At 45.5% G+C, this 115,343-nt stretch carries 97 protein-coding genes and 1 riboswitch (2 of these 98 cut by a window edge); of the genes, 58 read left to right on the top strand and 39 right to left on the bottom strand.

The window, feature by feature from the left end:
* Positions 1-2,105, top strand: the 3' portion of a protein-coding gene (locus SDEN_RS03855) for a PAS domain-containing protein (RefSeq protein ID WP_041405660.1). Its footprint begins 142 nt before the window's first position; 2,105 of the gene's 2,247 nt are visible here — the last part of the coding sequence; the start codon falls outside the window, past its left edge; it ends in the stop codon at positions 2,103-2,105.
* A gap of 39 nt (positions 2,106-2,144) precedes the next feature.
* Here SDEN_RS03855 and SDEN_RS03850 read toward each other — a convergent pair whose 3' ends face one another.
* A complete protein-coding gene (locus SDEN_RS03850) occupies positions 2,145-3,536 on the bottom strand; it encodes a hypothetical protein (RefSeq protein ID WP_011495197.1) in 1,392 nt (463 codons plus the stop codon).
* A gap of 175 nt (positions 3,537-3,711) precedes the next feature.
* Here SDEN_RS03850 and SDEN_RS03845 point away from each other — a divergent pair, with 175 nt between their 5' ends.
* Positions 3,712-4,113 (top strand): SMI1/KNR4 family protein, encoded by a 402-nt coding sequence (locus SDEN_RS03845; RefSeq protein WP_011495196.1) that lies wholly within the window; start codon positions 3,712-3,714, stop codon positions 4,111-4,113.
* A gap of 80 nt (positions 4,114-4,193) precedes the next feature.
* Positions 4,194-4,694: a DUF4447 family protein gene (locus tag SDEN_RS03840; RefSeq protein ID WP_011495195.1), complete on the top strand. Its 501-nt coding sequence runs from the start codon at positions 4,194-4,196 to the stop codon at positions 4,692-4,694.
* Positions 4,695-4,809: 115 nt separating this feature from the next.
* Here SDEN_RS03840 and SDEN_RS03835 read toward each other — a convergent pair whose 3' ends face one another.
* Together SDEN_RS03835 and SDEN_RS03830 are read right to left on the bottom strand one after the other, a co-directional pair.
* Entirely contained in the window at positions 4,810-5,454 is a 645-nt protein-coding gene (locus tag SDEN_RS03835) for a glutathione S-transferase family protein (RefSeq protein ID WP_011495194.1), read from the bottom strand.
* Positions 5,455-5,536: 82 nt separating this feature from the next.
* Positions 5,537-8,080, bottom strand: coding sequence for a TonB-dependent receptor (locus SDEN_RS03830; RefSeq protein WP_011495193.1), 2,544 nt, complete (start codon positions 8,078-8,080; stop codon positions 5,537-5,539).
* Positions 8,081-8,429: 349 nt separating this feature from the next.
* On the opposite strand from SDEN_RS03830, the gene SDEN_RS03825 reads away from it, so the two are divergent.
* Positions 8,430-8,894, top strand: a complete 465-nt coding sequence (locus SDEN_RS03825) for a DUF1456 family protein (RefSeq protein ID WP_011495192.1) — start codon at positions 8,430-8,432, stop codon at positions 8,892-8,894.
* Between the two features lie 233 nt (positions 8,895-9,127).
* Entirely contained in the window at positions 9,128-10,816 is a 1,689-nt protein-coding gene (locus SDEN_RS03820; RefSeq protein WP_011495191.1) for an NAD-dependent malic enzyme, read from the top strand.
* 79 nt (positions 10,817-10,895) lie between these two features.
* Here the strand turns inward: SDEN_RS03820 and SDEN_RS03815 are convergent, their stop codons facing one another.
* On the bottom strand, positions 10,896-11,330 hold the full coding sequence (locus tag SDEN_RS03815; protein WP_011495190.1) for a DUF3069 domain-containing protein: 435 nt from the start codon (positions 11,328-11,330) through the stop codon (positions 10,896-10,898).
* 323 nt (positions 11,331-11,653) lie between these two features.
* On the opposite strand from SDEN_RS03815, the gene SDEN_RS03810 reads away from it, so the two are divergent.
* Positions 11,654-13,468 carry a tetratricopeptide repeat-containing diguanylate cyclase gene (locus SDEN_RS03810; RefSeq protein ID WP_011495189.1) on the top strand — a complete coding sequence of 605 codons (1,815 nt, stop codon included), beginning with the start codon at positions 11,654-11,656 and terminating at the stop codon, positions 13,466-13,468.
* Positions 13,469-13,498: 30 nt separating this feature from the next.
* On the top strand, positions 13,499-14,746 hold the full coding sequence (gene queG / locus SDEN_RS03805; RefSeq protein ID WP_011495188.1) for a tRNA epoxyqueuosine(34) reductase QueG: 1,248 nt from the start codon (positions 13,499-13,501) through the stop codon (positions 14,744-14,746).
* 34 nt (positions 14,747-14,780) lie between these two features.
* Here the strand turns inward: queG and metE are convergent, their stop codons facing one another.
* Complete coding sequence (gene metE, locus SDEN_RS03800) at positions 14,781-17,099, bottom strand: 5-methyltetrahydropteroyltriglutamate--homocysteine S-methyltransferase (RefSeq protein ID WP_011495187.1); 2,319 nt, start codon at positions 17,097-17,099, stop codon at positions 14,781-14,783.
* Between the two features lie 157 nt (positions 17,100-17,256).
* Here metE and SDEN_RS03795 point away from each other — a divergent pair, with 157 nt between their 5' ends.
* Complete coding sequence (locus tag SDEN_RS03795; protein ID WP_011495186.1) at positions 17,257-18,147, top strand: LysR family transcriptional regulator; 891 nt, start codon at positions 17,257-17,259, stop codon at positions 18,145-18,147.
* 70 nt (positions 18,148-18,217) lie between these two features.
* Here the strand turns inward: SDEN_RS03795 and SDEN_RS03790 are convergent, their stop codons facing one another.
* The 6 genes from SDEN_RS03790 to SDEN_RS03765 form a co-directional block, all read right to left on the bottom strand.
* The gene (locus SDEN_RS03790; protein ID WP_011495185.1) at positions 18,218-18,964 is read right to left on the bottom strand and encodes an HDOD domain-containing protein; all 747 of its coding nucleotides are present in this window, start codon (positions 18,962-18,964) and stop codon (positions 18,218-18,220) included.
* A gap of 161 nt (positions 18,965-19,125) precedes the next feature.
* A complete protein-coding gene (locus SDEN_RS03785; protein ID WP_011495184.1) occupies positions 19,126-21,096 on the bottom strand; it encodes a TonB-dependent receptor in 1,971 nt (656 codons plus the stop codon).
* A gap of 113 nt (positions 21,097-21,209) precedes the next feature.
* Positions 21,210-21,365, bottom strand: a riboswitch (cobalamin riboswitch).
* Positions 21,366-21,444: 79 nt separating this feature from the next.
* On the bottom strand, positions 21,445-22,149 hold the full coding sequence (locus SDEN_RS03780) for a hypothetical protein (protein ID WP_011495183.1): 705 nt from the start codon (positions 22,147-22,149) through the stop codon (positions 21,445-21,447).
* A gap of 209 nt (positions 22,150-22,358) precedes the next feature.
* Positions 22,359-22,682 carry a DUF3622 domain-containing protein gene (locus tag SDEN_RS03775; RefSeq protein WP_011495182.1) on the bottom strand — a complete coding sequence of 108 codons (324 nt, stop codon included), beginning with the start codon at positions 22,680-22,682 and terminating at the stop codon, positions 22,359-22,361.
* Positions 22,683-22,798: 116 nt separating this feature from the next.
* Positions 22,799-24,802 carry a peptidase U32 family protein gene (locus SDEN_RS03770; RefSeq protein WP_011495181.1) on the bottom strand — a complete coding sequence of 668 codons (2,004 nt, stop codon included), beginning with the start codon at positions 24,800-24,802 and terminating at the stop codon, positions 22,799-22,801.
* Positions 24,803-24,910: 108 nt separating this feature from the next.
* Positions 24,911-25,477, bottom strand: coding sequence for a phosphoribosyltransferase (locus SDEN_RS03765; protein WP_011495180.1), 567 nt, complete (start codon positions 25,475-25,477; stop codon positions 24,911-24,913).
* 173 nt (positions 25,478-25,650) lie between these two features.
* Here SDEN_RS03765 and SDEN_RS03760 point away from each other — a divergent pair, with 173 nt between their 5' ends.
* A complete protein-coding gene (locus SDEN_RS03760) occupies positions 25,651-26,295 on the top strand; it encodes a DNA-J related domain-containing protein (protein ID WP_011495179.1) in 645 nt (214 codons plus the stop codon).
* A 112-nt stretch (positions 26,296-26,407) separates the two neighbouring features.
* On the opposite strand, the gene SDEN_RS03755 is transcribed toward SDEN_RS03760, so the two are convergent.
* The 3 genes from SDEN_RS03755 to SDEN_RS03745 all read right to left on the bottom strand — a co-directional run bounded on the left by SDEN_RS03755 (position 26,408) and on the right by SDEN_RS03745 (position 30,870).
* The gene (locus tag SDEN_RS03755) at positions 26,408-28,054 is read right to left on the bottom strand and encodes a di-heme oxidoredictase family protein (RefSeq protein WP_011495178.1); all 1,647 of its coding nucleotides are present in this window, start codon (positions 28,052-28,054) and stop codon (positions 26,408-26,410) included.
* A gap of 120 nt (positions 28,055-28,174) precedes the next feature.
* Positions 28,175-29,338, bottom strand: a complete 1,164-nt coding sequence (locus SDEN_RS03750) for an imelysin family protein (RefSeq protein ID WP_011495177.1) — start codon at positions 29,336-29,338, stop codon at positions 28,175-28,177.
* 56 nt (positions 29,339-29,394) lie between these two features.
* Positions 29,395-30,870: a hypothetical protein gene (locus SDEN_RS03745; protein WP_011495176.1), complete on the bottom strand. Its 1,476-nt coding sequence runs from the start codon at positions 30,868-30,870 to the stop codon at positions 29,395-29,397.
* Positions 30,871-31,046: 176 nt separating this feature from the next.
* On the opposite strand from SDEN_RS03745, the gene SDEN_RS03740 reads away from it, so the two are divergent.
* Complete coding sequence (locus SDEN_RS03740) at positions 31,047-32,222, top strand: MFS transporter (protein ID WP_011495175.1); 1,176 nt, start codon at positions 31,047-31,049, stop codon at positions 32,220-32,222.
* An 85-nt stretch (positions 32,223-32,307) separates the two neighbouring features.
* Entirely contained in the window at positions 32,308-33,096 is a 789-nt protein-coding gene (locus SDEN_RS03735; RefSeq protein WP_408640234.1) for a TIGR03899 family protein, read from the top strand.
* A gap of 54 nt (positions 33,097-33,150) precedes the next feature.
* Here the strand turns inward: SDEN_RS03735 and SDEN_RS03730 are convergent, their stop codons facing one another.
* From SDEN_RS03730 to betI, 6 genes are all read right to left on the bottom strand, one after another.
* Entirely contained in the window at positions 33,151-33,633 is a 483-nt protein-coding gene (locus SDEN_RS03730) for a MarR family winged helix-turn-helix transcriptional regulator (RefSeq protein WP_011495173.1), read from the bottom strand.
* Positions 33,634-33,772: 139 nt separating this feature from the next.
* Positions 33,773-34,576 carry a TorF family putative porin gene (locus tag SDEN_RS03725; protein WP_011495172.1) on the bottom strand — a complete coding sequence of 268 codons (804 nt, stop codon included), beginning with the start codon at positions 34,574-34,576 and terminating at the stop codon, positions 33,773-33,775.
* A 149-nt stretch (positions 34,577-34,725) separates the two neighbouring features.
* Positions 34,726-35,934, bottom strand: a complete 1,209-nt coding sequence (locus SDEN_RS03720; protein WP_011495171.1) for a choline transporter — start codon at positions 35,932-35,934, stop codon at positions 34,726-34,728.
* 251 nt (positions 35,935-36,185) lie between these two features.
* Positions 36,186-37,904, bottom strand: a complete 1,719-nt coding sequence (betA, locus tag SDEN_RS03715) for a choline dehydrogenase (protein WP_011495170.1) — start codon at positions 37,902-37,904, stop codon at positions 36,186-36,188.
* 14 nt (positions 37,905-37,918) lie between these two features.
* Complete coding sequence (gene betB / locus SDEN_RS03710) at positions 37,919-39,382, bottom strand: betaine-aldehyde dehydrogenase (RefSeq protein WP_011495169.1); 1,464 nt, start codon at positions 39,380-39,382, stop codon at positions 37,919-37,921.
* Positions 39,373-39,978, bottom strand: a complete 606-nt coding sequence (betI, locus tag SDEN_RS03705) for a transcriptional regulator BetI (protein WP_011495168.1) — start codon at positions 39,976-39,978, stop codon at positions 39,373-39,375. The genes betB and betI overlap by 10 nt, the downstream gene beginning before the upstream one ends.
* Positions 39,979-40,622: 644 nt before the next feature.
* On the opposite strand from betI, the gene SDEN_RS03700 reads away from it, so the two are divergent.
* Both SDEN_RS03700 and SDEN_RS03695 read left to right on the top strand, forming a co-directional pair.
* Positions 40,623-42,248, top strand: a complete 1,626-nt coding sequence (locus SDEN_RS03700; RefSeq protein ID WP_011495167.1) for a methyl-accepting chemotaxis protein — start codon at positions 40,623-40,625, stop codon at positions 42,246-42,248.
* A gap of 108 nt (positions 42,249-42,356) precedes the next feature.
* Positions 42,357-43,703 carry an alpha/beta hydrolase gene (locus tag SDEN_RS03695; protein ID WP_011495166.1) on the top strand — a complete coding sequence of 449 codons (1,347 nt, stop codon included), beginning with the start codon at positions 42,357-42,359 and terminating at the stop codon, positions 43,701-43,703.
* Positions 43,704-43,757: 54 nt separating this feature from the next.
* Here the strand turns inward: SDEN_RS03695 and SDEN_RS03690 are convergent, their stop codons facing one another.
* Positions 43,758-44,744 (bottom strand): hypothetical protein, encoded by a 987-nt coding sequence (locus SDEN_RS03690; protein ID WP_011495165.1) that lies wholly within the window; start codon positions 44,742-44,744, stop codon positions 43,758-43,760.
* Positions 44,745-44,754: 10 nt separating this feature from the next.
* Complete coding sequence (hldE, locus tag SDEN_RS03685) at positions 44,755-46,185, bottom strand: bifunctional D-glycero-beta-D-manno-heptose-7-phosphate kinase/D-glycero-beta-D-manno-heptose 1-phosphate adenylyltransferase HldE (protein ID WP_041405657.1); 1,431 nt, start codon at positions 46,183-46,185, stop codon at positions 44,755-44,757.
* A gap of 103 nt (positions 46,186-46,288) precedes the next feature.
* Between hldE and lpxL the strand changes: the two genes are divergently transcribed.
* Together lpxL and SDEN_RS03675 are read left to right on the top strand one after the other, a co-directional pair.
* The gene (gene lpxL / locus SDEN_RS03680; protein ID WP_041405656.1) at positions 46,289-47,212 is read left to right on the top strand and encodes an LpxL/LpxP family Kdo(2)-lipid IV(A) lauroyl/palmitoleoyl acyltransferase; all 924 of its coding nucleotides are present in this window, start codon (positions 46,289-46,291) and stop codon (positions 47,210-47,212) included.
* A gap of 183 nt (positions 47,213-47,395) precedes the next feature.
* Entirely contained in the window at positions 47,396-48,310 is a 915-nt protein-coding gene (locus SDEN_RS03675) for a L,D-transpeptidase family protein (RefSeq protein WP_011495162.1), read from the top strand.
* 130 nt (positions 48,311-48,440) lie between these two features.
* Here SDEN_RS03675 and SDEN_RS19735 read toward each other — a convergent pair whose 3' ends face one another.
* Positions 48,441-48,956 carry a bactofilin family protein gene (locus SDEN_RS19735; protein WP_011495161.1) on the bottom strand — a complete coding sequence of 172 codons (516 nt, stop codon included), beginning with the start codon at positions 48,954-48,956 and terminating at the stop codon, positions 48,441-48,443.
* Positions 48,957-49,183: 227 nt separating this feature from the next.
* Between SDEN_RS19735 and SDEN_RS03665 the strand changes: the two genes are divergently transcribed.
* From SDEN_RS03665 to SDEN_RS03655, 3 genes are all read left to right on the top strand, one after another.
* A complete protein-coding gene (locus SDEN_RS03665; protein ID WP_011495160.1) occupies positions 49,184-49,543 on the top strand; it encodes a hypothetical protein in 360 nt (119 codons plus the stop codon).
* Positions 49,544-49,756: 213 nt separating this feature from the next.
* Positions 49,757-50,470 (top strand): substrate-binding periplasmic protein, encoded by a 714-nt coding sequence (locus SDEN_RS03660; protein ID WP_157599822.1) that lies wholly within the window; start codon positions 49,757-49,759, stop codon positions 50,468-50,470.
* 71 nt (positions 50,471-50,541) lie between these two features.
* A complete protein-coding gene (locus SDEN_RS03655) occupies positions 50,542-51,492 on the top strand; it encodes a sodium-dependent bicarbonate transport family permease (protein WP_011495158.1) in 951 nt (316 codons plus the stop codon).
* A gap of 88 nt (positions 51,493-51,580) precedes the next feature.
* On the opposite strand, the gene glnE is transcribed toward SDEN_RS03655, so the two are convergent.
* The gene (gene glnE, locus SDEN_RS03650; RefSeq protein WP_011495157.1) at positions 51,581-54,448 is read right to left on the bottom strand and encodes a bifunctional [glutamate--ammonia ligase]-adenylyl-L-tyrosine phosphorylase/[glutamate--ammonia-ligase] adenylyltransferase; all 2,868 of its coding nucleotides are present in this window, start codon (positions 54,446-54,448) and stop codon (positions 51,581-51,583) included.
* Between the two features lie 156 nt (positions 54,449-54,604).
* On the opposite strand from glnE, the gene SDEN_RS03645 reads away from it, so the two are divergent.
* The 8 genes from SDEN_RS03645 to SDEN_RS03610 all read left to right on the top strand — a co-directional run bounded on the left by SDEN_RS03645 (position 54,605) and on the right by SDEN_RS03610 (position 61,381).
* Positions 54,605-55,564 carry a hypothetical protein gene (locus tag SDEN_RS03645; RefSeq protein WP_011495156.1) on the top strand — a complete coding sequence of 320 codons (960 nt, stop codon included), beginning with the start codon at positions 54,605-54,607 and terminating at the stop codon, positions 55,562-55,564.
* A gap of 9 nt (positions 55,565-55,573) precedes the next feature.
* On the top strand, positions 55,574-56,473 hold the full coding sequence (locus tag SDEN_RS03640; RefSeq protein ID WP_041405655.1) for a DUF350 domain-containing protein: 900 nt from the start codon (positions 55,574-55,576) through the stop codon (positions 56,471-56,473).
* Between the two features lie 8 nt (positions 56,474-56,481).
* Positions 56,482-58,182 carry a polyamine aminopropyltransferase gene (locus tag SDEN_RS03635; RefSeq protein ID WP_011495154.1) on the top strand — a complete coding sequence of 567 codons (1,701 nt, stop codon included), beginning with the start codon at positions 56,482-56,484 and terminating at the stop codon, positions 58,180-58,182.
* Positions 58,183-58,282: 100 nt separating this feature from the next.
* Positions 58,283-58,696 carry a YjfI family protein gene (locus tag SDEN_RS03630; RefSeq protein WP_011495153.1) on the top strand — a complete coding sequence of 138 codons (414 nt, stop codon included), beginning with the start codon at positions 58,283-58,285 and terminating at the stop codon, positions 58,694-58,696.
* 11 nt (positions 58,697-58,707) lie between these two features.
* The gene (locus SDEN_RS03625) at positions 58,708-59,397 is read left to right on the top strand and encodes a PspA/IM30 family protein (protein ID WP_011495152.1); all 690 of its coding nucleotides are present in this window, start codon (positions 58,708-58,710) and stop codon (positions 59,395-59,397) included.
* Positions 59,398-59,403: 6 nt separating this feature from the next.
* Complete coding sequence (locus SDEN_RS03620; protein WP_011495151.1) at positions 59,404-60,048, top strand: hypothetical protein; 645 nt, start codon at positions 59,404-59,406, stop codon at positions 60,046-60,048.
* Between the two features lie 29 nt (positions 60,049-60,077).
* The gene (locus tag SDEN_RS03615; protein WP_011495150.1) at positions 60,078-60,404 is read left to right on the top strand and encodes a hypothetical protein; all 327 of its coding nucleotides are present in this window, start codon (positions 60,078-60,080) and stop codon (positions 60,402-60,404) included.
* Between the two features lie 146 nt (positions 60,405-60,550).
* On the top strand, positions 60,551-61,381 hold the full coding sequence (locus SDEN_RS03610; protein ID WP_011495149.1) for a potassium channel family protein: 831 nt from the start codon (positions 60,551-60,553) through the stop codon (positions 61,379-61,381).
* 34 nt (positions 61,382-61,415) lie between these two features.
* On the opposite strand, the gene SDEN_RS03605 is transcribed toward SDEN_RS03610, so the two are convergent.
* Complete coding sequence (locus SDEN_RS03605) at positions 61,416-62,381, bottom strand: inorganic triphosphatase (protein WP_011495148.1); 966 nt, start codon at positions 62,379-62,381, stop codon at positions 61,416-61,418.
* Positions 62,382-62,603: 222 nt separating this feature from the next.
* Here SDEN_RS03605 and SDEN_RS03600 point away from each other — a divergent pair, with 222 nt between their 5' ends.
* The 8 genes from SDEN_RS03600 (at position 62,604) to SDEN_RS03565 (ending at position 75,499) form a co-directional block, all read left to right on the top strand.
* Positions 62,604-63,284, top strand: coding sequence for a TIGR00153 family protein (locus SDEN_RS03600; RefSeq protein ID WP_011495147.1), 681 nt, complete (start codon positions 62,604-62,606; stop codon positions 63,282-63,284).
* A gap of 24 nt (positions 63,285-63,308) precedes the next feature.
* Complete coding sequence (locus SDEN_RS03595; RefSeq protein WP_011495146.1) at positions 63,309-64,577, top strand: inorganic phosphate transporter; 1,269 nt, start codon at positions 63,309-63,311, stop codon at positions 64,575-64,577.
* Positions 64,578-64,700: 123 nt separating this feature from the next.
* Complete coding sequence (locus SDEN_RS03590; protein ID WP_011495145.1) at positions 64,701-65,282, top strand: TIGR04211 family SH3 domain-containing protein; 582 nt, start codon at positions 64,701-64,703, stop codon at positions 65,280-65,282.
* Positions 65,283-65,595: 313 nt separating this feature from the next.
* On the top strand, positions 65,596-68,790 hold the full coding sequence (gene putA / locus SDEN_RS03585; RefSeq protein WP_011495144.1) for a bifunctional proline dehydrogenase/L-glutamate gamma-semialdehyde dehydrogenase PutA: 3,195 nt from the start codon (positions 65,596-65,598) through the stop codon (positions 68,788-68,790).
* Positions 68,791-68,924: 134 nt separating this feature from the next.
* On the top strand, positions 68,925-70,619 hold the full coding sequence (locus SDEN_RS03580; protein ID WP_041406019.1) for an RluA family pseudouridine synthase: 1,695 nt from the start codon (positions 68,925-68,927) through the stop codon (positions 70,617-70,619).
* Positions 70,620-70,817: 198 nt separating this feature from the next.
* Positions 70,818-72,167, top strand: coding sequence for a Na+/H+ antiporter NhaC family protein (locus SDEN_RS03575; protein ID WP_011495142.1), 1,350 nt, complete (start codon positions 70,818-70,820; stop codon positions 72,165-72,167).
* A gap of 210 nt (positions 72,168-72,377) precedes the next feature.
* Positions 72,378-74,576: a PKD domain-containing protein gene (locus SDEN_RS03570; protein ID WP_011495141.1), complete on the top strand. Its 2,199-nt coding sequence runs from the start codon at positions 72,378-72,380 to the stop codon at positions 74,574-74,576.
* Positions 74,577-74,791: 215 nt separating this feature from the next.
* Positions 74,792-75,499 carry a 23S rRNA pseudouridine(2604) synthase RluF gene (locus SDEN_RS03565; RefSeq protein WP_041406018.1) on the top strand — a complete coding sequence of 236 codons (708 nt, stop codon included), beginning with the start codon at positions 74,792-74,794 and terminating at the stop codon, positions 75,497-75,499.
* A 29-nt stretch (positions 75,500-75,528) separates the two neighbouring features.
* Here the strand turns inward: SDEN_RS03565 and SDEN_RS03560 are convergent, their stop codons facing one another.
* Both SDEN_RS03560 and SDEN_RS03555 read right to left on the bottom strand, forming a co-directional pair.
* On the bottom strand, positions 75,529-77,685 hold the full coding sequence (locus tag SDEN_RS03560; RefSeq protein WP_011495139.1) for a S46 family peptidase: 2,157 nt from the start codon (positions 77,683-77,685) through the stop codon (positions 75,529-75,531).
* Positions 77,686-77,880: 195 nt separating this feature from the next.
* Complete coding sequence (locus SDEN_RS03555) at positions 77,881-79,080, bottom strand: aromatic amino acid transport family protein (protein ID WP_011495138.1); 1,200 nt, start codon at positions 79,078-79,080, stop codon at positions 77,881-77,883.
* Positions 79,081-79,483: 403 nt separating this feature from the next.
* On the opposite strand from SDEN_RS03555, the gene SDEN_RS03550 reads away from it, so the two are divergent.
* A complete protein-coding gene (locus SDEN_RS03550) occupies positions 79,484-80,038 on the top strand; it encodes a TMEM165/GDT1 family protein (RefSeq protein ID WP_011495137.1) in 555 nt (184 codons plus the stop codon).
* A gap of 179 nt (positions 80,039-80,217) precedes the next feature.
* On the opposite strand, the gene SDEN_RS03545 is transcribed toward SDEN_RS03550, so the two are convergent.
* The 4 genes from SDEN_RS03545 to SDEN_RS03530 all read right to left on the bottom strand — a co-directional run bounded on the left by SDEN_RS03545 (position 80,218) and on the right by SDEN_RS03530 (position 84,776).
* On the bottom strand, positions 80,218-80,967 hold the full coding sequence (locus SDEN_RS03545; RefSeq protein WP_011495136.1) for a KilA-N domain-containing protein: 750 nt from the start codon (positions 80,965-80,967) through the stop codon (positions 80,218-80,220).
* Positions 80,968-82,429: 1,462 nt separating this feature from the next.
* Positions 82,430-82,798 carry a hypothetical protein gene (locus tag SDEN_RS03540; protein ID WP_011495135.1) on the bottom strand — a complete coding sequence of 123 codons (369 nt, stop codon included), beginning with the start codon at positions 82,796-82,798 and terminating at the stop codon, positions 82,430-82,432.
* A gap of 65 nt (positions 82,799-82,863) precedes the next feature.
* On the bottom strand, positions 82,864-83,442 hold the full coding sequence (locus SDEN_RS03535; RefSeq protein ID WP_011495134.1) for a hypothetical protein: 579 nt from the start codon (positions 83,440-83,442) through the stop codon (positions 82,864-82,866).
* Between the two features lie 194 nt (positions 83,443-83,636).
* Positions 83,637-84,776 (bottom strand): acyltransferase family protein, encoded by a 1,140-nt coding sequence (locus tag SDEN_RS03530; RefSeq protein WP_011495133.1) that lies wholly within the window; start codon positions 84,774-84,776, stop codon positions 83,637-83,639.
* 658 nt (positions 84,777-85,434) lie between these two features.
* Between SDEN_RS03530 and SDEN_RS03520 the strand changes: the two genes are divergently transcribed.
* The 3 genes from SDEN_RS03520 to SDEN_RS03510 all read left to right on the top strand — a co-directional run bounded on the left by SDEN_RS03520 (position 85,435) and on the right by SDEN_RS03510 (position 88,537).
* Positions 85,435-85,836, top strand: a complete 402-nt coding sequence (locus SDEN_RS03520) for a BlaI/MecI/CopY family transcriptional regulator (protein WP_011495132.1) — start codon at positions 85,435-85,437, stop codon at positions 85,834-85,836.
* Positions 85,837-85,838: 2 nt separating this feature from the next.
* Entirely contained in the window at positions 85,839-87,287 is a 1,449-nt protein-coding gene (locus SDEN_RS19730) for a M23/M56 family metallopeptidase (protein WP_011495131.1), read from the top strand.
* Between the two features lie 116 nt (positions 87,288-87,403).
* On the top strand, positions 87,404-88,537 hold the full coding sequence (locus tag SDEN_RS03510) for a serine hydrolase domain-containing protein (RefSeq protein ID WP_011495130.1): 1,134 nt from the start codon (positions 87,404-87,406) through the stop codon (positions 88,535-88,537).
* A 94-nt stretch (positions 88,538-88,631) separates the two neighbouring features.
* Here the strand turns inward: SDEN_RS03510 and SDEN_RS03505 are convergent, their stop codons facing one another.
* From SDEN_RS03505 to SDEN_RS03495, 3 genes are all read right to left on the bottom strand, one after another.
* Positions 88,632-89,486 carry an HDOD domain-containing protein gene (locus SDEN_RS03505; RefSeq protein ID WP_011495129.1) on the bottom strand — a complete coding sequence of 285 codons (855 nt, stop codon included), beginning with the start codon at positions 89,484-89,486 and terminating at the stop codon, positions 88,632-88,634.
* 164 nt (positions 89,487-89,650) lie between these two features.
* Positions 89,651-90,142: a hypothetical protein gene (locus SDEN_RS03500; protein ID WP_011495128.1), complete on the bottom strand. Its 492-nt coding sequence runs from the start codon at positions 90,140-90,142 to the stop codon at positions 89,651-89,653.
* Between the two features lie 45 nt (positions 90,143-90,187).
* The gene (locus SDEN_RS03495; protein WP_011495127.1) at positions 90,188-91,162 is read right to left on the bottom strand and encodes a TraB/GumN family protein; all 975 of its coding nucleotides are present in this window, start codon (positions 91,160-91,162) and stop codon (positions 90,188-90,190) included.
* Between the two features lie 55 nt (positions 91,163-91,217).
* On the opposite strand from SDEN_RS03495, the gene SDEN_RS03490 reads away from it, so the two are divergent.
* From SDEN_RS03490 to SDEN_RS03450, 9 genes are all read left to right on the top strand, one after another.
* The gene (locus SDEN_RS03490; protein WP_011495126.1) at positions 91,218-91,529 is read left to right on the top strand and encodes a hypothetical protein; all 312 of its coding nucleotides are present in this window, start codon (positions 91,218-91,220) and stop codon (positions 91,527-91,529) included.
* Between the two features lie 263 nt (positions 91,530-91,792).
* Complete coding sequence (locus tag SDEN_RS03485) at positions 91,793-92,902, top strand: ABC transporter permease (protein ID WP_011495125.1); 1,110 nt, start codon at positions 91,793-91,795, stop codon at positions 92,900-92,902.
* Positions 92,903-92,904: 2 nt separating this feature from the next.
* Positions 92,905-93,669, top strand: coding sequence for an ABC transporter ATP-binding protein (locus tag SDEN_RS03480; protein WP_011495124.1), 765 nt, complete (start codon positions 92,905-92,907; stop codon positions 93,667-93,669).
* On the top strand, positions 93,666-94,658 hold the full coding sequence (locus SDEN_RS03475) for an MlaD family protein (RefSeq protein WP_011495123.1): 993 nt from the start codon (positions 93,666-93,668) through the stop codon (positions 94,656-94,658). The genes SDEN_RS03480 and SDEN_RS03475 overlap by 4 nt, the downstream gene beginning before the upstream one ends.
* Before the next feature lie 3 nt (positions 94,659-94,661).
* Positions 94,662-95,297, top strand: a complete 636-nt coding sequence (locus SDEN_RS03470; RefSeq protein ID WP_011495122.1) for a PqiC family protein — start codon at positions 94,662-94,664, stop codon at positions 95,295-95,297.
* Between the two features lie 386 nt (positions 95,298-95,683).
* Complete coding sequence (locus SDEN_RS19725; protein ID WP_011495121.1) at positions 95,684-97,531, top strand: TonB-dependent receptor plug domain-containing protein; 1,848 nt, start codon at positions 95,684-95,686, stop codon at positions 97,529-97,531.
* 1 nt (position 97,532) lies between these two features.
* Positions 97,533-98,036, top strand: coding sequence for a YfiR family protein (locus SDEN_RS03460; protein WP_011495120.1), 504 nt, complete (start codon positions 97,533-97,535; stop codon positions 98,034-98,036).
* Between the two features lie 3 nt (positions 98,037-98,039).
* Positions 98,040-100,601, top strand: a complete 2,562-nt coding sequence (locus SDEN_RS03455) for a hybrid sensor histidine kinase/response regulator (RefSeq protein ID WP_011495119.1) — start codon at positions 98,040-98,042, stop codon at positions 100,599-100,601.
* A gap of 15 nt (positions 100,602-100,616) precedes the next feature.
* Positions 100,617-101,639 carry a response regulator gene (locus SDEN_RS03450; RefSeq protein ID WP_011495118.1) on the top strand — a complete coding sequence of 341 codons (1,023 nt, stop codon included), beginning with the start codon at positions 100,617-100,619 and terminating at the stop codon, positions 101,637-101,639.
* Between the two features lie 243 nt (positions 101,640-101,882).
* Here the strand turns inward: SDEN_RS03450 and SDEN_RS03445 are convergent, their stop codons facing one another.
* Complete coding sequence (locus SDEN_RS03445) at positions 101,883-102,416, bottom strand: DUF3016 domain-containing protein (RefSeq protein ID WP_011495117.1); 534 nt, start codon at positions 102,414-102,416, stop codon at positions 101,883-101,885.
* A gap of 110 nt (positions 102,417-102,526) precedes the next feature.
* A complete protein-coding gene (locus tag SDEN_RS03440) occupies positions 102,527-103,036 on the bottom strand; it encodes a DUF4240 domain-containing protein (protein ID WP_011495116.1) in 510 nt (169 codons plus the stop codon).
* Between the two features lie 134 nt (positions 103,037-103,170).
* On the opposite strand from SDEN_RS03440, the gene SDEN_RS03435 reads away from it, so the two are divergent.
* The 9 genes from SDEN_RS03435 to SDEN_RS03400 all read left to right on the top strand — a co-directional run bounded on the left by SDEN_RS03435 (position 103,171) and on the right by SDEN_RS03400 (position 110,176).
* Complete coding sequence (locus SDEN_RS03435; RefSeq protein ID WP_011495115.1) at positions 103,171-103,593, top strand: hypothetical protein; 423 nt, start codon at positions 103,171-103,173, stop codon at positions 103,591-103,593.
* 108 nt (positions 103,594-103,701) lie between these two features.
* Positions 103,702-104,499, top strand: a complete 798-nt coding sequence (locus tag SDEN_RS03430; protein WP_011495114.1) for a response regulator — start codon at positions 103,702-103,704, stop codon at positions 104,497-104,499.
* 135 nt (positions 104,500-104,634) lie between these two features.
* Positions 104,635-104,907, top strand: a complete 273-nt coding sequence (locus SDEN_RS03425) for an HU family DNA-binding protein (RefSeq protein ID WP_011495113.1) — start codon at positions 104,635-104,637, stop codon at positions 104,905-104,907.
* Positions 104,908-105,368: 461 nt separating this feature from the next.
* Positions 105,369-105,545 (top strand): PA3496 family putative envelope integrity protein, encoded by a 177-nt coding sequence (locus tag SDEN_RS20340; protein WP_011495112.1) that lies wholly within the window; start codon positions 105,369-105,371, stop codon positions 105,543-105,545.
* A 203-nt stretch (positions 105,546-105,748) separates the two neighbouring features.
* Positions 105,749-107,143, top strand: a complete 1,395-nt coding sequence (mpl, locus tag SDEN_RS03420; RefSeq protein WP_011495111.1) for a UDP-N-acetylmuramate:L-alanyl-gamma-D-glutamyl-meso-diaminopimelate ligase — start codon at positions 105,749-105,751, stop codon at positions 107,141-107,143.
* 31 nt (positions 107,144-107,174) lie between these two features.
* A complete protein-coding gene (locus tag SDEN_RS03415; protein WP_011495110.1) occupies positions 107,175-107,831 on the top strand; it encodes a flavin prenyltransferase UbiX in 657 nt (218 codons plus the stop codon).
* A 23-nt stretch (positions 107,832-107,854) separates the two neighbouring features.
* Positions 107,855-108,385, top strand: coding sequence for a hypoxanthine phosphoribosyltransferase (gene hpt / locus SDEN_RS03410; protein WP_011495109.1), 531 nt, complete (start codon positions 107,855-107,857; stop codon positions 108,383-108,385).
* Between the two features lie 85 nt (positions 108,386-108,470).
* Positions 108,471-109,406, top strand: coding sequence for an ABC transporter ATP-binding protein (locus SDEN_RS03405; RefSeq protein ID WP_011495108.1), 936 nt, complete (start codon positions 108,471-108,473; stop codon positions 109,404-109,406).
* Entirely contained in the window at positions 109,406-110,176 is a 771-nt protein-coding gene (locus SDEN_RS03400; RefSeq protein ID WP_011495107.1) for an ABC transporter permease, read from the top strand. Before SDEN_RS03405 ends, SDEN_RS03400 begins: the two co-directional genes overlap by 1 nt.
* Before the next feature lie 60 nt (positions 110,177-110,236).
* On the opposite strand, the gene SDEN_RS03395 is transcribed toward SDEN_RS03400, so the two are convergent.
* Positions 110,237-111,226: a cache domain-containing protein gene (locus SDEN_RS03395; protein ID WP_011495106.1), complete on the bottom strand. Its 990-nt coding sequence runs from the start codon at positions 111,224-111,226 to the stop codon at positions 110,237-110,239.
* Positions 111,227-111,523: 297 nt separating this feature from the next.
* Between SDEN_RS03395 and SDEN_RS03390 the strand changes: the two genes are divergently transcribed.
* A complete protein-coding gene (locus tag SDEN_RS03390) occupies positions 111,524-112,879 on the top strand; it encodes a flavohemoglobin expression-modulating QEGLA motif protein (protein WP_011495105.1) in 1,356 nt (451 codons plus the stop codon).
* Positions 112,880-112,988: 109 nt separating this feature from the next.
* On the opposite strand, the gene SDEN_RS03385 is transcribed toward SDEN_RS03390, so the two are convergent.
* Positions 112,989-114,359: an alanine/glycine:cation symporter family protein gene (locus SDEN_RS03385; protein WP_011495104.1), complete on the bottom strand. Its 1,371-nt coding sequence runs from the start codon at positions 114,357-114,359 to the stop codon at positions 112,989-112,991.
* Between the two features lie 53 nt (positions 114,360-114,412).
* The gene (locus SDEN_RS03380) at positions 114,413-115,042 is read right to left on the bottom strand and encodes an SRPBCC family protein (protein WP_011495103.1); all 630 of its coding nucleotides are present in this window, start codon (positions 115,040-115,042) and stop codon (positions 114,413-114,415) included.
* A 283-nt stretch (positions 115,043-115,325) separates the two neighbouring features.
* On the opposite strand from SDEN_RS03380, the gene SDEN_RS03375 reads away from it, so the two are divergent.
* On the top strand, positions 115,326-115,343 hold the 5' end (the start) of the coding sequence (locus tag SDEN_RS03375) for a RidA family protein (protein WP_011495102.1). Its footprint extends 396 nt past the window's final position; only the first 18 of its 414 coding nucleotides appear in the window; the start codon lies at positions 115,326-115,328; its stop codon lies beyond the right edge, outside the window.

Genomic DNA, 115,343 nt, shown 5'->3' with positions numbered 1-115,343 from the left:
TAATCATTAATTTAGGCGAGCGCAGCCTACAAGAGGATTGGGCCGAACAAAGATACAGCGAGCTTCAAACTGTAGGCACTTTAACCGCAGACAAAATTAGCTTTTTACAGTTCCGCACCCAGACGCTCTCTCGCGGCGATCTTCTCAGCCAATACAGCAAGGCGCCCACGCCAGCGTTACAGCAAAAGCTCATTAATAACTGGCAGAAACTCAGTGATACTATTCCAGAATTACTCGGCGTTACCTTGTATGACACTCAAGGGCGGTTGAAGTTTTCATCCAACACCAATTTTGACAATATTCAGCTGCCACCGACACTGCTCAATAAAAGTAGCAGCATGGGCCGCAACGATGTCTATAGCTCACCGATGGCCTTCATCCCCACCAACGGCCTACTAGGTCCTTATATTTATCAATTGGTTAGACTCGAAAGCAAGGCCTATGGCCTCACGGGATTTTTAGTGGTTTTTAATTCTGTTAGCAGTGTTTTAGACTCAATTAAGCCCGCATTTTTCAATCACAATTCCCCGCTCTTACTGCTGGACAGCCAAGGTTTTCTCTATGCTGGAGCAAATCAAGCCATGCCACTAGACACTATGCCTGACACCTTAGGGGCGAATATCAAGCAAAGTAATCCGGAGCTTTGGCGTCATATAGCCATGAACAACTATGGGCAATTTCATACCTTAGACACCACTTTTGTGCACCTTAAGGTCCAGTTGGCAACAGAGCAAGACTTTCCACAAGATTATGTGTTGCTGTCTTACATTCGCCATGAGGATATTGCCGCCCGCTTTGAGCAGTGGAAAATTATATTAATCATTTCTGCGCTTATCATCAGTTTATTAGCGAGTTTGCTTATCATCTTTAGGCACAGATTCGTGCTTGAAAAAAAAGCCAAACTAAACAGTATGCGTTTAGCTAACGGATTATTTAACAGTGACTTAATATGCATTATTGCCAATGATAGCGGCCGAGTCATCAGTGCTAATCCAAAGGCTGCCGACATCATAGGTTTGCCATTGGATGAACTGCGCGACCGCAGTTTGCAACGTATTCTTCACTTGGATGAAAATCGCTTCGGGCAAATAAAGGCGACTCTTGAGCAAGAAGGACAATGGTCAGGTGAATTTAGCTTAGACACGATCAACGGTTGTACCCTTAAGGCCCATATACGCCGCGAGTATAAAAACAAGTATGAAGGCTGTTATTGGTTGGTGACGTTAGAGGATGTGTCCCAGCTGCTTCAAAGCCAGCAGCAGGGGTATTTATACCAACTCTTGTGTGACAGTGCGGTTGCGACAGTACTAACGGATGCCAGCGGTAACTTGCTTAAATTCAACAGTGAATTCGATAACTTAATGGAGCTGCATGGCGAACATCAACACAGTTTGATTGAATTACTCGGTGATGAAATGCAGGCCCAATGGCCCCATATCAGCGCACAAATTAGCCTCCAAGGTCAATGGTCTGGGCAAGTCATCTCTTGCAGCAATTGCCGTTTCTCTGCTTGCCTTAAAACGACACTCAAAGGGCTACTTACGGTTGAAGGCGACATTGAATACATCATTTGCACCTTAGAAATGGCCTCCCCAATGCTAGATAAACAAGCTAAAACCCGTAATGTGTTGGGCCATCACAGCTCCATTGTATTAAAAGTAAATGAATTAGAAACCCACTTTAATTCCCTGAGTGAATCGGCAAGAGAAGCATCGAGCTTGATGGTGATGGACATTAATCCCGAAGGGATTATCAGCCATTTAAGTGATATCGCCTTACTTGAAAAAAGACAAAAAGAAATAGAGTTACATTTACTCAATGCCCTGCCCAATCAATATCAAGTTGCCCAATGGCAATTGGGGAAATTGGTCATTTGGCTGCCGAAAACCAGCTCCACCCAAGCACATCAATATGCCCGTATGACCTTAACCTCATTAGAAGAAAACGAGTTAGCAGAAGGAATAAATATTGGGATTTCAGGTTATTTAGTGCCGCAAACCTTAGAATCTTATCTGCAAAATGCCGATATTGCCTTAAAGCGAGCCAAACAAAGTAACGATCAACGTATTTGCCAGGCTTTTACCCGCCAGCACAATTCGGCGTAAGTACGCTGAACGTTCGCTTAGCCCGCTAAATTGAGCCAATCAATCACCTATGACAGGGATATTTTCCGGTAAATCGCTCTGGGTGATTTCGATGATGCTAGAGCGATTCATGGTCACCTTGTAACGAGCGTACTCTGTATTCCCTTTGCCTTCTCTGAGGACAACCACCAAGTTAATTTGATAACGGCGCTCCACAGAGTCATGACTAATTTTACCTTCGGTTTCTTTATAAATTTTCGCTTGGCCGCGCTCTAAATAGCGAGCAAATGGCGCCAAGCTAAAATTCACTTGTTCTTGAATTTGGGTGTAACCCGCTTGAAACTCATGTTGAGTGACTCGCGTAGCAATCCGATAATGTAGCACTTGTGCATCGATTTTGTTTTGACTATGGCGCTGCCTCATAATCTCAACAACCGCCTTTGGCATTTCTTTTGCGCGCATAAATTCAAGCCAAACAAGCTGTTTTGCAATAACGGCTTGAGTAGTCGTATCTCTTAAGATGCGGCTCCACTTAGGGCGGCCACGTTGAATAAAGCGCCACATCACGTTGCGCATGTCTTCTTTAAATATTTCCCTAAAACCGTAGATCACTGCAACAATAAGCACTAAGGCAATCGTCAGCTCGCTAAACACCCCTTGAGCCTTAATGATCAAGGTCGAAACCAGCACCATGACGATGGCGGTCACCACCCCGGTGACCACTTTTTTAAGGCCCACACCTAAGGATTTTAACTCTTCCTTAAGCACCACCCCTTGCTGAATGAGCCGCCTAAGTAACAACATCTTATTGGAAATGCGATTGGCATCTTGACGGGTTTGCGTCGAGTTGTAGCGTTTTTCTTCTTCGCGATACTGGTATTCACTGCGACAAAGACTGATAATTTTTTCGCTGACCTCACTGTATTCGGCGCTGCGTGGACCATGGGACAGGGTTTTAAGCAACTGCTGTTCACAGAACCAAGACAAATAATTATCGGCGTTCTCAAAATAGTGCTTCCACTTGGCTTCACTGGGCTCGTTACGGCGAAACTTTTTCAGCAACTGCGCCACTAACTCGCCTAATTCGGCAAGGGCTGGATAAAACTCATTGGCATCGGTAATTTGCCTCAGCGCCTTGGCATCGGTTTCAATGGCGACGGCAAATTGGTAGGCGAACAAGTTTAAATACAACCTAAACTCATCCATGGTGCGCTTTTTAATGCTGGCAAAGCGGCTCTGCACTAAAGGTAAGTGCAGACCTTGTGAATAATAAGAGCGCCGTCCTACGATAGCGGCATAGTAATACTCTTCTTCATCTAAGGTGTGGGAGTCTATGCCCATTTCAGTTGGTAAATAGAAATACAGATCCAGCACACGTTGATCGCCAACTTGCATTTGATGACTGAATTTAATCGATAGTGCTTCTTCTTGCTTGACGGTAATTTTGGCCACGAGCTACTTTTTAAAACGATGATTAGAAACAAATACTATACCCCAAACCCCCATCCCTTGTGGATAAATAATTGCCGCCAAAATCCACTTAAGCCAACACCTTAGCAGGGATGTTTGGAAAGCATGCCATTGGCGGTTATACTGCGGCCATTATTACTTGTCTTGAGTCCCTTTGATGCATGAATTGATTGAACAACTACAGGCCTTAAATGAGCCTGTACCTGTGCCGTTAGAATTGGCAAGTTTCGAGCAATTGGTGGAGGTAGAAGAGCAAATTTTGATCTCCTTACCGCGGGAATTAAAAGTCTACCTAATGGAAGCCAGCGATGTTGTCTATGGCCATATTGAGCCTGTGACCGCAAGCGATCCTCAGTCTCACACCTATTTACCCGAGGTCACCTGTTACGCTTGGTCTATCGGCTTACCCAGAGAGCTGATTGCCATTTGCCAACAAGGCGATAACTTCTACTGTATCGATCAGGATGGACAAGTTCATTTTTGGAAAAATGGCCGCTTCGTTGGTGAAGTGTTTGAATCATTCTGGCATTGGGTCGACCGTGTTTGGCTTAATAACTAAGCTAGGCACTGAACTAAAAGCTAAACTAAAACCAACTCGCGGCCCTAAAGCCTATATACACGCGTTAAGCAGGATATATCATGTCTAAAAATACAGGCTTAAATGCCATTGAAATACACTATTTACGCCTATCACTAGGGCTAACGGTTGAGCAAGTCGCTGAGATCACTAAAGCCAGTACTGACGATGTCCTCGCCTGGGAAACCGGTGAACAACAAGCGCCAGATTTAGCGCAAAAGAAGCTACTGGACATAGATGATATTATTGAGATGCAAGTGCTTAATACTACTGATGGCATCGAAGAGCTATTTAAAAAAGAGCCTAAGCGCCGTTTAGCCTTCGTGGTTTACCCCACTCAGGCACTATACACTCAATACAACCCTGAGTTTTTAAGCTCACTGCCGTTAACTGAGCTGTATAACACTGCAGCTTGGCGCATCAAGAAAGAATGTAAACTGGTGCTGGAAGTGGACGTTAGCTTAGTGGCATTGGATGCAGAAGCTTACAAGCGCTACCGCGCTGACAACGGCATGAGCGAAAGCCGTGAAAGCCGTGCTAAATGGGCTGCTACCCAGCTGTAACTTGTGACTTAACTCATTTCATTGCTACAAACAACTGACTCAGAAATAAGGGAAGCCGTGGCTTCCCTTATTGTTAATCTTAATCCTTCAATCAATCCCAACACTGGCTCTTTCACTATTCAGCTTGGGCCGCTTTGGCTATGGCTTCTGTTTTTTTGAGTGCTGAAATCAAGGCGGGCCTTTGTTGTAACCGGTCTCGATAAGCGGCCAGTTTTGCAGGAATTGTCTGCTCGAATACTGTGGCCCACATCAAGGTGTGACACAATAAAATATCGATAATGGTAAACTTATCGCCAAGCAAAAATCCACTTTCTGGGGTCCAATCTTCGGCAATGGCGGCCGCCTTATCAAACTCCCACATCGCCACATCACGCATAGCGCTGAGCCTTTGTGCCTCAGGAAGTGCAAACTTGTGCTTCCCCATACTCCATAGAGGCTGCTCGAGCTCGCTGATAATAAAACTGTACCACTCGTTAAATCGCGCCAGCTCTGTCTTAGTTGCAGTTTTTGACGGTAATAAGGTCTCTTGGCCATATTGCGCAGCTAAATAACTGACGATGGCGGCAGATTCTGTCACGACTAGATCATCATCTGTGAGCACAGGAATTTTACCGCTTGGGTTTAAGCCTAAGAAAGTCTGCGCGCGGTTGTCACCCTTTAAGAAATTAATAAAGTTAAATTGCCAATCTAAGCCTAATTCTTCTAACGCCCAAGACACGCGCAATGCACGACTTCTCGGGGTACCATAGAGAGTGATCATCTTATGCTCCTTAACATGAGGTTAAAAAAGCCACATTGCACCATGAGTGAATGTGGCTGTTGTTTAGCTTATGACCTTGTCATTAGAAGTTCATTGTGACTTTAGTATAAATATAACGGCCTAATGGGTTATGCACGCCCATAGCATAACCGTATAAATCAGCATCACCATCGCCAATAGCAAATGATGGCTCTTCATCAAACAGATTATTAACACCAAGGGTTAATTTAACCGTATCGTTGAAACGATAAGAACCCGACATGTCCACTAACAACTGTGCATCAACAGTACGCGTTTTATTGAAGTCTTCAAACTCACCTATGTAGCTGAAATTTACGTTAGCCGCAAAGTCGTCCATGTTCCAGTTGGTTGTCGCCAACCATCTGTGCTGTGGATACTCATACTCGCCTGTATAATCGATAGTTTTACCATCAATTTCTTTCTCAAAACTGATTAAGTAGCTGTACTCTACACCAAACTTAATATCGCCGTAGTTGTCTAGTTCAAGACCATAATGAGTCGATAAATCCACGCCTTGTACTTCTTGCGAACCAATGTTGATAAAGGCTGATTGGATCACGTCAATCGAACCAAATGTTTGCCCAGCTTGGGGCGCTGTTCGCCGGCAAACGGTACTGTTTTGATCATTACAATTTGCGGCATAAAGATCTTTGTTTTGCAGCGCGTCAATCTTGTTGTCTTGTAAGATATTGAATATATCAAAACCAATATCAAACTGCTGACTGGGTGCCCAAATCATACCCAAGTTCCACGTTTCAGACTCTTCAGCTTCAAGGTCAGGGTTACCGGCAAACAGGAAATTATAGTCAAGTTTTCCACAGTCTAGATTATCGGCAGCACAGCGATATCTATCCACTAAAAAGTCACTTTTCTCAGATGGACCAAGACCAATTTGCGCTAACGATGGTGCACGGAAACCGGTAGACCAAGAACCACGAGCGGTTACCTCGTCACTAATACCCCACTGGAAGGCAATTTTAGGGTTAGTAGTTGAACCAAAATCACTGTAGCTATCGTAACGACCCGCTAACTGCAGCTCAAAGTTATCCGCAACAGGAATAGAGAATTCTACATAGGCAGCATGTTGGTCTCGTGAACCAAACGCAGATACAGCTTCAGTACCAAAAATCAAACCACGTTGAAACTGATCATCAGGCACGTCACTGACGCTTTCTTCGCGATACTCGGCACCGGCAGCCATCATAATATCGCGATCAGCAATGGTAAATGCATGCCCAGAAATGCTGGCATCATAAGCTGTGATGCTTGACTTACCTTGTCTTACTAAATTGGTGGTAATACGGTCAATCACATCTTGCGAATTGATAGTGCCGCCAAATGGATTGTAGTTGCCCGCATCAATTTCGGCTTGTAGGAAATCTGTTCTCACCCAACCTTGGCTGCGATCCCCTGTCTGAGTCGATTCACTGCGCCCACGTTGCGCTGACACTTCCCAATCCCAATCATTAACTACACCGCGAAGTCCGGCAACCACACGCATGGTATCCGACTCGATATCCCAACGACGAGCACCAGCGTCAACGGTTCTAAAACGGCCTATTTTAATATCCTGGCCCCATGGATTATTAGGATGGGTGCCTGGTACTGTCATTTTTGCTTTTTCATCCAGTGGCGTTGGTGCACCACCGGCCTCAGAAGTGTTGTGTTGTACAGACAACTCTAAAAATGCAGTTAAATCATCACCTAACATGTAATCAAATTGGCCAATAGCGCCCACACGTTCAGAGGTAGGAATGGTCATGTTGTATGGACCATAGTCAAATAAACAATATTCACCATCGATGCTATCTGCTGGGCAATCAGGGTCAATAGTTTGTACGCCATTAACATAAAAATAGCCAGGGAAGCCACGTGATGAACGAGAATCGTCACCGCCGTAAGGTGATTGGTTAGCGGTACCAAAGCGGCCCATGTCTTCTGCAGACAAAGTGCCATTGGTAAAGTAATCAAGGATAATTGACGCGCTGCCTTTATCGGCTTTTACGCCCCATACTAAACTCCCTTTTGTCTCATCATAACCAGTACCATTATCATCACCATAACCAAGGCTAAGCTCAATACCTTCAATGTCTTTTCTTAAGATAATGTTGACTACACCGGCAATCGCATCGGAACCATAAATAGCTGATGCACCATCTTTGAGAATATCAATCCGTTCAATGGCCGAAACAGGGATATTATTGATATCGACAAACGAATTCGAAATTCCTTCAGCAAAAGCACTCGCGCCAACACGGCGACCATTGATAAGAACCAAGGTGGCATCAGGTCCTAAGCCACGTAAACTGATTGATGCTCCACCATTAGCGGTAGAATCTTGGCTGTTTCCACGAGTTGAGAATGCACCGGAACCGTTTGCAGGCATGCGCTCGAGTAATTGTTGTAGGTTGTCAAAACCCATGTTAGCGATATCGTCTTTATTGATAGATTGGACAGGCGATGGCCCTTCAATATCGGTACGCTTAATACGTGATCCTGTCACCTCTATACGCTCAACACTTTTCTCAGCAGCAATTACATTTGGAGTGATAGAGACTGACACCGCGAGGGCGCAAGCACTTGGCCATAAGAATATTTTTTTCATGATCTTCCTTAATTCATTTTATGAGTCATTATTATTTGATGTGCACAGAACCTAAATAGATACATTAAATATACACTTAATTAACATCAACAAACTAAACTAAAGATTTATATGAAAAAGTCAATTTCAAATTTACACTGATATGTTACAAAAAATAGCTTTCATCCCCTAAAGCCCCGTTATGAACTGACCTCGTCTTTTCTTCAGCCATCTTTTTATCCGATATTAAGTATCTGGTCTTAATCGATGCTCAAAATAAAATTTCACGCGCTAAAGTTATCAAACTGTGAGCGATACAGTTATAATGCTAACTCTATAAATTGATTGCGCCCATGCGCCAGAGAAACCTATGATTAACAATGATATTCTTCGTCGCGTTCGTTTTGTGTTTGATTATTCAAATGCCAAGATGATCGCTATTTTCGCCAAAGCTAAAGTGGAAATATCTACCGAGCAAATTATTGCTCTGTTAAAGAAGGAAGAAGAGGAAGGCTATCAAGCCTGTAACGACAGCTTAATGTGTCAGTTTTTGGATGGATTAATCATAGAGAATCGTGGTCTTAAGCCAGGCGCTGAGATCCCGACGCCTCTTAAACAACTGACGAATAACTTGATCTTCAAAAAACTGCGAGTTGCACTTGAACTTCGTGAGGAAGATATAATAGCGTCATTAGCCTCGGCTGACTTTGCTATGTCAAAATCAGAATTAGGCGCGCTGTTCAGAAGCCCTGATCATAAAAACTATAAAGCCTGTGGCGACCAAGTGCTGCGTAACTTTATTAAAGGGTTATCGATAAAACACAGAGGCGTGTAATCCCTAGGGGGTGACTTCTGTTGATTAGCCATATTTAACGCACCGTTCTCGGTGCGTTTTGCTATCTAATTCAGCACTTTTTCTGCGTTAATATCATCCAAAAGAATCTATAGAGCCTCGGCAAGCTTAAAAACGTTGAAAAGCCACACTTAACAGACCACAAAGTTTTTAAGACGTGATAATCTTAGCTGATTAACAAATGTTAAATTGTGAATCATCATAAAAGGTTATCTATGGACGATACTAAACGCCCTCTCTATCTTCCTTTTGCAGGTCCGGCAATCCTCGAAGCTCCCTTGATCAACAAAGGCAGCGCTTTTAGTGAAGAAGAGCGCATTTTCTTTAATCTTGAAGGGTTACTTCCTTATGTTATTGAAACCATTGAAGAGCAAGCGGCCCGTGCCTATGCCCAGTTCAGTAATTTCAGTAACGATCTCGATAAGCATATCTATCTAAGAAACATTCAAGATACTAACGAGACCTTATTCTATCGATTGGTGCGTAACAATATCACCGAAATGATGCCTATCATCTATACCCCAACCGTGGGTCTGGCTTGTGAGCGTTTCTCTAAAAACTATCGCCGTAACCGTGGTCTGTTTATCTCCTATTCCAATAAAGACAGAATCGACGACATTCTAAACAATTCGACTCGCCACAAGGTAAAAGTCATAGTTGTCACCGATGGCGAACGTATTTTAGGTCTTGGGGATCAAGGCATTGGCGGCATGGGGATCCCGATTGGTAAACTGTCCCTGTATACCAGCTGTGGCGGCATAAGCCCTGCCTATACCTTGCCTATTACCTTAGACGTAGGTACAGATAACCAAGAGTTATTGGATGACCCTATGTACATGGGCTGGCGTCACCGCCGCATAGAAGGCCAAGATTACGCCGACTTTGTTGAAGCCTTTATGGAAGCTGTGCATCGCAGATGGCCTGATGTGTTAATCCAATTTGAAGACTTTGCTCAACGCAATGCCATGCCATTGTTGGAGCGTTATAAGGATCAGTACTGCTGTTTCAATGATGACATACAAGGCACGGCTGCCGTGACTGTGGGTTCATTATTAGCCGCGAGTAAAGCGGCAAATACCCAGCTCAGTAAACAAAGAGTGGTATTCTTAGGTGCCGGTAGCGCAGGTTGCGGCATTGCCGAAGCAATCGTGGCGCAGATGATCTCTGAAGGGATTAGTGAAGCACAAGCCCGCTCACAAGTCTTCATGGTTGACCGCTTAGGGCTACTGCAAGATAACACAGCTAACTTATTGCCATTCCAACAAAAACTTGCCCAAAGTAGTGCGACGGTTAGTCAATGGCACATTGAAGGCGATAGCGTGTCACTGCTAAATGTTATCAATAATGCTAAGCCTACCGTATTGATAGGTGTCTCTGGCTCACCGGGTCAATTCACTGAAGCCGTGATCCGCGCCATGCATTTACATTGCCCACGGCCGATAGTGTTCCCGTTATCAAATCCTACCAGTCGTGTGGAAGCCACACCTGAAGACGTGCTTAATTGGACCAATGGCCAAGCACTGGTTGCCACTGGTAGCCCGTTTGAGCCTGTGACCATTGGTGATGAAACCTTTGAGATTGCCCAGTGCAACAACAGTTTCATTTTCCCAGGTATTGGCCTAGGGGTATTGGCTTGTCGTGCTAAACGCGTGTCTGATGAGATGTTAATGGCATCCAGTCGTGCCTTGGCCGAGTGCTCTCCCCTTGGAACAACGAGAACAGGTTCTCTATTGCCTAAACTCGATGATATTCAAAAAGTCAGCAAGTATATCGCCTTTGCGGTTGCTAAAGTGGCGATGGCTCAAGGCCTGGCACTACCACTGACTGATGAGCTATTGAATAAGTCTATCGAGAAAAACTTTTGGGAACCTAAGTATCGCCGTTATAAGCGTACTTCATTCTAATTTCAGCTAGCTTCATTTGCTTAAAAAAATCCCAGCCAATGCTGGGATTTTTATTTCAATCTTCTTGCTGTCTAAATAGTTATGGCGCCATCACTTGCTTAAAACTATTGAGCATAGAACGTTCGGTGCGGGCTTTTTTAAGCTTACGTAAGCACTCTTTTAATGATTGCTCAGCCAAGCGACCAAACACGCCATCGTACTCATTGTTATTCATCTCTTCTTCATTTTCAGCACTGTCGGCAATTTCTTGCGCCACGCGACTAAGCTGCATCCAGGCATTAGCGATATAAAAGCCATGAAACTCAGCTTTAGGCATCAGCTTTTGCGCACTGGCTGGTAAGGCATCCCAGCTTCGAGTAAATAACCCTGCCCTATCTTCGATTAACTCGTTAAATAGCCCATCATAAGCCTGCGCCAAGGTTTCAGGTAGTTTCGCCATAGGTAAGACTTTATTGGCAACATTAAAGGCGATGTTTTTGGCAACGGCTTGGTATTCTGAGCTAACTTGATTCATGAGGATTCTCTTATACACATACGCAGACAGGTGCTGCACGAACTAAATGGGCTGCATTTATACCTCGCAAGAATGCAAAATGCAAAGACACCTAAGCTAGATGCTTTACTTATTAGCTGCCATTTGTGACTCATGCTAACGTGAACCGCCCAACTAAAAATAGCTATTTTCATCCTTTAATTTATCCAAGTTATCGTATTAGCTACAAAAATTTAATCCCTAACTATACTTAGTGCGTCGCCATTGATTGAGAGTTTATATTGGTAAAAAAATCTTACAAAACCATTGTTTCACTCTGCCTTTGCTTACTATTTTTCTGCAGCATGTGCTTTGCATGGCAAAGTGATGACAGAGTCGATGCCCTGTTTAAAATCTTAGATGATGGTGGCAGTGCCACAACCCAAGAGATTGGCGGCTATTTAATGGAGCTTGAAAATCTCATCCCTGCGGATGACATAAAGCGGCAGAAAAAACTGCTTACCCTCAAGTGTTGGAATCAAGACAGTGACAATGAGGCGAAAAAAAACCTCGCAGTCAAATTTGCCATAGAGCAAGAATCGATTTACGCAAGCGAAGCGCCGTCGGATACTCATCTAGAATTGCTGCTCTGTAAGGGATTTTATTTACAAGAAACCAAGTTATTCGATGCCGCTCTTGTGGATTATAACAAAGGCGTAAAAGAAGCTTATCAACTTGAAAATCCAAAATTAATTGCCGACGCCTTAAGTCTTAGAGGCTCAATGCTGTCCTTTCAAGGCGAGTTTGCCACCGCCCTTGAAGATCTGATCACTGCACAACATCTCTATGAAAATCTTAATCTCACCTATTGGGCTAATAACAACTTACATCAGCTTGCCACCAGTTATCGCCGTCTGGGGGACCCTCAGGGTGCATTAAGCTATTTACTAAAGCTAGAACAGTCTTATTTAGATAACCACAATCCAGATGAAGCCATGGATACCAATTTGCAGATTGCTTTTGCCTTGGAAGAGCTAGAACAACACAGCCAGGCACTGGAGAAATACCAAAGCAGTTATCAATATTGGAAGAACAAGAATAACCCACTATTCCAGCATATAATCTCGGTCCATTTAGCGGGCAACCTAATTAAGTTAGGTCGGGTGGATGAGGCTCTATCTTACCTATTAACAGCAAAAGAATACCTTAAGATTGAAGAAGATAATGCCTTTAGCTTTATGCATTTACATTTTTCACAAGCCTATTTAATCAAGAATGAACCACAAAAAGCGTTAGAACACTTAGCATTAGCAGAACCGGCGTTTAAAATAAGTAATAATCACAGAGGGTTAATCGAGCTCTATAATCAGCGAGCATTGGTTCTGGCAGACTTAAATCAGTGGCAGCAAGCTTACCTTGCACTCAGTCATTATACCGAGCTGCATCTTGAACAAGATAAAAGCAGTATGTCGATGCGCACCACCGAGATGCGCACCCGCTTTGACGTGAATAAAATCGAAAAAGAAAACAGCTTACTAATTGAAAAACAAAAACAAAAAGAAATAACACTCCAAGCATTGACCCGCAATGAGTCTCTGCAGAACATCATTATCGTATTAGTGGGTCTGATCTTATTGATAGTGTCAGTGTTCGCTTATGTGCAGCTAAAACGTAAGGTGCGCTTTAAGCAACTCGCCCTTACCGATGAGCTCACCAAACTCGCCAATCGCAGGCATTGTTATGCCAAAGCAAACACCAGCCTAAAACACGCCATCAAACACAGAATTCCATTTGCGATAATTTCATTTGATATAGACCATTTCAAACGGGTTAACGATCAATGGGGCCACGATGTGGGAGATAAAGTCCTGATCACTATGGCTGGTATTTGCACTAACCTGATGCGCAAGAGTGACATCATAGGTCGTGTCGGTGGAGAGGAATTTCTTGTGGTTCTGCCTAACGCCAATAAGGAACAAGCCTTAGAAATCGCTGAGCGTATTGTCACTAGTGTCGCCCAGGCCCAGTGGCAACACTTGACGCCAGACACGCCTCAAACCATCAGTGCTGGTGTCACGAGTTTAACCAACGAAACGTCTTTAGCCCAGTTGCTGCTTAAGGCCGATCAAGGGTTATATTCGGCCAAATCTGCAGGACGCAACTGTGTTAGGCAGGTATAATGCTTAAGTCTTTCATTAATCTATAGCCTTATGTCCAGCAACGAATCTCAAACCTTAGCCACAATCTCTCCCACTGCACTTAGCCAGTTAGCTAGGTACATTAAACAATGGGGACAAGAATTGGGCTTTGCTCAGGTGGGCATAACGGATACCGATCTCAGTGAAGAAGAGGCTAAGCTCCAAGACTGGTTAGACAAGGGTTACCATGGTGAGATGGGTTACATGGCCAATCACGGCATGATGCGTGCCCGCCCCCATGAACTTCATCAAGGCACTAAAAGGGTTGTCAGCCTACGTATGGACTATTTACCCCCCAGCGCGGGTTTTGCTACGAACCTCATCGACCCTACTCTGGGTTATATCTCCCGTTATGCTGGCGGCCGCGATTACCACAAATTGATGCGCCAACGGATCAAAAAACTGGGCGATAAAATTGAAGCCTATTGCCAAGAGCAAGGCTTTGGTGCCACTGATTCCCGCCCTTTTGTGGACTCGGCGCCTGTGATGGAGCGCCCCTTAGCCGAAAAAGCAGGCATTGGCTGGACGGGCAAACATTCCTTAATCCTTAACCACAACGCCGGCAGTTGGTTTTTCTTAGGCGAGCTTTTTATCAACCTGCCACTGCCCCTAGACATCCCCATCAGTGATGGCTGTAATACCTGTGTGGCCTGTATTAAATCTTGCCCCACTGGCGCCATTGTTGAGCCCTATGTGGTGGACGGCAGACGCTGTATTTCTTACCTCACCATTGAGCTTCAAGGAGCGATTCCTGAAGAGTTTCGCCCCTTAATGGGCAACCGTATTTATGGTTGCGATGATTGCCAATTAGTCTGCCCGATTAATGCCCAAGCTCCATTGACTCAAGAGCATGATTTTCATATTCGCCAGCAAATTCTGCAGCCTGAATTATTGACCTTATTTAATTGGAGTGAGAAAACCTTCTTATCTCTTACCGAAGGCAGCGCCATTCGCCGCATCGGCCATAAACGTTGGCTTAGAAACATTGCCATCGCCTTAGGCAACGCGCCAGCTAACCCAAATATTATTGAAGCGCTCAGTGCAAGAAAAGCATCCGATGAAGTCGATGACATGGTGCTGGAGCACATAAACTGGGCCCTAGCGCAGCAACAAGCAAAAGTGCAGCAACAAACTAAAGTGCAGCAACAGGCTAAAGTCCAGCAAGCCGTGCAATTCGAACCCGCAAGAGAAACACCCGCCCAGCGTAAAACTGCCCGGGTGGTTCGCAGCGTAGAAAAAGGCCTGCCAAGGGACGCCTAGTGCTTCGTTGATTTCACCACTTTTGATTCATAAATCAAGCTAGGCTGCGCCTCAGAGTTTTGGTCGCGGCGACCATATTTTTAAGGGCCGGCTCCACTTCATCCCAAGTGCGCGTCTTAAGACCACAATCTGGATTGACCCACAATTGCTTCACGGGTATTTTTGTCGCCGCTTTGTTGATAAGCGCCACTATTTCATCCTCAGTAGGTGTGTTGGGCGAATGAATATCATACACACCTGGGCCAATATCATTGGGGTAATGAAAATCCTCAAAAGCATCCAGTAAATCCATATGGGAGCGCGAAGTTTCTATGGTGATAACGTCAGCATCCATGGCAGCAATGGCGGCAATTGTCTCGTTAAACTCGCTATAACACATATGAGTGTGAATTTGAGTACTGTCTTTGACCCCTGATGCACTCAGCCTAAATGCATTAACAGCCCAGGCTAAATAGTCATCCCAGTCTGAAGCTTTAATTGGTAAGCCTTCACGAAACGCAGGCTCATCGATTTGAATAATACGGATCCCCGCCCGCTCAAGATCGACCACTTCATCACGAATAGCCAAGGCTATCTGCTTTGCAATCATTTCACGGCTAATATCTTCTCTGGCGAATGACCAATGCAAGATAGTCACAGGGCCTGTCAGCATGCCTTTAACGGGTTTTGAGGTTAGGCTTTGGGCATAACTGGTGATATCCACTGTCATAGGCGTTGGCCGCGACACATCGGCATAAATAAGTGGCGGCTTAACGCAGCGCGAGCCATAACTTTGCACCCAAGCAAATTCAGTGAAGGCAAAACCTGCCAACTGCTCGCCAAAATACTCCACCATGTCATTTCGCTCAGCTTCGCCATGTACCAACACATCGATACCGATATCGAGCTGTCGTTTAATACTGTCTTGAGTCACTTGACGAATTTGATCTTGATACGCGGACTCAGTAATTTCACCCTTACGCCAGCGACTTCTCAGGCCACGAATAGCTGGCGTTTGTGGGAAAGAGCCAATACTCGTGGTGGGCAGTAACGGCAGTTTCAAACTCGCCCTTTGCAGTTTTATGCGCTCGCCATAAGCAAGATTTCTTTCACTGTCGCCTTTGGTTAATGCCGCTACTCGTGCTGTTACCGCTTTATCTTCAGCTTGAGCTTTTAGTTTTCTAAGGCTTAAGTTAGCAGTGATTAAATCATCGATACGACCACTATTTTCACCTAGGAGCAACACCCGTAAATCCTTAAGTTCTTGCAGCTTTTCCTTAGCAAATGCCAGCTGGGCTTTAAGTTCTGGGGCTAGCTTAGTTTCAGTCTCTAAGGTCACAGGCGTATGGAGTAAAGAACACGAAGGCGCTAGCCAAGCCCTGTCTTCGAGCTCAGTCACAAGCTTTGCAAGGGATGTGCTGATGGCGGGTAAATCTGCCGCCCACACATTTCTGCCATTGATTACCCCAAGAGACAATACTTGGTCCTGCTTAAGCTTGCTGGCGAATAGGGATAATTGCTCTGGCGCTGTGACTAAGTCTATGTGCAATCCCGCTACCGGCAATTCACTCACCCAAGCTTGATTGTGGGCAATAGAAGCGTAGTAACTTGCAAGCAACAGATTAATTTTATTGCCTTTACTACCATTTTGTTCGGAATTAAGCTCTTTATTCAGTTCTGCATAACTCCACTGGACCGCTTGTTGCCATTGGGGGGATAAATCAAGCCCCAATACCGGCTCATCCAGCTGCACCCAAGTGACGCCTTGAGCAGCAAAACGCTGCAAAATTTCAGCATAGGTTTTCACTAGGCTGGGTAAAAGGCTCAACTTATCAAAACTTGAAAGGGTCTTGGATAAATGCAGATAACTTACAGGCCCAAGCAGCACTGGCTTCACTTGATGCCCCAGTTGCTGCGCCTGCGTCACCTCATCAAAAATTTGCTCAAAGCCAATAGAGAATTGCTGGCCTTCATAAAGCTCTGGCACTTGGTAGTGGTAGTTAGTATTGAAATATTTGGTCATTTCGGCGGCGCAAGCCTGATGGCCGCTCGGTGCACGGCCACGGGCAACCCGGAATAAAGTATCTAGGCAAATAGGCAATAAATTGCCTTGGCTGTCTTTTTCCCTATGGCGTGCAGGCAGCGCATTTAAGGTCGCGCTTAAGGTGAGCACCTGATCGTAATAGGCAAAATCCCCCACAGGGATCAGCTCAACCCCGGCATCGGCCTGCCACTGCCAATGTGTACGCTTAAGCTCATCAGCCACTTGAACCAATTCTGCCTGAGTTAGCTCACCGCGCCAATATTTCTCTAAAGCGAACTTCAATTCGCGCTGACGGCCTATTCTTGGAAATCCTAAATTTGCAATCTTCATGCTCAATACTCCTGACATCATGCTTAACCTTAATTGAAACGCACTGAAAATAAATAAATCAGGCGTCTGGACGTCTAGAAGTTTATTGTGTTAGTCTCAGTTCAGGCAATGGAAATAAATTCAGCAGCAAGATGAGTGAAACTCATGTGGAGCGCAAATGATAGAATTAAGACACCTTCGCACCCTGATGGCCCTTAAAGAAAGTGGCAGTCTGGCAGCAGCAGCGAAAAAGCGTTTTGTCACCCAATCGGCTTTATCTCACCAGATAAAAGAATTGGAAACCCGCATTAACTCATCGATTTTCGTGCGTAAAAGCAAGCCACTCACTTTTACCCATGAAGGTGCACGCCTGCTGCACTTAGCCGAGAAAATACTGCCTCAAGTGCTAGCCACTGAGTACTCACTAAAACAGGGGTTAAATGGTGATGAGCACAATTTAGCCTTAGGGATAGAGTGCCATAGTTGTTTTCGCTGGTTAATGCCTGTGATAGAGCGCTTTAAAGAACAGGTCTATGATGCGCAGATTGATTTATCTACTCGGCATTTATTCGATTCCATTCATGCACTTGAAACCGGCGCTTTAGATCTGGTGTTAACCTCAGATCCAGTTCCTGGCCATAATATTGCCTATCAGCACTTGTTTGATTTTGAAATGAAGTTAGTGGTATCTGTTGATAATCCCTTAGCCAAGGAGGGCCATGTTACGCCGGCGCAGCTTGCTGGCATTAACTTGATATCCTACCCAGTTCCGCTAGCAAGACTCGATATTTACAAGCATTTCTTAGCACCTGCAGGCATAAGCCCTGGGCCGCAAAAGCAGTGCGACTTGACCAGTACCCTATTACAACGCGTCGCCTGTAATGAAGGCATAGCGGCACTGCCGAGCTGGTCTTTAAAGGAGGCTTATGGTTTAGAGTTGGCCACGCTTAATTTAGGGGTTGATGGACTTAAGCGCCCCTTGTTCGGCGCCTATCGTCAAGATACTAATAAAGCTCACTTAATCAAGGCTTGGCTGGAACAAGTTACCCTACAAGGGCAGAAAGGGTAAAAAGGGTAAAAAGAGGATATTTTCAAGGGCCATTAGCCCTTGAATAACTTAAATAACGTCAGTGAATGAGTTATATGTGCATGGGATTAATGAGTAGCCCTTTGGCTGACAAGACCCGCCGTAATAATAAGCCTGGAGAATCAGGATTGTGAGTTTGGCGTAAATTGTGCGCTACCATAAACTCATTACGTAACTCTTCATCTAGGCCTAATGCTTCAAAAGCCTCAATGGACAGCGTCTGTTGCTGATGTTCTATGATGGATTTAATCACACCGATTGAAATGGCTTTTTCTGAGTCGGCATTTAAAAAAGCGAAAGCCGTGAGTGTGATGATTTGCCCAAACACACTAAATAACGCCAAGGTCTGCACTTCATCCGCGTCAACATTTGGCGCAGTGCCTTGTTCAAGCTCTTCCCGTAAAAACTCTAACGCATCGACGGCAATGGCTTCGGTGAGCTTCCAATAACCTTGAACTAACTTTTTATAGGGCTCATCTAAAGCATCCAGACGTTCCTTGAGATAAAAAGAAAATGCATAACGATAGATGTTCACTTGGCCTAAACGGATAAGCGCATCTTTTATGCTGCGGTTCTTGGTATTCATAGTACCGGCAGCTTGAGCTGTATTGCTGCGCCAAAGTAAATGTGCTGCAAGGGCAGGATCTGTCGAAACTGTATCGATAATGACTCTGATATCGGCTTCGTTGATCAGGGCTTTTTTAAGAGGGACAAGTATGCCACGACGCCCAATGACCTGCTCTTCGTTGCCAATAATGGCTCTGACTTGAGTAAATACTTGCTGCTCAAGATATGTCATAACCTCTTGTTACCTTTTAATAAAAGACCAAAATACGCCGCTAATATACCCACATTTATACACATAAGGTCAAGCTGTCTGGGTAAATAAGCTGAAAATAAAAAAACCAGGCAAGACACGCCTGGTTTCCATTTCAGTATTTATTCAAACAAGTGAAATGCTTAGAAGCGATAACCCGCGGTTAAGCGAATGCTGCGTCCATCACCAGAATAAAAACCGTGGCTGCCCCATGCGCTATAAAAACCAGCACTGGCATACTCTTCATCAAAGAGATTATCTAACCTTACACTCGCTGACCACATAGCCTTGCGATAATGTAGTGCCATATTGGTCAATAAATAACTGTCTAATTCTGGCTCAAGATTACCATTATCGCCACCTAAATAGCGTTTTCCGGTATAACTTGCTTCGGTATAGAACTGCCATTCATCGTTTATGTCATAACTTAAGTAACTTCTGCCGCTGTGCGAAGCTACCCATGACAGTGCCTTATCCTTGTTTGCACCTTGAGTGAACTGCGCATCAACATAATGATACTCAACGCCCCAAGCTAAATCCGTCATCAGCTGCCAATCCCAATTGGCGCTCGCGCCATAGCGGCGTGATGCATCGGCATTCACGTTAGCTCCGTCAAAGAAGCCGCCATTTGGCTTTGGCGCACTAGGATCGAACACGATTTCATCTTCAAGGCTAAGGCGATACAAGCTAAGTTTCACAACGTGACTTGCAAGTATCAAATCCCAACCCGCCTCATAGGAGCGACCCGTTTGTGGCTTAAGCCCGATCACACCTGCTGAGGTGTAAGCTTGCTCATCCACTTTAGCAAAGCGGAAGTTATCTTCAGCGCGCACATATAACCGTTGGGATGCATAAGGGCGGTAATTAAGCCCAAGCTCAAAGGCCTTAGCATCTTGATCAAGCTCGGCACCATTAGGATATGCACTGCCATCGACGAGTTCATCTTCTGCCTTTGCATAGCGGCCGCCAACAACATAGCTCAGGCTGGTGGCTAGTGGCACTGTCGCTTGCACATAGGCCGCTTGCTGGGTCTGAGTATTGCTGCGACCCCAACTAAATTCAGACTCACTTAAGTGATAATCAATCCCCGTCACTAGGTCTAAACTCCCCTTTGAGGTAGAGAAAGTCGCCACAGCTTTTGGCATTACGCTCAATTGATTACGCTTGTTATCACCTGCAAAACCAAAATTAGTATAATGGGTATTTGAATCTGTGTAGCTCATATCACCGCCCAGCACCCAGTTTTCTGAGGCTTGTTGATGATAACCGCTGCGCACAGCCGTGGCGATTTCATGCTGATAGTCATCAACACTGGTTAAAGGTGCTCTCCTTGGATTGGCGTTAAACTCAGCTTGGCTTAATCCGCCGGTCAACTGGCGATCGTTATCATAATAACTCACTTCTGAATAAAAGTGCGTCTCTGCAGACTGATAATCTAATCGGCCAAAAACCGAACCTGTTTCGCTTTCATTGTGATCGCGATAATTATCAGACTCTTTATAATTGGCCGCCGCCACATAACGCCACTGCTCATTAATCGCGCCTGCGACATCACCTTGGTATTCAGTGGTATCAAAACTCCCTGCCGAGACTTGTAAGCCAGCGCGGGTATGCTCAGAAGACTTAGTGATAATATTAATCACCCCGCCCACAGCTTGATCGCCATAGAGCACACCGGCACTGCCAGACAAAATCTCAATCCGCTCAATTTGATTAAGCGCAATGGCATCTAAGCTTGGGGCGGCGATATCAATATTGTTAAGACGGCGTCCATCGATCAACACTAAGGTATTATTAGCCGCTTGTTCGGCATTAAAGCCACGCATAGCAAACACGGCGCCTGAATTACTGTCAGTCACTTGTATGCCACTGCGGCTGCGCAATAGCTGCACCAAATTGGTGGCGCCACTGGTTTCAATGTCGCTAGCATCAAGCACTGTGACATTAGCGGCTATGCTTAATGTGGATTTGTCACTGCGACCTATAACAGTCATAGTGTCATCAAGTTTGACACCCTGCTCACTCACGGGCGCGGCATAAAGCGGTGAAGCCAGCGTAGAGAGGCCAAGAATGGCCGTCAGGGATAATGAAATTTTTGTTGGTTTAGTACCCATTTACCTTTAACTCCTGCAAGGAAAAATGGGGCAAAGCGTCGTAATCCAAGCATAAATCTAAAACACGGGTGTTCAGACTTGAGGAATACATTTCGAGATCTGCCCACCGAAATCATCGAAATCACCTTTAGGGCCGGTCTCCGGGCTTGATCCATTCAGGCAGTGCCAAAATAGGATATTCACCGTTGCGGGGGCAGCGCCAGATTTTCACTGGTTTCCCGATTATCCTCGGCCCAAAGGCCAAAGGCACCACGAAAGGTTGACTAGATTATTGAATCAAACTCAATAAAGGCGCCGAGTATATCTTCTCTGTGAGCTTTAGGGGATAAAAAGTGTTTAAATATCAGATTATTCATGATTCGACAGTAAAATTTTAGGCTTTAGATGTGCAATGAAATTCAGATAATTAGCTTTCGTGAGGGGGACGCTCTGCGAGCTAAAACCGACGCCTCGTATGGATTTATGCAGCATCATCAAATCATCATCCAAACTCACCACAGCAAAATAGCCCATCTCACCTCGTAATTGAGTTTTAAGCGATACATGATCTGCTGTCGATTGGTGTAAGTCTGGCAAACTGCTGCAACCCAATAATGCATGATAAGCGGCTTGCTCGCCAAACTGAGTATCACCTAACGGCTGATAAATGAGTTCTCCTTGGCAATTTCGCTTATAAGCGCTTACCACTTCATTGAAAAAAACGTCTGGACTAGCGTGGCGCCCCATTCTCTTAAAGCCTTGAACACAGATCATTTCAGACCATTTCCCCAAGCTACTCTGGTTAGATATAAACTCAGAGGTGGTCATACTCTTCTCGCTGCTGCTAAAGGCCAGTTGCCAATTTGGGGGTAAAGTAAACTGCAAGGTATTGCTAAAAATATCGACGCTATTTATTAAATTTTGTTCAGAAACCTGAACATCATCAATATATTGACGATCAACAACAGCACTATCATGGCTATCAATAAGCGTCGCAAACACTAGGTTATTGGGGAATAAATAGGCTATGCCTATTATGAATACTGCGGAAACAAAGAAAATACACCATTTCATACCAAATTCATCCTTGTAATTGGAAATGTGTTGAAACCGTCCACAGGCCAGATAACTTTATCTTTCAGTGATAAATCACCGTGGACGGCTAGCCCTTACCATCCTGATAAGGGCAGATCCCTACGGTAACAAAGATTAAATCATAATATCTTTGTTCAACAATACGTTAACGATAGGGAAAACATAAAAAGTATTGCTTATTGGCTAAATTAACCTAACTCTTCATCGTCTAAGTCGTCTTCTGAGTCACTCTCAGAAAACTCTTCATCCACTGCAGACTCTGCAGCAATGGCAGCGGCTAATGATTTAGCCTTTAAGTGCTTTTCAGTTTTACGCTTATTGCGTTCCATTTGTGCCGACAAGTAACCTTTCAGTTCCAATTCGCCCCAGGCTGCCGCTTCGGCTTCGGTGGCAAAACCATCATGGCTCTTAGATACGACGGTTTTTGTGGACGTCATGCGGCGAGTAATCTCGGTTTTCCAACCATTATCTAGCTGGCTAACCCGAAAATCATACTTCTTACTTTTGCTCATATTCTACTCATTAGTTATTTAGCCGTTCGAGTAGCATACTCAAACACAAACTCCGGCTAGTTTACGTTAAATTGATTATTAAGGGCAGTGATTCACGGCACTGCCTTAAGATTTAATTATTGATTCACTTGCTTGACCTGCTGATTGGTGCCAACGATCATCATTTCGCATTTTTGGCAGTCAAACACTAGCTTAAGCTTATCTTTACCTACGTCTAAAAACATGGGGTCGGCCTTGATGCCTTCAACTTCCTTAGGACAAAGATTAAAACTGTATCTCAGGCAATGCTTAGTCACCATTAAAGGTGCATCATGTAAAACCTTGTTCTTTTCGTAGGTGTCTTCAATCTGGATCACCCCATGCTGCTCATAAAAAGACTTGGCTTTCTCATTGGCCACATTGGATAAGAAGCTTAATGCTTTTTGCGGGAAGCGTGCACTTTTGTCATGCTGCCAACGCTCTGGACGTTGATATGACTCGAGACGCACAGTCATCAGCGCCTCAATGGCATCACGGCGCAGCTCATTGAGCGCAGAAGCTGGCAAGAACCACATCTGTGTCAATTTAAGGTTAAGTTTATTGAGCACAAAATCACTGCTGCCAAGTTTCCCCAGCTGCTTGTTAATATTTTCAGCGGCTTTGGCTTGATCATTTGCCGCTTCCTTTGCACACGCGAGCGTCACAGTGACACTATGACCATGCATATCACTCATGCTAAGGCCAACGCCGCTATCGGTATCAAACAACTGCATATCGACACTAATTTTACGCTTAGCCGATTCTTTGTTTAATGTCGCTTCAAATTTATGATCAAAATTACGGTACAGCACCACGCCCACTTTTAAATCTTTCGGCACCTCAGTTAAATGCAGAATATTTCCTTCGGCGCGGTTCACCCTAAGACCTGATAATTTATCATCGGATAACCTTTGTTTTTCGAACTGCTCAACGAAGAAACACAAGCCGTCGCCATTATTAAACTGGATATCTTTACCGCTTTCGCTGGTATCCACAGTGACAGAGTCTTTGCCCACTTTAGTAATGCGGCCCACTTTCTCACCGATAAATTTAGGCGAGCTAAAATGCTCGATGGCTTCGGTACGCTCATTCACAAAGTAGTCGGTTTTACCGCGATTAAAGCTTTTATCGGGATCTGGGTTGAAGTTAAATTCACAACTGCCGTGAGAGATAGACTCAAGATCGTCACGCTTGGCGATAATGGCATCCAGCTGCTGGCGATAGTGTGCGGTGACGTTTTTAAGGTAGGTAATGTCTTTTAAACGGCCTTCAATTTTAAATGAGCTCACGCCCGCATCAATCAAGGCTTCTAAGTTATCTGTCTGGTTATTATCTTTTAAAGACAACAAATGCTGGTTTTCAGCCAACACGTCGCCATCGCGGGTAGTAAGATTGCATGGCAGACGACACATCTGTGAGCATTCACCGCGGTTTGCACTGCGATTTGAATAGGCATGGCTTAAGTTGCATAAGCCTGAATAACTCACGCACAGAGCGCCATGGATGAAAAATTCAAGCTTCATCTTAGTGCTAGCGGCAATATCACGAATTTGCGGAATATTAAGCTCACGGGCTAATACCACCTGAGAAAACCCCACCTGCTCTAAAAATATCGCTTTCTCTGGGGTTCGGTTATCCATTTGAGTACTGGCATGCAAGGCAATGGGGGGTAGTTCGAGTTGCAATACGCCCATGTCTTGGATGATCAAGGCATCGACACCGGCATGGTACAAGTCCCAAATCAATGCTTGAGCCTTATCTATCTCGCTATCCATCAAGATGGTATTGAGGGCAACAAACACTTGAGCGTGATAGCTGTGAGCGAATGCCGTCAACCGTTTGATATCTTCGACACTGTTACCAGCGTTGTGTCGGGCGCCAAAAGCTGGCCCGCCGATATAAACCGCATCGGCGCCGTGACGTATGGCTTCAATACCGTAATCAGCATTTTTAGCGGGGGCTAACAGCTCTAATTGACGCTTAGGCAGGGTTGCTGCATTGGTCGCGCTGGCAAGCCTGTTTGCACTAACAGCGGCGGTCCCCTTAGGGTCAACTGGGGTTTGAGTTATCTTAGTTGGCGTAAAAATTTCAACCGATGGCATAATTATTATCACTACCGCTTAGTAAAAACAAAAAAGTGCGCCAACACTACTGCTGGCGCACGGTTTAGAATTCAGATTTTAGCAAAACTTTATCAATTCAGTGCTGGCTTATATAAATAAATGCTGAATATTTTTAAAATCACCTTTTCCTTCAGCGATCTCTTTAGGGTCAAGGCCGGAAACTTCATGGGGGAACACCAACCACTCTTCTGACTCATGGATGAAATAATCAGGTTTTAATGGCACAGCTGTATTCTTTGGCTTGTAGTAAGGACAAGCAATACGGATGTCGGTTGGGGTATTTAAGCGCATAAACTTTTGCAATTTACCGATAAGCGCATGAATGCTACGGCCGGAATCGAAGACGTCATCGACGATCAACAAGCCATCGCTGGCATTGGCATTCTCGATAATATAATGCAGACCATGAACTTTAATGTTCTTGTCTTGCTTATCTGTGCCTATGCCATAATAAGAGGACGTGCGTACGGCAATATGATCGGTCTCCACTTTTTTGAAATCGAAATATTCTTGCACCGCGATACCGATAGGCGCACCGCCACGCCAAATACCGACGATAAACTGCGGCCTAAAGCCACTGTCATAGACCTGAGCTGCTAATCTAAAAGAATCTTCGAGTAACTGTTGTGCGCCAATATAATGTTTATCTGTCATGGAAAGGGCCCCTTATTTTTATTGCAGCGAATTTTATACCAATTTGCTATCCCTTGCCTGCTGTTAATTTGCCCTATTACACAAAAAAGACAAAAAACGCCCCATTAAAATCTGCTTTGACTCCCACTTAGCCTGTGGCATAGTAGTTTTTATCGCCACTTAAGGATGACATTATGCTTTTTGAAAAATCAGCACTCATGGCTCAACCCCGCCAGGCCGAGCTCACGGCAACCAAAGGCGAAAACCCCCTTATTTGGCCGCTGCTTAGCCTATTGCAAGCGTCTAACCAAAGTTGGAAAGTGCATCACCTTGCGACCGCCTTACAAGACAAAGGCCTGATGCATGACCTCGACCCCGCCCCAGAAAAAGACTTATTTAAGCGTAACTTTCTATTAATGAATGCCTTGTATGAATTACAAGAAATCCTCTTGCCTAATCAGTGGCTGCAAGTCAGAGCCATGGAAATCCAAATCTTTAGGATCATTCCCGCTGACATTAACCAGCAACTGGTTGCCGACAACAACTTAAGGGAATATTACCTCGACTGGCAAAACTACGATGCCAGCGTCAATGTGGTACGGCAAATGTTGGAGTCTTTCTGGTCCAGTTACCAGCAATACATAGGCCTTAACGTCAAACTGATGCACAAGACCTCAGCCTTAAGGGTATTTGAGCTCGATGACACAGCAACCGATAGAGACATACGCAAACAATGGCGCAAACTGGCGTTAAAGTGGCACCCAGACAGGCCAGATGGGGATGCAGCTCGCTTTAGGGAAATCTGTGAAGCTTGGCAAACCTTAAGGGAAAGTGCATAACTTAGCCCTTATAATAAGTTAGCCCACAGAAACATCTGCAAATAAAAACGCCAAACCTAAGGGTTTGGCGTTTGATTTGATTGCTTAGGTTACTAGCCTGCTATGGCTATTGTTATAAGGACATCAAGAAAGCCACTAATTGACTGCGCTTAGCTTTATCTAATCCCATAAAGGCTTGCTGACTCGCCAAGGCTTCGCCGCCATGCCAGAGTATCGCCTCTTCTAAGGTCGCCGCGCGGCCATCATGTAAAAAGCCTGCCTGAGGATTCACTGTCTGAGTTAACCCTATTCCCCACAGCGGCCTTGTGCGCCATTCATTACCATTGGCTAAAAAGTCTGGACGACCGTCGCTAAGGCCATCGCCCATATCGTGGAGTAACATGTCGCTAAAGGGGTAAATGGTTTGGCCTTTAAGAGCGGCTATCATGGGTTGACCACCAATATCACCGCTGGTTTTAGTTACAAATGACGGGGTGTGGCAAGCTGAGCAATTAAGTTCTGTGAACAACTTAGCGCCCTCTCGAACTTCACTATTACTGACGTTACGTCTTGCAGGCACAGCTAAGGTTTCAGCATAAAAAACCACGTCATCGCTAAACTTAGCACTGGCCTCTGGAGCACCATCGACATCAACACCGGTATCCACAAAGCCTGTGCGAGTTAAATAAGAGTCATGCAAACTAGTGCCAGCAATGCTTTCTTCTGGAAACAAGGGATTGGTTATGCCTATGTCACCGCGCAGGGCGCCTAAAGATTGCACTCGCACACTTGGGGTATTGGCTTTCCAGCCAAAACGGCCTAAAGACACAGGATTTGGATCGCCAGCATTGGCTTTAATGGCATCAAATACCCAGTTGGCTTTACCACTTATGCCATCCTTATTGCTGTCTTGCTCATCCACAAGCGCTAAAATTGCCGCTTCTGGGATAGCTTCTAATAAACCTAAGCCAAACACAGGCATACCGTTGCGCCAGCCCATGAGTACATCATCTTGCAATAAGTTAGAGGTGACATTGCTACTCTGCTTGGTTTCCCTGGGAGCATCATAGGGGTTTTCAACCTCAAAAATCGGTTTCTTCAGTGACACTTGGCCGCCATCGGCATAGGTGACTGTGGTTCGCTCATAGGATAAATACACATCTGCCTGACCACCAAAGTTATGGTCTTGCCAATCTGCGCGGGCTTTTAACACCCCGCGGTGAAACAGTTGTCCGCCAAAATCTGGTACTGGAATGGGCGCGCAGTAATTATTCTCAGCGCTTCCTTGGGTACAAGCTTGATTAGGCGCTTTGCTTATCCGCAGAAAAATCCCTGCATCTGTGCCCAATTTCACCCGAGTTTTATCGGCGCCTAAGGACGGCGTCGAGTTACGGCCATCTCTTTGATGGCATGAATTACAATCGGCGTTATTAAATACCGGGCCCAACCCATCAAGCTCAGGATGGGCAGCATTCGGCGCTGTGGTAAAAGACATCTCAAAGTTTGCATCACCCTCAAGGTGCTGCGCCAGTTCAGCAGCGCCTAAGTTTGGCGCTGGGGTTGAAAATCCGTGGCCCGAATTGCCGGCATCAAAAGTCGTGGTCGCGCCGCCGCTTGCGGTCACATCAGTGTAACTTGGGTAGCTAACAACAGGAGGCTTTGGCGGGCTTGGAGTATCATCGATAGGATCCCCTGAGCCGCCACAGGCTGCTAAACTCGTCGTTAGTATTAAGGCTAACGTAATCAAAGGTGATTTATTGTTAATTTTTTGTTTTTTCATATTTTACTCACACGATTGCGCACAAAATTGCAGTGGCTTCAGGCTCATCAATCTGACATTCATCTATAGATAACGCAGCTTAGAGGTTCCAATCCCCTAAGCTGCGTGACTTCAATGCCCTTAAGCAGGTTTCCACTTAGACAAGAGTGGAATAACATCAGACTCTAAACTTGTCTTCAGCTTAGTGAGCGCATCGATGGCCGTTTGAATGCGCACTCGGCCATTGGCATCTTTAATTGCTTGGCGAAACGGCATGCTATTACTGCCGGAAATCGCCTGAATTTTAATAATGGCATCATCAATCTCACTGGCAACCCGCACAGCAAGATTGGCATCCGCTGCACTCACAAAATCTTTAACACCTTGCTTGTCGGTATTACCTGTGAACTCACCTTGGTACACATTGCGCACGCCTTGGATGTTGTTGGCAAAATCCGTCAATGAATTCCAAGAATATTGTGACTCCACTTTAGAGGTATCCGCGCTTGTGATTGAATCACCGAAAGGATCGGAAATTTTACCATTACCCACTTCATCGACTATGCCTATCATGCCGTTGATAAGCTCTTCGATAACCGCAAGTTCAGATGAATACACGGTATTACCATCAACACCGGGTTGACTTAATAATTCCGCGTATGGCTTGGCATTGGCATCGTCTGGCTTATGGTTTATCTGCCATGCATCATCTAACGTCTTAGCATGGTCACGAAACACTTGGGCTAAGGCGATTAAATACTCGCGCTCTTTCACCGTAAGCTCGCTAATGTCTTTTGTGTTATCTGCCACGCCATCACCAAATAATAAATATTCCATGGTGTGGAAGCCTTGCACATCATCATTCCAAGACTTTATGGTTTCAGCATCAAATCCTGCAGCCGTGGTTAGCTGAGTGCTTAAATCTGTGGTGTTTAGCGGCCAGCTATCTAGATGCGGATCGATACTTAACGAGTCTACTGGACCAAAAATGTGCGATTCGCCTTGCTCCCATGGCTGACGAGCCGCTTTCCACGCATCTTGAGCGGCGACTAAGTCTGCTTGACTGGTCGAGTTAATTAGCTTTTGCGTCGCCAATACCAGTTCGCTGCCTTTGGCTGCTAAATCTGCATAACCTGTCACTATGACTTCTTGAGTCAGGTTGGTAATCATAGCTGTTGCTGCAAAGCTAAAACCCGTATCTGGGGTTGTCGTTGGGGCTACTGGCTCGCTTGAACCAGAACCACCACAAGCCCCTAGGACTGAGATCAAGGCAATAGCGAGGGCTGAGTGGGTAAAAGATTTCATGTAAAACTCCATTTTTGCTAATAACGTGATGTAACTAAAACAAGAACTAGAACGAACTAAAGCGAGAACTGATAGCCCACGCCTAAGGCGAAGAAATTAGTGTCAGGAATGGCAGCCACGGCCACTTGATGTAAGCCGCCTTCGGCTTTGATCACCACTTCAGGAATAGGGAAGTAATTGATGCCAACACTGGTCCAGGTATTTTCAAAACGCTGAGTCGCAATGCCAGACTCCACTTCCATTAAAGGATTTGAATAATCTATGTTGGCAAACACTGTGACGGGTAAATCGAACCAGCTATCAAGCTTCAGCCCAGCTTCAACAAAGAATGCCTGTGATTTGGATCCCAATTGTGCAAAGTTGCCGGGGCGTAAACCCGGAGTGGTTTTGTTGGCTTGAGTAATCGCATCGCTGTCAGATAAAGTGCCGTAGAGGTACTGACCACGTAAGATCCACGGCCCTTCAACCAGTGCACCAGCCACAGAAACGATACTGATAGTGCCATCAACATTAAGCTTGTTGGTTTTGTTGCGGTTACCCGAGGTATTGCCATAGTAATAGCCCACACCAACGGCACTGCCTGTCTTGAAATTGCCGTAATCGACACGACCTGCAAAGGCTAAATCATCGCCATTAACATGCTCAAAACGAGTTTGATGGCCAGATGCCGCCCAATCATAGGTGCGGAAAAACTCAGAATTTAACCCGCTGACAATTTGAGCTTGATAATGGAAATCGGCAACTTCACCGTACACACCAATACCATTTTCATTCCAAACCGCAGGCAGCATGGCCGCTTCACTCTTGTGACGCTGTACGGTTAAATACTGATTAGGCTTATGCAGTGTGCTTGAAAGCCCGATAGGCAAATGAATGTTACCGAACTTAATCCCGAAAGCTTTACTGGGGCGATAACGCAGTTCGGCTTTTTCAACCACCACTTCACCACCCGCTTCGATTTCTGTTTCAAACTCACCGAACTCATCGAAACCATCATATTCAAGGGAGGCACCCGTGCCGCCATGTTCATATTCGATTTCGACTTCCATGCTCCACGCATCACTAAACTGATAGCCAAACTCGGTGACGATACGCTCTAAATCAAAACGGCTACGACGTTCGGGGCTGGTATCTTGCACATTGTCAAAATACTCATCATTGGTGAAAATGACGCTGCCATAAGATTTAAACGAGAAACGGCTTAGGGCATCTGCCCTCTTGCTGGAATAAAGATTTGTCTGGGGTTTAGCGCTTTGAGTGATGCTCGCGTGCTCAATCAGCTGCTTTTGGGTAACGTCTTGCTTAGCTAATTGCTGCTGCGCTTGAACCAATGCTTGTTTTTGCGCTTTATTTTCAGCGAGCTGGTTCGCTTGCTGCTGGGCAAGTTCTGTTAACTGTAACTTAAGCGTGACTAACTCAGCTTCTTGCTTGGCTATCGCTTTCGCCAAGTCTTCACTGCTGACGGCCGATACTTGCGGCACTGCTAATACATAGGCAATTGACAACGCCAATAGGCTCACCTTTCTAATCATCTTGTTCTCCACACATTTTGTTATTCATCATTGAGGCGCAAACAAAATACACCAAATGATAACAATTTGCATTAACATTGGCGTTAGAGTTGTGATCTACCCTTGATAAATTTATGCTTAGCACTACAAGAAAAATGTGTAATCATAGGAAAAATAAGTGAATTTACGAGCCTGAGATGTTTACCAAACAACCGCAACAATTACTTCTATGGATGACCTTTCTCATGTCCATGGTATTTGCCGTTTGGCAGGCGCTGCTGAATAATTTTGTTATCGAGCAAGCGGCGTTTACCGGCGCGCAAATCGGTATATTGCAAAGCTTAAGAGAGGTGCCAGGGTTTCTCGCATTTACTGCGATACTGGTACTCTTGGTATTAAAAGAGCAAGTCTTTGCACTCTTATCCCTCGCCCTGCTGACCATTGGGGTTGGCATAACAGGTTTTTTCCCCAGCGTTGTCGGGCTTTACTTAACCACAGTCTTGATGTCTATTGGCTTTCATTATTTTGAAACCATCAACCAATCATTAACCTTACAATGGGTCGACAAACAGGATACCGCCGCGTTTATGGGTAAAGCCTTAGCCTGGCGCTCGGCAGCGGCACTCTTAGGCTATGCCAGTATTTGGCTAGTAATGAGCTGGGCTAAACTTGATTATGTGTGGATGTATGGATTAATAGGCAGCCTAGGCTTGTTAATGGTGATTGTTATGGCCAGCCACTTCCCGCAATTCCCCATTCATAGCCTGCAACACAAAAAGCTTATCTTCAGAAGGCGTTACTGGCTGTACTATTCATTAACCTTTTTCTCCGGCGCTCGCAGGCAAATCTTCATGGTGTTTGCAGGCTTTATGATGGTAGAGAAATTCGGTTATTCGGTTTCCGAGATAACAGCGCTATTTCTTATCAATTACTTAATCAACCTATTCTTTGCCCCTGCCATAGGCCGCTTGATTGGCCGTATAGGCGAGCGCAATGCCTTATTGATTGAGTATGTGGGATTAATCGTCATTTTCATCAGCTATGCCTTGGTGGAAGTAGCCCATATCGCTGCTGCGCTATATGTTATTGACCACCTACTGTTTGCCATGGCCATTGCCATGAAAACCTATTTTCAAAAAATTGCCGATAAACAAGATATTGCCTCTACCATGTCGGTAAGCTTTACCATTAACCACATTGCTGCGGTTATCATCCCGGCGCTTTTAGGCCTATTATGGTTAAGCTCACCCAGCGCGGTATTCTATATTGGCGCAGGCTTTGCTTTGTGTTCATTGTTACTGGCAAGCTTAGTGCCTACCAAGCCAGAACCCGGTCAAGAAACTCGTTTAAGCCCATTGTTATCGGCCAAATAAGTTAACTCAGGAATAACTCAAGATGATCGAACAAGGTGTGGATCCCCTTCAGAACCAAACTGGTGGCGACAGCCAAGATAAAAATATGTCAGCCCGTAAGAAGGCCTTATTGCTTGCCAGAGGTATAGGCCTTGCCAGTGAAGGAGATTATCGCCCTGCGGACTCATCGGTGGCAGAGCGGGCACAGCACAGACAAAGAAAAATCCTCAGCCAGTACCAAAGCAATCTTGAAAGTATTTTTACTATGGCGCTGGAATTTACCCCATCAGATGTCACAGGTTCCGACTTAGATGTGGATTGGAGTCACCAGTTTTTTCAAATGGCGGAGCAAATTCATGGCCGTAAAATGCAGGCTCTGTGGGCAAAAATTCTTGCCAGTGAAATTATAAAACCCGGGAATTACAGCCTAAGAACCTTAACCACCTTGAGACAACTGACCTTGAGGGAGGCGATGATTTTAGAAAAGGCCTTAGGGATGTCGGTGCGCTTTAATCAAGAGCCAAGATTAAAACTGCTTAACAGCTATAAGCTAACCGGCGGGATGAAGCAGTATTTTCGCAAATCGACCACCAGCCCCCTAGCTTTATCCCAATTTGGCATGCCCTACTCCAATATTTTGACCCTAATAGAAGCGGGGATTTTATACAGCAGTGAATTTGAAACCGGAGTACTCGAGGCTCACAGCTCAATGGCGCTCACCCTGTCGGATAGCCAGATAAAACTCACCCCAAAACAAGGGCACTTGTTATTCAATTATTATCGTTTTACTCCTATAGGTGATGAACTTTGCAGCCTTATCAGCCCAAGGCATGACAGCGAGTACACGAACCATCTTTGCCAAGTATTAAAAGCCGATTTTAAAGTGGAAACATAGCCATAGCAGTAAACATTAACCTTAAGACTTTTGATATAAATGCAGGTGTTTATGCTACTTCTTAAGCTCTGCTTGAAGCTCATCCACCAGCAATACGGGGGCAGCGTCTAGGTCATCGGCATCCATCATAGAGGCAATGCGCTCAACTGCGGATAACAATTGACTCTGCTCCCACTCATGAAGAGACTGGTAGCGTTTAATAAAGTGCTCTTGCAAAGGCTTAGGGGCCTGAGTTAACAAGGCTTTGCCATCATCGCTCAAATACAAATGCACCTTGCGCTTATCGGTTTCACTGCGTTTACGGATCACCAATTGACGGCTTTCGAGACGATCTATGATGGTGGTCACTGTGGCGGCGCTTAGGGTAATTTCTGTGGCCACTTGTTTAGCAAGCGGTGCATCCAACTCGGCTATTTTTTGCATCACCATCAACTGCGGCCCAGTGAGCCCTGACATCTTATTTAATTGCCGTGAATGTATATGAATGGCGCGAATGATCCGCCGCAGCGATATCAATAGTTGATCGTATTTTTCCATAAGCTCCTCATTATTTGGCGCCGAGATTAGCATAAAAACTTAGTCTTAAGCGATAAAAAAGCAGAATAGTGTTTTCCACTATCCTGCTTAGTTTGAGCATCAAATTAACCTCTGAACGAAAGTTTCTTAATGCTAAAGATTAACCACCAAAGGTTCTCGCTACAGAGAAGACAATGCGTGCATCCGCACTGTCGATATCCATGCTGGTATCTTCGGCCGCTAAGGTGAAGTCAAAACCTGCATAGCTTGTCATGTAAGCAATACGAACATGGTTGTAGCTGGCACTATTATCCCAAGAATACAAATCTTCATCCATAGAGGTTGAACGATCGAAACTGATACGAATATCATGACCTTCAGCAATAGTAAAAGTATGAGCTATCATGGCGATATAGTGATCGGCTTCTACACCGAAGTAGTCCCATGAGTACCAGAAGTTTAATTCTGTCTGACCTAAGTCAATAGTAAAAGTATGAGCTATCATGGCGATATAGTGATCGGCTTCTACACCGAAGTAGTCCCATGAGTACCAGAAGTTTAATTCTGTCTGACCTAAGTCATTGGCGAAACCAAACTTAGTGTACACTTCTGGGTACTTATAATCGCTTGATGCATCATCACCATGGTAAGTGTAATAAGCGATACCCGCATCTAAACTAACGACGTCCGTTAATTGAAAGTACTGCCCAACGTAGAAATCCCACTCTAGGTTAGTATCTTCACCTGGGCCAAAATCAACATTTGATGCCCAAGTGCCCATATACCAACCTGAATCTGCCGCATAATCCAAACTGCCTTGCAAGGCAGGATCGTTACCCGTTTGACTGACACCATTGAAGGTGTAATCGGATGCTGCTGTCACTGTGGCTGACACACCCGCCTGAGCCGTTTGAGCAAACACTAATAAACCTGATACTGCCAACGCTAATAATGACTTGTTCATCTTAATCCCTTCTATGATTACTAACTGTTATATTTATAGACTATTTATTAATAATTGGCTTACTGCACTATTTATTTAATTTCTTTTGCGTATTTCACTTAATTTTAGCGCAGTCCGCTCATCATTTGCATTGAGTGACTAAGTTGCGCTTAGTCCGCAAGTTCTATCTTAGTAAAGTCAATTTCATTTTCTTTTGGTGACTGCTCAATATTAGTCACTTTTTTATATTTGGTCAGCATTAAGTAACCGAAGCAACTAAAAATAAGACCAATTGCCAATGCCCCTACCCACTGAATTTCCAAGAAATCGAGTTTAAACAGCAAGGTCAAACCTGACAGCAACACAAGATTACCTAAGAAGTATTTCACCTTGCCAAAACGCTCAACAGTCAAGTTCAAGTTATCTGTGTACAAACGTACCAAAGAATCCAGTGAATTAATCACGAAGGTGACACCCACAATAACCATGGCTAAGTTGTAGAATCCTGATGTATCTATGCCGTTTGCACTGTAGTAATAAAGTACAGTAAACCAAATAGCAATAGGAATTGATGGGAAAATCATCATGGCTGCAAGCACTTGATAGGTTTTCATGCCACCCACGAAACGTGACGTGAATTGACCTATCATAATGCTCCAAGCAAACCACCAAAATAGGTAGAACTCGTGATAATCATTCATAGGCAATACAAACTCATGAATGTTAGCGAAGTAATCACCAATCAGTGCAAAGGTAGTGAAAAACTCACCCACACTGCCTGACTCAGTTAAAAATGCCCCCGTCCACATCAAGGCTATTAAGCCCATGAATAACCAGGTGCTTGCCAAACTTAAGATGCGCACATACTTGATGCTAGTACTGGAATACACAGCTGCGGCTATCACAACGAAAACAATCAAGTAGAAACTGCTGACAATCGTTTCGCCATCACCCAGCTGAGGTAAGTACCAAGGCAGGTTAGTCAATAACAGGTATGCCGTGAATGCACAGGTGCCAATAATCACTAAATTATTGATAAATTTAATCAGTGGGATTTCAAAAAACTTAACTCTAGGCTCAATAACGCAAAAGTAGAAGCAAGTTAAGAAGTAAAAGCCCCAGATCAAGAAGGCCCAGAAACCAAACTCAACCGCCAACGGATTGGTAAACGCATAAGCGGCGTCCGTGGCATAACCTGAGAACTCGGTCAGCGGGAACATGATAAGTCCCACATCTAAGCCTGAGGTAAATAAAATGGCAATAAAAGTAAATGTTCTCACTGGCGTTACGCCAACACATTCGACATTGCCCCAACGAAACAGCACAAAGGCAATGGCCGCGAAGGTAAATAAAATTCCCATAGATAACCAAATGGTCATACTTGATACTCCGTGTATCTTAGAAATGTCAGCCAAGACTGAACATATATTTATGATTTAACACTGAGTCAATTTTAAAGATGTGCTTTACAGCGCACCCTCAAACCTTAAATATCGCATGCTTCATACTGCTAGGCAGTGCCCAGTCATGATTGAGTGGCGATAGTTAAACCCTGATAGTTGACTCGTATTCCAATGGGCCATTTCACTTGCGTGAGGCTGACCCAGCCCAATAACATTACTATTATTCTTTAATTATTGAACACACGCTTTGGGGTATTCTGACGTTGCTTAGTTTGCCAATCGGCACCAAGACGCACTTCTGCATCTGATGCCGGCAAAGGCGTTTTACCTAATATCAAGTCTGCCGCTCGCTCTGCCAACATGATGGTCGGCGCATTCAAGTTGCCATTTGGAATGGTCGGGAAAATGGACGAATCCACCACACGTAAACCACTGACACCGTGCACCCGTGTTTGCGGATCAACCACAGCCATCTCATCGACTCCCATCTTGCAAGAACATGAAGGGTGATAAGCACTTTCAACTGATTGACGCACAAAGGTATCTATTTGCTCATCAGTTTGCACTGCCATACCAGGCTGAATTTCTTCACCACGGTAAGCATCCAAACCAGGCTGATTGATGATTTCGCGAGTCAAGCGCACACAATCCCTAAATCCTTGGATATCATCTTGATGTTCAAGATAATTAAACAAAATCTTTGGGTGCACTTTAGGATCGCTTGAGCTAATTTTTACACTGCCGCGACTCTTAGGCTTGTTATGACCTATGTGCACCTGAAACCCATGACCGGCAAACGCTTCTTTACCGTCATAGCGCATGGCTGCAGGTAAGAAATGATACTGCAAGTCTGGCCACGCTAAATCAGGCTTTGAGCGAATAAAACCACAAGATTCAAAATGGTTCGTCGTCCCAAGGCCGGATTTATCTAAAATCCACTGCACCCCAATCTTCAGTTTACTTAATGGACCTAATTGACCGTTTAAGGAAATAGGCTGAGTGCACTTAAATTGGAAATAAAACTCTAAATGATCTTGTAAGTTCTCACCTACACCAGGCAGCTCATGTACTAAATCAACACCCGCTGCGGCTAGCGTCTTAGCCTCGCCCACACCAGAGAGTTGCAATAGATGCGGCGACCCAATAGAGCCTGCACTTAAGATGACTTCTTTAGTGGTAAACACATCCACCATCTCGCCTTTTCGCTCGTAACGCACGCCAGCGGCGGCTTTACCTTCAAACAAGACTTTATGAGTTAATGCGTGAGTCACTACAGTTAAATTTTTGCGTTTCATCGCTGGACGTAAATAGGCATTCGCGGTTGACCAACGCACGCCGTTTTTAACCGTCATGTGCATAGGGCCAAAGCCCTCTTGCTGCGCACCGTTATAATCGGCTGTCGCCAAATATCCCGCGTCAACACCCGCATCAACGAAGGCTTGATAAAGTGGGTTCTTCATTTGATTGCCGTTATTAACGGCAAGAGGCCCCACATCACCGCGATAATCATCGCCGCCAAATGCCCAGCTTTCTGCTTTCTTGAAATAAGGTAAGCAATGAGCGTAATCCCAACCTTCGGCGCCGTGCTGCTGCCACTCATTAAAATCATGAGCATGACCACGGACATACACCATGCCATTTATTGATGATGAGCCACCTAACACCTTGCCACGTGGGCAATGCATACGGCGATTATCCAAATAGGGCTCTGGGTCTGTCTCAAATTGCCAAGTGTACTTAGGGGTATTCATTGGGATAGACAAAGCCGTTGGCATCTGGATAAAAATACTTTTATCGCTGCCACCGGTTTCCAGCAATAACACACTGTTATTAGGATCTTCACTCAAACGATTGGCTAACACACAACCCGCTGAACCTGCGCCAACTATGATGTAGTCGTATTTTTTCTTTGTTGTGGTAATTGCTGTTGTCATTGTTGCGGTCATTATCTTAACGCCTCCTAAAATGGGCTTTCAAGAGGCTGCAAACCTACATAAACGGCTTTGGTCTGGGTGTAATGTTTTAAGGTTTCTGTGCCATTTTCACGGCCGATACCCGAAAGCTTATAACCACCCACGGGCATTTCTGCAGGAGATGCACCGTAGGCATTGATCCAGCATATTCCTGCCTGCATCTGATGAATAACTCGGTGTGCTCGGCTAATATCTTGGGTAAAGACACCGGCGGCTAAGCCTAGCTTGGTATCATTAGCGCGGCGAATAACCTCATCTTCATCTTTAAACGTCAGCACTGACATCACAGGGCCAAAAATTTCTTCCTGCACTATGGTCATGTCATCGGTGCACTGAGTAAAAATTGTCGGCGCAACAAAATAGCCATTAGGCGCGTTATCTGGGCGCAATGCTTTGCCGCCTGCCACTAACTTGGCGCCTTGTGCGATACCTTGCTCGATATAGCCCAATACTTTGTCTTGATGAGCTTTAGAAATAAGCGCACCAAAGTTGGTGGCTTCATTCATAGGGTCGCCGCAAATAATATTTTCTTGAGTGCGCGCTAGAAGCTTCGCCATAAAGACATCATGAATGCTCTCATGAATAAAGACCCGTGTACCATTGGTGCAAATTTCACCTTGGGTATAGAAGTTAGCCAGCATGGCTGCTGACACTGCGTTATCTATATCTGCATCTTCAAATACAATCAGAGGTGACTTGCCGCCAAGTTCCATGGTCACGCCTTTTAGGCTGCCGGCTGCAGCCGTCATCACCTTGATACCAGTACCGACTTCACCGGTAAAAGACACCTTAGCAATATCAGGGTTGCTGGTAAGCCAAGCGCCTACTCGTCCATCACCTTGAATAACGTTAAATACGCCATTGGGAAGGCCCGCTTCAGTGAAAATTTCAGCCAGCTTTAACGCCCCAAGTGGGGTTTCTTCCGACGGTTTAAAGATCATCACATTGCCGCTAGCAAGGGCTGGAGCCGCTTTCCAGCAGGCAATTTGCAATGGATAGTTCCACGCGCCAATGCCAGCACAAATGCCTAATGGCTCACGGCGAGTATAATAAAAATCACCACCGACTTGCTGCTGCGTACCTTCAAGACCTGCCACTATGCCCGCAAAGAATTCGATTGAATCAGCACCTGTGACCACATCAACCACACTGGCTTCTTGCCAAGGTTTACCTGTGTCTTGCACTTCGACTGCAGCTAACTCATCGTTTCTTTCTCTTAATAAAGCCACGGCTTTTAATAAAATACGCCCGCGCTCCATGGCACTCATGGCTGACCAAATTTTGAAACCTTGCTTAGCGCTCGCTATGGCAGCTTGTTGCACTTTCTCATCGGCAACTTCCATCACATAGCTCACTTCGCCTGTGGCAGGATTGATCACATCGAAGGTCTCACCGCTCTCATTGGCAAGGAATTGACCATTCACAAAACTGCTATAACGTACTACTGACATGTATTTTCTCCAGGTGTAGAAACTAGCGTCTCTATAAATGCTTTACATAAATGTTCGGCTTGGGCGAAAGCCAATTCTGGCGTTTGGCTCAAGGCACTGCGTAACCAAAATCCATCGATCATGGCTGCCGCTTGTTTTGCCGCGTTTGTGGCTTGCTCATCGTTAAGGAGCTGCCTGAAAGAAAAACGCAAATTACGGTACAAGCGCTGGCTATTAATATTTTGCAAACGAGCAAGGCCTGGCTCATGCATGGCCTGAGACCAAAAACTCAACCAAGTCTTAGTGGCCGGGGTTGAGCGTTGTAACTCAGTAAAGTTTGCTTCCACTATCATCATCAATCTTTGCTTAGGGGTTAGGGAGTGTCCACTGACGCGCATCAACAGCGCCTGCTTTAACTGTTCGAGTAAATGCCGCTGAGTCGCCTCAATTAGCCCCTGCTTGCCACCAAAATAATGGCTGATGATCCCAGATGACATACCCGCTAAACCGCTAATGGTATTAATGGTCGTATGGTGTAACCCATGTTTTGCCACAGATTCTAAGGTGGCCTCAATCAACTGCTTTTGCCTTAGGGATTTCATTTCTGGTCTTGCCATTGCTTGACTCCTTGTTAGCAAAAAAGTTAATTGAACGTTCAATTAACAACTATACTAATGATTAGTGCTGTAATTATCAAGAGGTTTATAATATTTACCTGAGTGACAACAAAACCGGAAAGACTCCATTTAGTGGCTCATAACAAGAAATCACGGGCGGATGGATAAGGTAGAGAATAGTTAGATGACTGTTTTATTTGCTGAGAAAAAAGATAATTTACTTATAAAAATGCTTGTCAGCTTAAGCAAAATTATGGATGACAGAGATTAAAAACTAACTTGAGCACGGGCTAAGCATAAGATTACGAGCATCTATTTCCTATCAAGCCCAATGAACTAATGCCAAGCTTATTTGCTATTAAATCAGTTCATGCCGACAGCAATGATGCTCATGCATTTGCCAACCAATTCCACGTACGTAAGATGAGAAAGCGTGATCTAAAAATTATTTTGAGTTCAGATTCGCATAAATACCATACTGTGTAATACTTTGTTTGCTGAGGTTAAATCAGCAATATACAAAATTGGCTGTGACTCTTTTTAATCAAAAATAAAGCAAAGCAGGCCAATCTTTGGTTCCCTCTACGGAATGAATGAACCCCTGTGATGGACAAAACTCGTACTTATTGAATGGTGGCTAGTCTATGAATCTTCAACTTAAACAAAAAATGCTCTTAAGCTCCGTTGTCCCACTAGTTTTGCTTATCTGTATTTGCGTCATGGCCATCAGCATGATGGGGAAAATTGAGCAAGGAGTTGTGCGTATTTACAACGACAGAGTCGTCCCCCTTGAAGACTTAAAGATTATTGGCGACGATTACGCCGTCTATGTTATCGATGCTATCAATAAGGCCAACGCCGGTGATTTTACGGCCCAAGAAGCTAGCCAAGGCTTGGTCGATGCGAAGAAAAACATCACCACCCGTTGGAAAAAATACATGCAAACCGAGCTTACCGTAGAGGAAGCCCGATTAGCTAACGAAGCTGATGCCATGTTCGGCCCCGCTGACATGCAAATCGATAAGCTTATTGCTAAGCTTAGAACCATGTCTGGCAACGTATCCGGACAGCTTAGCAGCGAGATAGTGCCCTTATATCAAGTGATTGACCCCATCAGCGGTAAAATCGCCGAATTAGTATCATTACAAATCCGTGTGGCGGGAGAAGAGAAGCAAGCCGTTAATGATGTTTACACTACCTCCTCAAGCTTATTCATCCTGATCGCCGCACTTTCCATTGCCGCAAGTCTTGCCTTAAATATTTGGGTACGAAGAAGCGTCATGGCACCTGTTAACGACATTTTATCTAAGCTAAAAATAATAAAGAAAGACTCTGATTTAACTCAAGTGTTCACTATTTTTAATGATGATGAGCTAGGTCAAATATCCACTAATTTAACCAGCGTGATAGAGCATTTAAGGAGCATATTAGATTCAATTTCAAATGCGGCCAACACCATTAACACTTCAGCAAACAGCCTAAACAGCTTCACCCGTGAAACCAATGACCGCATGCATCAACAACAGGCCGAAACTGAGCAAACCGCCGCCGCCATGAATGAAATGACGGCCACAGTGGCGGAAGTCGCCCAAAGTACAACAGCTGCGGCGGATTCCGCCAGAAATGCGGATTCCCATGCCGCCAATGGCGATATCATAGTGCAACAATCCATCAAGAGTATGTCGCTACTGTCGACTCAAATTCAACAAACCGCCGAGGTGATTTCACATTTATCTAATGAAAGCCAAAATATCGGCCAAGTGTTAGACGTCATTAAAAGCATTGCTGAGCAGACCAACCTACTGGCGCTGAATGCCGCCATTGAAGCGGCAAGAGCCGGCGAACAAGGCCGCGGCTTTGCCGTGGTCGCCGATGAAGTGCGCACCTTAGCTAAGCGCACTCAAGAGTCGACTTTGCAAATTGAAACCATGATAGATGGTTTACAGCAAGGGGTGAAAAAAGCGGTTGCCTCAATGCAAGTGGGGATATCTCAAGTAGATGAAGCCAATGAGAAAACCAATATGGCAGGTAAAGCACTGAAAGAAATAGTCAGTTCTGTGGACAGTATTGCCGAATTGAACACCCATATAGCCACGGCGGCAGAGGAGCAATCCAGTGTCGCGGAAAGCATTAATCGCAGTATTATTGCCATCAGTGATATTACTCAGCACTCAAGCCAAGCCGCCGGAGAGTTAAGTCACTCAGTTAATGAGCTCTCTAAGCTGGCGACGTCTATGCGCGATCAAGTGGGTACCTTTAAACTGCATTAGAAGTGAGATTAAAGCTTACTATTTAGATTAACAGGGGCCACTGGGCCCCTGTTGTTTTTTCAATCACACAGGTTATGATAAATGCCTTTTATTCAAGGAGGCATCACTATGATCAAACTAGCCCCACCTTTCATCAAGTTCATGCTGAGTTTATGTTTTAGCCACTTGATACTTGCCCCCCAATTGAGTTTAGCGGCAGAAAACACAAGAAGCACGGAAAGCCCAATCCAAGGTACGCCTATCATTAGCGGCGTTGAATTTAAAATAGACAGCCACACCTTTAAGGCTCCAAGACGTTACATGGTGTCACTACCCGAGCGCTATTACGCCAGTCATCGCCGATATCCAGTGCTGTATGTAATTGATGGTGATTTTCAATTTCAGCATGTCTCTGCCCTAGTTACTAACCTCGCCCGCATGGGAAAAATCCCTCCGATGATAGTGGTAGGCGTCGCAACTCAAGGTCAAACGGATTACCTTTACAGCACAACTTGGCCCCTAGCACAAAGTCATGCTGACACCACGGCATCCGAATACGGCGGCGCAGCGAAAATGCATGACTATCTGACCCATGAGTTGTTACCAAGGGTCAATAAGCAGTACCGCACTTCAGAGCAAAATATTCTCGCTGGCTACTCTATGGGCGGGTTATTCACCTTCTATAGCATGTTGCAACAGGGCCCCTTTCAAGCTTACCTCACCATGAGTCCCTCCCTCTGGTACGACGATTACAGCGCAGCCGATAAACTTAAGCTCTTTTTAGAACAAAATAAGCGGCCAGCAAAACTGTACCTATCCCTTGCAAACGAAGAAGGCATGGGAGTCACAGAAGCTGTCAGTGTCATTGAAAAAAGTGTAGAAAAAAACGCTGAGAAAAGCCTTGGTAAAAGTGCAGATAAAGGCTCACTCAAGTGGGATTGGCAATTTAAGCACTACCCTGATGAAACCCATTACAGCACAGCAATGCCTGCGCTCTATGGCGCCATGGAGTTTCTATACCCAAATTATTTCAGCGATTTAGATGTTTTACTCAAAATTGATACATCAGAAGCCGTCTTAGCCCATTTCAAAGCCAAACAACGCCTCTGGGGAGGATTTAACTTTGAATGGCTCCAAAGCTACACTTTGGCTAAGTATTTCTTCATCACTAAGCAATTGGATAGAGTCGATGATTTCCTTAACTCGGCACATGAGGCTTTCCCTGCATCGGCGGCCGAACTCAACACTCAATTTGCTAAAGGCTTTATCATTAAAGGCCTGCCAGATAAGGCACTTGAATTACTGAAAAAGGTTAAAAATGAAGGAGAGCTGAGCGCTGACTGGCAACAACAAGTGAGTCTAAGCTATCAAGCCTTAGGCAAGCACCAGTTAGCTAAACGTCATCACCAACAAGCCTTAGCACTGGCAAAAAAATACCAGCTTGCGAGTTGGGAATGGTGGGAGCTCAACCCATAAGAGCGATTTCTTTTGCTCCTTTACTACAAAGGAGCAAAGGCACATACACCTGGGTTATTTCAATGCCGAGAATTGGCTTTTCAGCCACGACTCGGCCTGCTGTTTTCCCATCAACTCACTTAGGGTGGGCCTTAGCCATAGGGCTAATTTTTGTTGGCGCCAAAACATATAATTTGGCAAAGACTGCACCGCGCCGGCACCAAAGGTACGCTGCAACAGGCTCGAGTACTCAGCCAAAGCAGCCTCATCAAACTGCATTAAACTTGGGTAGAAACCTTCAATAAAATCTGGATATGTTTCAAATTCGAACATCAGGCTTTCAGCTTGAACACTCAACAAACTCAGTAACTGCGGCGCACTCCAATGACTTAAGTTAGCTATGTCATTGATAAGCGCCATATTGCGCCTGTGATACTGTTGCCAGGCTAAATCTAACTTGCCTGTATCATGCAAGCTGCGCCACAGGGTATACACATCGGCAAGCCACTCGTGCTGATAAGCACTCAACTGAGTCGGTAAAATACTGCCCTGCAGAGCAATGTTTTCCAAGTGTCCCAGTTCATGCCATAGGGTCAATTGTGCTTGGGATGTTAATCTAAGTGGGTAATATTCACCGGCAACACTGATGCTCATTTGTTGCTGAGACGGGCGCTTTCGGGCTTGATGGCCATGTTCATTCAATGACAACTCAGGCAACTCAGTTAATGCTAGCACCAGAGAGGGCGCTAATAGGATAACCCCAGCCTGATCCACATCCTTTATTGGCAGCACCATGGCTTCTTGCCGACCTAAGGCTTGGGCTGCGAACTCAGTACTTAAATTTAATTGACTGGCACCATTGGCATTAAGTTGCCGCAGACATTCAGGCCAGTGAGCAAGCTCACACACTAAGGCCTGCTTAGCCCCAGCGTTAAGCCATTGCCAGCCTGAATGAGTCAGCCCTAAATACTTGACAGTATTGGCCACATTGCCCGTATTGGCAGCGAAGCTGTTAGCACTCATTGCCCACAACAAGACGGCTAACACTGGCATTAACTTCATAAAGATAAACTTACTGCCTAGCCATGATGTTTTGGATGATGGACGTGGTCGATACCCCATCTTCGAAACCCAGCACTTCGACCTTACCACCCGCGGCGATAACCTGAGCGCCACCCGCTATGTCTTCAACCTTGTAATCACCCCCTTTCACTAAGGCATCGGGTAATAAGCGCGTAATGATGCGCTCCGGCGTATCCTCACAAAAAGGCACCACCCAATCCACAGCGGCAAGCCCCGCTAACACCGCCATACGTCTGTCCACTTGGTTCACTGGGCGACCATCGCCTTTTAGACGTTTAACTGAGGCGTCGCTGTTCACCGCCACGATTAATCTGTCGCCCAAGGCTTTCGCTTGCTTCAAGTAGCTCACATGACCCGCGTGCAGGATATCGAAACAACCGTTGGTCATTACCACTCGCTCACCGCGAAGCCGTGCTTGCTCCATGGCATAAGCCAGTTGATCTTCACTGACAACACCAAAACCTGACTCGCCCTGATGTGATGCCAAGGCGCCAATCAACTCGATACGGCTCACGGTAGAGGTGCCCAATTTTCCCACAACAACACCCGCTGCAGTGTTGGCGATAGCACAGGCTTGCGCCAAGGTACTGCCAGCGCCAAGGGAGGTGGCTAACGCGGAAATAACCGTGTCGCCTGCACCTGTGACGTCATAAACTTCTCTCGCAACTGTCGGTATGTGCAGTTCAGGCTCATCAGCCGTGATAAGTGTCATGCCTTTTTCAGAGCGAGTCACCAGCATGGCACTAAACTCATGGGTTTTTATTAGTTGCCGTGCTTTTTCGATTAAATCGGCTTCATCTTTAACTGGCCCCACTACCGCTTCAAATTCACTCATGTTAGGGGTGATTAAAGAAGCCCCATGGTAGCGTGCAAAGTCGCTGCCTTTAGGGTCAACCAAGACGGTGACTCCTTTAGCACGGGCTTTAGCGATAAAGGCTCTTGGGTCGGCAATGGCGCCTTTGGCGTAATCGGACAACACAAGTACATCGACATTATCTAGCATGGCCTCACTTTGTTTAAACAAGGCTTGGCTGCTGGCACTATCGAACTCTTCCTCAAAATCCAGCCGAATAAGTTGCTGATTGCGGGATAGTACTCTCAGCTTAGTGATGGTGGGTTTATCATTAACAACTAACCACTGTGGCTCAACCCCTAAGGTTTGCACCCCTAAGGTTAAGGCTTTGGCCGTTTCATCGTCACCCACAAGTCCGGCTAGCTGTACTTGCCCCCCCAGAGTCGCAATGTTTAAGGCTACGTTAGCCGCGCCGCCGGGTCTGTCTTCTATCTGATTAATTTTAACCACGGGCACGGGCGCTTCGGGAGAAATTCGCCCTGTGGGCCCTACCCAGTACCTGTCTAACATGACATCGCCAAGGACTAAAACACGGGCTTTTTCAAACGCTGGGAGGGTAACCTTCATATGTGCCATCATTCTCGAGTAAAAATTTAACCGTGATTGTACCTAACTTTTTAATAAATTAAGTTAGAATAAGCGCTAATTTAGATAAAAAGGCGTGTTAGTTGTGGTCGAAAAAGCTCAGTTTTCTACTCATTTGCTCCATCCTAAGTATTGGTTATTATGGTTTGGTGTTGCGCTTATGCGTACCACGCAGGTCTTGCCATTGCATTTGCAAATGAAACTAGGCGCATCCCTTGGTCGCCTAGTGATGCGACTTGCCGGCAGCCGCACTCGCACAGCGAAACGCAACATCAGCCTTTGCTTCCCACAGATGAGTGCCCAAGAACAGCAAACCTTACTGGTACAGAATTTTGAAGAAACCGGCAAAGCGCTATTCGATACCATCAATGCTTGGTGGTGGTCCGATGAAAAAGTTCAGCGTCATATGCAGATAACAGGCGCTGAACATATCACTGACATCCTTGCCGATGGCCAAGGGGTGATTTTATTTGCCGTTCACTGTTTACCCCTTGAGATGGGCGGACGCATGTGTGGTCAATTTAACCCTAGTATTGGTGTTTACCGTCCCCACAACAATCCACTGATGGAATACCTACAGGTCAAAGGCCGTTTGCGCTCAAACAAAGGATTAGTATCAAAACGAGACTTGCGCCAAATGGTACGCAGCCTAAGAGGCCCTAATGCCGTCTGGTATACAGCAGATCAAGACTTTGGCCGCTCAAGTGCGGTATTCATTCCCTTTTATGCCGTGCCGGAGGCTGCCACCATCACTGGAGCCACCACCTTAGCCAAATTGGGTAAAGCCAAAGTGTTACCCTTTTTTGTCGAGCGCAATCAAGATGACACAGGTTATCGTATTGAAGTCATGCCAGCGCTAGAGAATTTCCCAGGTGTTGATGAAGTCAGCGATGCCCTGCGTGGAAACCAAATTATAGAACAGCTTATCGATAAGAATCGCAGCCAATATATGTGGCTACACAGGCGCTTTAAGACTCGCCCCAATGAAAATGACCCTTCGCTCTATTAAATGGGACGCAGGATCCCTATTCGGTAATACCAGTAGGATAAATTTATCGCATTTAAGCGCTTTTACACTCAAATTATGGTTGAATTTTTAAGCTAAATGAGTGAGGATGCGCCCTTTAATTGTCAGGCTGAATAATCTATTCAACCGGACTAAAAATTTCTGTTTTAGGAACACTACCAGCTTATGATTAATCCGCTCCGCTCTGCCCTAATCGCTGTTTCGGCCCTTTTTATGAGCTCTGCTGTGGCTGTCGAATACCCGTTACCAGCCAAGAACAGTAACTTGGTAGGTGAGAACCAATATTATGTGGTCCCCGAAGGCAAGTTGACCTTGGAAGCCATTGCCACTAAATTTCAGCTGGGATTAACTAACCTGCTGGAAGCTAATCCAGGTGTTGACCCTTTCTTGCCAAAACCTGGAAGTACCTTAGTGATCCCGCACCAGTTGATTTTACCTAACGCCCCCCGTGAAGGCATAGTGATCAATGTGGCTGAAATGCGCCTCTACTATTACCCTAAGGGTAAAAATATCGTTGAAGTTTTGCCTATCGGAATAGGACAAATTGGTAAAGACACCCCTGAAAAATGGGTGACTACAGTGCAGCGTAAGCGTGCTAACCCAACCTGGACACCGACACCGCGCATTCGTAAAGAGTACCTTGCAAAAGGTGAGGTGCTACCTGCAGTTTGGCCAGCAGGTCCTGACAACCCAATGGGACTGTTTGCACTTTACATAGGTAATTTGTATGCCATCCACGGTACCAATGCCACCTTTGGTATTGGTCTGCGCATCAGCCAAGGCTGTATTCGTTTACGTGATGCCGACATCGAGCACTTATTTAATAGCGTACCTGAAGGCACACGCGTGGAGTTCACTAACCAGCCTATCAAGGCCAGTGAAGAGCCTGATGGTAATCGTTACTTAGAAGTGCATCAGCCACTGTCACGGACTATGGCTGAATATGAGTCAGCTGAACCTGTGGGACTTAGCATGCATAGGGATATAGCAAAGTTTGTTGCGCATGCGGACACAGATTCTTTTGTGTTAAAACGCTTGCTCGAACAACGTAACGGCATCCCTACTCGCATCAATCAATAATAGCTTGCCTGTAGGCCATTAAAAGAGCCTAGAATTAAAAAAGCCCCTAGCAGGATAAGTTAGGGGCTTTTTTATTATAAATTTAAATAGCGTTTAGCATTAATACCACACTATCGAAATGCACATCTCATTAGCTGGCCAAGTTTAAACTATTTGGGCTCGTTTCACTTAGTGTAGGCTTAATTTCTTTAGCCTCTTGTGTCATTGCCAACAATTCCTCTTCTAATGTTTGACTGATCCCCATATCCGTAACCACAGCAGATTCTTGAACGATTTCTTCTTGTGACACCGACGTGCGAGTACCGATAAACTGGCCGCCATGGTAGATTTCCATTTGTTGGCATGCCAGCTCACCATCGACAACACCTGAGCTGACGATAATTAACTTGTCACAGAAAACCCTTCCTTTGACTAGTCCACAAACCTTAAGCTCTTTACAATAAACATCACCCTCAATCACCCCAGACAATTCCACTTTGACATGACTTGTTGAGCTTAATCTTCCTTGTATTCTTCCAGCGATTAATGCACCGCCCTTTAATTGGATTTCACCTTGTAATTGAGCGTCGACACCAATAAAAGTCACATCCGAACGTTTGCTCTGCTTTTGAGAAAAAAACCTTATTAACCCAGAATTTGTCGCCATTATTTAATCATCTTGATCCACTTATCCATAAGGATTCAAAGCGACCTTGGGACGAAAAAATAAAATATACACTTGATTTGGGTGATGTGATGACTTGCTTGTCGTCCAGAGAAATTGATGAGTGCCTTTCACAAGGCTTAAAATTAGCACACTCTTCATGTTCCCTTTGTCCTGCTTTGTCGGCATACTGCCACAATGAATTTTAGTCTGGATAATAAGTTGTGAAAATGTCATTAATAGAGTTAACGTCAACACTTAAAGATTTGAATTGTCGTAGTAATTTTAACATTCAAAATGTTACTGAATACATGCTGCCTGACTCGAAAGAAGCCTTCTATGTGCATCAGCAGAGCCAACGCACGCGATTAATGATCCGTCCGGCATTTGAGATTTTTTCAGCAGAATTATCCTTAATTGATGGGGTTCACAGTGAATATGATTATTTCCATAACAACCAAATGACCCGCTTCCCAAAAAGGCAGAATAAAGGGGTGGAGCCTGTGCATTATGGGCTAGCATTCACTTTCGATGATGTCATGGCATTAACTGCATTTATAGACAAACTCAGCGCCATAGTGAAAGGTTAATGCGAAAGCCTGATTATTAAGCTTTACTCAATTTATCTCTACTCGTATCAGTTGATCCAATAAAATATAAGCTAGACTTATTGCACTTGGTTAAAGTTAAACTCATTAGACTCAGAAGAGGGACTGCACATTATATCGCGTAATTTATTTATATTGCTGTTAAGCCTGATAACACCTAGCCTATCCTTTAGCTTATCTGCCACTGAGATAACGATGGCTTTTGGGGAGTCTATTCCTCCATTTTCATTTCCAGATACTGACTCTGGGATTGAAATTGAAATCATCAGCGCAGCCCTTGCTGTTCACGGTCACTCCATTAAACCCAGTTACCTCCCCCTAGCTCGCGTGCCTTTTAATTTTAAACAAGGCAAAGTGGATGCCGCTATGACTGACTTAGGTGAAGATATGCACGCCTTAGGCGCCTATTATGGCGATCCCGCTGTGCTGTATGACAATGTATTTATTAGCTTAGAAGAGCGAAATCTAACCATAAAAAATCCACAGGATTTACGCGGTTTAAATATAGTCTCTTTTCAAGGTGCTCATAAGCGCTACCCAGAGTGGTTAACTATGGGTAAAAACAACGGTTTGTATGCCGAACACTTTAGGCAAGAAAACCAAGCCTTATTGTTAGAGCGCGGTCATTTTGATTTAGTACTCAGTGACATTAATATTTTTAAGTATTACCAAATCCAAGCTCAACAACGCTTAGGAGTGAGATTTAAAGCGGTCAAGTTTCACCATTTTATTAGCGTAGACCCTAATGATTACCGCCCAGTATTTTGGCAAAAGCAAATTCGAGATAATTTTAACGATGGCTTGAAAAAAATAAAACTCACTGGGGAATACCAAGCCATCTACGATAAGTATTTACTTGCCCCCATGGCGGCACTTGATGGTGGCAAAAATACAGACTCCAGCGAGTAAACAATTGCTAAGCATTTTTTATACAGGCACAATCAGCAGCACTTAATTCCGCAAATAGATAATAAAGACTCATGCCTGATATCGTCATTGCCTTCTTCTCTCTTGGATTGCTCGCTGGACTGATTAAGTCAGATCTTAAAGTGCCCAAGGCCACTTACGAAACCTTGTCTATCTTGCTGATGCTGACGCTGGGATTAAAGGGCGGCATGGCACTTCACGGTCAAACCCACACCTTAGATTACCTTGAATTACTCACCATAGTTGCCATGGGGTTGATTATTCCCTTGAGCCTATACCCGCTGTTGCTTAAGCTCATTAAGCTACCGCGCACCGACGCCATCAGCATTGCGGCCCATTATGGTTCGGTCAGCGCGGGCACCTTCGCCGTGGTCATGGCCATGGTCGAATTTTCTCATCTGCCTATAAAGCCTGAAACCACCTTATATTTAGTCTTACTGGAATTGCCGGCCATCATTGTCATGTTGTGGCTGTATCGCCATTTACAGGCGAAAGACAGCACTGACGCAGGAAACTCAACGAATTCCAGCGTACTCCACGAGGCCATGACAAGTCGTGGCGTTGTGCTGCTCTGCGGCGGGGTATTAATTGGTTGGGTTTACGGTACTGAGGGTATGGCCCCTATCACCCCTATGTTATTGGGCGGATTTAAAACCTTGCTGGCATTATTTCTACTGGAAATGGGCATCACTACGGCAAAAGTCTGCTTCCCGCTGCCTTATAAACAATGGCGTTTATTGGCATTTGCAGGCGTGGCGCCCTTCGTTTTAGCCTGGGTTGGGATCTTGATAGGGTTGTTACTAGAGTTACCTCAAGGTAGCACCTTAGTGTTGGCGGGCCTAAGTGCCAGTGCCTCTTACATTGCCGCTCCTGCTGCGATAAAAGCCGCAATACCCGATGCCAATATTGGCCTCGCTATGCTCGCTTCCTTGGGGATCACTTTCCCTGTCAACGTGTTAATTGGCTTGCCCTTATATCAACATTGGATAGCCCAATTCTATTAAGCTTAAGTTGTACTACAGCACAAATTATAGGGCTGGTCATGGTGAACCCATACCGGCCCTAATATTAGGGCAATCATTAGGCCAATCGTTACGCCTTGGAAGGGTTAAGGATCCCTTGATAGAGTTCAAGCACAGGCCCTGTTTTATGGCTTACACTATCCTTTGCCAACACCCCTTTAGCATGCTGTAAGGTTAATCTATGATTCTCATCCCTGAGCCAACAATAGGTTTGGGTTAATAATTGCGCTTGCATCACAGGCAATATTTCAAGATCCGCTAAGACTTCAAAAATCCGTACATTGTCGGACCAAAGCGTGAGCTCACTATGCTCGCTTGCATGAGCCAGCACCATGTACTGCCCAATAAACTCGATATCAGCAATACCACCTGGGCTTTGTTTCAAATCGAACTCATCTATGCCAACTTTGAGCAAATGATCGCGCATCTTAGTGCGCATATCCCGCACCGCTTTGGCAAGCTCAGTCCGTTCCCGAGTCATGCTAAGCACGGCAGCGCGAATATCATTAAAACGCGCCGCCATGGCGCCTGAGCCAAACACAAACCGTGAACGCACTAAGGCCTGATGCTCCCAGGTCCAAGCTTCAGTTTGCAGATACTGATAAAAGCCTTCGATGTCACTCACCAAAAGTCCAGACTCCCCTGAGGGTCGAAGTCGCATATCCACATCATAGAGTTCACCGGAGGTGGTACGGGTGGCAAATAGATGCACTATTCTTTGGGCTAATTTAAGGTAAAACAGCTTAGCTTCTATGGAGCGCTCGCCATCTGTGATCCCAAATAGGTCGTTTTGATGCAAAAACACCAAATCAAGATCTGAACCGTAACCGAGTTCAATTCCCCCAAGCTTACCGTAACCTATGATGGCAAAGCCCATATTATCTAGGCTAGTGCCCGCAGGCACGCCATGACGACTGGCCACCTGATGCCAAGCCTGATGAACCACTTGTTCTATGATGGCTTCCGCTAAAAAAGTTAAGTGATCGCTCACTTGCATCACAGGCAACACCCCAGTGACATCGGCGGCGGCAATTTTTAATTGCTGTGACAATTTGAATTGGCGCAGTGCCTCCATTTGCTGCTCCATGTCATCTTCTGGCACTCGCAGCAGATACAGCCTAAGTTCTGCAGGGTAGTCATCGATGGAGGTGGTATCGTAAAGCTGGGTGGGATCAATAAGCTCATCCAGCAACATGGGGAAATTAGCCAATTCTTTCGCTACCCAAGGGCTAGCGCAGCACAGGCTGACGAGCTGCTGCCGCGCGCCGGGGTTTTCACACAAGAGTTCAAGGTAGGTGGTGCGGGTCAAAATTTGATCTAACACCTGTGCTACAGGTTTAAAGGCCTGACTTGGCTTCATCATGCCTGTGAGTTCATCTAGCAGCCTTGGCATCAACTTATCTAAAGTGTCTCTACCTCTTGGGCCTATGGTGCGCTTAGCCACCATGGCGCGCCAATGACTGAGTAATGGCCAGAGTTCATCATCTTCTATTTGCTGCTCATCCAGTAACGCCTGTGCATGCTCGTCTTGTTGAAGATTCCATAACTGCACAGTCCAATGCTCACTCTGCTCTTGGCTATCATTCCCGCCCACTGTGGCATTGAAATGCTGATGAATTAACCCCATCGCCATTTCAATATGAGTGCGTAAATCCGACTCATTAACCCTGTCTAAGCCATAACAAAGCCGCTGCCAATCTAGGGTTCGATTAGGCAAGGTTTGGGTTTGCTTATCATCTATGGCTTGCAGCAGATTCTCCACTCGGCGCAGCAACACATAACTGTGCTTTAATTCATCAACCGCCAAGTATTCCAACTGGCCTAAGCTGTACAGCACATCTATGGCGCCAAATAGGCTCTGTTGCCTAAGTGCGGGCTCGCGGCCACCACGGATAAGCTGAAAACTCTGCACCACGAATTCCACCTCGCGAATGCCGCCAGCGCCCAATTTAATGTTGTCGGTCAACTGGCGACGACGCACTTCTTGGGCAATTAATTGCTTCATTCGACGCAGTGAATCAATGGCGGAAAAATCGATATAACGACGATAAACGAAAGGCTTAAGTAAGGCGTGCAACTCATCACTGTAACCATTCCAAGGACCAAGGGCACGGGCCTTAACCATGGCATAACGCTCCCAGTCACGGCCCTGCTCTTGGTAATAATCTTCAAGACCACTAAAGCTCACCACCAAGGGGCCACTCTCGCCGTAAGGTCGCAACCGCATGTCGACTCGAAACACAAACCCATCGACCGTAACTTGATTAAGCAAGTTAATCAGCTTTTGTCCCATGCGAATAAAAAATTCTTGATTAGTTTGCGCGCGCCGTGCCCCTAAGGTTTCGCCATGTTCAGGGAAGGTAAAAATCAAGTCTATGTCGGATGAGAAATTTAATTCACGGCCGCCAAGTTTGCCCATGCCTAATATAAGTAAAGGTTGTGGTTGGCCTTGGCTATCACTGGGGGTACCGTATTGCATGCACATTTGTTTATAAAGCCAATCTCGCCCTGCTATCACTAAGGCTTCGGCCAGTGCCGATAAGTCTAATAGCGCCGCCTCTAAACTGCCATAGTCCATGAAGTCTCGCCACGCGAGGCGCACCATATGCAGGTTTCTATAATCCCTGAGGACTTTTTTTACTTGTTCTTCGTCGCTGACATTGGCGAGTAATTTATGTAGCTCACGATCGAAAGCCTGCCTATCCACCTCATCTAACAGTCCTTGCTGAAACAAGGTCAGTACCCACTCTGGATGACGGCATAGTTGCTTGGCAATAAAATCACTCAAGCCTAAAATCGTTTTCAGTTCATCTTGCTGCACTTCAGTAAGCTGATGCAGGGCGTCAGGCCAAGCCTGGGTGAGCACAGTCCAATATTCTGCCGATGCCTGTGCCAAAGGGGCCGGATAAACTTTGTGGCGCTGACTAGGTACAGGCATAATATTCCTTAACAAATTAGCAGTCGACATATTATGTCGTGAGTGTTATATAATTAGATCTATAGAATAAAGTTCTAAATCGGCATCAAGATTACTATAAGCTATGCGTCAGTCATATCGAATTTGTAGCTGAAATTAACCCAATTTGGAGAAAACATGAACGGCATGCTTCCCCGCATACTCGGGATCTTGTTCGTTATTGTCTCAAGCTTAGTTTTGGCTGGCTGTGGCGATGATAGACCAGAACAAATCCAGAAGTATCAACAGCTCAGCCAACAGCGCTTAGGGCAACTCGCCACTATGCTCGAGGATAAGCAGTTAAGAAATGCTAACTTACTTAATCAATACAGCCAGATTTTGGCCAGGAGTAAACCAGATCTTAAGCCATTAATCGATGAACTGGCAAAAGATGCAGGCAGCCAAGGCCCCATGTATCAATCCCTTGAACGGCGTCTAAAAGAGCTGAACGACAGCAGTAATTTTATCGATGTCGACCAACAGCTGGACGAAGCGCAGAATTTGTATCAAGCCTTAGATCCCAGCCTGTATAACGATTTATTATCAGATCCTGTCAATGTGATTGCCGACATGTCTAACGGTGCCTTGGCCCGAGTCAACTCCATCAGCAAAGAGGCCTCAGTGCTTGCCAATGGCGGCGAAGACTTTGGCCCAGGCAGTCAATTGGTGGGCAACCCAGGTTATGGCAGCTGGCAAACAAACAGCAGTGGCACCTCATTTTGGGCTTGGTACGGCATGTACGCCATGTTCTCTAACGTGTTTAATCGCCCCATTGGCTATGATCGCTGGTCTAGTCGCCGCGGTTACAGCTACTACAATGATGTGGGCCGCTACCGTTACACCTCACCCAAACAGGCAAGCCACCAAAATAGCACCTTTGAGCGAGAAAAAAAGCGCTTTAGCTCTCAAGGCAAACGCTTTCAAAGCCCCTATGCCAAGACCCGAACCGGTGCCACTAGCTTGTCAAAGCAAAGTAGCTCAGCACCAGCAGTCAATACCGCGGGCAATCGCAGTAAGTTTCGTTCAAATTATTCAAAAGACAGTAGTTTTCGCAACTCCAATAGCCGGACTAGTCGTGGCGTGAGCCGAGGAAAATAAGGAACCATGATGACATTATTTCAAGACTTAGGCTTAACCCAAGAGCTGATGATTATTCTCGCCATAGACTTAAGCATAGCGGTGATCTTGCTTACCTTAATGCGCTATTTACAAGGCTGGAGCGTTAAGGTCAACAGCAGTGTAGAACTTGCCGAGCGCGACAATTTTGCCTTTGGTATAAGTACAGCGGGCGCCATTGCCGCCTTAGGCATAGTCCTCACTGGGGCGATTACTGGCGAAGCCGCTAGCTCCTATGCAACCGAAGCCATTGGCATGACAAGTTACGGCCTGTTTGGCTTAGTGCTAATCAAGCTTGGGCGCTTCTTACACGACAAGATTGCCTTAAATGAATTAGATAAGAATGCTGAAATACTCAAAGGCAATGTTTCGGTTGCCTTAGTCGATGCCTCGGTTGCCATCGCAACCGCCATCATCATTCGCTCTGTATTGATGTGGGCTGAGGACATTACCTTAGATACCTTTATTGCTATCTTCAGTGCCTTTATCATTTCCCAGTTTATTTTAGTGCTGCTGACCCGCCTGCGTGAACGTCGCTATGCCAAGCGTAATCAAGACGCTTCTATGCAACAAGCCTTTGTGACTGGCCAAACCGCGCTCGCCATTCGTCACAGTGGCTACCTTATTGCCATGGCGTTAAGCTTTAATGCCGCAAGCCATTTTATTACTTATGATCCCAGCGCCTATGTCACTAATATCATAGGTTGGATGATATTCTCCTTGATCATGTTAGTGGTGCTTTCGCTATTGATAACCTTAGTGAAGGCCTTAGTGCTTGCTCGCATCAACTTAGCCCAAGAAGTGGAGCAACAACACAATATCGGTATCGCTGCGGTAGAAATGGCCATTAGCATTGCCATAGCGTTACTGTTAACGGCATTGATGGCGTAATACAAAACATGGCGTTAGGGTTAAAAAACAATAAAACCACGGGTATTTCATGGCTGGATGATGCGCTGTTATTAGGCATAATGGCGTCATTGGCTGCCTGTGGTTTGATCTATGAATACCTGTTATCTCATTATGCTGGGCGTATTTTAGGGGCCCTTGAAGCCGCAATTTACACCATGATTGGCTTGATGATTGTCTCCATGGGTTTTGGCGCCTTTGCGGCGCGTAAAATTCGCTGCGCCTTCACAGGTTTTGTGGTGCTCGAGCTACTCGTCGCCTTATGTGGCTCCCTTGCTATCATAATCACAGCGGCGGTCATAGGTTTTGGTCAGCAATTTCCTTTGATGTTGGCCAATACCTTAGGCCTGCCCGCCGATCACCTCCCCGATGGCGGCTTTATTGCCAAGCTGCAAAACCTAAGTGAATATTTACCCTATTTATGGGGGCTTATTCTCGGTTTAATGATTGGCATGGAAATCCCCTTGATTGCTCGGGTACGTCAATCTTTATCAGAGGCACATTTGCTCCACAATGCGGGCACTATTTATGGCGCCGATTATCTCGGAGCAGGTATTGGCGCTGCCATCTGGGTCGCGTTTATGCTGGCCATAGATATTCAGCTCGCAGCAGCGCTCACCGCCAGTGTGAACCTGTTAGCAGGGCTAGTATTTATCTGGCGCTTTTGGGAGCAAATTGTTCGAGTCAGACTCTTACTGGCACTGCACTTCGTGGTGGGACTCATCTTAATTCTGTTGGCTTGGCAAGGGCCAAGTTGGGAGCAAGACTTTAATAACTTACTCTATAAAGATAAGGTGGTTTACGCTAAAGCCACCCGTTTCCAGCAGCTCAATATTACCGAGCGCCTTCGAGGCCAAGGCTTGGCGCCAGTGTATTCGCTGTACATCAATGGCCGGCTGCAGTTTTCCAGTAGCGATGAGCACATCTACCACAGCTTTTTAGTCCACCCGACATTAGCCGCCAGTGCGCGGCAGCAAAAAGTACTCATCATTGGCGGCGGCGATGGCTTAGGCTTAAAGCAAGTGCTTAAGTGGCAACCAGAACAAGTCGTCTTGATGGATTTAGACAAAGATTTAGTCCAGCTGTTTAAACAAGCTCCAGAAGATATGCCAAATGCCCTAGCCCGTGAGCTTAAGCGGCTTAATGGGGATGCCTTAAACGATCCTAGGGTTGAAATCCTCTTCGATGATGCCTTTAACGGTGTCGATAAACTGATTGCCAGAGAGTTAAGCTTCGATGCCATCATTGTCGACTTGCCAGACCCAAGCCATCCTGATCTAAACAAGCTATATTCCGACTTTTTCTATCGAAAGCTCAACGAATTGCTGAGCGCCGATGGCGCCATTACCGTGCAGTCGACCTCGCCCTATCATGCCCCCCACGCGTTTATTTCAGTGGGTAAAACCATGGCATCGGCAGGTTTTGATGTGCAGCAGTATCATCACAATGTCCCAAGTTTTGGCGAATGGGGCTGGTCCATGGCGACGAAATCTGGCGATAGCCCTAAGCAAAGGTTGACCAAACACCTTAACTTACCCGCTGATGAAACTTGGTTAACACCAGGATTGATCTTGGGGGCTTTTGAATTCCCCGGTGATTTTTACCGTGAAAAAGATGAAATAAAAATAAACAAACTCAATTCATTACAGCTTTATCAGTACCATTTAGCCGACTGGTCAGAGAATCGATAAGCGGTTTATTGAGTTGATTAAAATTATCAAAAATAGCGCTTGACATATTATGTCCTGATGCTATCTTAACTCACAGACATAATATGTCATAAGGACGAATATGAACATACATAAAATAGCCAGCCACCTTAATGGACTTGGCGATCTAAGCCAGACGGGTTTTCAATTCGATTGCTACCCTATCGATGGTGATGTTGAAGTATTGCAAGTCAATATTGTTGGCCGTGAAGAGATCCCCGTATTTGTTTCTGTCACTGACAACCAAGTGTTATGCATAAGCTATCTGTGGGGTGAGGATGAAGTTAATCAGACCCGCCGCGCACAAATGTTTGAAACTATGTTAGAGCTGAATATTCCTATGCCTTTATCATCTTTCGCCAAGATTGATGACAAGTACGTGGTCTATGGTGCCTTATCGGTACAATCTAGCATGGAAGAAATTGAACAAGAACTGGCAGTATTGTCGGATAACTGTTTAGAAGTTATCGATGAACTTGCCGAATTTTTGAATTAAGGAGCCACACTATGGGTATTTTAAATAAGATTCTAACTGCGTTTCGCGGTGGTGCAACCGAAGTTGGCCAAACAATCGTTGACGCTAATTCGACTCGCATTTTTGAACAAGAAATTCGTGATGCCGAGAAACATTTAACCAAGGCAAAGCGTGAACTCACCGACGTGATGGCCAAAGAAATGCAAGCCAGTCGTGAAGTTGACCGCTTAAAACGCAGCATTGCAGAACATGAAGGCTACGTGACTCAAGCCCTAGAGAAAGGCAATGAAGCCTTAGCTATCGAAGTGGCTGAAAAGATTGCTCAACAAGACCAAGAGCTTTCTGAGCAGCAAAGTGCTAATGAGAGTTTCTCAGCCCATGCACTGCGCCTGAAAGATTTAGTGAAAAAGACCGAGCGTCAGCTATCAGACTATCAACGTCAGCTCAGCATGGTAAAGACCACTGAAAGCGTGCAAAGAGCCACAGCGACCATTACTGACTCATTTGCATCGAGCAACTCTAAGCTACTCAATGCTAAAGATTCTCTTGAGCGCATCAAGGCACGTCAGCAGCAATTTGATGACCGCCTAAAAGCCTCTGAAACCTTAGCGGAAGAGAACAGCGACAAGTCATTGCACGCTAAGTTGGCAGAAGCCGGCATTGGCGAGCAAAAATCCAGTGCTAATGCCGTGTTAGATCGCATTAAAGCACGTAAAGGTTAATGGATTATGGGATTTCTAAGCGGCCTGTTTGGCAAGAAAGAAGCCCCTGCGCGCCAGCTTGACCATCCAACAAAGCTCATCAAGGGTGACATGATTACCCTTGATGACAGTTTTGCTTTGCCGCCGCAACTTAAAGGGCAGCAATTGAGAGTCGAGGCCGTGCATACCTATGAATATGAGCGCACCCAAAATTGTGAGTTCTTACTTCGCGGCCACAGTGGTGACGCCATTTTCCTTACTTATGTGGAAGAAGATGACAGCTACTTAAGCTTATCTATCAAGATAAACTCAGCGCAAGTTGACACCTTGTTCGATATGGCTGAATTCGAGCAAATATTCGAAGAACCTGGCCAGGCTAAGCTAACCCCTAAGTCACTTGCGCAAGCTCAAGATGATGAATTCGGTAAATGGCTTGGGGAAAATTACCATCAAGTTGAATTTGCCGGTTTTGGTTATTTTCACCGGCAAGACTATCGGGGTCAGAAACCACCTCAAGATCAACAAGGCGAAGCTTTTGAAAGCTATAGCCTAGTAAATGGTCAAGATAGCCATGCTATCGATATCGAGGTTTATGAAGGCGGCGAGACCGAGGTGATGCTCACCTTATATCGACCCCTAACAGATATCAGACAATATTGGCCTGTCAGTTAATCTGACGCAGCAATAGGAGTCAGGATGTTATGACCAAAGGGAAAACCTTACCGGAAAAGTGGCTTAAAAACCAAGCCGCGGCCAAGGCTACCCAAGTGGCGTTTGACTTGGATGAAAAGTTTCAATATTCCATTCGTAAAGCCGCCTTGGATGCTGGGGTTAGCCCCTCAGATCAAATTCGTACTATCTTAGGCTTAAGCTTGGCTAAAAGACCAAAACGACCTCGGCTTACTGTATCACTGAGCCCTGAGGACTATGCGCAACTGGCCATCAAATATGATCTTGATCCCCAATTACAATTGGAGATCAAAAAACGCGTACTGGATGATTTAGTTCATTTTGTCGACACCGAATAAATTTCCAACAGCACGCAACTTCCACCCTTGGTTGCGTGCTTTTTTCTTTTTAATACCGATAACACAATTCCAACTAGATAAACTTGCTTCAGTTGCAACCCTCTTGTTATTGTCGATTAAAATGCTATTTTTCAGTGGATAACCCCATGATAGACAAGAAGACTGCAGCACTTAAAAACATCAATGCTATCCAGCCCTTTCAACTGGCGATGATGGTGCTCTCTTTAGTTTCAGTGGTATTAGTGCTCACCATAGCGTTTGCCCAACTGGATAAAGAAACCCTTAGACTGCTGTTGATGATAGACACAGGCATCTGCGTCATTTTCTTAAGCCAGTTTTTCTGGGGGTTAATCAAAGCTAGAGACAAAAAGTACTTTATCAGACATCATTGGATAGATTTTATCGCCAGTATTCCGGCTATCGAAGCCCTGCGTATCGCCCGAGTGTTTCAAATCCTCAGAGTCATCCGCCTTATCAGCATGAGCCGTTCAATCCTCTTGCCACTACTTAAGCAGCGCAGGCAAACCACCTTAGCAAGCTTATTGCTGGCCATGGTGCTTATTCTCACGTTATCTTCGGTGGTCATCTTGCTGGTCGAGTCAGGTCACCCAGAGGCTAACATACACACGGCTGAGCAAGCCCTTTGGTGGGCGTTAGTGACCATATCCACTGTGGGTTACGGTGATTATTTTCCAACGACCACACTCGGCCACGTGATTGGCGCCTTAGTTATTGTCAGTGGCGTGAGTTTCTTTGGGGTCATTTCAGGTTATATGGCCTCAGTGTTTATTACTCCTGAAGACAATGAACGCCATGAGGCGCACCAAGAAAATATTAAATCAGAGCTAGATCAAGCCCTGGCACGAATGGAAGAAAATCAGCAGAAAATGGAGCAAAACCAAACACAAATGTTGGCAGAAATAGCCAGCCTGCGTCAGGCTTTACTCACGAAAAATCAACCCAAGGATGATGCATAATTTGGGTAACATCTCAAATTCAGTTCCCTAAAATTCAGTTTCTAAGTGCGCTGACTAACGCCAGCTGAGCTTGGCCGTAGGCTAGGCTGTGCCACTGTTCACTTAATCTGCCTTGACGGTTAAATTCAGACAATAACAGCTGCCAACAAGGGGCCGTTTTTACAGCCTGCCAATTAAGCGCTTCAAGGCGCTGTTCGATAACATCAAGGTTTGACTTAAGCCTTTTCCATAATTCAGTTTCAGCTGTGCTGTCAGTGACCGCGCTTAACAGCTCATCGAGTACTTGCCAGTTTTCAAGCGCTAAGCCGATGTCGTCAGCTAAAGCGGCAGCATCGAGACTCGCCGTTGATTCTGGCAGCGGTTTAAGGTCCTCGGTACTTGCCAAGGCTGAATTGCCACCTAAGCGATAACCTCGTTGTGCTTTACTGGCTTTACCAAGCCTAACGGGCACTTGCTGCGCAATTTCAGTCGCCAGATGTAACAATGAATCCTGTTCACCACTTTGTAATTCAAGTTCTAATTCACATAAAGCTTGATGCTTGTCTGAGGCGATAATATCTCCTTTGTCTAAGGCCACTTCAATCTGACTACTGCCCTGTTTTGCTATCCAGATTTTGCGTTCGAAATTGGTTTCAAACAAACAATAGAGCGCCCTTTGAACCTTTGACAATTGAGCGTCATTTGGCCAAATATCGACAGGAAATAAACCTAAGTCCGGGATCTCATTTAAGCACTCACTATTATATTCTGGCCGTGAATGAATGCCGCCTGCGACCTGACCACGGACTTTAATGGTTTGCTCTTTAGCGCCATTTTCGAAGCCTCTTATCCTCAACCCCATGTCCCAATGGCGTAATTGCAACTTAGGCGTATCAAAATAAGCATTTTTTAATACTTTAGCGGGTCTGGCTTCTAGTCCACTTAGGTTGCCTAGTGTTTTTACCAATAAATCATAATCTTGAGCCTGAAAAAACAGTTTTAGTTCTACTTCTTTAGTCATTGAATCTTGCCCACTTGGTCATCAAACGTTCACTAATGCGTCATATTAAAGTCATAATGTCACATTGCTGTAATAAAAATCCCTTAGGATAGCCCGACTCAGTTCATATATACTGAATCGCAATAACTGTAGATTATATCAAAAACACAGTTTCATTACGTGGACGCTTGGGTTAACATGCGCCCGCTTTTCCAAATTGGAATCATTAAATAGGTAACGGCTATGCCAGTAAACTCTATTTTAGGTGTGTTTGCAAAATCACCTCTTAAGCCTTTAGAACAGCATATCGACAAGGTGCATGAATGTGCGTCATTACTTGTCCCTTTCTTTGCTGCGACGACCTCAGGTGACTGGGATGAAGCGGTAAGAATTCGCAAGCAAATTAGCTTGCTTGAGAAAGAAGCTGATTCTTTAAAGCGTGAAATTCGCCTTACACTTCCAGGCGGTTTATTTATGCCTGTTGAACGTACTGACTTACTCGAGTTGTTAACTCAGCAAGACAAGATCGCCAACAAAGCTAAAGATATATCAGGCCGTGTCATTGGCCGCCAACTTGTATTGCCCGAAGCTGTTCAAGAACCGTTCAATGCCTATTTGAAACGCTGTCTAGACGCAGTCTCTCTCGCCAAACAAGCCATTAACGAACTCGATGATCTGCTAGAAGCAGGTTTCCGTGGTCGTGAAGTGAAATTGGTGGAAAAAATGATCAATGAACTTGATATCATCGAAGAAGACTCGGATGACTTGCAGATCCAGGTCCGTCGCAAGCTGTACAGCGAAGAAGCCGGCCTGAATCCTGTCGATGTGATGTTCATGTATAAAATTATCGAATGGGTTGGCGGTTTAGCAGATCTTGCTGAGCGCGTGGGTTCCCGCCTAGAGCTAATGCTAGCTCGTAACTAATCACAAAGTTATCAAGGACACAAAATGGTTGATGTATTAGTCGCCAACGGCCCTGTGCTTATTGCACTTGCTGCAGCGTTTGGATTTTTAATGGCATGGGGTATTGGTGCAAACGATGTTGCCAACGCCATGGGAACCTCAGTAGGTTCAAATGCTATTACGATAAAACAAGCCATCATCATAGCGATGATTTTTGAATTTGCTGGTGCGTATCTTGCGGGTGGTGAAGTCACCAGCACAATTCGCAGTGGTATCATAGATTCAAACTACTTTACCGATGCACCGCAACTGCTGGTTTACGGTATGATTTCAGCCCTGCTGGCTGCGGGTATTTGGTTAGTAGTGGCGTCGGCATTAGGCTGGCCAGTATCGACCACTCACTCTATTGTGGGTGCCATTGTGGGCTTTGCGGCAGTAGGCGTAAATGCCGATTCTGTAGCTTGGGGGAAAGTAGGTGGTATCGTAGGTTCTTGGGTTATCACCCCAGCCATCTCAGGTTTCATCGCCTATATTATCTTCCAGAGTGTGCAGAAGCTTATTTTCAATACCGATGATCCATTGAAAAATGCCAAACGCTATGTGCCTTTCTACATGGCCTTCGCAGGTTTCATCATGTCTCTGGTGACTATCACTAAGGGCCTTAAGCACGTTGGTTTGCATTTCTCTAATGTTGAAGCTTACGGTCTAGCGTTTGCTGTGGCTGTGATTGTGGGTATTTTCGGCAGCATTGCTATTTCTCGCCTTAAAATGAGTGAAAAAGCTGACCGTCAAACCACCTTCGCTAATGTTGAGAAAGTCTTCGCTATCCTGATGATAGTGACAGCCTGCTCCATGGCATTTGCTCACGGTTCAAACGACGTTGCTAACGCCATTGGTCCATTAGCCGCGGTAGTTTCTGTGGTAGAAAGTGGCGGTGTTATTGCTTCTGAATCGACACTTGTGTGGTGGATTTTACCCTTAGGTGCTGTGGGTATCGTATTAGGCCTTGCCATCTTTGGTACTCGCGTAATGCAAACCATAGGTAAGAACATTACTCACTTAACCCCAAGTCGCGGTTTCGCCGCAGAACTTGCCGCAGCGTCAACGGTTGTGATTGCATCAGGCACAGGTCTTCCTATCTCTACCACCCAAACCTTAGTGGGTGCTGTGTTAGGTGTGGGCATGGCTCGCGGCATTGCAGCCATTAACATAGGTGTTGTGCGTAACATCGTTGTGTCATGGGTTGTAACCTTACCTGCGGGTGCGGGTTTATCCATAGTGTTCTTCTACATCATCAAAGGTGTATTCGAATAAGCAGCTTATTGGCTTTATTTACTTAAATTACCATAAAAGAAGGAAGTCATGTGACTTCCTTCTTGCTTTCTAGCTTTGAAGTAAATAGCATTGGCGTTAGATTTAATGCCTAGGAAAATTAACGTGTTAAGATTACTTTCAATAATAACGCTATTATTCGTCTCAAATGGATTGATGGCGCAGGAGCCAACGCATTTTATTACCGATGATGTCTATGTCTATATTCATGGTGGTCCAGGTAATCAATACCGCATCATAGGTAGCGTTGAGGCTGGTCAAGCTGTCACCTCACTCAACGAAACTCAAGACGATTATGCCAAAATCATCGACCACAAAGGTCGTGAAGGTTGGGTAAAGTCAGAGCTTATTACCACCACCAAAAGCATTCGCGAACGCCTGCCGGATCTTCAAGAAGTGATAAGCAAAGCTAAAGACGAGCTGCAACAGATGACCCAGACCCAAGCAACCACTGCTATCGCTCTTGATGATGCCAATAAGCGTATTTCTCAGCTTAAGCAATTATTAGCCAAGACTGAAGCACAACGAGATACTATCAAGCAAAAAGTCGAGTCGGTTGAAGACAAGCAAATGTTTGCCATGTGGCAGCAAGGTGGCATGATCGCGGGTATTGGTGCGCTGATCGGCATCATTTTAGTCTACTTACCTCGTCCGAGTGGCCGTAAGAAAAACCGTTGGATGTCATAATTAAGCGGTTTTCATAACCCGTTCAAACACACTAAACCAAGGCCATGCCTTGGTTTTTTTATTCCCTTTGATAGGTCGTCAACTGGGCGTTACAGCCCTCAAAAAATTCCCTCTCAAAACAACAGCCCCTACCAGTTAAGCTATGGTGTGCAGAAATGATTTTTGCTTGTATAATCGCGCCGAAAATATCGTAGATTGTATACAAAATAACAAAGCTCTCCTGAGTACTCAGACTTCACTCCAGAGAACGTCTTTACGTATAGAGTAAAGTTGGGATAAACAGCGATTTAGCATCACCCTTTAACTGACCAAGATGGAAACCATTATGATGTTCAAAGCGAGTGAAGTATTGGCCGGCCGCTATGACGATGCCACTCTTGACCAACTTTTCCAAGCCGTGACCGACAACTATATTGTCGATGAAGAAGCTTATCTCACAGAGCTTATCAAGCTTGTGCCTTCCACTGATGAGCAAATTGAGCAGGTGACTCAACGCGCCCATGATTTAGTCAGTAAGGTGCGTAAGTTTGAGAAAAAAGGCTTAATGATTGGCGTCGATGCTTTCTTGCAGCAATATAGCCTGGAAACTCACGAAGGCATTATCCTTATGTGCCTGGCTGAGGCCCTACTGCGTATACCTGATGCGGAAACTGCCGATGCCCTTATCGAAGATAAGCTTTCAGGTGCCAAATGGGATGCTCACTTAAAACAGAGTGACTCTGTGTTAGTGAATGCCTCGACTTGGGGACTCATGCTCACGGGTAAAATCATCAAGCTAGATAAAAAGCTCGATGGCACCCCGAGCAACTTACTTAAGCGCTTAGTCAATCGCTTAGGTGAGCCAGTTATTCGCCAGGCCATGTACGCTGCCATGAAAATCATGGGCAAGCAATTTGTCTTGGGCCGCAATGTAAAAGAAGCCCTCAATAACAGTGAAGCTAAGCGCAGTTTAGGCTACACCCACAGCTACGATATGCTCGGTGAAGCCGCACTCACGGACAAGGATGCCAAGAAATATTTCAATGATTATAGCAACGCCATTAAAGAACTTGGCGCTCAAAGCTATGATGAAAATGAATCACCGCGTCCGACTATCTCAATTAAGCTTTCGGCTCTGCATCCAAGGTATGAAGTCGCCAACGAAGGCCGAGTATTAACTGAGCTTTACGCCACAGTTATCAAGCTGATTGTGCAGGCTCGTGAGCTTAACATTGGCATTTCAATCGATGCCGAAGAAGTGGATAGACTGGAACTTTCCCTTAAACTATTCAAAAAACTATTTAACTCAGTAGAATCCCAAGGCTGGAATTTACTCGGCATAGTGGTGCAAGCTTACTCTAAACGCGCACTACCTGTACTGTGCTGGTTGACCCGCCTTGCCAAAGAGCAAGGGGATGAAATCCCAGTACGTTTAGTCAAAGGCGCTTACTGGGACAGTGAACTTAAATGGGCGCAGCAAGCAGGTGAAGCAGGCTACCCACTATTTACCCGTAAAGCGGGCACTGACGTGTCCTACCTTGCCTGTGCACGCTTCTTATTGTCTGACGCCACTCGCGCTGCCATCTATCCGCAATTTGCGACTCATAATGCGCAAACTGTGGCCAGCATAGATGCCATGGCAACGGATAGGAACTACGAGTTTCAACGTTTGCACGGCATGGGCCAAGAGCTCTATGACACGATTTTGGCTGAAAGCGGTGCCAAGACAGTGCGGATCTACGCCCCCATTGGTGCCCATAAGGAACTATTGCCTTACTTGGTTCGTCGTCTGCTAGAAAACGGGGCTAACACCTCATTCGTGCACAAGCTGGTTGACCCTAAAACCCCTATCGCTTCGTTAGTGGTTCATCCTCTGGTCACCTTGCAAGCCTACAAAAGCCTTGCTAATAAAAACATCGCTTTACCCGCCGATATTTTTGGCGCTGAACGTAAAAATTCTAAGGGATTAAATATGAATATCTTGTCTGAAGCTCAGCCATTTTTCGCCGCCATAGATAAATTCAATGACACTCAGTGGCAAGCAGGCCCACTGGTAGACGGTAAAACCTTAACCGGTGATATTAATACTGTCGTCAGCCCCTATGATACCAAGCAGACTGTGGGCCAAGTGGTGTTCGCCGATCAACAAGCCATAGAGCAGGCGCTAGCCTCTGCCAGTCACGCCTTCCCTAGTTGGGCCCGTACTCCGGTAGAAACCCGCGCCAGCGCGCTGCAAAAACTTGCCGACCTATTGGAAGAGAACCGCGAAGAGCTGATTGCACTTTGTACCCGTGAAGCCGGTAAGAGTATTCAGGACGGTATAGATGAAGTCCGTGAAGCCGTGGATTTCTGTCGCTACTACGCCGTTCAAGCCAAGAAGCTTATGGGTCAACCTGAGCTACTCCCAGGCCCAACGGGTGAGCTTAACGAGTTATTCCTTCAAGGCCGCGGTGTATTTGTCTGTATCAGCCCATGGAACTTCCCATTGGCGATATTTTTAGGCCAAGTATCGGCGGCATTAGCTGCCGGTAACACTGTCGTTGCTAAGCCTGCGGAGCAAACCTCACTCATAGGTTATCGCGCTGTGCAGCTGGCTCACCAGGCAGGTATTCCGGTTGAAGTGCTGCAATACCTGCCTGGTACAGGTGCAACCGTAGGTTCAGCCATCACAGCCGATGAGCGCATTGGCGGTGTGTGCTTTACTGGCTCGACAGGCACAGCCAAACTCATTAACCGCACCTTAGCAAACCGTGATGGCGCGATTATTCCTTTGATTGCCGAAACCGGTGGTCAAAATGCCATGGTGGTCGACTCAACCTCACAGCCTGAGCAAGTGGTTAACGATGTAGTTTCATCTTCATTCACCAGTGCTGGCCAACGCTGCTCGGCGCTGCGGGTGTTATTCTTGCAAGAAGATATCGCCGACAGAGTCATAGAAGTGATGCAAGGCGCCATGGAGCAGCTTGCTATTGGTCACCCTGGCAAGGTGCAAACCGATGTCGGTCCTGTGATTGACGCAACAGCTAAAGCGAACTTAAATGCGCATATCGATCACATCAAGCAAGTGGGCAAGCTTATCAAGCAAATTCAACTACCAGCCGGCACTGAAGATGGTCACTTTGTCGCGCCAATCGCGGTTGAAATTGACTCAATCAAGGTGTTAGAAAAAGAACACTTCGGCCCAATATTGCATGTTATCCGCTACAAGGCCGCTGATTTAAGTAAAGTGATTGATGAAATCAACAGCACAGGCTTTGGCTTAACCTTAGGTATTCATAGCCGTAACGAAGGTCACGCGCTTAATTTGGCTGACAAAGTGAATGTTGGTAACGTCTACATCAACCGTAACCAAATTGGCGCCGTGGTTGGGGTACAGCCATTCGGGGGTCAAGGCCTATCTGGCACGGGTCCTAAAGCGGGCGGTCCTCACTATTTGACCCGTTTTGTAACCGAGAAAACGCGCACTAACAACATCACCGCCATTGGTGGTAATGCGACCCTATTGTCATTAGGCGATAGCGACGAGTAAGGGTTAATCCGATCCAAGTAAAATGCCCGCCCTGTGCGGGCATTTTTATGCCCATGGCACAAGAGACAAAGAGACAAGCAGACCAAAGCAGGTTACCATTGCCCCTGCTTATGCCACCAACGCCAGAAACCTTTATGCCTTCTATACCCACTTGTTTTACGCCCTTTAACGCCGCAATTGATCATCACCCATTACCCGAACGCTTTACCTTCCCGTTTTATTATCAGCCGCATCCCTTGTGCATTCTGGCAGCCGAGGAGTTACAACAGCATCTGTTGCAGCAAACCCAGTGGCAGCATAACTTTGGGCTAACTGGTGATAAACATAATGTCATAGGTAAGATGTTTGGCGTAATGCTAGTGCAAAACAGCCAAGGTGAACTTGGGTATCTGGCGGCATTTTCTGGCAAGTTAGCCAACAGCAATCATCTACCAGGTTTTGTGCCTCCTGTGTTTGACATGCTGGAACAAGATGACTTTTTTCTCGCTGAAAACCGCCTGATAAATGAAATAAATCAACAGATTGAGAAAAAAGAGCAAGACTCAGAACTGCACAGGCTCAGCCAGCTTAAGTGCCAGCTAGTACAAGCCGCCACGGCAGCGCTCAACGCCCAAAGGGATATCATGATCCAAGGGCGAAAACACAGAAAAGCTCAGAGAGCCGCATTAGCTGCCGCGCCCCAGAGTGCACAGACACCGGCCGCAGAGCTCGAGCTTAATCAGCAGAGTGTGGCTGAAAAACTCCAATTGCGGGATCTGAAGCTGAGCTGGGATAAGCGCATAGATAGCGTGAGCACCGAGCTAAATGCACTGAATGATGCACTACAAGCACTTAAACTTGAGCGTAAGCAACGCTCCGGCGCGCTGCAGCAGAGGCTATTTTCTCAGTACACTTTTTTAAATGCCAACGGCGCCCACAAAAGCTTAGGCGATATTTTTGCCGCCACTGTGGAGCGCACCCCACCTGCGGGAGCGGGCGAGTGCGCGGCACCTAAGTTGCTGCACTATGCTTACAGCCACTCACTCACGCCGCTGGCCATGGCGGAGTTTTGGTGGGGCACGCCGCCTAAATCTCAAGTGCGTCGTCACGGGCAATTTTATCCCGCCTGCCTAAGAAAGTGCCACCCTATCCTAAGCCATATGCTAGAAGGCCTAAAGGTGGATCCCAATCCATTATTGGAAAACCCCGCAGATGATAAGCAGATCACTGTCATCTATCAGGATGAACACTTACTGGTCATCAGCAAGCCAGCTGAGTTTTTATCTGTGCCAGGGAAAAACATTAGCGATAGCGTGCACACCCGTATCATTCGTGACTTTCCAAGTGCCAGTGGCCCCATCATAGTGCACAGGTTGGACATGTCGACCTCAGGGCTTATGGTGATCGCCCTTAATAAAGAGGCCCATGAAAGTCTGCAAAAACAGTTTATTCTCCGCACTGTCACTAAGCGATATATCGCTCTACTGGATGGCCTATTACCCAATAGAACCGCCGGAGATGAAGGCATCATATCCCTGCCCCTTCGCGGGGATTTAGATGACAGGCCCAGACAATTGGTGTGTCATGAGCATGGAAAAAGCGCCGAAACCCGCTGGCAGATAATAGACATTCAGCAGGGACGAACTAAGGTGTTCCTCTACCCTAAAACCGGTCGCACTCATCAGTTAAGGGTCCATTGCGCCCATAGCCAAGGCCTGCATCTGCCGATTGTCGGCGATGATCACTATGGCGTGCGTGCTAGCCGATTGCATCTACATGCTGAGTCTTTAAGCTTCACCCACCCACAAAGCCGTGAAGCACTGCATTTCCAGCTTGATGCAGACTTTTAAGTGATGATTTTTCGGGCAAATGGAGTGCAAAACAGGTACAGAAGCAAAGAAGTCTAGACGTCCATATTGACTCAGTAAAAATATTCTCCTATTCTAGGGCGGACTTGTTATGATGAGGTAACAAGAACAATAATTCAGCACGCTAATATTTATCGACTTCGATAATGTTTTCGATGCTAAAGATAGAGAGAATCCCCTTTGAGTCAATCACATACATCAAGAACGGCCAGTCCAGCTTCTTTTATTGCCTTATTACCCTTGTTCCTATTTTTAAGCTTATTTATTGGCGCTGGGCTCTATTTCCAGAGCCAAGATGTCGATTACGCCTTCTACCAATTACCTAGCGTCATCGCTATCCTGCCCGCTATTGTGTTAGCGCTAATCTTATCTAAGCAAAAGCTCAATCAAGCCATAGAAACCTTTATCGCAGGTATTGGCCACAGCAATATTATTGCCATGTGTTTAATCTACTTATTAGCCGGCGCTTTTGCTGCTGTGGCTAAAGCCACTGGCGGCGTCGATGCCACCGTTGCCTTGGGCTTGTCTTTTATCCCCAGCAACTTACTCTTGCCTGGTTTCTTTGTGATTGCCGCCTTTATTGCCACCGCCATGGGGACTTCTATGGGCACCATAGCCGCCGTCGCTCCCGTTGCGGTAGGCATAGCCGACCAAGCGCAAATTGATGCTGCCTTGATGGCTGGCGCCGTCATGTCTGGCGCCTTGTTTGGTGATAACTTATCGATAATTTCCGACACTACGATTGCAGCCACCCGCACCCAAGGCTGTGAAATGAAAGATAAATTCCGTGAAAACCTAGTATTTGCAATTCCAGCGGCCCTACTCACCTTAGTGGCATTCACATTGGCAGGCCAAGGCCAAACGGCATTGGCCGAGCAAGCCCTTGCCGCCCAAGATATCGACCTCATCAAGGTACTGCCTTACATCACCATCTTGATCTTGGCGGTGGCAGGACTCAATGTATTCTTAGTATTGGGTTTAGGTATCGTATTGGCAGGCGCCGTGGGCCTACTAAACCCTGAGTACTCTGTCATTCTTCTGGGTAATGACATTTACGCCGGCTTTAGTAATATGCAGGAAATCTTTATCCTTTCTATGTTGGTGGGCGGCCTTGCTGCGTTAATGCAACAGCGTGGTGGACTTGCCTTTGTCAGCCAATTTATTGAAAGGGCTATAGATCGCTTCTCTCACAGTGAAGCCACTCAATCCCCGAGGGCTGCTGAATTTGGCATGGCCGCCATAGTGGCTGGCACCAATACCTGTGTCGCCAATAATACCGTTTCAATCGTTGTTACGGGTGACATTGCTAAATCCCTTGCCACTAAACACGGCGTCAGCCCAAAGCGCGCCGCCAGTGTATTGGATATTTTCGCCTGTATTATTCAAGGCTTAATTCCCCACGGTGCTCAAGCCTTATTAGTGGCGGCGACCTTCAGTATCACCCCTTTAGTGGCCATAGCGAATGCCTGGTACTGCATGATCTTGGCTGTGGTGGCCTGTGTTATTGTTTATCTTCGTCCCCGCAGTTAATTCTTGAACTTATTATGATACCTATGAGCCAACAATAAGGATTTAAATGTCCATGACTTTATTTAATCTTATGACACAGAGTTATAAAGCCAAGTAATAGATTAAATAATAAATATGAGCTGCGAGTAGTACTGCCAGTATTTCTATTACTCATCTGATACTGTACTATCTCGCGTTCGTATTTATATTCGTATCAAACATGGACTGTAGATGTATATTCAAGACTTAATTAAACTTTCTTTAATAGTAAGCTCACTTTCTTTAGCTGGCTGTGGAGGAAGCGATTCGAATGAACCAACTCCAGTGATAGTGCCCAATCTAGCGCCATCTGTTTCGATCGCCCCAAATACTGCATCCGCAATAGAAAAAGCCACCTTTTCTGTTAGCGCTGTAGCAACCGATTCCGATGGAACTATAGCCAGCTACCAGTGGAAGGTAATTAGCAGCCATACCCTAGTACTTGCAGGAGAAATGACTTCATCCGTATCTTTTATGGCACCCGATGTAGGTCTCAGTGGTGATACTGTACAGTTAGAAGTCACAGCAACTGATGATGACGGTGCAAAATCAACCGCCAGTACATCAATACTCATTAACGCGAAAACCATACCTTTAACTATAAAAGGATTAGCCACGGATTCACCGTTATCGAATGCCAAAATATCAGCACACATTGCTGGTCGAGACATTAGTGTTGAAGCAATTGCTGAAAATGACGGTAAATACAGTGTTGATTTACTGCTGGATGACGCTGAAGCTTCATCTTTTATCAGTATTTCAGCGAGAGGTGTTAGTCAGCAAAGCAACGCAGGTTTAATTTCACTGCTGGGTACGGCTGAAGAATTAAGTACAATTGCTGGTGATGATAATGTACTTACATCTGCTGAACACTTTGCCGTTAATGTTACCAATATTACCACTGCCAAATATGCCTTCGCCAAACGTGCCAATAGTGGCAAAGACATCACCACTACTGCATTGCTTGAATCCTTATATGCTGGCTTAAATTATGATGAAGTCATGATGCTGGCTACCGCAATTAAAGTCGCGATTGATAAATCTGCCGCTAATAACACCTTGTCATTACCTGAAGGCATTCCAGACACGCTTTCATTGGTCGAGAATGCAGCAAAAGCAAAAGCCTATGTTGAAATGGTGCAATCGGCCCCTGAGTATACTGAAGCACAGCAAGAAATTTATCAGGATACTAATTTAGTCGATGCCGATTCAGACTTTAACGTCCCCGCTAAATATTATGTCTTACCTGCAGACAGCCTAAGTCGCGGTGATGGCTTTGACTTTATGCCAAACGGCAAAGGTTCAAGCAAAGATCTTACCTTTGATTGGACTGAATCAAATGGCGAAATCACCGCCACAATTGTCGGGCAAGATATAAAAACATTCAAAACCCAAGAAAGTATTTATGGGAGAATGACCTATGTTAAGGTACAAAACCTCATTGATAAAATCCAATTTAAACGTTTATCATCAAGTACTAAAAGTGATTTACTGTTAATAACTTGGACAAATCGTCGTCATTATCCAAATGCTGAATTAACCGATGAAATATCTACATCTACTTCGATTTCAGTCGCAGTAAAAGAAGCTGGTATTATTCCAATTGAGCCTATGACGGCAGGATTTGCCAGTTTAACTATTGATGAAGAAATAATAGACGGTGACATTAGTGTGGAGGCCGATTTATTCACCCTGACAGCCAACGGTCAAGGTAGCAGAGAATTATTAAACGACAATTTTACGTGGAAAGTTGAGCAAGGCGCATTATTCATCACCCTAGAAAATGGAAAAAAACTTAGATTTAGAAAAATTAGCGATGCTGGTGTTGCAGATATTTTTTCCTATGAGTCCAGTGAAGATGGCATCAATTTTACGACTAATATTATGGGTCAAGGTAAAATCAGCCCTAAACGTGCCTGGACAGCAGCAGAAGTTGCTGGCATCTACGATTATACAAATAACCAATTTGATTCGGGCGATTTAAGCCATTTTTGGATTGAACTACAAACTAATGGTGATGCCGAAACCTATTCAGCCATCGACTCCAATGAAAACGGTGAAATAAGTACCAATGAACTTTTTATTGCATATGGTAAATGGAAGATTGAAGATGATGGTTCATTAACTATTACTAGGGTACGCAAGCAAGATGGCAACTATTCGCCTAAGTGCCGCGATGCAGCAACAACAGGTTGTACCTTGTACCATGAACGTAATTGGAGGCTCTTCGCCAATAAAGATAATGCTTATGGGCTTCATCAAAAGCAACATTTCTATCGTTCAAATTTTTCATCTAACAACAATACCCTAGATACTATTTGGTACGGTAATCGAACTTTCTTTAAGTTAAAGACTCGTCCTGTCGACATAGACCAACTGCCTTCTCAGTAATGGTATAAGCTGCTTTATAAGCTGAGCAAGATCCATTTTTACTAACATATTAACCACTGCGGCACTGGGCTGGAGTGGTTAATTAATGCTAACAAGCACAGTGTTAATCTTCTCCACTCTTCTATCTGCTAGTTCCCTGCAAAAAATCATGCTATTTTGCACTGCACTCAAACCTCCCATGCACATTTGACTTTCTATCATTAATTATGACCTCTATTCGCTTAGCCCATTACTTAGCCCAATGTGGCGTTGCCTCAAGACGCCAAGCGAGCCGCTTGATTGAAGCGGGCCGGGTTCTGTTGAATGGGAACCAGGCAAGCCATACCGATTACATTGATGAGCACAATGCCTCTTCCCTGCGGGTGGATGGCAAGGCTATCGCACCCGAAGCTAAGGCTTATTGGTTATACAACAAACCTATAGGTATAGATTGTCGCCTACTCGCTCAAGATCCAGCAAGCCTGATTCATCAGCTTCCCAGTGCGCCTAGGCTCTACCCCGCCGGCCGTTTGGATAAGGACTCTCGAGGTTTGTTATTGCTCACCAATGATGGTGACTTGACTCATAAACTGATGCACCCCGACTTTTATCACCCTAAAACCTATCATGTACAAGTTAACCAGCCACTCAAAGATGAGGACATCATGGCCCTAAGCACAGGTGTCGCTTACCCCGGTGTGTTAACTCGGCGCTGTGAAGTGCGGCGGTTAGCCGATGATAAGTTCGAGATGATATTGACCCAAGGCTTAAATCGACAAATTAGGCGCATGTGCAAAGCGCTGGGGTATAAGGTCATAGATTTACAGCGCACGGCTATCATGAAGCTTGAGCTGAATTCAAAAGAATTTGAGCAATTGGCTGACAATAAAATGCGGCCCCTGGAGGCCGCAGAACTCATATCGTTACTTTCGATACTCTCATAATCCCTAACTTAGGATTACTTCAGTATCACTTAATGTACGATTTCCATTTCAGCTAATAGGTTATCGGCATTGTCTAAATACTTCATTACCCATAACATGTAACGGCTATCTATCTGGATAGAGCGGTTGTTGCTGTCATTATATGACCAGTCACCTATGATGCTCTCATAAACGCCATCGAACAGCAGACCGACCAATTCAGCGCGACCATTTAAGGTCGGTGAGCCTGAGTTACCGCCAGTGGTATCTAAAGTCGACAGGAAGTTCACTGGCACAGAATCCAATGATTTCACATAGAAATCACCGTACTGCTTAGCCTTAATCAGGTCTAACTGCTTCTGAGGCGCATCGAAAGGATCCATACCTGTATCTTTAGCCAAAATGCCTTCAAGACGAGTAAATGGCACTGCCTTTAAGCCATCTTGTGGCGAGTAACCTTTCACATGCCCCACGCTCACACGCAGGCTGAAGTTAGCATCTGCATACACAGGCTTTCCTAGCTCACGGTTATAAGCGATGATGGCATCCATGTATTGTGGACGCACCTTCATTAAGTCGCCCTCGAGTTGCTTCTTCTCTTGCTCTCTGGCCATATCACTATCAAAAAGTGCCACTGCCATCTTGATAAAAGGATCGTTTGAGGCTTTAAAATCAGCCACAGATTTGTCCATCCAACTTAAGCGTGTGGCTTGTACGCCAAGCTGAGTATTGGCATACATGGCATCTAACGTCTTAGCTAGCTTGTCTTTACTGAAGTTTGCTTCAATACCAAATACCGTGTCTAACGCAGCAATGCGTTTTTCGGCGGGCAATACCGCATAACGGCTTAATAAGTCGAGTAAGACGGCTTTATCGACACTGGCGGCATAACGACGGTCAATGCGCTCCATGCTCGACTTAAAGTTAGTCATATCACGTTCTTGGAAACCTGGCTCACGAGCCGCATCTGCCAAGGTTTTTTCATGAGCTAAACGGTACAAGTCGCGAGCCGTCGTTATCATAGTTGTGTAGCCAATGTAACCCAGTAAGATATCGCGCTCTTGCTTCTGCTGACCTTTTGCCACTAACTCATCAAGCTTGGCTAAGGTGCTGCCATATTGCTGCTGACGTTGTTCATCTTTAGCTATCCACTTAGCTAATTCTGTTTCTATTTTTTGGCGGTCGGCCAGCATGGTCGACTTGCCGTAAAACTCAATCATAGAGGTAAAGTTTTTAGCATAATTGGCTAAACCAGCGATCAAGCTTTCATACTTAATACGTTCGTCACTGCCATCTTTTGCGGTTTCTTTGATGATGTCGATATAACGCTCACGCAGCATCTTGCCTTCTGGGTAAGCCCACTCGAACTGATTTTTCACTTCGCTTGCTGTGCGGTAGCGGTTAGTGCTGCCAGGGTAGCCAGTCACCATCACAAAGTCGCCATCACTCACGCCTTTAGCCGACACTTTAAGGAAGCTCTTGGGCTCATAAGGCACATTGTCTTTGCTGAAATCGGCAGGCTTGCCATTTTTACCCACGTAAGCGCGGTAGAAAGAGAAATCACCCGTGTGACGTGGCCACATCCAGTTATCAATATCACCGCCGTACTTACCTACGCTCGCCGCAGGGTTATACACTAAGCGCACATCACGGATTTCCATTTGCTTGACCAGGTAATACTCGAGACCACCGTGGAAGCTATAGACCTGACAACGGAAACCTGGCTCTTTCTCACATTCGGCAACTAATTCTTTCTCTTTATTTTCAATGCCTTTGTAAAAATCATTACCCGTTTTTTCCATCTCACCGGCTTTCACCTTAGCAGTAACATCGGTGACAGCTTCGGTAACAAAAATGCGCGAACCTGGGGTTGCCGGTAATTCCTCGGCAAAACTTTTAGCCAAGAAACCCTCTTTTAGTAGGTTCTTTTCTGGGGTTGAATTGTATTGGATTGAGCCATAAGCACAGTGATGGTTAGTCACAGCTAGGCCTTTAGGTGACACGAAAGAGGCAGTACAGCCCCCAAGGCTGATGACAGCATTCATTGGGAACTCAGTTAATTTAGAAATCGACTTGGCATCAATTTCTAAGCCTTTAGCCTTTAATTCATCGGCCATGGCTGGCAATTGGTGTGGCTGCCACATGCCTTCATCGGCGTGAACGCCGAAACTTGCCGCGATTGCGACACTAACTAACCATTTTTTCATTATTTCATTCCATTTTAGTGGGGGCGAACATACTATCGAGCGAGTCCCAAAGCCAGTACGAGGCAAACTTGTACCGGTAATCAGGACAAATAAAAAAGTCAGACCTGCATTGAGCATAAGGTCTGACTTTATCATATTGTTTTATGGTAAGAATAGGCTTTGAAAAACTCAGTTACAAAGCAGTTTGAAACGAATTTATAATGCCACCCATAACTGAGCAAAAATTATCGCCAAGCCCACTAAGCCTGTGAGTACCAAGGCAGGCTTGCCACCAGAAACCTGGTAGCCTGCTATTGCTTGTTTACGCTGACCTAGGGCCATGGCGATAGGTAAGAAAATAATCATAATCACCAAGGGGATGGCCGCAAAACCTAACACCTTAACAAAGCCATCTGGGTAGTAAAGTGCACATAACAGTGGCGGCACAAAGGTGATTAGCCAAGTCTGTAATCGTCCGAATAAAGTTGCTTTAGCACGGGTCAACTCAGACACGAAATCAAACAGGCTCATGGTGACCCCAAGGAATGACGTAATAAGCGCTAAATCAGCAAATAAACCGATGAACTTGCTAACAATTTCAGACTCAGCCACCGCCTGCAATGCACTCACCAAGGCCCCAAGAGAGCCATTAAAGCTAGTGATGGTTTCACCGCCTAAGGTGCCCAGAGTGACAGTTAACCACAAGAGGTAACACACAAGTGGCAAGGTTGAGCCTATCAAGAGGACTTTGCGCAGGGTGTTCGCTTCCCCTTCAAGGTAACCCACTAAGGTGGCGATACACACATGAAAGCCAAAAGAGGTGAATACCACAGGTATGGCGGCCATCCACAGATTAACGCCATCGGCATCGAGCACCAACTCAAAGCTCTTCGAGGCTAAGGTGCCCATTTCCACTTCGGGTAATAAAAATAACACCACTAAAATTAACAAGGCCACCATTAACGAAAACAGCAATCTTGAGGCTTTATCTATCAAAGCCACGCCAAAGGCTGCAAAACCACCTAAAAAGACGGTAAATAGCAGCACGGCCATTTGTTTATCTAAGGTGATATCAAAAATCGCCTGGGCCTTGAGTACCAGTAACGAAGCCCCCCCGGTGAGATAGGCGGCGGTGAGTGCAAACAATAAACTGAGAAAGGAGGCGCCCTGAATAAGCTGACCGGTTTTGCCTAAGGTTTTACCCGTGATGGCATGGACATTATCTCCAACACCGGCTTTTAAATTAATTTCTAACATTAACAATGAGGTATATGCAGATATTCCCCAAATTACAAACAAGAGCATTACCGCAGGGACTATCCCAAGAGCCGCTGTCGCTAAGGGCAGCGCCAACATACCTGCGCCAATGGCCGTTCCCGCAACGATGGCGATGGAACCTAAGATCTTCAAATTCACTCGATATTTCCTATTGTTATTCTTTTTAGAAAGCCTTGATGAGCTATTTTTTTATAAACTAATGATTGTTGTCGACAATTATTTGAGTTTCGACATTAGCAGATGCCCACGGCCTCAGGCAAGCATCTCTAACTAAAAGAGTAAGCTTGAATCCCCCCGTTTATTGGTTATAATGCTCGCCTCGTATTTAGGGGAGTAGCTAACCAAGGCCAGATTTTCAATTGCCTTGGGGTGAGTATCAACATACTTGGCCACAGGCCATGGTGCTCACAGTGGTTTCTGAGTTAATGCTTAATTAATAAGACTCAGCGGAAAACCACCCAGCAAGACCTAAGCACGGCGACTGCATCATGGGGTATGCGGCTGCTTGTGCTTAGCTGTCATTTACCCCTGAGATACCGACTTGGACGCTTTCATCACATCCACAATCACAGTTGCTATTGCCGAAATTGGCGATAAAACTCAGCTATTGGCATTATTACTTGCCGCTAGATTCAAAAACAAAACGGCAATTATCAGTGGAATTCTGCTGGCCACCTTATTGAATCATTTTGCCGCCGCTTGGCTTGGACAGTGGTTAATCACTTGGCTTGACCCACAAATCGGCAGCTACCTGATTGCCGCCTCCTTCTTTGCCATGGCGATATGGGTACTGGTGCCCGACAAAATGGATGACGACACCCCAGGCTTTTACCGCTTCGGCGCCTTCGCTGCGACTTTCGTATTGTTTTTCATGGCCGAGATGGGCGATAAAACTCAAATCGCCACAGTGATCTTATCTGCAAGATATGAGTCACTCACTTGGGTGGTGATAGGTACGACCTTAGGCATGTTAATCGCCAATGTACCCGTGGTGATCGCCGGACATTTCAGCGCAGAAAAGCTACCGCTAACCCTCATCCACAGAGGCTGCGCCCTACTGTTTGCCCTGCTCGGCGTTGCGACATTGATTTATTAACAACAAGGCTAGCGAGCATTACTCGCTGGCCTAAACTCGTTTTGGACAAAAGCTTGTTAACTCTAATTTGAGATTTTCGGATAAAAATCTATATAGATTAACGCCACTAGCACGTGCGGCTACGAAATGGAGGCGAAGCCGCAATGCAGTAGGCATCGCCGTGCCTAGTTTTGTTAGCTTTATACACCGTTAGGCAATAGCGCTTGGTTTACATATGTCAATGCTTCTGGAGCCCGCTGTCCGAAATACTCAGGAGCCTTAGTAGGCAACCAAATTTGATGGAAATGATTTTTGAAGTCTTCCATGTACTGCATTGGATATAATCTTGCGGGAAAGACTCGTCCATCCGGAAATTCATGATTGTAATTAGGGAAGTTTTTTGGCTCAACTCCTCGATTTTTTCTCAACCAATTACAGAACATCTTACCTTCAGATGCGTCTGGTAACAGATTTGCAGGCATTGTATAACCTGCACTTTCCAAAGGTGCAATTAAGTTAAAAACCAACTCATTCAACATTGAAAAATGAGTATGTGGGATACGAGTTCGATTCATCATGTACCTTTCAATGTGAACCGGCATAACAGGTTTAGCCGTACCTGTTTGCCATTCATATACCCATTGAGATACCTTGACAGAAAACTTAACAGACAGCCATTGACCAAGGTTGATAGCTAGATAAGGGTGAACCCACGTTCCTTGCTGTTGAGCATTTCCACCTCGAATAATGTGGATTAATTGTTCTTTTGGAAGATTCGTCTGTAAACTAAGTTCTGCGATGAAATCTTGGGTAGATTTTAAAGCATGGTAGTTACCAAATTCCTTACCAACAGATTTACATAAAGCCGTAGCACTTATATATCCATCACTTAAACGCTGAGGAATAATCTCCCCTTCTTCAACTCTTGGTATTAGTTCTAACTGTCCCATTTCTTACTTACTCCATAGTTATTCACAGAAGCTAACGTCTTAGTATTTATGCCTTGCGCTGTTTGCAAGGCATAAATCGCGTGTTGACTCATTCCCAAATATGGCCGATGCCACATCCATGTTATTTGGCCTTTATGCTATAGGAATTTGTTTTTTTGGGGTAGTCGTTTTTTATACTCTTTGAAGGCTAATGGATTGATATCATTTTAACTTTATCACCTTATGCTACTCACTTTAGCTTTGCTCTTTTAACTCATAAAATCAACACGCCTAGCCCTCAAAAGACACTGCAGTGACAGATAACACCCATTACCCTCGAAGTTGCCGAAATATGACGATTAAAATACCGTGCAACCATCAGGGATGATGGTTAAGGCTCGTTAGGCACAGGGATGTGCTGTCGAGCCGTTAGGTATTTTCTTCGTCATATGAGGAACAACAACTTCGCGGGCGGCACAGGGGTGTTCCAAGAGGGGAGAATGCTGTTGTTTTCCCCTCTTGGCCAGTGCAGAGTGGAACCCTGCGACTTTGATCCAAACGAAGTTTGGACATCTTGCAAAAAAGCTTTGGGGCATAAATGATTTATGCTCCGTGGCACATTTTTGGACATAAATGAGCTAGAAAATTTAGACTGAACTTGCCTCAAAAAGCCAGTTGATGACATTCCTGCATACTGGCTTGCCATGGTATTCACTCAACGACACGCCGTAAACTCGTCCATGAGGGCTCGAACATCCCGTCCATGGGATGGACGGTCTTCTCGCAAACACTCATGGTTCACCTTTGTAGCATTCGTGCAATCTGTTAGCTCTTAAAATCTAGTCCCATGCCTATGTTAAGCCTAATAGCACTCTCACAGGTTGCACCAATTACCCTCGAAGTTGCCGATTTATTCACCTAAAAATCCCGTGCAACCATCAGGGCCACTCTCATCCATCCGTAGATTACGTGGCATTCAGGCATCCAGCCTATCAGAAATGGTTAAGGCTCGTTGGGCACATGGATGTGCTGTCGAGCCGTTAGGTATTTTTAGGTGAATATGAGGATCAACAACTTCGCGGGCGGCACAGGGGTGTTCCAAGAGGGGAGAATGCTGTTGTTTTCCCCTCTTGGCCAGTGCAGAGTGGAACCCTGCGACTTTGTTCCAAACAGAGTTTGGACATCTTGTTAGATAAAAATCCATCGCTGAGGACTCGAAAAAACTGTCACTGAAATTTCTGTATACAGGCTAGCCATGGCCCATTTCTTTCATAAAAAGTCTCTCCGACACGCCGATTCCTTATGAGATCAAGAGCCGGCAATAGGGCCGACACTCGCCTCGTATCTCTTAGGTATAGCCGCATGCCTCACCTTTTTAGCATTCTAGTGACCTGTTGACCTTAAGAGAGCACTAAGTCTTAAATGTGGATAACACATTGAATTATGATGATTTATTATTAACAAGAAAGACACCTCGGCTGGCTCATGGCCTATCCTTAATTTGCATGCCGGTGGTGTAGTAATTTGTATTCCAGCCTATAAGTGGCTCATAAATATTCACTTCTACCTCTGTACCAATATGACATGAGGGCTCACAAACAGCTTGTACGAATTGACCGCTCTCAAGCTCCACAGAAGCATATTTGAGTACAGGACCTGCACCACTAGGTCTTGAAATGCTCTGTGAAACGTCTGTTACTGTGCCAATCTGAGTTTCTATGTATAAGCCACGAAAGAACACAAAATCTGAAATTAAGTAAATTACAGCAAGGGCAGCAAGCCATATAGATAGGTATTTAACCCCAATGCGGTGCATCAATTTCAAGACATAGACCGCATCATTTTGCGGCACCTTGTTTGCGTACGATTGTCAGCGTTGTTTGTTTGCAGCTTTTGCAACTGCAACTTGTTACGCTACTAAAACTCCGTAAACTGAATATTCTTGAAAAAATCATCACTGTCTTTTTCTAATGAAGGATATTGGGTATGTGCAAAGTGACGAAGCGAATATTCAATATTTACGCCTACTGTATTCTTTTTGGGATGCTGGCAATTATAGCCAATACTTTCCAAAAACATCGAGGCCTTACCTCCTTGAATTTTTGCATTGGTATCTTTTGATATGGAATGGTATTTCACACAAATAGCCCCATTAAGAGGCGAAAGGTTTTCAGTGTTTTCTTGGTTTTCAAATCGGCCTGTATCTGGGGACGTTGCTCTTGATTCGACAATATATTCTAGGAATTTTTTATCAGAATCTAATGCGGGCAACTGAAATATAGAAACATTTACAACTAGTGATTCATTTTTATTAGCACCTATGCTCCCAAGTGACGACTGGTAGCCTGATGCCGCCATAACCACCCAGCTGCCACTTTGAGGAGGCAGAGTTGTTACACCATAAATGTTAATCGGACTATTAGGGTTTACCACAGGCGCGACAGTCGCACACGAAGTAAGAAGTAGGCTTGATAATACTATTATTATTTTCAACACTAAGCGTTCCTCAATAGCATAACCGCTTATAAACCCGAATTTCGGAAACCACCCTAAGGCACTTCCTTAATATTCGACTCGTTTACGCTTAAATTATTATTAATTTTAGCAACTTATCAGCTAGTACAAAATTTATCAATCCCTTAAACGCTGGTTGCTCTTTATTGGAATTAGAAATCAAACATAGAGGCTTTTTACGTTGGATTGCTGACAAGTTCGTCTCGCCTTCTCAGTGTTATTTTTCCCCGAAGCTTAAGACATGGACGTTCAACAATGTAGTGAAGTATCGCTCCAGCCATAATCGCTGCACAGCCGTAGACAATGAATGCCAAAAACCCCCTATCTAATAGAAGATCTCCCCATTGTTGCTGCACGAGGTGATAAGTCGCTTTATGCATGAGGTACAAGCTATAGGAAATAGCCGCAAACCAACCGGTAAACGGTACCTTATAACGTCCAATAACACTATCACGACCCGCGCCAGCAAATACAATCAACCCAAGTCCAAAAGCAAGAATAGGCCAACCAATCGAGTTTGCTATAAGACCAACACGGTTTTGAAAGATCCAAAAAGCAAGGGACATAACTGCAATACCAGCGATAAGACTATAGTTTGCGTAACGTCTTGCACGTTCCCATGACTGTGGGCGCATAACTTTCCATGCCGCAAGCATCACCCCACAGAGCAAACCATCTAGCCTATTCCATGTTGGATAATAAATATCTTCAACAAACCAGTTTCGAATGAAAGAAGGGTCAGAATCCATTCCATGCTGCCAAATTACGGCGCGAAGTATCACACCAGCAACAATGACCATAGTGACGAATAAAACAAATTTCAACATGCTGGGACGCCGAAAAAAGATGACGGCTAAAAGCGGAAAAAACAAATAAAAATGCTCTTCGACACAGAGGGACCAAGCATGAGAAAAAGCAGCATTAGCTCTATAATCTATGCTCACATTTGTGATAAAAGTCAAAAATTTCCAGCCTGATTCCATGCCCGCCTCTTCTCGGAAGGATGGCCACAGTAAATACAATAAGAGCACAGCCCAGTAAGCAGGAAGAATACGGAAAGCCCGGCGTAGGTAGAAATCACTGAAAGACAATTTTTTGCCTCGCGCTAGAGGCGTTAACACCTGAATGCCGATAAGGAACCCGCTGAGCACAAAAAACAAATCAACCCCCATCCAACCAAATCGAGAAAGCCACGACCAGTCTGGCCCAAGACCTCCCAATAAAAAGGAGTGAAAAAGCATCACCCAGATAATGGCGATGGTCCGGAGAAGATCAAGACCTGGCAATCGCTCTGAATTGTTTATTCTGGTTGGCATTTTTATTATTCGCTTCTTTCAAAGAGGGAAATATGGTTCGCTGGCAAAACGGGGGGTAACGAGCCGATAAGAGCAACAAATATATCCTGCAATATATTGTAAAACAAGGATTTTTACCGTCGATAATTCAAATGCTTTCTCAGCAGTTGTCAATATTCCAAACTTCATACTGACATTTCCCACGCCCATGTGGGTCAGATGTCAAAAAGCGGCCATGGACGGGTCGGCTCGCAAATCACCATGGTTCATCTTTTTAACCCCAGTGTTGCTCTTCAGATCTCAAGGGCTAACAACACTAAGCCTTGAACTAACACCTCACTCACAGATTGCCCCCCTCGAAGTTGCCGACGACAGCATGAATGCAGGAAGTAGAACGAAGCAGGATGCCCCGGCGCAGAATAAAGCGAATAAACCATCAGTAGACATTCGAGCTCTCCTTAAAACCTAATAATCTATTCATCAGATATCTCGTATACCCATAAAGCAGATCCAGTCAAAGTAAATTCGGCCTCATCCCAAAAACTGAACTGCAATATAAAGCAATAACATAATAACGGCGACCATATAGCCAATCTGCGACACTCGTCGCAGATAACGCTTGCCATACTGCGACCAATGTCGCAGTATATGGTCATTCATTATCTATCCCTGAACCAGTATGCAACAGCCAACCGCTCCTGAACTGGAAATTCTCAAACTCCTGTGGCAAAAACAACCGCTAACAGCCCGTGAACTCCATGATGAACTGGAGCTAGTATTAGGCTGGGGTTATTCATCCACCCGCAAAACCCTGGAGCGCATGGGCGAGAAAGGCTTTGTGGCGGTGCAAGTGCAAGGCAATAAGAATATTTACTGTGCGACACTGGATAAGATGACCACCCTAGCCAGTTTCGCCCAAGATTTTGCCAAACGGATCTTTGAGCTCGATGGCCCATTGCCTGTGGCTATGTTTGCCGACAGCAAACTGGTTAATGCCGATGAAATCGCCGATTTAGAGCTGATGTTATCTAAGCTTGCCGGCGCGCAAGAAAACAAGCCTGACGATCCACAGGAGCACTGAAAATGTTAAGCCTGCTGTTTGCGCTTTCAGCGTTTACCTTGTGGACCAGCTTGCTGACTGGGGGGCTAATTTTGGCTCAGCGCCGAAACCCTTCTCTGCTCCCCTGGCCTGCCTTTTACTGGTGGCTATTGCTGCTGGCGACTGTGCCTTTGTGGCCACTGTGGCACTGGCCAGTTGCAGTACAGCTACCCAATACCTTATGGCTGGATGCGACCCAGCAGTTAGAACAATTGACCGTCACGGCGCAGCACCCAGCACTTATCGACACACAGCCCTTGGAAGCACTGTGGCAAACCCTGTTCGCTGTGATTGTGCTAGGAGCATGTTGCCAATGGCTGCGGCTCGCACGCCAATACTGGCAATTACTCAAGCTATATCGACAAGCCCAGCCCGTGTGTCCGTCAGAGCTGTTCGAACATGACCTTTCGCAGCCCAAGCAATGGCAGCCAGAGCACTTATATCCAGGCCAATTGCAGACCAATCAATCCTCGCCAGAGCTCGACCCGCGCCTTTTCAAGATGCAAATCCGCCAACATGGATTGGCTATCTCTCCTTTTATTTTCGGCGCGCGGCAAGCGGTATTAATGCTGCCGGCGTATTACTGGCAATTTAGCAATCAACAGCGCGCTTTGCTGCTGGCTCATGAGCTGCAACATTGGCAGCGCCGCGATCCCTGGCAGTTGTTATGCTGGCGCATCATCATTGCCACGGCTTGGTTTAATCCGGCGCTAGGTTACTTAGAAAGACGCTTTTGCCAGTCTATGGAGCTTACCGTTGACAGACAAGTGCTCGCAGCTAAGCCTAAGCTGGCACTCTTGTATGGGCAGACACTCATTAGCAGTCTAAAACTGTGCCAACAACAGGCCACTCCCGGGTTTGCCCATTTCATTCAAGCCCAAAATGATCTGGGATACCGGCATCGACTGGCGGCCTTGTTTCAACCCCAAAGCCACAGCCCGCGCTTGCCACTCTGGCTGCCACTGATGGTGTTGAGTCTGGCAATACTGCTAAATATCGGTTGCAGTGCACTGCAAGGGCAAGCAGCTCTGCCTGACAAATGGCAGCTGCCAGTCATGCAGGCACAAGTGAACTCGGCTTTTGGTACTGTGAGCCCCTTACGGCAGAACAGGCCACATCAGGGTATTGATTTTGCGGGGAGCTTAGGCGAACCGGTATTTGCTAGCCAAGATGGGCTAGTGCTCATAGCCAACGATTACAGCCTGAATTCACGCTATGGCAATACCATACTGATTGACCATGGCCATGGCTATCAGACCTTGTACGCCCATCTCGATGCATTTTCGGTGCAATCTGGAGATAAAGTGCGGGCCGGTCAGCAGATTGGTGCCGTAGGCGCGAGCGGCTTTGCCACAGGTCCACATTTACACTTTGAGTTGCTGCAAAAGGGGCAACAACTTGACCCCACACACAAGCTGCAATTGAGCCTATAGCTTTTAACATGGTTTCACATAGTTTTTCGAACAGTTTCACATAGCTTTTAACATAGTTTTTTGGAAGTACGGCACCTAGATGTGCTGGCAAATTTTGGTTTGGTCGGAGTAAGTTGATGGGCTTTTTTTGCAAGCAGCGCTGGCTGCTAATATTACTGTGTTGTAGTTATCAACTGCATGCCACCCCTGCCAAGCTTACTGAGCAGCAATTGCTGGCGGCATTTGACCAAGAATTTACCCAAAAACTCAGTCATGCCAAAGTACCGGGTGGGGCTTATGCGATCGTGAAAAATGATCAGATAGTCAAAATGGGCAGTTATGGGGTGCGGGCAGTGGTCGATAACGCCCGCATCGATGCCGATACCGTATTCAGGTTAGCATCGGTTTCCAAAACCTTTACCGGTATGTCTTTAGTACAGGCAGAGGCCCAGCAACAACTCGAGTTGCTAAAGCCGTTAACCCATTATGTTCCTGGGCTTAAATTACGTACGCAGTCACTGTCACAAAGCCTAACGCTCAAGCAAGTCTTGTCCCAAAGCAGTGGCTTTGTCCCTCATGCGTTTGAAAATTTGATTGAAGCGGATCAAACACCAGCGCAAATTATCCCCAGGCTAAAAGAACTCAGCCCCATTTGTAAAGTCGGCACTTGTTACAGTTATCAGAATGTGTTTTTTGGTTTGCTGGGCGATGCGCTAGAGCGTGCAACCGGTCTGCCTTATGCCGATTTGCTAAGCCAGCGCCTGTTTACCCCACTGGGGATGCAGACCGCATCGGTTGGCTTGACGCCTTTATTGGCGTCACGTAATAAAGCCATGCCACATAGACGTAGCGGCCAAGGCTGGCGAATGATGAACCCCAAAGCTAATTTTTACCGTTTGGGGGCGGCCGCAGGCGTCAATGCCAGCGCCCGTGATTTGGCCATTTACCTGCAGGCCATGTTAGGGCAGCAGCCTAATGTGGTGCCTGGATCACTGTTAGCCCAACTGCAACAACCTTTAACCCGCCTGCCCAGAAAGCCACGCTGGCCCCTGTGGCAACAATTTAAACAGGTCAGCGAATGGTATGGCCTGGGCTGGCGTATGGTGCAATATGACGGCCAGTTCTTGTATTACCATGCCGGCGTGGTTGACGGCTATCGTCCTTATATCGCTTATTCACCGCAAACGGGTTATGGATTAGTCCTGCTCACCAACGCCGAAGCCGATGTCACCGGACCTTTGGCCAGCTGGTTCTGGCAGCAAGTGTTATAACCAGTAAAAGAATGGCACGTTTGAAGCAGAACACGATTTAACCCACATTTATCGAGGTGAGCTAAATCTTGCCATTCCCCCTAAGTAAATGCATTTATTCGCTACTCTTTCGACCTTGGATCGGGAACGTCGCTAACAGCTCCATCGCCTGCTCATTACAATACTCAAGCGATTGACTCATATCACTTGATTCAATGCCTAAATCATCCAAAATTGCCTTATCGATTAACGCCTCCTTTGCATACAAGCCTGGATCGGCGTTAATCACGGCTAAACGTGAAGCCATATAAAGTAATTTGCTATTGTCAGGCAAGGGCTCATGCTCTGCACCATTGAACTCGGCAATGGGCTGTATGATGCTATCAGGTAAGTCCCAAAGCTTGAGTAATTCTGTGGTGCAATCTGCAAAGGTGAAACCAAACACTTGGTTTTGGCGAAACCAAGGCGTCTCATCGCGATCATAGCCCTCACAATATCTGACTTTAGCAGGCTCGCTGCTGATCATGGCCAACATCCCCAAGTTATGAAATAGCCCGGATAAAAAAATGTTGTCTGTATTGGGGATTTGTTTATTTTTTGCAAAATACTGACAAATCAAGGCGCAATCTACACTGATCTCCCAGAATTTATCCATATCTACAACGTTTGGATCTAGGTTAGAAAATGCCGCAGTAATCCCATAAGCATTCACTAGCTTTTTTACTTCCTTTATACCCAGTATGGTTAATGCTTTAGACAGGCTGTCTATCTTTCTTGGCATACTGAACATAGCACTATTGGCGATTTTCAAAATCGATGCGGCGATAGCAGGCTCATAGGCTATGGCATCGGCCAATTGCTCCAAACTGCAACCATCACTGGATAACATTCGATTCAACGTAATATAAACATCAGATAACGCACATAATTCTTGCGTTTTCTTAGCGTAATAAAGCGGTGACGTAGACATTCAATGCACCTTGTACGAATAGGGAATACTAATCATAGTTTACGAGTTGAATTGTTCAATGCGATTGAAGAAGAGTGTACGAATAGGACACAGTTTGCCACAGCTATTGATAGCTTCTCATTGGAGAGCAGAAATGAAATTACCTGAACTAGATGAAATGCGTGTTATCCCGCTTTTAACGCTGCATTCCACGCTAACCATGAGATAGACCGCCCTGGAAATACAATGTTAGAAAAAGGCCAGTCGCTGGATAGCCAGCTAAGAACGGCCCCATAAAGCGCGTTATCTAAAGCCAAGCTATCATCACGGATCCATAAATAAACGTCACAATCGTAATCATGTGATTGACTCGGGTCGATATAAACGGAGCCAAGGCATTTGGTTTTGCTGTTATTAAAAACTGAATAAGCAAATGCCTTTCTAGATCTAAATTCTTGTTGGTGGATTTTTAGACTTTCGACATTTTCTGCTAATGTCATATCAACTTTAGGCCACTTTGAACCTAAACCAAAAACCCCTTGCAGTCTTTTTTGGCTAGACATCACAGCCTCAAAATCTAATGCTGCAATTGACTCTTCTAGCATTCTAAAGTGGAAATGCTCAGTATCCAGTGACGTCGGAACAACAAACGCCTCATCGATGAAATTAGAGGGCATACAAGGCCTACCTGCGGTATTTTTCAAAATAGCCACCAGCAAACATCACTTACAGTCATTTTTCCAACACTCAATAATCGCTACGCCTTTAGCTTTCAGTAAGTCTGGGATGGCTTGCTCGCCGACTAGATGCCCTGCACCTATGACAATAAACAGCTGGTCCTTGTTGGCTTCGAACAACTCGATGATTTTAGCTGTCATGGTATGGTTGCGGCGCCACAATAACTCTGTCACTAGCTCTGGTGCGTCATCGGCTTGTTCTGACATGATGTCAGCGAGCGCCTTACTGTCCCCTGCTCGCCAGGCGTGGATTAACGCCAGCATTTCCACGTCTTCGGCTGCTATTGCTTCGTCTAACATCAGCTGCTGAGTCTTAGGTTTAAATGATGAGATAAGCTCAAATTGAAATGCCACACTCTCTAATTCCAGTAATGGCCGTGCGCCCTTCTTAGCCACCCAATAACTGTCGACACCAAAGTCGGCCTGATAGCCTAAACTGCCAAAACGATACAGGCTGATTTGCGCCGCCTTAAGCCAAGGGGCATAACCCGAAAGCGCCTGACATAAAGCGCCATTGTTAACACAATATTGGTGCAGGGCATTGCTGCTGGAGGTGTTTTCGCCGATTTGACTCATGCCATAACGCTTAAGTAAGGCTGGCACATTGGCTTTGGCGATATCGGCCTCGACCACTAAGGCCTTAGCCTCACTGAAGGCTTGTTCGATTTGCGCCGGCATAGGGTAAAAATCGCCACGGCCTATGTGGATAGAGCCTAATAAATAAGCCTGCTTGCCTTGGTATTGGATTTTATAAAACGGCGGTCTGTCAGATTCGGCGCTTTGAGCGTTAAAACTTGCCAGTAGCACACTTAACACCAACAGGCTTAACACTAACAGGCTTAACAGCATTAGCGGATTAACATATCCGGCTCTCGCCTGAGCCTTGTTGAACTTATTGGCCTTATTGGCATGAATTAGTCCATCTATGGCGGTTTTCCTCACGCTTTGACTTGTTGTCACCTTGGCATCACCTTATAATTTCAGATTATCGAGCCTATTCAAGAATGAGACTATCATGCCGTACACTAAGGTCATCCAGCAACTAAAAGAAAATCTTCAAACCGCCTATCGCCAAGCCATAGACTCAGACGTGAAGTTGGATGAATTACAAAAGGCTGGCCACGGTAAGTTTTCTGCTATTTTCGCTCAAGATCAGGGTTTTGAAACCCAAAGCAATCGCTTCCTCCCCTATGTGCAAGAACTGGCTAACGAATTAGAGACATTCCAAGGCAGCACCCACATTCCCCCAGAGGCATTAGAAGCCCATGTCATCAAGCTAGGTGTGCTGTTGCAAACCCTACAAACCTTTAAGGAAAACAGCAAATAACAAATAGCTATGACGCAGGAATTATGCATCGGCCCTAGCCTCAACTGTGGGGCTTTTATTGTTAACGTCGAGATTGCCAACACTTAAGAGAGCATTGAGCCCCCTAGCCTGTTAAATAAACCTGCCCCACCTTGATCCAGCTCGTTTCACATACCGCTACACTCCAGATTAATTTGAATTAGTGATCCCGAACCGATAAATAATTGCTTTTGTGTTCTATAGTAAATTCATAGACTTGTTGACACAGGAAGACAATAGCAGGGATGACGCAAGCAAAATTTGAGATCCAGATGCAGCAAACTGATTGCCATATCGCACTGCGCGGTGATTGGCAGCTAGGCCATGCGCTGGACGCAGATTCAATATGCGCCGCCATTCCAAGCCAGAGTCGCTCTGTCATCATAGACACTCAAGCCCTCGGCTTATGGGACTCCAGCTTAGCCGTCGCCCTACTGCAATTAAGCCGCTGGTGTGAACAAGCTGAATTACCCTTAAGCCTTGATGCCTGCCCACCAAGCTTGCAGCAGTTATTGAAGCTTGCGACCGAAGTTCCCAGTAATCAAACCCAAAGCCAAGCTCAGTTAAGCCTCAAACAGAAACTGCGGGCAAACCTTACAGAACAAGGGCAAGGGGTGTATGACAGCCTGTTATTTTTAGGCAACAGTGTGCTCGCCATTAGTCATTGGCTCAGGGGTAAGGCGAAAACCCGTGCGAGCGATATCATCTTTTTTATCGAGCAAGCCGGGCCCCAAGGCTTAGCCATAGTGACCTTAATCAGCCTGCTGGTTGGCATGATCCTCGCTTATTTAGGCTCAGTACAGTTACGCCAATTAGGCGCCCAAGTGTACGTTGCCGACTTAGTTGCCATCGGCATGGTCCGTGAAATGGGCCCGCTGATGACGGCGGTTATCATGGCCGGGCGCACCGGCGCCGCTTATGCCGCCCAGCTGGGCACAATGCAAGCCAATGAAGAAGTGGATGCCCTTAGCGTCATGGGGATTTCGGCCATGGAGTTTTTAGTGGTGCCAAGGCTTGTGGCGCTGGTATTTATCATGCCCTTGATGTGCATCTACTCAGATGCCATTGGCATCATAGGCGGCGGCATAGTCGCCAATGGCATGGGGGTAAGCGCCACTCAATATCTGCTGCAAGCTCAAGTGGCTGTGGACTGGCTTGATATCACAACAGGACTAGTTAAAAGCTTGATTTTTGGGATATTGATTGCCATTGCCGGCTGTCAGGCAGGCCTTGCCTGTGGCCGCAACTCCAATGCCGTGGGTGTGGCTACCACTAAGGCTGTGGTGAAGGCCATTGTCTTCTTAGTGGTATCCGATGCCGCCTTGAATATCTTATACGATAAGCTTGGGATCTAGCCATGACAGACACGCCTTTTATTGCAGTAAACGACCTCAGTATTGGTTATGGCAACACCCCAGTGCAGGGCCAGCTCAACTTTACTATCCAGAAAAATGATATTTTCTTTGTCATAGGCGGCAGTGGTTGCGGTAAAACCACCTTACTTAAATCTATGGTGGGCTTACTGCCCCCCACTCAAGGTGAAGTCCTCTATCAAGGGCAAAATTTTTATGACTCGGATGAAGCGACTCAAATCAATTTACTTACAAGCTGGGGCATCACCTTTCAGACAGGCGCCCTGCTGTCGAGCATGACCCTTGGGGAGAATGTCGCGCTGCCTTTGCAGCTTTACACTCAACTTTCTGCCCGGCAAATCAAGGAAGTGGTGGCGTATAAATTAGCCTTGGTGGGCCTGTCTGGATTTGAAGCCTTTTATCCATCACAGCTTAGCGGCGGTATGCATAAGCGCGCAGGCCTTGCTAGGGCCTTGGCATTAGAACCCAAACTGCTGTTTTTCGATGAACCTTCGGCCGGGCTCGACCCCATTAGCTCGATGCGGCTGGATCAATTAATTGTCCAGCTGTGCCAAGCATTAGATTCGACTGTGATCATAGTGTCCCATGAATTACCTAGCATAATGTCCATTGGTACCCGCTGTGTGTTTCTCGATAATCACACCAAAACCATGCTGGATTATGGCGACCCTAAGGAGCTTAAGCTTAATAGCAGCCAGCCTAGGGTCAGGCAGTTTCTTAATCGCGATGATGCCTCGGAGTCACAATGAATAAACCGCAGCTTAAAGCCCAGCGCCTGCCCTTCGCCATAGGCGCCTTCATTCTTGGGGCCATACTACTGATTTTTACGGCGTTATTGTTCTTCTCCGGCGGGCGGTTATTCGCCGAGAAAGAACCCATCATAATGTATTTTGATGGATCAGTGCAGGGGCTACAAGTGGGGGCAGCCGTCAAGCTCAAGGGGGTCATCATTGGCGAAATCAGCGATATCCGCATCGATTTCCCCAGCGACAGCAGCCAAAAAGTCACCGCAGCCGTGAGTGCAAATCTACTCTTGGAGCGAATAAAACTTAAAGGTATTCAAGTTGATGCTGATTTTTTTAGCCGAGCAATCGACAAAGGGTTACGGGCACAGCTAAATTTTCAGAGCCTACTCACCGGGCTTTTGTATGTAGAGCTGGATTTCTATCCCGACACCCCGATTCTGTTAAGGGGTGAGCAAGACAATGTATTAGAGCTGCCCACCATAGCCACGGGGTTTGAGCTGTTTACTCAAGATTTTCAGTCCATCGACTTTAAAGGCTTAGTCGATAACGTAGATAAGTTGGCTCAAGAGCTCAGTGATATTGCCAGTAGTGGCCAAATTCAGCGTACCTTAACGAGTTTTGATACTGCAGCCAAAGCCGTTGAAACCACGGCCAATCAATTTAACCATACCCAAGCAAGCTTAGAGAAAAATGCCCAAGTGGTGCTAACACGCTTAGATAAACTGCTACTGCAACTCAGCCAGGATGAACCTAAACTGCTGCAGTCTGTGCAAACAAGCCTTACAGAATTACGTAATACCTTAATGAGCCTAGATAAACTCGCCATCGAGGCGACTGGCACCTTAGGTCAAGGATCGCCACTGGTTATTCAGCTTAACAATACCCTCAAGGAAGTCAGTCGCTCGGCGCGCGCCTTAAGAAGCCTAAGTGAAACCTTAGACGAGCAGCCAGAATCTTTGCTGCGCGGTAAACGCTTATCTGATGAGGAATAAGAAATGAAGCTATTTGGTATCATGCGCTTAACTGCAGTTTTGGGGATATTCATCCTGCAAGCCGCCTTGCTCACAGGCTGTCAAACCTCACCGCAAAAAAATTATTATGTGCTCACAAGCGCGGCCCCCCCTAGGCTAGCCAGTAATACTAGCTTGGAATTAGCCATAGGTATAGGCCCTATCAGCATCCCCGAATACTTACACTTCACTCAGCTTGTGTATCAAACTCAAGCGGGTTATTTACACAGATTCGACAATAGTTATTGGGCCGAGCCCTTAGATCAAGGTATTAACCGAATATTAGGCCTTAACTTAACCCAAGCCTCGCCGAGTCGTCAGTTAGTGCAATTTCCGTGGCGCTTAGAGAATCGCCCCCAATACAGCATAAGCATCAATATACTCAACCTTAACCTCATGGAAGGCCAAGCCAGCCTCCAAGCCGTGTGGACACTGAAGGACCTCTCATCGACTACCAAAGCCATCCCTGCCAGCCCACAAAAAGATGGTCAAGGCCAACACTTTCAGGCAAGCGTGCCCGCAGAGCAAAGCGCCACTGGGCTAGTCATGGCTTACAGCCAATTGTTACAGCTGCTTAGTGAGCAGATTAATGCCTCACTGAACACCCTAGCGCCAAATTGAAACGGCGATATGCAAGGACCGAGCACCTATTCACTGCAGTAAAGGGCGGTGCCACTCGATAACAGTGCGCATCCCGAGGACAGAAATTGTGTATTGATAATCGCCTTCGAGTAAGACTCACTCCTATCTGACTGACATGAAAGCCTACAACCTTAGGCTGTAGTCCACAGTAATCAATCAGACCAAAGATCAAGAACCAAGAGCCAAACTTTATCAATTAAAAATCAACAACTTACTTAAATATCTTTTGTTCAGTTGAGCTCCTTGTTATTCCATAAAGCTAATCTATACTCAATTTTAGGGTTCTGAGGTATAGCTGCCACTCGAATAATTATTGTGGACAGACTTATAGATGAACATTATCGATTAATGTACGGAAACTGTATATGAAGCAACAATTATTCGCGCTCACGCCCTTATTATTGTGTGTCTCTATGGCCAGCCAAGCTAGCGATATGGCGCTAGATATCACTGGAACCAATGTGTTCCAGCTAATGAACCTTAAAATTACCTCCCTTTCAAAAAAACAACAGTCACTGAATAAAGCGCCCGCGGCTGTCTATGTACTTTCTCATGATGAAATCGAACGCCTTGGGGTGTCACGTATCGCCGATGCACTGCGTTATGTGCCAGGTGTTGAAGTGGCGCGCATCGACGCGAGTCGCTGGGCCATCAGCATGCGCGGCTTCAATGGTCGCGCCGCCAATAAGTTATTAGTCATGATCGATGGTCGCAGTGTGTATAGCCCGTTATTTTCTGGTGTCCTGTGGGAAGAAAAAGACATTTTACTGGCCGACGTTGAGCGCATCGAAGTCATACGTGGCCCAGGTGGCGCTATATGGGGCGCCAATGCGGTTAATGGAGTCATCAATATCATCACAAAAACCGCCAAGGAAACTCAAGGCACACTAGTGGATGTATCAACGGGGCTTAAACAACGCCAAGTCACCCAAATTCGCCACGGTTGGAAGCTCAATGATGATGCCTATCTAAGAGTCTATGGCAAACATCGTCAGCATCAACAAACCAATGATGAATACAACAATGATGATAACCAACAGAACCAGTTAGGCTTTCGCTTAGATTACAATTTTTCAACCGACAACCTGTTAACTCTACAGGGTGATATCTATTCTGGGGAAGTTGGCGAATTAGATGGGCAGCTTAAACCTGCTGGGCAAGAGCATTCCGGCGGTAATTTCCTTGCCAACTGGCAAATCACTGACAGCCACCAAGGTAAACACACAGTAATTGGCTATTACGATAACACTCACCTCCAAGTACCTGGTCTTGAAGATGATAGAGAATTGCTGAATCTTGATTATCAATTCGAACAGCAGTGGCAACTGCATGCATTCGTTACTGGATTCGGCATTCGCTTCCTCAGTGACGATGTTTACACTGCGCCCCTCGAATATATTCAACCCCGCTATCGTGACGATCAAGTGGTCAATGCTTTCTTTCAAGATGACATCGCCTTTTTAGAGGATGATCTGCATCTCATTATTGGCACTAAATATGAGCGCAATGATTACTCAGGTGACGAGTGGCAACCCAGTGTGCGTTTCTCTTATCAATTAGCCCAATCTTTACTTTGGGGAGCTTGGTCTAAAGCGGTGCGAGTGCCAACCCGATGGGAAGCCGATATTCGCTTTGGGGCTTTTAGTGGCGAGAGGCTAAAGCCAGAAAATGCCAATGTCTATGAACTTGGCTGGCGCAAGCAATGGACAGAGACAGGGTCACTAGATATTACAGTGTATCAAAGTGACTATGATGACTTATTATCCATAGAGGCCAATGGCTATGGCAATCAAATCTCTGGCACAGTGAAAGGCATAGAGTTAAGTAGCAGTATTCAAGTACAGCAAGATTGGAGCCTCAGACTCAATCTGTCACATGCTGCTATGGCGCTTACCGCACAGCAAGGCAGTTTGTCTGTGGCCAGAGCCCAACTCACAGAAGGACAAATGCCTAAAAACATGGCGCAAATTATCTCCATGTGGGACATCAACTCACAGTGGCAATTTAATACCGCCTTACGTTATGTGGATGAACTTAAAAGCAACAAAGTCGATGCCTATTGGAGTGTCGACGCTTCTGTTAATTGGCAAGCCAGCAAGCAATTCTCCGTTAAGTTAGTGGCGCGCAATTTAGGAGATGGACCGCATCAAGAGTGGGATCCCTATGTGCCGATAGAAGCCGACGTTGTCATCAACTTAAGATGGGAAATTTAGCATGCGCAATCTTATCTTTTTTTTATTAATAGGGGTAATGAGCTCAGCGTCTGCTGAGGCTGTGGTCTATCAAATCAAGGCCTCCTATATTTATAACTTTTTACAATTTGTGCAATTTTATGAACAGCCAACCCAGGGGCCATTGCACGTGTGCATTTTTGGTAAAAATAAATTTGGTTCAGCCTTAGATGATGTCGATGGCGCCAGCACTCCAGAAGGAAAGATTAAAATTCGTTTTATCAAAAATTATCAAGACCCTGCGTCATTGGCCCAGTGCAAAGTCTTGTATTTTGTCGGCGATGATGCGGCATTTAATCGAAAAATTCTCGCCGACATTAATCCAGCCGAAGTCCTCACCATAGGTGAATCCACAGACTTTATTGGCATGGGCGGATATATAGAATTGTTTATCTTAGATGATTCTATTCGGTTTAGATTCAACAAAGAGCTCGTGGGCAATACTCAATTTAAAGTGGCGGCGCAGTTGCTGTCATTGGGGGTCTAAGCTGTGGACAGTTTACGTGTCGAAAAATCAACTTGGTGGTACAAGTTATCGATTTTAAAGAAAATTCAATATAGCATCATTGCCTTTGCCTTCTTGGTGCTGGTCATCACAGCCATCAGCTTATCCCAGTCGGCCAACTCTCATTTTCATCAAAGTACCACCAGAGAATTAACTGTGCTGTCACAGGTACTGGCGGACAACAGTCGGGCGGCGCTCACCTTTAATGATCAGAGCGCAGCGGCGAGCATTTTATCGGCGGTGAGTAAAAACCCAGACATTATTTCCGCCGTCTTGTATAAGGACAAACAGGTGTTTGCCAGCTACCCACTCGATGCACAGACGCCTGAACTTAGCAGCTTACACCTCGATGAAACCATCAGCTTCAAACAAGGCTATTTTTCAGCCCTGGCCCCCATTACTGTCAACGATAACATCGTTGGTTGGCTTAGGTTGCAGTCAAAATTAAATGTCTGGAAGCAGGTGTGGTTACGTTTTTTTATCACCTTTGCAGGTTTAGTATTCGCCGTTGCTGTGCTCACTGTGTTTATGTCTTATTGGCTCAAAAAACACATCACCCTGCCGTTACGTGGTTTGTCTGAATGGGCGACCAGTGTTTATCTTCATAAAAACTTTAAAGCCAGAGCCATAAAGCGCAGCGATGATGAAATTGGCCAACTCGCAGACAGTTTAAATGCCATGCTCACTGAATTGTCAAAACAAGAGTCTATTATTTCCCTAAACCACAGCTTGACCGCAGAAATTGCGGTGCGTAAACAAACGGAACAAGAACTTATTAATATGCGTGACAGTGCTGAACAGGCCAATCGCTCTAAGAGTGATTTCCTTGCCAATATGAGCCATGAAATACGCACGCCTATGAATGCCATTATTGGCTTTGTGGATATCGTGTTAGAGGGCGATTTAGATCAGAAGCAAAGCAAACACTTGATGACGGTGCGTAACTCAGCCAAAGACTTACACAACCTGCTCAATGATATTCTCGATGTCGCTAAACTCGAAGCTGGCAAGGTGGAATTGGAAAGCGCGCCCTTTTCAGTCAAAAAACTCTTGGGCCAAGTCATTAAAACCTTCGAGCTAAAAGCGAAAGATAAAGGCCTTGTATTTATTCAACGCATTGCCGAAGATTTACCCGCTCAATTTTTGGGTGACGCCTTAAGGCTCAAGCAAGTGCTAATGAATTTAATCGGCAATGCCATTAAATTCACCGCTTCAGGCTCAATTACCATCGCAGTAGAGCAAATTAACCAAGAGCAATTGCAATTTATTATCAGAGACACTGGCATTGGCATAGCCAAAGATAAATTGGAGCATATCTTTGAAAGTTTCACTCAAGCCGACACCTCCACCAGCCGAAAATATGGTGGCACAGGGTTAGGCACCACTATTTCTAAGCGTTTAGTCGAACTCATGGGAGGTAAGATTTGGCTAGAAAGTGATGAAGGTGTGGGTACCACGTTTTATTTTACCTTGAATGTGATGGAAACTAAGCAAAAGGTCAAAAAAGTTGAACTCATAAATATAGACCCCAACTTACTCAGAACAGAACACGCCCTTAATGTGCTGGCAGCAGAAGATGGCGAGCAAAATGCAGAATTATTAAAAATTCGTTTGGAAGCATTAGGGCACAATTTTATTCGCGCGGTTAATGGCTTAGAAGCCGTAAACCTGTGCCGCGAACATAATCTCTTCGATATCATATTAATGGATGTGCAGATGCCCATTATGGATGGCTTGCAAGCGACAGAGCAAATTCGCCAACTTCCCAGTGGTAAAGACATCCCCATTATTGCACTAACAGCCAGCGTGATGCATGAAGATCGAAAAGCCTGCTTCGCTGCGGGGATGGATGGTTTTGTCAAGAAACCTATAGTCTTCAATGAATTGTTTACTGAAATGGCTAAGTTATTACCCCAGTACTTTGAAGGTGCCCCCAAAGAAGTGTTAGAAGTTCAACCCGAACTCCCTGACGTTCCTTATATCAATTTTCAAAAAGGCGTCAATACCTGGGCCTGCGCCGATGTTTACACTAAGAATCTGAAACAATTTTCCAGATTACACCACAGTGATATGAACGCTTTGCAACGACACATAGAAAATGGTGATGTTGACATAGCAGAACAATTAATTCATGCACTTAAAGGCACAGCAGGCAATCTGGCTTTGGTGGATTTATATGATGAATTATTAATAATGCATGGCTACCTAAAACGTAGAAACATCACGGCTGCCCATGAACATATTGCCATTTTAACTAACACCTTCGAGGAAAGCCTGCTATCCATCGATAACTTAGATATTAAAGAGCAGTTTGACTGTAATACTGAAGCACTCAATATGACAGAATTGACTGAACACATTAATGTGCAGATAACGAGATTAAGTAATGGTGAGTTTGATGAAGAGCAAATCGGGGCTTTATTGCACCAATTAACATTACTCAATTGTTCTGAAGAGGAAATCAACCGCCTACGTACATCAATTGATAATTTTGACTTTGATTTAGCGGTGCAAGTATTAACTGATATTTTGCCTAATTCTGAATAATGGGGGGGGTGATCTATGACAGTCGTTAAAATGCCAATTAAAATATTAGTCGTCGATGATGAACCCAATAACTTGCAGGTAATCAATCAAATACTAGCTAAATATTACCACTTATTATTTGCCAAAAATGGAAATCGCGCCATTGAATTGGCCCAGCAGCAGCAACCGCAGTTGATTTTACTCGATGTCATGATGCCCGACATGGATGGTTTCGAAACCTGCAGGCGGTTAAAGCAAGACCCGGCAACGGCAAAAATTCCGGTGATTTTTGTTACCGCCATGTCTGACATCGAGGATGAATATCAAGGCTTTGAGTTAGGTGCGGTAGATTACATTACCAAACCCATTAGTCCTGCAACGGTTAGGGCCAGAGTGCGGACGCATTTATCCTTAGTCAGCATTAATGAATTGCAAGATACCCGTTTGCAAATCATTCAACGCCTAGGACGAGCTGCCGAGTACAAAGATAATGAAACCGGTTTACACGTTATTCGCATGAGTCACTACTCCATGCTATTAGCACGAGCTGCAGGCATGACAGAGGAAGAGCAAGACCTTATCTTACATGCTGCCCCTATGCATGATGTGGGAAAAATTGGCATACCGGATCATATCTTATTAAAACCAGATAAACTCGATAACGATGAATGGCAAATAATGCAAACACACGCTAGCATGGGCGCCGATATTATCGGCAAGCATGACTCGCCATTGCTGAATATGGCGTACATCATAGCCTCAACCCACCATGAAAAATGGGACGGCTCAGGTTACCCAGAGGGTCTATCGGGAACAAACATACCTTTAGTTGGCCGTATAGTGGCTATTGCCGATGTGTTTGATGCATTAACTTCAGTGAGGCCCTACAAAAATGCTTGGCCTGTCGATGAAGCCATTGAGCACATGGTTTCTTGCCGAGGCAGTCATTTCGATCCACACCTTATCGATCTCTTTCTAACTATTTTACCTGAGATATTACACATCAAAGAAAAGTGGGCCGAAACCACAGCGCGAGTCTCTGTAGAATTAGGTCAGTGAGTAGTGGGCATCCACAGTGTTAACCCGCATTGTTGAGTGTGCTGTAAAAAGAGCCTCAAGACACCTTGGAGCAAAGTTGAATAACCCTGATTAATAACGTCATTCAGTCACGTTCGGGAGAAATAAGTAATAAAAAAGGCCTAGCCTGTGGCTAAACCTTTTTCTTCTCTTCTGAACTATTTTCTTATCTTCTGAACTAAATGTGCAACTTAGAGAGTATTACAAGACTAAGTCTTGACTAGTTTACACCTTAGGCGCAACGGTTTTCTTAAGCCAATCGGCGAGCATTTGAGATTCATAATCACTGGCACTATTGTTAATGCCAACCCTATGCATAAAGTTCATGTCGACAAGTTTTTCATCGCCTATCATGATCACCTTATCATCTTCAAAGACTCTATAGCTAAAGGTCATTCTAGGTGGATACAAGTCTTTGACAATTCTAAGCTCACTCACAGCAGCCGCGCCAAAAGTGGGCCGCATATCACCAGCTAAATCGACATCTGTCACCACAAGTTCAAGCTTTTGATTGGCTTTAAGTGACTTTTTCGCATCCTTAGCTAAGGCTTGGGTTAAGGTGTCGAATAAGCGCTGCTCAAATCGCGACTGAATGCCACTTGAGGTCTTGATATCACGGAAACTATCGGGCGCTTGCCACTCAACCTTCACCGCCCCAGATTCGGTAATCAGGTTTTTCTCTTGAGTCTCTTCCGCTTGGACATTAACGCCGAGTTGACTCAACAACCCCGCGGCCATAAGAACATAGGTAATTTTCATCACGCCTCCTAATCAAGCTGTAAAACAATCCCTGCCAAAGTGGACACTCAAATGCGCCCTACTTAATAAGACCTTAGCACATTCAACTAAGTTCCCATTCACAACCTAAACTAAAAAGGAAAGCGCGCACTGAGTTTAGGGTAATTTTTACGTAACTCTTTTGCCTTGCTGCTGAACTTTTTCCCCGCAGGAGTGGCGTTACCCGATGGCACGAAGGGCAATTCAGTGCCGGTTCTGTCTTCAAAGAGTTGCCCTGCTATTAGATCGTAATCCTCAATGAAGGGGTAAGCGTAATTGTCTTTAAGCGGCCATACTGTTAGCTCACCTAAGGCATCGGGATTATCGATAATTTTGTCATACCAGTCTTTACCTAAAGAGATTAAAAACGCCCTAAACTCGGCGAAAGCATATTCTGAATCACAGCCTGTAATAATATACGCCGCGCCCCAAACTGCCCAAGAGTAGCTGCGGCGCATCTGCTGGCCAAAGTGCTTATCGAAGGCCCTAAGTGACTCATCATCGAATTGAGTTAATGTCTGCTTTAAGGTGTTTAATAGCTCTTCGGCAGAGGCATCGCCCTGAGTGCGGGTCACGAGTGCCCAAAATTCTGTTTCTGTCATCTTTGTTCCATAATTTTGAGGAATTACGCCATAATGCCTGTTGGAGCTTTAGCTTAGAAGCCTGATTGGGATTGGTATTCCTAATAAGTCACGGTATTCTACACCATCTAGAATGACTTACTAATGGCAATCCAATGACCACACAAACATCCAGGCTAACATCCCGCCCCCCCATGCCACTGTTACTGCTGATGGCCTTATATACCTTATTTGCCATTGCAGCCATAATCAGGGCCTTTACTACTCAAACGGTAGACATGTTCAGTCTAGGGGTTATTCCTGTATTAATAGGCCTTATCTGGCGGGCGTCATGGGCAAGTCTAGTGCTAAAGATTTACATCGGTTTAGAAACCTTAGGCTTAAGTGCGCTCGGGATTGTGGCTATCGTTGCCCATTATGTCAGCCCAGAGACCATCGAAAATGTACGCTTTATGGATTTACCGATTTCAATCCCTTGGGTGGCATTAATGTGTGTGTGTTTAATTGCGGCTCAAATCTGGATTGCCTTGCACCCCAGCACTCTGGCTTATCTCACTCCAAAAGCACAAACAATATAGCCATTGGCTAAAGTTCAGCCGAGTCTAAGACACAAGTAAAAGACTTAAGTTATAATAGCGCTATCGCTAACAGCCAACTTGACTCAATACCTAATAAAAAGAGTGATTATGCATACAATTTCACCCAATGATTTATCCATTTTACTACTCGAGCCTTCTGATACTCAAAGAAAAATCATCATGTCCCACCTTAACCAAGAAGGGATTAACAGTATTCAAACGGCAGCCAGCATTAGCGAAGCAAAAGAGGTTATTGGCCGCCATAAACCCGACCTTATTGTCAGTGCCTTACACTTTAACGACGGTGAAGCCATAGATTTACTCCACTTCATTAAGGGCCATAGAGACTATCAAGACATACAATTTATGTTAGTGTCCAGTGAATGTCGCCGCGAGCAATTAGAGATTTTCAGGCAATCAGGGGTCATAGCCATATTGCCTAAGCCGTTTAACAGTGAACACTTAGCCACTGCGTTAAACTCGACCGTAGATTTGATCAACCATGAAGAACTGGACCTGAGTCATTTCGATGTGCACAACTTACGTGTGTTAGTGGTCGATGATAGCCGCTTAGCCCGCAATGTAATTAAGCGCACCATAGGCAACTTAGGCATTAAGCTTATCACCGAGGCTGTGGATGGCGAAGAAGCCATCAGCTTGATGCAGCAGCACATGTTTGATCTGGTGATCACCGACTACAATATGCCCAGTGTCGATGGTTTAGCCTTAACCCAATACATACGTAACGAAAGCACTCAGTCACACATTCCTATTTTGATGGTGTCTTCAGAAGCCAACGATACCCACTTAAGCAACGTATCCAGCGCTGGGGTAAATGCCTTATGCGACAAACCCTTTGAGCCCAAATTAGTCAAACAGATACTGTATCAATTGCTTGAAGAGTGATTATTTGTGCTTTTTTTAGCAAAATGCACCTAAACCTGAGTGATTATTGGATTTAATGCTTTAAAACTTCTAAGGCTTATGGCATGTTAATCCAGATTACAACGAACCATTCTACGGAAAGCAGAGAATACCAACATGAACAAAAGTGAATTAATTGCAAAAATTGCAGAGAATGCTGATCTTACTAAAGCTGAAGCGGGCCGTGCACTGAAGTCTTTTGAAACTGCGGTGACCGAAGCAATGAAAAACGGTGACAAAATTTCAATCGTAGGTTTTGGATCTTTCGAAACAACCTCTCGTGCAGCACGTACTGGCCGCAACCCACAGACTGGCAAAGAAATTCAAATTGCTGCGGCAACTGTACCTAAGTTCAAAGCTGGCAAGACATTGAAAGACAGCGTTAACTAATCAAAATTTGATTTAGCGTTAACCTTGTTATTAAACCTCCTACGGGAGGTTTTTTTATCCCACCAATCTAGGCAAACTTTTCTTAGCTGACAGGCGTTCGTGCTTTTTCGGAAATGCCTGCTAAATTCAAGAGAGGTGTTAGGATTAAGTAACCTCAGCTCGGGATAATAAATGTATACCAAACAGCCCTTTTCACCGCTAACTGTGTTGAATTCACTTGCAATAGACTAGCTATTGACGCGTAAATTCGCCTTGTTATCGGCGCAAAGTTCAAGTTTGAACCTAAGCACTTAAAGTTTAACAGTTTTAATAACGTTTATTCATCTCTTAACCCGAGTTGAGGTTAAGTAAAAAAGCTTACCTTTTCGGTCAAAATATTTTGCTTTCTAAATGCAACACCTTAGGTTAAAAACACTCAAGCCAGTAGTAATATGACTAGAGTCAAACATGAGGGTTCTGTTATGGCTAATCTTACTGAAAGAGTGCCCGATGATACTGAAATCGAGGCGATGACCACACCAAGAAACAGCAAGTCAGCTGAGTCAATTCAGCACAGGCGTGAAGTTAAGCGCCGCTTAGAAGATTATTTGGAACGCGCCCAGCTGCGTAAAGCCATAGGAGATGACGACTTCTTTTAGGGATTATCTTTAATGCTATTCTCGTGAACATAACACGTTAGAGGCGTTGCTTTTCAACGCCTTATATCGCTCCATTCTGCCTTAGACTTCCCTTTACCCACTGCGACTACCCCAACAGCAAATGATTGACCTTGAAACACAAGAAATTTATTTCAATTGGTATTAGAATAGCCCCCAAGATAAATTCTCATCAGAGTCATTTCATGCACGTACATATATTAGGAATTTGTGGCACTTTCATGGGCGGTCTCGCCTTACTCGCCAGAGCCATGGGCCACAAAGTGACCGGCAGTGATGCCAATGTTTACCCGCCAATGAGTACTCAATTGCTAGAGCAAGGCATTGAACTTATTCAAGGTTTTGACCCCTCCCAATTGGGTGACAGTGATGAGAATGCCCCTGATCTAGTGGTTATCGGCAATGCCATGAGTCGTGGAAACCCCTGTGTGGAAGCCGTGCTCAACCGCGGTCTTAAGTACACCTCAGGACCGCAATTTTTGGCCGAGCACATACTCCCAGGTCGTTGGGTGCTGGCGGTATCTGGCACCCATGGCAAGACCTCTACCTCGAGCATGCTGGCTTGGATCTTAGAATACTCTGGCTACGAGCCCGGTTTCTTGATTGGTGGTGTGCCGCAAAATTTCGGTGTATCTGCAAGGCTTGGCAATTCAAATTTCTTTGTGGTGGAAGCCGATGAATATGACAGCGCCTTCTTCGATAAACGCTCCAAATTCGTGCACTACCAGCCAAGAACCTTAGTCATTAATAATCTTGAATTCGATCACGCCGATATTTTCGATGACTTAACCGCCATTCAGCGCCAATTTAACCATGTTATCCGCACTGTGCCAGGGCAAGGTAAAATCATTTGGCCAGCCAACAGTGAAGCCGTTCAGCAAGTGATTGAAATGGGCTGCTGGAGTGAGCAAGAGACTTACAGTGCTGGGGTGCATGACTTCAACACAGAAAAAACCTTGGGCTGGCATGCAAAAACCTTAAGCGCCGATGCCCATGAATTTGAAGTCTATTTCGACGGCCACAGCCAAGGCGTGATGAGCTGGAATTTAATCGGCCAACACAATGTAGAAAATGCGGTAATGGCCATAGCGGCAGCGCGCCATGTGGGCGTAGTGCCAGCCCAAGCCATGGCGGCCCTCAGTGAGTTTTCCCCACCAAAACGTCGCCTCGAATTATTAGGTACTATAGGCGGAGTGGCGGTATTTGATGATTTCGCCCACCACCCTACCGCCATAGATAGCACCTTACAGGGACTCAGAGCCAAAGTGGGTAACGGTAAAATCACTGTGGTGCTGGAGCCTCGCTCAAACACTATGAAGCAAGGCGTGCATAAAGACACCTTAGCCCATTCATTAGTTCGCGCCGACCAAGCCTATTTATACCAAGCTGACAGCATCAGCTGGGATCTTAAATCCAGCATGCAAACCGCCAGTATTCCTGTGAGTGTAAAAACCGATATAGAGCAGATAATCGACGCCCTTTGCCATGATGCCAAAGCCGGTGACACTATCGTTATCATGAGCAATGGCGGCTTTAATGGCATACATAAAAAGCTGCTTGAAGCCTTGGCGGATAGATAATCTTGGCTGTTAACAAGCTTAAGGACGTCAAATGAAGCTTAACCGCAATCCAAATTCCATCAGCCTTGCATGGACCGGGGCCTCAGGGGCACCCTATGGGATCAAACTACTTGAATGTTTGCTAGCCGCTGATTATCAAGTGTTTTTGATGATATCTTCAGCCGCTCGGGTGGTGTTGGCCACAGAGCATGGATTGCAGCTCAGCGCTAATCCACAAAAAGCCCAGCAGCAATTACTTGAAGAGTTATACCAAGATGGTAAATTAGCCAGCGGTGAATTAGTGGTGCTAAGTAAGGATGAGTGGTTCTCACCACCCGCCTCTGGCAGCGGCGCACCGAAAAAAATGGTGATCTGCCCTTGCTCCACCGGCACCTTGGCCGCTGTGGCCACAGGCATGAGCAACAGTTTACTGGAGCGCGCCGCCGATGTGGTGTTAAAAGAGCGAGGCCAATTAATTTTGGTCCCCAGGGAAACCCCCTTTAACGCCATACACTTAGAACATATGCTGACCCTTTCACGTCTTGGGGTCACCATAATGCCGGCATCGCCTGGGTTTTATCACAATCCCCAATCGGTGCAAGATCTGGTAAACTTTATGGTCGCCCGCATATTGGATCATTTACAGATAGCGCACACACTGACACAACGTTGGGGCTATGACGTCATAGCCGAAAAAGACACTGACTAACCAGATAAGCAACTGAGAATTTTATGAAGCACACAATCGAACAGATGATTTCAGCCGAAGAAATCGACACTATTTTAGATCAACTGGCCGAGCGCATTAATGCGCATTACGCCAATAGCGATCGCCTGTTAATGGTGGGCTTGCTGAAAGGTTCTGTGGTGTTTATGGCCGATTTATGTCGCCGTATCAAGGGCCATGTTGAGATAGATTTTATGGCCGTGTCTAGCTATGGCAACGCCACCAGCAGCTCACGGGACGTTAAAATTCTCAAAGATGTGCAATCAGAAATTGCCGGGCGCGATGTATTGATCGTCGAAGACCTCATCGATTCAGGCAATACGCTCAACAAGGTGCGCGAAATGCTGTTGCTGCGCGATCCTAAGTCCTTAGCCTTATGTACCCTGTTAGATAAGCCTGAGCGCCGTGAAATCGACGTGCCAGTAGACTTTATCGGTATGACTATTCCCGATGAATTTATTGTAGGTTACGGCATAGATTACGCCGAGCAATATCGCAACTTGCCTTATATTGCCAAAGTGGTGCCATTAGATTAATACCACTCAGACTCCCGCCAAGGCGGGAGTCTTCTTTAGCCTGCTTCCGGTTTTAACTCTTGCAAAACAAATGAAGGAAAACATCATGCCGAGCACCCAAGATGCCTTGGTGATAAGCGATCTTAAAAAGACCTACAAGGGCGGCGTTCAAGCGGTGAAAGACATCAGCTTAACCGTGAAGCAAGGTGACTTCTTTGCTCTTCTAGGCCCCAATGGTGCCGGTAAGTCCACCACTATCGGCATTATTAGTTCACTGGTGCAAAAGAGCGCCGGCTCAGTGTCTGTGTTTGGCTATGATATCGATAAGCAACTCGAACGGGCCAAGCTTTGCATTGGCTTAGTGCCGCAAGAATTTAATTTCAGCCAATTTGAGACTGTGCTGCAAATCGTGGTCAATCAAGCGGGCTACTATGGTGTCACTAAGACAGTGGCGCTTGAGCGCGCTCAAAAGTACCTCAGTCAGTTGGATTTATGGGAAAAGCGCGACAGTCAGGCACGCACTTTATCTGGCGGCATGAAGCGCCGCCTTATGATAGCCCGCGCCCTGATGCACGAGCCTAAGTTATTAATATTAGATGAACCCACCGCAGGAGTGGATATCGAGCTTAGGCGCTCCATGTGGGACTTCTTAAAGCAGATAAACCAGCAGGGGGTGACCATCATTCTCACCACCCATTATCTAGAAGAAGCCGAAATGCTGTGCCGCACCATAGGCATCATAGATCAAGGCTTATTGGTGGAATGCACCACAATGAAGGCGCTGCTGAGTAAACTCGACGTTGAAACCTTCGTGTTGGATTTACGCCAAGACATCAGTGCTGCCCCTGCGCTAAATGGCATGCAGTGCCGTCTGGTTGACCCACATACCTTAGAGGTAGATGTGGCTAAGGCCCATAATTTGAATGACCTTTTCAGTCAGCTCACCTTAGCCGATATCGAAGTGTTATCCATGCGCAACAAGGCCAATCGCCTCGAAGAATTGTTTGTGTCACTGGTTGAAAAAGCCAAGGAGCCCAGTTAATGAATCAGCTATACCTAGTGGCGTTTAAGAGTATTCTCACGAAAGAAATTAACCGTTTTACCCGCATTTGGATCCAAACCTTAGTGCCTCCTGCCATTACTATGACCTTGTATTTTTTAATATTTGGTAATCTGGTCGGCAGTAGAATTGGTGAGATGGGCGGCGTGTCCTACATGGAGTTTATCGCCCCTGGCCTTATCATGATGTCAGTGATCACGAACTCTTACTCTAATGTCGCCTCGTCCTTCTATAGCGCTAAATTTCAACGTAACTTAGAAGAAATCATGGTGGCACCTGTGCCCCATTATGTGATGATCGCAGGCTATGTCGGCGGCGGCGTCGCCCGTGGTCTGTGCGTCGGCTTAATTGTCACCTTAGTGGCGATGTTTTTCGTCAACATCAGTCTGCACCATGTGGGACTCGTGATTTTAACTGTGTTCTTAACCTCAGTGCTGTTTTCCTTAGGCGGCTTGATTAATGCCGTGTTCGCCAAGAGTTTCGATGACATCAGCATCATTCCCACCTTCGTGCTAACGCCACTTACCTACTTGGGCGGGGTTTTCTATTCCTTATCTTTATTGCCTGAATTTTGGCAGGGTGTCTCGGGGCTTAACCCTGTGGTGTATATGATCAACGTGTTCCGTTATGGCTTTTTAGGCTTTGCCGACATTAGCGTGCCACTGTCCATCGCCATCATGGTCAGTTTTTGTATTGCCCTGTGGAGCTTAGCTTATTATTTGATTTCCCGTGGCATTGGCCTAAGAAGCTAGTCCGAGTCACTCGTCAAATGAAGGTAAAACAGCCCTGTTGTTTTACCTTTTTTTTAGCCATTATTTTAATCGCTGTCCCATCTTATCCAACTGCAAACCCGTGAGTATTCGCTCAGCTTTAGCCCCAAGATAAACATAGACCCCAAGGCCAATCAACAAGCCCACCACAGCCACTAACATGCCTATGGCCGGCAGCATATATTGAGTTTCCCCAAGGGAGGCCTTGAACATGGTCAGCAAGGCTTCGATAGAGATAGCAATCAATATGGTCGAAATAAAGCGGGTAATGGTTCTTCGGGTAGAACTGTGGCGAAAAATGTCTTTGTGCATCAAGACTTCTTCTTCCAAAATGGTTTTCCCTAAGTCAAAGATTGCCAAGGCTAAGGTGAGATAAATGATGATGCTAAAGGGTTGCAATGGATCCCCTTCACCATAGGTGCTCGCAATAAGCGCCGCGGTATCCAGCACCACAGTGCGCATTAGGGCTAACACCAAAATAAATAAGCCTAACACTATCAAGCAATACACAGATTTGAACAGTGGCGATGCCCTGCGCCTCGCACTGTCACCCATCATAAACTCGATTAAACGGCTGAGATCCACATCCAGCACTAATATGGCTTCCTGACCACAGGCCCTGCGGACAACCAAAGAGGCTGATAAACACAAGCCCCCACTATGGGACAAATAGGGACCTGTGACATAGAAGCCAGTTTCTGTGGTCAAATGGCGAAAATAAGGTCGCTGACTGCGATCGCAGCCCTTACCCGAACCGAGGGGCTTAAGCTGTTTATTTTTCACTGAAATATCATCACTGAGTTGAATGCCATGTTTATCCAACACATAGAGTAAATCTACGAAGGGATAATTCATCACTAGAGAATTGAACCTAGGCACCTGGCCACAGGGCGATGCTGGCTTTGCATCGACGCCTAAGAGCGCAAAACCATCATCGCCAATACCAATTAATAGGGACGCCAGTAACTCATTGATCAGTGGTTCACATTCATTGTATCTCTCAATCACACTTAAATAACTCATGGTCGCCATCTGCTACCCCTCACCTTTCTGTCGTTATGAGTGACTACATGAGTAACTGAAGCAGTTTTGATGCCAGTAATAAATTTAATAAATAACATTAATTATCAGCTTGTTAGAAATACCCCCATTGGGAATTTGCACAGAAAGCTCACAAGCATGCACCAAAAATGTACAAACCCGCGGCAAAGTTCTTATAATAGCTTGTTGATAAATATTAACTTTTCATTCTTCTTGTTCATGCTTGATGACTTATAATTGATTAAACGTCACCTGAACACGGCCTAAGGCCTTCTCAAAGGAAAGACAATGTCTGACTCTGCCACACCCTACCAGCAAGATATCCGTCGCTTTTCCGATGAACTTATCCGAATTCAAGCACCGATAAAAATTCTCGATGCCATTAAATGGCCCAGTGAATTACAAGAAGAGTTTTTATCCAACAAGCCCAAACAGTTACCTAAATTGGGTAAGGATTTTTACCAGAATATCCCCCTGTCTTTTGATACTCAAAAAACCCAAGACGAGCTGCTCTCACTCAAAGCAGATATTCAGCGTAAATTAGGTAAACGCGATAAGTTAGGCAAAATTTTGATTTCTAACGTGGATCAATATCGCATCGTTATCGACATGCTCAACAATCGTGGCAATCCTGAGTTCGGTCGTTTAAGTCAGCAACTCTACGGCAGCGCTAAAGACAAACTCCATGGTGACAGACACACATTAAAGCAGCTCGGTGACAGATTAAGCCATATTTTCTCTTTACCAGCCGCCCGCCATATGAGCAAGCATCACCCCAAGATAGTCACGGCGCCCGAGGCGGTAAAAGCCTTAAGCGATCGCTTAGTGGGCTATTTTCATGATGATAAAATTTACGTCAAACTCAGCGACGGTATCGTATCGGATGCAGCCGTGGGCGGCGACACGGTAAAAATTAATACCCGCGCCATGTTCAGTGAGTCAGATTTAAATGTCTATGAGGTCCATGAAGGTTGGGTTCATGTGGGCACCACGCTCAATGGCCGCGACCAACCTCACGCCACTTGGCTCAGCGTAGGTTCACCGCGAGTCACCGCCAGCCAAGAAGGTTTAGCGGTACTACTAGAAATGCTCACCTTAAGCTCAAACCCAGGGCGGGCGAGGCGCATCAGCGATCGCGTCACCGCTGTGGACATGGCAGAGAATGGCGCCGACTTTATCGAGATTTATCGCTATTTTCGCGAGCACAATTTAGGCGCCAAAGACAGCTACAAGGTCACACAGAGGGTGTTCCGTGGCGGCATGGTCGAAGGTGGCAGCTTCTTTACTAAGGATATTTCCTATGTACGCGGCTACGTTGAGAACATCAACTTTATTCGTAGTGCCATCATGTCTGGCTTGCCTGAGCTTATTCCTATGCTGTTTTTAGGCAAACTCGCTATTGAAGATATTCCTGTGCTGTACGAAGCCTATTTAGAAGGCACTATTAGCGCACCTAAATACTTGCCCCCTATGTTTAAAGACATTAGCGGCCTGTATGCCTGGTTTGGCTTCGCCTCAGGCCTTGGTAATATCGACCTTAAAGGGGTGCAGCGTCACTTCGCCCGTCAGTTCAAATCTGTCCCCGTACTTGAGCCAGATTCTGAATTATTCGAAGACATAGAGTTCGACAGTCCATCGGACTAAGCTGCGACCCACAGCGGAGCACCACACTGGTAAGTCGCTAACAATCAAAGTTAAAAAGCCAAGCATTATGCTTGGCTTTTTTGTTGGCTTTTAGTCCATGATTAGACTATCAATCGACTTTATTGGCCGCGAGCTGCCTTTGTTTTATAAAGTATTCTCGAGTTAAGCCAAACACGACTGGGCTTAATAATACTAAGGCCGTTAAGTTGGGGATGGCCATCATGGCATTTAAGGTATCTGCCAATAACCAAATAAACTCAAGGGAGCTCATCGCCCCTAATGGCACCACTAAGGTCCAGATTAATCGAAACGGCTTAATGGCCTTGTCTCCCAAGAGATACTGGACGCACTTTTCGCTGTAAAAACTCCAGCCTAAGATGGTGGTAAAGGCAAATACGGCCAAGGCAATGGCCACTATGTAGTTACCCATAGGCAATGCATGAGAGAAGGCAAAGGAGGTTAACGCTGCGCCATTCTCCCCCGATGTCCACGCCCCAGAAACCACAATGGCAAGACCGGTAATGGTGCAGACAATAAGGGTGTCGATAAAGGTGCCCAGCATGGCGACTAAACCTTGCTTGACCGGATCGTTAGTTTGCGCCGCCGCGTGGGCAATGGGCGCGCTACCTAGGCCCGCTTCATTGGAAAACACCCCACGAGCCACACCAAAGCGAATTGCCGCCCATACCGCAGCCCCAGCGAAACCGCCTTGGGCTGCCACCGGATTAAAGGCACTGTGGATAATCAACATAAAGGCATCTGGCACTTGTTCTGCGTAAACGATTAATACCGCAAGCCCTGCTGTGATATAAAACACTGTCATCAGTGGCACCAGTTTGCCTGCCACTTCGGCGATACGTTTAATGCCGCCCATTAATACGGCGCCAACCAGCAGCATCAACACCGCTCCAGTGACCCAAGCGGGCACACCAAAATTGCTGCTCATGGCGTCAGCCACAGAATTGGCTTGCACTGTATTGCCGATCCCAAAGCCAGCTATTGAGCCAAACAGCGCAAAAGCAGTGCCAAGCCATGCCCATTTTTTGCCTAAACCATTTTTGATATAGTACATGGGGCCACCGACATGGTTACCCTCTGTGTCTTTCTCACGAAACTTAACCGCGAGCACGGCCTCAGAATACTTGGTCGCCATGCCTACAAGCGCAGTACACCACATCCAAAACAAGGCGCCTGGGCCACCGATAAAAATGGCGGTCGCCACACCGGCAATATTACCTGTGCCTATGGTGGCAGACAGTGAGGTCATCAAGGCATTAAATGGGCTAATTTCGCCCTTATCGGCATCCTCTGACACTGCTCGGCCAGACCATAACAACTTGAAACCGCGACCTAATTTTAAGATGGGCATTAACCTAAGGCCGATGGACAAGAATAGCCCCACCCCTAAGATCATTACCAGCATGGGAACACCCCAAACTATGCCATTGATTGTACTTATAAATTCTGTAATGGCTTCCATGTCTACCTCATTTGTTTATGATTATTAAGCGATTAAACCGCTTCTCAAATACCTCAGTGTGCAGCTTTAAGCTCTAAGGGAGCGGCCTGCTCCTCTAAGGAATCGAAAACTTCAGGCTCAACAGGCTCAGGCAGGCTTTCTTTAACAGGCTTGGCCTCGAGCACTTGTTTCAGATTATTTAGCCCTTCTTGTAAGTCGTTGCCTATCATGGTCTCAAAATCCATCACAGCTAACATCAGATTCATTGGGTAATCCATGTGGCCGCTAAAGCCCCAATCTACTTGGGTGCTCGTATCAGAAACGGGTTTAGTGCTCATATATGCAGGCTCAGTGGCCTCAAAAGGAGATAAGAAACGCAGTTCGAAATCGACTCTTTCGTTAGGGGTTATCTTGATAATTTCCTGCTCACCGACGCCCACATCAGGATTTTCACTGGCCCAAGCAGACACAAAGCCCGCCATACCATCCTCGCCGCGATAGGTTTTTTTCATATCTGGGTCCATCATGGCCCACTTACTGAAATTATCTTGATTTTTTAAGTGTTTAATATAGTCAAACACCTGCGCATTAGGGCGCTCTACGGTGATGCTGCGCACCACTGAATAATGGGTTTTAAGGAATAGCGCGGCGATAAGCGGCAAGGCAATAATGACAGCCAAGGCAAGGATGATTTTTTTCAACATTGTTAGGATCCTAAATGAATAGTGTTAGCCCAGTATACCGAACCACCCTGTCACCACAAGAATTTTAACAAGCTGGGTTTACAGTTGAATAACAAGCCATTTTCAGGAAACTGCCGTTTAAAATGACGGTCATGTATTCCTAGTAAAGGTTAGTAGCCTAAAGCGGATAACCTTCTTCTCTAGCTTGCATTTTAAATTGTCACTTATTAAAAAAAACTATTGACCTCAAGTTAGCTTGAGCTTTTATAGTGCTTGAAAATTTAACCATAAATAGGCACATAAAATGACAATTAATCTCCCT

It is taken from the genome of Shewanella denitrificans OS217 (assembly GCF_000013765.1).
GTDB lineage: Bacteria > Pseudomonadota > Gammaproteobacteria > Enterobacterales > Shewanellaceae > Shewanella > Shewanella denitrificans.
Note: the sequence above shows the minus strand (reverse complement) of the source record. Positions and strands in the feature narration are given on the sequence as shown.

Excerpts from the sequence above, each read along its gene's own strand:
- SDEN_RS03610 (WP_011495149.1), top strand. The coding sequence starts at position 60,551 with ATGATAGACAAGAAGACTGCAGCACTTAAAAACATCAATGCTATCCAG.
- SDEN_RS03770 (WP_011495181.1), bottom strand. The coding sequence starts at position 24,802 with ATGCCATCGGTTGAAATTTTTACGCCAACTAAGATAACTCAAACCCCA.
- SDEN_RS03665 (WP_011495160.1), top strand. The coding sequence starts at position 49,184 with ATGTCATTAATAGAGTTAACGTCAACACTTAAAGATTTGAATTGTCGT.
- SDEN_RS03655 (WP_011495158.1), top strand. The coding sequence starts at position 50,542 with ATGCCTGATATCGTCATTGCCTTCTTCTCTCTTGGATTGCTCGCTGGA.
- SDEN_RS03695 (WP_011495166.1), top strand. The coding sequence starts at position 42,357 with ATGATCAAACTAGCCCCACCTTTCATCAAGTTCATGCTGAGTTTATGT.
- SDEN_RS03720 (WP_011495171.1), bottom strand. The coding sequence starts at position 35,934 with ATGACCATTTGGTTATCTATGGGAATTTTATTTACCTTCGCGGCCATT.
- SDEN_RS03810 (WP_011495189.1), top strand. The coding sequence starts at position 11,654 with ATGTGCTTTGCATGGCAAAGTGATGACAGAGTCGATGCCCTGTTTAAA.
- betI (WP_011495168.1), bottom strand. The coding sequence starts at position 39,978 with ATGGCAAGACCAGAAATGAAATCCCTAAGGCAAAAGCAGTTGATTGAG.
- SDEN_RS03745 (WP_011495176.1), bottom strand. The coding sequence starts at position 30,870 with ATGATTAGAAAGGTGAGCCTATTGGCGTTGTCAATTGCCTATGTATTA.
- betA (WP_011495170.1), bottom strand. The coding sequence starts at position 37,904 with ATGACCGCAACAATGACAACAGCAATTACCACAACAAAGAAAAAATAC.
- SDEN_RS03755 (WP_011495178.1), bottom strand. The coding sequence starts at position 28,054 with ATGAAAAAACAAAAAATTAACAATAAATCACCTTTGATTACGTTAGCC.
- SDEN_RS03845 (WP_011495196.1), top strand. The coding sequence starts at position 3,712 with ATGCATGAATTGATTGAACAACTACAGGCCTTAAATGAGCCTGTACCT.
- SDEN_RS03760 (WP_011495179.1), top strand. The coding sequence starts at position 25,651 with ATGCTTTTTGAAAAATCAGCACTCATGGCTCAACCCCGCCAGGCCGAG.
- hldE (WP_041405657.1), bottom strand. The coding sequence starts at position 46,185 with ATGAAGGTTACCCTCCCAGCGTTTGAAAAAGCCCGTGTTTTAGTCCTT.
- SDEN_RS03390 (WP_011495105.1), top strand. The coding sequence starts at position 111,524 with ATGTCTGACTCTGCCACACCCTACCAGCAAGATATCCGTCGCTTTTCC.
- queG (WP_011495188.1), top strand. The coding sequence starts at position 13,499 with ATGTCCAGCAACGAATCTCAAACCTTAGCCACAATCTCTCCCACTGCA.
- SDEN_RS19725 (WP_011495121.1), top strand. The coding sequence starts at position 95,684 with ATGAAGCAACAATTATTCGCGCTCACGCCCTTATTATTGTGTGTCTCT.
- SDEN_RS03625 (WP_011495152.1), top strand. The coding sequence starts at position 58,708 with ATGGGTATTTTAAATAAGATTCTAACTGCGTTTCGCGGTGGTGCAACC.
- SDEN_RS03795 (WP_011495186.1), top strand. The coding sequence starts at position 17,257 with ATGATAGAATTAAGACACCTTCGCACCCTGATGGCCCTTAAAGAAAGT.
- SDEN_RS03640 (WP_041405655.1), top strand. The coding sequence starts at position 55,574 with ATGACATTATTTCAAGACTTAGGCTTAACCCAAGAGCTGATGATTATT.
- SDEN_RS03380 (WP_011495103.1), bottom strand. The coding sequence starts at position 115,042 with ATGTTGAAAAAAATCATCCTTGCCTTGGCTGTCATTATTGCCTTGCCG.
- SDEN_RS03820 (WP_011495191.1), top strand. The coding sequence starts at position 9,128 with ATGGACGATACTAAACGCCCTCTCTATCTTCCTTTTGCAGGTCCGGCA.
- SDEN_RS03775 (WP_011495182.1), bottom strand. The coding sequence starts at position 22,682 with ATGAGCAAAAGTAAGAAGTATGATTTTCGGGTTAGCCAGCTAGATAAT.
- SDEN_RS03780 (WP_011495183.1), bottom strand. The coding sequence starts at position 22,149 with ATGAAATGGTGTATTTTCTTTGTTTCCGCAGTATTCATAATAGGCATA.
- metE (WP_011495187.1), bottom strand. The coding sequence starts at position 17,099 with ATGAAGATTGCAAATTTAGGATTTCCAAGAATAGGCCGTCAGCGCGAA.
- SDEN_RS03660 (WP_157599822.1), top strand. The coding sequence starts at position 49,757 with ATGGCTTTTGGGGAGTCTATTCCTCCATTTTCATTTCCAGATACTGAC.
- SDEN_RS03475 (WP_011495123.1), top strand. The coding sequence starts at position 93,666 with ATGAATAAACCGCAGCTTAAAGCCCAGCGCCTGCCCTTCGCCATAGGC.
- SDEN_RS03630 (WP_011495153.1), top strand. The coding sequence starts at position 58,283 with ATGAACATACATAAAATAGCCAGCCACCTTAATGGACTTGGCGATCTA.
- SDEN_RS03580 (WP_041406019.1), top strand. The coding sequence starts at position 68,925 with ATGCCTTCTATACCCACTTGTTTTACGCCCTTTAACGCCGCAATTGAT.
- SDEN_RS03440 (WP_011495116.1), bottom strand. The coding sequence starts at position 103,036 with ATGACAGAAACAGAATTTTGGGCACTCGTGACCCGCACTCAGGGCGAT.
- SDEN_RS20340 (WP_011495112.1), top strand. The coding sequence starts at position 105,369 with ATGGCTAATCTTACTGAAAGAGTGCCCGATGATACTGAAATCGAGGCG.
- SDEN_RS03725 (WP_011495172.1), bottom strand. The coding sequence starts at position 34,576 with ATGAACAAGTCATTATTAGCGTTGGCAGTATCAGGTTTATTAGTGTTT.
- SDEN_RS03620 (WP_011495151.1), top strand. The coding sequence starts at position 59,404 with ATGGGATTTCTAAGCGGCCTGTTTGGCAAGAAAGAAGCCCCTGCGCGC.
- SDEN_RS03830 (WP_011495193.1), bottom strand. The coding sequence starts at position 8,080 with ATGAAAAAAATATTCTTATGGCCAAGTGCTTGCGCCCTCGCGGTGTCA.
- SDEN_RS19730 (WP_011495131.1), top strand. The coding sequence starts at position 85,839 with ATGTTAAGCCTGCTGTTTGCGCTTTCAGCGTTTACCTTGTGGACCAGC.
- SDEN_RS03765 (WP_011495180.1), bottom strand. The coding sequence starts at position 25,477 with ATGACAGATAAACATTATATTGGCGCACAACAGTTACTCGAAGATTCT.
- SDEN_RS03815 (WP_011495190.1), bottom strand. The coding sequence starts at position 11,330 with ATGAATCAAGTTAGCTCAGAATACCAAGCCGTTGCCAAAAACATCGCC.
- SDEN_RS03790 (WP_011495185.1), bottom strand. The coding sequence starts at position 18,964 with ATGACATATCTTGAGCAGCAAGTATTTACTCAAGTCAGAGCCATTATT.
- SDEN_RS03615 (WP_011495150.1), top strand. The coding sequence starts at position 60,078 with ATGACCAAAGGGAAAACCTTACCGGAAAAGTGGCTTAAAAACCAAGCC.
- SDEN_RS03560 (WP_011495139.1), bottom strand. The coding sequence starts at position 77,685 with ATGAAAAAATGGTTAGTTAGTGTCGCAATCGCGGCAAGTTTCGGCGTT.
- hpt (WP_011495109.1), top strand. The coding sequence starts at position 107,855 with ATGAAGCACACAATCGAACAGATGATTTCAGCCGAAGAAATCGACACT.
- SDEN_RS03385 (WP_011495104.1), bottom strand. The coding sequence starts at position 114,359 with ATGGAAGCCATTACAGAATTTATAAGTACAATCAATGGCATAGTTTGG.
- SDEN_RS03415 (WP_011495110.1), top strand. The coding sequence starts at position 107,175 with ATGAAGCTTAACCGCAATCCAAATTCCATCAGCCTTGCATGGACCGGG.
- SDEN_RS03395 (WP_011495106.1), bottom strand. The coding sequence starts at position 111,226 with ATGGCGACCATGAGTTATTTAAGTGTGATTGAGAGATACAATGAATGT.
- SDEN_RS03595 (WP_011495146.1), top strand. The coding sequence starts at position 63,309 with ATGGTTGATGTATTAGTCGCCAACGGCCCTGTGCTTATTGCACTTGCT.
- SDEN_RS03835 (WP_011495194.1), bottom strand. The coding sequence starts at position 5,454 with ATGATCACTCTCTATGGTACCCCGAGAAGTCGTGCATTGCGCGTGTCT.
- SDEN_RS03730 (WP_011495173.1), bottom strand. The coding sequence starts at position 33,633 with ATGGAAAAATACGATCAACTATTGATATCGCTGCGGCGGATCATTCGC.
- SDEN_RS03490 (WP_011495126.1), top strand. The coding sequence starts at position 91,218 with ATGCCGTACACTAAGGTCATCCAGCAACTAAAAGAAAATCTTCAAACC.
- SDEN_RS03405 (WP_011495108.1), top strand. The coding sequence starts at position 108,471 with ATGCCGAGCACCCAAGATGCCTTGGTGATAAGCGATCTTAAAAAGACC.
- SDEN_RS03485 (WP_011495125.1), top strand. The coding sequence starts at position 91,793 with ATGACGCAAGCAAAATTTGAGATCCAGATGCAGCAAACTGATTGCCAT.
- SDEN_RS03400 (WP_011495107.1), top strand. The coding sequence starts at position 109,406 with ATGAATCAGCTATACCTAGTGGCGTTTAAGAGTATTCTCACGAAAGAA.
- SDEN_RS03645 (WP_011495156.1), top strand. The coding sequence starts at position 54,605 with ATGAACGGCATGCTTCCCCGCATACTCGGGATCTTGTTCGTTATTGTC.
- SDEN_RS03735 (WP_408640234.1), top strand. The coding sequence starts at position 32,308 with ATGTCAGCCCGTAAGAAGGCCTTATTGCTTGCCAGAGGTATAGGCCTT.
- SDEN_RS03435 (WP_011495115.1), top strand. The coding sequence starts at position 103,171 with ATGACCACACAAACATCCAGGCTAACATCCCGCCCCCCCATGCCACTG.
- SDEN_RS03530 (WP_011495133.1), bottom strand. The coding sequence starts at position 84,776 with ATGCCAACCAGAATAAACAATTCAGAGCGATTGCCAGGTCTTGATCTT.
- SDEN_RS03460 (WP_011495120.1), top strand. The coding sequence starts at position 97,533 with ATGCGCAATCTTATCTTTTTTTTATTAATAGGGGTAATGAGCTCAGCG.
- SDEN_RS03545 (WP_011495136.1), bottom strand. The coding sequence starts at position 80,967 with ATGGGACAGTTAGAACTAATACCAAGAGTTGAAGAAGGGGAGATTATT.
- SDEN_RS03690 (WP_011495165.1), bottom strand. The coding sequence starts at position 44,744 with ATGAAGTTAATGCCAGTGTTAGCCGTCTTGTTGTGGGCAATGAGTGCT.
- SDEN_RS03740 (WP_011495175.1), top strand. The coding sequence starts at position 31,047 with ATGTTTACCAAACAACCGCAACAATTACTTCTATGGATGACCTTTCTC.
- mpl (WP_011495111.1), top strand. The coding sequence starts at position 105,749 with ATGCACGTACATATATTAGGAATTTGTGGCACTTTCATGGGCGGTCTC.
- SDEN_RS19735 (WP_011495161.1), bottom strand. The coding sequence starts at position 48,956 with ATGGCGACAAATTCTGGGTTAATAAGGTTTTTTTCTCAAAAGCAGAGC.
- SDEN_RS03605 (WP_011495148.1), bottom strand. The coding sequence starts at position 62,381 with ATGACTAAAGAAGTAGAACTAAAACTGTTTTTTCAGGCTCAAGATTAT.
- SDEN_RS03520 (WP_011495132.1), top strand. The coding sequence starts at position 85,435 with ATGCAACAGCCAACCGCTCCTGAACTGGAAATTCTCAAACTCCTGTGG.
- SDEN_RS03470 (WP_011495122.1), top strand. The coding sequence starts at position 94,662 with ATGAAGCTATTTGGTATCATGCGCTTAACTGCAGTTTTGGGGATATTC.
- SDEN_RS03840 (WP_011495195.1), top strand. The coding sequence starts at position 4,194 with ATGTCTAAAAATACAGGCTTAAATGCCATTGAAATACACTATTTACGC.
- SDEN_RS03675 (WP_011495162.1), top strand. The coding sequence starts at position 47,396 with ATGATTAATCCGCTCCGCTCTGCCCTAATCGCTGTTTCGGCCCTTTTT.
- SDEN_RS03600 (WP_011495147.1), top strand. The coding sequence starts at position 62,604 with ATGCCAGTAAACTCTATTTTAGGTGTGTTTGCAAAATCACCTCTTAAG.
- SDEN_RS03750 (WP_011495177.1), bottom strand. The coding sequence starts at position 29,338 with ATGAAATCTTTTACCCACTCAGCCCTCGCTATTGCCTTGATCTCAGTC.
- SDEN_RS03430 (WP_011495114.1), top strand. The coding sequence starts at position 103,702 with ATGCATACAATTTCACCCAATGATTTATCCATTTTACTACTCGAGCCT.
- SDEN_RS03425 (WP_011495113.1), top strand. The coding sequence starts at position 104,635 with ATGAACAAAAGTGAATTAATTGCAAAAATTGCAGAGAATGCTGATCTT.
- SDEN_RS03480 (WP_011495124.1), top strand. The coding sequence starts at position 92,905 with ATGACAGACACGCCTTTTATTGCAGTAAACGACCTCAGTATTGGTTAT.
- betB (WP_011495169.1), bottom strand. The coding sequence starts at position 39,382 with ATGTCAGTAGTACGTTATAGCAGTTTTGTGAATGGTCAATTCCTTGCC.
- SDEN_RS03505 (WP_011495129.1), bottom strand. The coding sequence starts at position 89,486 with ATGTCTACGTCACCGCTTTATTACGCTAAGAAAACGCAAGAATTATGT.
- SDEN_RS03445 (WP_011495117.1), bottom strand. The coding sequence starts at position 102,416 with ATGAAAATTACCTATGTTCTTATGGCCGCGGGGTTGTTGAGTCAACTC.
- glnE (WP_011495157.1), bottom strand. The coding sequence starts at position 54,448 with ATGCCTGTACCTAGTCAGCGCCACAAAGTTTATCCGGCCCCTTTGGCA.
- SDEN_RS03785 (WP_011495184.1), bottom strand. The coding sequence starts at position 21,096 with ATGGGTACTAAACCAACAAAAATTTCATTATCCCTGACGGCCATTCTT.
- SDEN_RS03635 (WP_011495154.1), top strand. The coding sequence starts at position 56,482 with ATGGCGTTAGGGTTAAAAAACAATAAAACCACGGGTATTTCATGGCTG.
- SDEN_RS03570 (WP_011495141.1), top strand. The coding sequence starts at position 72,378 with ATGTATATTCAAGACTTAATTAAACTTTCTTTAATAGTAAGCTCACTT.
- SDEN_RS03700 (WP_011495167.1), top strand. The coding sequence starts at position 40,623 with ATGAATCTTCAACTTAAACAAAAAATGCTCTTAAGCTCCGTTGTCCCA.
- SDEN_RS03510 (WP_011495130.1), top strand. The coding sequence starts at position 87,404 with ATGGGCTTTTTTTGCAAGCAGCGCTGGCTGCTAATATTACTGTGTTGT.
- putA (WP_011495144.1), top strand. The coding sequence starts at position 65,596 with ATGGAAACCATTATGATGTTCAAAGCGAGTGAAGTATTGGCCGGCCGC.
- SDEN_RS03450 (WP_011495118.1), top strand. The coding sequence starts at position 100,617 with ATGACAGTCGTTAAAATGCCAATTAAAATATTAGTCGTCGATGATGAA.
- SDEN_RS03825 (WP_011495192.1), top strand. The coding sequence starts at position 8,430 with ATGATTAACAATGATATTCTTCGTCGCGTTCGTTTTGTGTTTGATTAT.
- SDEN_RS03500 (WP_011495128.1), bottom strand. The coding sequence starts at position 90,142 with ATGCCCTCTAATTTCATCGATGAGGCGTTTGTTGTTCCGACGTCACTG.